The sequence below is a fragment of the Nocardioides sp. ChNu-99 genome (genome assembly GCF_029493445.1).
In the GTDB taxonomy this organism is placed as follows: domain Bacteria; phylum Actinomycetota; class Actinomycetes; order Propionibacteriales; family Nocardioidaceae; genus Nocardioides.
In genome coordinates this window covers 1-106427 of record NZ_JAHWBL010000005.1, presented here as the reverse complement: position 1 = coordinate 106427, position 106427 = coordinate 1, and the positions used below count along the sequence as shown (strand labels likewise).

Here is a 106427-nt window from a genome sequence, read left to right as displayed (position 1 = left end):
GAGCCGGAGCGGCCGGAGCCGCCGGAGCCGCCCTGACCGCCGGCGGGACGCGACGAGCCGGACCCGCCCTGGCCGGAGCCCCCGCCGGAGCCGCTGCGACCACGGCGCCGGCGCGGTCGGCCGCCCCCGCCACCGCGGCGCTCGTCGGAGCCCTCACCCGAGCCGGAGGTCGAGCCCGAGCCGCGGCCCCCCGAGGCGACCTCGGTCGTCAGGTCGAGACCACCGGGGACGAGCGTGCGCTCGCCCGGGGCCAGCTCGGCGAGGACCGCGTCGGTGGGCCCGGCGAGCTTGGTCGTGCGCGGTCGGATGCCGGCGGCCTTCGTCAGGGCGCGCACGTCGCGCGCCTGGTCGTCGGTCATCAGCGTCACGACGGTGCCCGCGGCGCCGGCGCGCGCCGTACGCCCGGAGCGGTGCAGGTAGGCCTTGTGCTCGGCCGGCGGGTCGGCGTGCACCACGAGCTCAACGTCGTCGACGTGGATGCCGCGGGCCGCGATGTCGGTGGCCACGAGGGTGGTCGCCCGGCCGGCGTGGAACGCGTCCATGTTGCGGGTGCGGGCGCCCTGCGACAGGTTGCCGTGGAGGTCGACCGCCGGCACGCCCGCCTTGTTGAGCTGGCGGGCCAGCGCCTTGGCGCCGTGCTTCGTGCGGGTGAAGACCACGGTGCGGTCGGAGCCGCTCGTGAGGTCGACGAGCACCGGCAGGCGGTGGTCGCGGCTCGCGAGGTGCAGCACGTGGTGCTCCATCGCGGAGACCGGCGACTGCGCCGAGTCGGCCTCGTGGGTGACGGGCTGGTGGAGGAACTGCTTCACCAGCGCGTCGATGGCGTTGTCGAGCGTCGCCGAGAACAGCAGCCGCTGGCTGCGCTTCGGGGTCGCGTTGAGCAGGCGTCGTACGGCGGGCAGGAACCCGAGGTCGGCCATGTGGTCGGCCTCGTCCAGCACGGTGATCTCGACGTCGCCGAGGCTGCAGTGGCCCTGGCCGATGAGGTCCTCGAGGCGGCCGGGGCAGGCGACGACGATGTCGACGCCGCGGCGCAGCGCCTGCACCTGCGGGTTCTGGCCGACGCCACCGAAGACGGTGCGCGTCGTGAGGCCGCTCGCGGCCGCCAGCGGGGCCAGCGACTCCTCGATCTGCCCGACGAGCTCGCGCGTCGGGGCCAGGATCAGGGCGCGCGGGGCGCCCGGGCGCGGACGGCGGGCGGCGCCGGCGGTGAGGCGCGCCACCAGCGGCAGGAGGAACGCGTAGGTCTTGCCGGAGCCGGTGCGGCCGCGGCCGAGCACGTCACGGCCGTTCAGCGAGTCGCCGAGCGTGGCGGCCTGGATCGGGGTGGGGACGGTGATGCCCTGCGCGGACAGCACGTCGCAGAGGGCGGTGGGCACGCCGAGATCGGCGAAACCGGGAGAAGTCATGAGGGGGGTCGACCTTCGTCAGCTGACGTCCCACCTGGGGGCCCGGCCGGCGACGGGGCCGGCGGGCACGTGCCGCGTCGGAGCGGCCACGTCCGCCGCCACGAGGGGCGGACGCTCGGTCCGAGGTGAGACGGGACGGGCCGACGCGACCAACCTAGCCGTGCGCCCCGACGTACGACGATTCCCCACCCCCCGCGCGGGGGGTGGGGTGGCCGAGGTCACGCCGCGGCCGGGACCGGCTCAGGACCAGGCGAGCGCGTCGTCGTCGAGGTCGGCCCCGCGGATCGCCCGCAGGTCGGCCACGTAGTTCTGCCGCAGCCGCCACGGGGCCTCGGCGCCCTGCTTGGGCAGCTGGTCGATCGAGCGGAGCACGTAGCCCGCCTCGAAGTCCATGAACGGCTCCTCGGGGACCGCGGGGTCGCGCCGCACCTCGACCTTGCGCAGCCCCGAGCCGTGCAGCCGCCCGAGCACCTTCGAGACGTAGTCGGCCACGAGATCGGCCTTGAGCGTCCACGAGGCGTTGGTGTAGCCGATCGTGTACGCGAAGTTCGGCAGCCCGGTGAGCATCAGGCCGCGGTAGGCCATCGTGGTGGGCAGCGCGACCTCCTCGCCGTCGACCGCGAAGCGGATGCCGCCGAACGCCAGCAGGTTGAGCCCCGTCGCGGTCACCACCACGTCGGCCTCGAGCTCCTCCCCGCCCTCGAGCCGGATCCCCGTGGGCGTGAACGTCTCGATGCGACCCGTCGCGACCGACGCCCGCCCCGAGCGCAGCGCCTTGTAGAGGTCGCTGTCGGGCACGACGCAGAACCGCTGGTCCCACGGGTCGTACGGCGGGTTGAAGTGCGTGTCGACGTCGACCTGCGGCAGCTGGCGGCGCGTGTAGGCCCGCACGGCCTTCTTCACGGGGCCGGGGAACTTCTGGCTCACGTTGTAGAACGCCATCTGCTGCAGCACGTTGCGCCAGCGCACCACCTGGTAGGCGGTCATCTCGGGCAGCACCTTGCGCAGGGCGAGCGACAGCTTGTCCTTGGCCGGGATCGAGATGACGTACGTCGGGGTGCGCTGCAGCATCGTCACGTGCGCGGCGGCGCCCTCGCCCGACGACAGCGACGGCACCAGCGTGATGGCGGTCGCCCCGGACCCGATGACGACGACCCGCTTGCCGCTGACGTCGAGGTCCTCGGGCCAGTCCTGCGGGTGCACGAACGTGCCCCCGAACTGCTCCTCGCCCGGGAAGGTGGGCCGGTAGCCCGAGGCGTAGTCGTAGTAGCCCGAGCAGCAGTAGAGGAAGCCGGCCGTGTACGTCGTGGGCTCGCCGTCGACGAGCGCCTCGACCGTCCAGCGGGCGGCCGCCGAGTCCCAGGACGCGCCGACGACGCGGTGGCCGTAGCGGATGCGCTCGGTCAGGCCGAACTCCTCGGCGGTCTCCCGCACGTACTCCCGGATGGCGGGGCCGTCGGCCAGGGCCTTCTCGCCGAGCCACGGCTTGAAGCGGTAGCCGAGCGTGAACATGTCCGAGTCGGAGCGCACGCCCGGGTAGCGGAAGAGGTCCCACGTGCCGCCGAGACGCTCGCGCGACTCGAGGATGACGAGCGAGAGACCGGGGTGGTCCTGCGCGATGCGGGCCGCCGCGCCGATGCCCGACAGGCCGGCGCCGACGACCAGGACGTCGACGTGCTCGGCGGGGGCGACGTCACGCACGACCTCGTCGTGCGGGGCGGGGCCGGTGCTGCCGGCGGCCCCGGCGTCGTCCGCCGAGGTCGACGGGTCGCCCGGGACTGCGAGGTCGGTGGGCTCGGGGGTGTCGCCGGAGCGAGCCGGTGTCTGCGCCATGGTCGGGATCATGGCGCAGACACCGGCTTGTTGTCACGCGTTCAATAGCGCGACGGGTGGTCGATCAGCGGTTCAGAAGATCTCGCCGCCGGGCACGATGTTGAGGCGGAAGTCGCTCGTCGCGGCCGGGTCACCCGTGTACTCCGTGACCTCGATCTTGTAGGCCTCGCCCTCGACGACCTCGATGGCGCACTCCTCGTCGTCGTACGAGCTGTCGCGGTTGCACAGCTCGGCGCGGGCCCCGTCGAGCACCCGCAGGCGGAAGTCGATCGCCCCGCCCGAGCCGCCGCCGGCCACGTCGATGAGCTCGATCGTGATGACGCCGGACGCCGTCGCGGTGATCGTCGTGCTGGCACCGCCCGGGGGCATCGTCGTGCCGCCCGAGGTGCTGCCGTCGGGCAGGACCGCCGCGCCCGGCGTGCCCGACGTCGTCGGCTCGTCGGTCGGGCTGGGGTCGGCGTCGGTCTCCTCGATCGTGAGGCCGGAGTCGGTGACGACGGCGAGCACCTCGCCGTACAGCGTGCACTCGTCGCCGTCGCTGCAGAAGAAGTCGGTGAACATGCCGCTCGGCACGGCGTACTCCCCGTCGGTGTCCTCGTAGATCGCCGCGCCCACCTCGGCGCCGTCGGCCAGCTCGACCTCGTCGCCCGGCTGGATGCGCTCGGCGTCGATGACGTCGACGTAGACCTCGATCGACGTCAGGTCCTCGTCGCCGTCGTAGGCGATCCGGATCTCCTGCGTGCCGTCCTCGGCCGCGTCCCAGCCGCTGACGCCCGCGCCCTCGAACCAGCCCTCGTCGACGTAGAAGTCGTCGAAGTCGTAGGTCGGGTCGGAGAGGTCCTCCTGCTCGGAGGACAGCACGATGATCTGCCCGGCCTCGGCCTCGACCTCGATGACGGCCTCGTCGCCGTCCATCTCGACCTCGTTCACCGCGCCGAGCTCGATGCCCGAGCCGCTGTCGCCGCCCTCGGTCGACGACGTGTCGTCGCCGCCCGGGTCGTCGTCGCCGCCGTTGTCGTCACCCTTGAAGACCGTCAGCATCAGCACGGCCACGATGGCCGCGACAACCAGCAGCGCGACGATCGACCAGATGATGATCCACTTGCGCTTGCCGTTGCCCCCGGAGCCGCCCGCCCCGCCGGGGGGCGCGCCGTACTCCCCGCCGTCGTAGCCGCCGGGCCCGTAGCCGCCCTGGTTGAACCCACCCTGGTCGTAGCCGCCCTGGCCGTACTGGCCCTGGTCGTAGCCGCCCTGGCCGTACTGGCCCTGGTCGTAGCCGCCCTGGGGCGCGGCGTAGCCACCACCGTACGGCGGAGGCGCACCCTGGTCGCCCTGGCCGGCCTGGCCGCCCTGGCCGCCCTGGCCGTAGGCACCGGAGAAGGTCGTGGGCGCCTCGCCGGAGGGGCCGCCGTACTGCCCCTGGGGCGCGTACGACGGGGAGCCGGTGGCGCCGAAGGGCTGCGTGGGGTGGTTGCCGGAGCCGTGGACGTTCGTGGCGTCGCTCGGGGTGCCGCACTCCTCGCAGAACGCGGAGTCGGGCGGCAGCTCGTGGCCGCAGGCGGTGCAGTTGGTCATGACGGATTCCTTCCAGCGCCCGGGCCTTCGGGCGAGCGACGTGAGGCTACCGGGTGGCGAGCCCGGCCGGGGCGCTCCCTACCCCGCGGCTCACCCCGCCAATCCAACGGATCGGAGGGTGCCACGTCACGCCGACGGGCCGCGGGGATGCTGGTGCATCCCCGCGGCCCGTCGTGGTGCCTCGGCGTCGGCTCAGGCGGCCTTCTCGACCTTCCGCGCCGCGGCGAGGCGGCGGGCCTGCTGGTCGAGGCGCAGCTGCGCGACGCGACGGACCTTGCGGTCCCCCGTCGTCATGGCCCACAGCAGCTTGAGCTGGCCCGGCAGGTTCGAGCGGTTGGTCGTCTCCAGCCAGCCGTTGGGCAGCGAGAGGCGCACGACCTTGTGCCAGGCGGAGTAGACCTGCGCCACCAGCGGGGCCTCGTGGTAGTTCAGCTCGTACTTGTCGAACAGCGCCTTCACCTTCGGTGCGACCTCGGCGTAGCGGTTGCTCGGCAGGTCGGGGAAGAGGTGGTGCTCGATCTGGTGCGACAGGTTGCCCGTCATGAGGTGCATGGCCTTGGAGCCGGAGATGTTGGCGGAGCCCAGCATCTGGCGCAGGTACCACTCGCCGCGGGTCTCCTTCTCCGGGATGGCGGCCTTCTCGTAGGTCTCGACGCCCTCGGGGAAGTGGCCGCACATGATGACGGAGTGGCTCCACAGGTTGCGGACCAGGTTGGCCGTGAAGTTCGCGGCCAGCGTGGGCAGCAGCGACCCGGTGGGCGCCGACAGCAGCGGGTGGACGACGTAGTCCTTCGTCGCCTGCTTGCGGATCTTCGCCAGCGTGGCCCGCGCCGACTTCTTGAACGACTCGGGACGCTTGTCCTTCGGCGTCTTCAGGTTCTTGCCGAGCTCGAGGTCGTAGGCGGCGATGCCGTACTCGAAGAAGCAGGCGTTGATGAAGTTCCACACCGGCTGCGCCAGGTAGAAGGGGTACCAGCGCTGGTCCTCGTCGACGCGCATGATGCCGTAGCCGAGGTCGTTGTCCTTGCCGATGATGTTCGTGTACGTGTGGTGCAGCTCGTTGTGGCTGTGCTTCCAGCCCTCGGCCGTGGACGCGTTGTCCCACTCCCAGGTGGTCGAGTGGATCTTCGGGTCACGCATCCAGTCCCACTGGCCGTGCATGACGTTGTGCCCGATCTCCATGTTCTCGAGGATCTTCGCGATCGACAGCCCGATGGTGCCGGCGACGAAGGCGGGCGGGAACGCGCTGGCGAGCAGCACGGCGCGCGAGCCCAGCTCGAGCTTGCGCTGCACGTCGATCACCTTGCGGATGTACGCCGCGTCGCTGCCGCCGCGGGCGTCGAGCACCTCCTGGCGGATGGCGTCGAGCTCGCGACCCAGCTCCTCGACGTCCTCGGGCGACAGGTGGGCGATGGGGCTCTCGGACTTCTTGCTGACGACGGTCATGGGTGGATCCCCTCAGATCTCGATGTGGCAGGGGCCGGCGGCGGCCGTGATGCAGGTCTGGATGCGGATGCCCTCGGGCCCGACCTCGCCGGGCACCGCGGTGGTCACCTCGCCGTTGCGCAGGTCGCGCACGGAGCCCTCCTTGAGCGGGAGGACGCAGCCGAAGCAGACGCCCATGCGGCAGCCGCTCGGCATGAGGACGCCGGCGGACTCGCCGGCGTCGAGCAGGGTGGTGGCGCCGTCGGCGTCGACGGTCGCGCCCGTGCGGGTGAAGCTGACCTCGCCACCCTCGGCGACGACGAGGTTGGCGGGCCGGAACTGCTCGGTGAAGAGCTCGAGCCCGGCCTCGGCGTGGTGGGCCTCGAGCGCGTCGAGGAGACCGCCGGGGCCGCAGGCGTACGTCGTGCGCTCGCCCAGGTCGGGGACCAGGTCGGCGAGCCGGGAGACGTCGAGCAGGCCGTGCTCGTCGTCGTACCGCGCCACGAGGCGGATCGCGCCGGCGGCGTCGAGGGCCTCGAGGTCGCGACGGAAGATCGAGTCGGGCCGGCTCGGCGCCACGTGGACCACGGTGATGTCGAGGTGGGCGCTGCGCGGGAGCCGCAGGACGCCGTCGTCGGTGGCCGGGAAGAGGTTGCGCAGCATCCCGACGACCGGGGTGACCCCGGAGCCCGCGGTGACGAACAGCAGCTTCGCGCGCGGCCCGTCGGCGGGGGCGTCGGCGGGGCCGTCGGCGGGGCCGTCGGCGACCTCGGGGGCCAGCACGAACTCGCCGGTGGCCTGCTCGAGGTGCACCAGGGTGCCGACCCGCACCTCGTGGACGAGGTGGTTGCTGACGACACCCTCGGGGACGGCCTTCACCGTGACGGAGATGAGGCCGTCGCGGCGCGGGCCGTGGGTCAGGGAGTACGCGCGCCACTGGCGCACGCCGTCGACGTCGACACCGATGTGGACGTACTGGCCCGGCACGTGGCCCGCCCAGTCCGACCCGGGGCGGATGACGATCGTGGCGGCGTCGGCGGTCTCGGGCTCGACGGCCACGACGCGCCCCCGCAGCTCGGCGCCGGCGCGCAGCGGGTTGAAGAGGTCGAGGTAGTCGGCCGGGACGAGCGGCGTGACGGCCGCGTTGGCCAGCCGCTCGAGGCGCGCCCGCAGGGCCGGGCGGGTGCCGGACCCGCCCGAGCGGCTCTGCAGCAGGGGAGCGAAGGAGCTCATGACCCCATCGTGGCGTCCCGACGGCGTGATCCCGTCACGCCCGGTGGTTGAATCGACCCGGGCGAGTTGTTCGCTCGGGACAAGGTCGGCGTGCCCAGGCGCGCCCCGGAGGGCCGGAGGCACCGTGGACTCACCGCTGCAGGACGGGGTCACCCTCCCCGCGTCCACCGTCACGTCGTTGCGGGCCGCGCTGCCCGAGGTCGCCGGGCGCACGGTCGAGGCGATCATCGCCGACGTGCCCAGCTACGCCGGCGCGCTGTCGGGGCCCATGGGGGCGACCATCCGCCAGGCCGTCGAGCTGGCTCTCGGCGGCTTCGTCTCGCTCGTCTCCGGCGGCGCCCGCGATCCCCGCACGCCGACCGCCGCCTCCGTCCGCGGCGCCTACGACCTGGGCCGCGGCGAGGCGCGGAGCGGCCGCTCGATGGAGGCGCTGCTCGCGGCGTACCGCATCGGCGCGCGCGTCTCCTGGCGCGAGCTGTCGCGCACGGCGGTCGAGGCCGACATCGACGCGGCCACGCTCGCGGGCTTCGCCGAGCTGGTCTTCGCCTTCATCGACGAGCTGTCGGCCTCCAGCGCCGCGGGCCACTCCGACGAGCTGGCGGCGAGCGGCCGGGTGCGGCGCCGCCGCCTCGAGCGCGTCGCGCACCTCCTGCTGGAGCGGGCGCCCGCGGACGCCGTGCACGCCGCCGTCGAGGTCGTCGACTGGTCGCCGCCCACGACCCTGACGGCGCTCGTCGTGCCCAGCGAGCAGGCCCGCGCGGCGCTGACGATCGTGGACCCGGCGACGCTGCAGCCGGCCGACGAGCTGCCCGCCCTGGGGGACGGCGAGCGGGTGCTGCTGCTGGTGCCCGACGTACGGCGGCCCGCACTGCTCGCGGCGCTGGCCCGGCGCGACGTGGTCGTCGGCCCGACGGTGCCGTGGCTGGAGGCCCGCACCTCCTACGACCGCGCCGAGCGCGCGCTGGCGCTGCGGGCACCCGAGGGCGAGGCGTTCGCCGTACCGGACGGGGTGCTCGACACCGACGACCTGCTCGCCCGGCTCGTGGTGCACGCCGACCCCGCGGCGCACGCCGCGCTGCGGGCCCGCGCCCTCGCGCCGCTGGCCGGCGTGCGCCCCGACACCGCGGCGCGCCTCGAGGAGACGCTGCGGGCCTGGCTGCTCCACCAGGGCCGGCGCGACGACGTCGCCGCCGCCCTCTTCGTGCACCCGCAGACCGTCCGCTACCGCATGGGCAAGGTGCGCGAGCTGTGGGGCGAGTCGCTCACCGACCCGCAGGTCGTGCTCGACCTCGTGGTGGCGCTGGCGTAGGGCCCGGCGTGGGGCCGCGCGGATACTGGACGCATGCGTCCGCTCCGCCCCCTGCTGGGCCCCCTCGCCACGGGCACCGCCCTCCTGCTCGCCCTCGCCGCCTGCAGCGACGACGGGTCGGGCTCGGACGGGGCCGGCGGGGCCGGCGGGGCCGGCGGGGAGCGCAGCGGGGCGACGTCCGCGGCCGAGGAGACCCCCGAGGGTCCGGCGGTGCGCACCGACGACTCCGACGACCACGCGGACCAGGTCTACGTGGCGATGGGGGACTCCTACACGGCCGCGCCCGGGGTCGACCCGGCGCAGGGCGACTCGGGCGTCTGCGGGCGCTCGCAGGTCAACTACCCGTCGCTGGTGGCCGGCGCGTTCGGCGGCTCGACGCTCGTCGACGTGTCCTGCTCCGGCGCCACCACGGCCGACCTCCTGGGCAGCCAGCAGCTGGCCGGCCAGACGTTCCCGCCCCAGGTCGACGCCGTGACCGCCGACACCGACGTCGTCACCCTCAGCACCGGGGGCAACGACTTCGGGGCCTTCGGCGTGCTCGCCGGCCAGTGCGAACAGCCCGGCGCGACGTGCCCCACCCTCGACCTCGCGACCGCGCAGGCGGGGCTCGCCCGCGTCACCACCGACCTCGTCGCCGTGATCGGCGCCGTCCGCGAGCGTGCTCCGCAGGCCCGGGTGCTGGTGGTCGGCTACCCCCAGGTCGTGCCGCCGGGCGCCGAGGGCTGCGCGGACCTGCCCGTCGACGGCGAGCTGCTCGGCCTCGCTCGCCTGCTCAACGAGGAGCTCGTGAACGCGCAGCAGCGGGCCGCCGAGCAGGCCGGCGCCGACTACGTCGACGTCTTCGCCGCGACCGAGGGCCACGCGCTGTGCAGCGACGACCCGTGGATCAACGGCAGCGACTTCGTCGAGGCCGCGCCGTACCACCCCCTGCCCGCCGGCCAGCGCGCCGCTGCCGCCGAGGTGATCTCCGCGCTGGACGGGTGAGCACGCCTCCGACCTTGGGAACAGATACCCCCCGGGGGTATGTTCTCCTCTCGTGAGCACCACCGGAGGAGGAACCATGGCGGACGGACCCCGCACAGCGACCCGGCTCGGGCTGTACGCCGGCGCACTCGCCCTCGTCTTCGCCGGCGCGTACGGCGCGGGCGCGGCGCTCGTGCCCGACCCCGTCGTCGACCGATGGGTCGAGCGCGCGGGGGCCGGCGACCACGGCGCGGAGGACGGCGTCGAGGACGGCGGCGACGGCGCCCACGAGGGCGGGCACCGATGAGCACGACCAGCCTCGAGCTCGCCATCGGCGGCATGACCTGCGCGTCCTGCGCCAACCGCGTCGAGCGCAAGCTCAACAAGCTCGACGGCGTCGAGGCGTCGGTCAACTACGCGACGGAGAAGGCGCGGGTGGCGGTGCCCGAGGGCTTCGACCCGCTCCTGCTCGTCGCCGCGGTGGAGCAGGCGGGCTACCGCGCCGAGCTGCCCGCCGTACCGGACGAGCGGGGCGCTCCCGGCGGGGACGCGGGGACCGCGACGGACGACCGTGCCGCCACCGAGCTGCGTGCGCTGCGCGACCGGCTCGTGGCCTCGGCCGTGCTGACGGTGCCCGTGGTCGTGCTGGCGATGGTGCCGGCGTGGCAGTTCACCCACTGGCAGTGGCTCTCGCTGGCGCTGGCGTGGCCCGTCGTCGTCTGGGGCGCCTGGCCGTTCCACCGCGCCGCGGCGGTCAACCTGCGCCACGGCGCGGCGACGATGGACACCCTCGTCTCGCTCGGCACGCTGGCCGCGCTGGCGTGGTCGGTCTACGCCCTCTTCTGGGGCACGGCCGGCACGCCCGGCATGACGCACGCCTTCGAGCTCACCGTCGCGCCGTCGGACGGGGCGGCGAACATCTACCTCGAGGTCGCGGCCGGGGTCACGACCTTCGTGCTCGCGGGGCGCTACTTCGAGAAGCGCGCCAAGCGCCGGGCCGGGGACGCGCTGCGGGCGCTGCTCGACCTGGGCGCGAAGGACGTCGCGGTGCTCCGCGGCGGCGTCGAGACCCGCGTCGCGGTGGCGGACCTCGCGGTGGGCGACGAGTTCGTCGTGCGTCCCGGCGAGAAGGTCGCGACCGACGGCGAGGTCGTGAGCGGTACGTCGGCCGTCGACGCCTCGCTGCTCACCGGCGAGTCCGTGCCCGTCGAGGTCGGGCCGGGCGACGCCGTCACCGGCGCCACGATCAACGCCGGCGGCCGTCTCGTCGTGCGGGCCACCCGGGTCGGGGACGACACCCGGCTCGCGCAGATGGCGCGCCTGGTCGAGGACGCGCAGTCGGGCAAGGCGGAGGTGCAGCGGCTGGCCGACCGGGTGTCCGGGGTCTTCGTGCCCGTCGTCATCGCCATCGCCGTGGCGACGCTCGGGGCGTGGCTCGGTGCCGGCTTCCCGGCCTCGGCCGCGCTCACCGCCGCCGTCGCGGTCCTCATCATCGCGTGCCCCTGCGCGCTGGGCCTGGCGACGCCGACGGCGCTGCTCGTCGGCACCGGGCGGGGCGCGCAGCTCGGCGTGCTCATCAAGGGGCCCGAGGTGCTGGAGTCCACCCGCCGCGTCGACACCGTCGTGCTCGACAAGACCGGCACGGTCACCACGGGCGCGATGGCGCTGGGCGACGTCGTACCGGCCGCGGGCGAGGACCGGGCCGTCGTGCTGCGTCTCGCCGGGGCGCTCGAGGCGGCGTCCGAGCACCCGATCGCCCGGGCCGTGGCCCACGCGGCGGCCGAGGCCGACGCGGACGTGCCGGGGGTCGAGGGCTTCACCAACGTCCCGGGACGCGGCGCCCACGGCGTCGTCGAGGGCCACGCCGTGGTCGTCGGGCGGCCCGCGCTGCTCGCCGACTGGGCGCAGCACCTCGACGCCGACCTGGAGGCCGCCCGGGCCCGTGCGGAGGCCGAGGGGCGCACCGTCGTCGCCGTCGGCTGGGACGGTCGCGCGCGGGGCCTGCTCGTCGTCGCCGACGAGGTCAAGCCGACGAGCGCGGCCGCCGTCGCCCGGCTGCGAGAGCTGGGCCTGCGGCCCGTGCTGCTCACCGGCGACAACCGCGCGGTGGCCGAGCAGGTGGCGGCCGAGGTGGGGATCGACGAGGTGGTCGCCGACGTGCTGCCCGAGGACAAGGTCGCCGTCGTCACCCGGCTGCAGGCCGAGGGCCGCGTCGTGGCGATGGTGGGGGACGGCGTGAACGACGCCGCCGCGCTGGCGGCCGCCGACCTCGGCATCGCGATGGGCACGGGCACCGACGCGGCCATCGCGGCCGCCGACATCACGCTCGTGCGGGGCGACCTGCGCGCCGCCGCCGACGCCGTGCGGCTGTCGCGGGCGACGCTGCGGACGATCCGGGGCAACCTCTTCTGGGCGTTCGGCTACAACGTCGCGGCCGTCCCGCTCGCGGCGCTCGGGCTGCTGAACCCGATGCTGGCGGGCGCCGCCATGGCGTTCTCGAGCGTCTTCGTCGTGGGCAACAGCCTGCGCCTGCGGAGGTTCCGCGCCGGGAGCTGATGGTGGTGCCGCTGGCGGCCACCTCGACCACCGGAACGGCCTCAGCCCAGGTCGATGCCCGCACCGTGGACGGCGCGGCCGGCGACGTACGTCGCGGCGACGGGCAGGTGGCGCAGCCAGGCGCCCTGCTCGGCGGTGGTGGGGAACGCGGCGTACGGGTCGGCGTCGAGCAGCACGAGGTCACCCGGGTGGCCCACGGCCACGGTGCCCCAGCCGTCGGTGGACGCCGCGAGCGCCTCGGCGACGGTGAGGGCCTGCTCGCCGTGCCACGGCTCCCGCTCGTCGGCGCTGCGGTGCACCGCCGCGGCGATCGCCAGCCACGGGTCCAGCGGCGACACGGGCGCGTCGGAGCCGAGCACGACGTCGACGCCGTCGTCGAGCATCCAGCGGTAGGCGAAGCACCGCGCCGAGCGCTCCTGCCAGATCTTCTCGGTCAGGTCGCGGTCGTCGAGCAGGTGCGCCGGCTGCACGCTGGCCCGGATGCCGAGCTCGGCCATCCGCCGCGAGTCCGCCCGGTTCAGCATCTGCGCGTGCTCGATGGAGCCGCGGGCGCCGGTGGCGGCGTACGTCGCGAGCGCGGCCGCCGCGGCCGCGTCCCCGATCGCGTGCGTGGCGACCTCCAGCCCCGCGGCGTGCGCCCGGGCGAGCAGGTCGTGCAGCTCGGCGCCCGACAGGTTGGGCTGGCCCGCGGGGTACTCGAGGCGGTGGGCGTCGGCGTACGGCTCGCAGCACCACGCCGTGCGGGTGTTGAGGGAGCCGTCCGAGATGATCTTCAGCGGGCCCATCGTCAGGCGGTCGTCGCCCGGGCCGGTCACGTCGGCCACGCCCGGCAGGACGTCGCCGGTGCGCAGCCCCAGGCGCAGCACGTCGTCGAGGCCCTCGGCGTAGGTCGACATCCGGATCCGCAGCCGGTCGCAGCCGTGCTCCCAGCGGTGCAGCCACTCGGTCGCGCCGCCGGAGAACTCGAAGTCGACGAGCCCCACGACGCCGAGCGCGGCCGCCGCGTCGAGCGTCCGTCCGTACGCCTCCGGCGACGTGCCGTCGTCGCCGACGAGGGTGGACAGGCGGGCGTACGCCGCGAACCACTCCCCCTCGCGCACGACCGAGTCCCGCACCGGCATCGCCAGGTGCAGCAGCGCCGTGGTGTTGAGCCAGGCGTGGTGGGCGTCGCCCGAGATCAGGACCACCGGCACGTCGCCCGACACGGCGTCGAGCTCGCTCACCGTCACGTCGCGGTCCCACCCGCCCGAGCGGTGCCCCCACCCGATGACCGGGTGGCCGGGCAGCTCCGCGAGGCGCTCGGCGACCCGCTGCGTCACGTCCTCCGGGGAGCGCGCGGCCGTGAGGTCGAGCCGCTGCGACGCCAGCGTCCACTGCCCGAGGTGCACGTGGGAGTCCCACAGCCCGGGGATGAGCCACCGGCCCTCTGCGTCGACGACCTCCGCGTTGCTCGCGCCCGGCGGGACGGGCAGGTCGGGGCCGACCGCGGTCACCCGGCCGTCGGTCACCGCGACGTCGACGGGACGACCGGAGGGGCCGGGGACGACCCCCCGACCGACGGGCACCAGACGGGCCTGGCGGATGAGCAGGTCGGACATGATCGGCACCCTAACGACGGCCTCCCCGGGCCCCGGCCCCGTCCACGTCGCGCCGGTGTGAGGCTGCGCACGCCGGGCCGGGACGGCACACTGAGCGCCATGTCGTCGCCGCGCCCGCTGCCGCCCCGCCCGACACCCGGTCGTGCCCCCGACCCGGGCGCGACGGCCCCCGACCAGGCCCCCGACCAGGCCCCCGACCAGGCCCCCGGCCAGGCCCCCGATCAGACCCCCGGCGAGCAGCAGGACGCGCGGGGCGGTGGGGCCCGCCGTACCCGCACGTGGCTCGCCGCCGGCGCGGCGGTCGTGCTCCTCGCCGGCGCGACCGGCGTGGGCGTGGTCACCGGGCTCGACGACGACACCGCCGACCGCGTCACCGGCGGCGCCAGCGAGGCCGGCCCCCGCGAGGGCGGCGGCGACGACGGCGACGACAGCGGCGGGGGCGCCGGCGGGGGGAGCCGCGGCGGCAGCGACACCGACCTCGACCCGGTCGAGCTGCCGGACGACGCCGAGCTCGCGGTGGCGCGGAGCACGCCACGCACCGACTCGGTCTACCCCGACAAGGGCCACCCCGGGGTCGACGCGCTGCACTACGACATCGAGCTCCGCTGGTTCCCCGACGACGCCGACGACGGCGAGGACCCGGAGCTCGAGGGCACCACGACGGTCACCTTCCGGTCGACGAGCGCCGCACCGGGGTTCCGCCTCGACCTCGCCGCGCACCTCGAGGTCACCGACCTCGTCCTCGACGGCACCCCGACCGACGCCTTCCGCCGCGAGGGCGACCACCTGGTCGTCGACGAGCCGGTGCTCATCGAGTCGCAGCACCGGCTGACGGTGACCTACCGCGGGCCCGCCGAGCCCGCCGCCGCCCCGACCGACCGCAGCGACTTCTCCGGCGTCGGCCTGACGCGCTCCACCTCGCAGGACAGCGAGGACTGGCTCTGGACGATGCAGGAGCCGTACGGCGCGTTCACCTGGTACCCCGTCAACGACCAGCCGGCCGACAAGGCCCTGTACGACGTCACGGTCCGCACGCAGCCGGGCTGGACGGGCGTCGCGAACGGCGAGCTCGTCGAGCAGGCGGAGGACGACGAGCAGTCGGTGGCGCGGTTCCACGCGCCGGAGCCGATGTCGTCGTACCTCGCGACCGTGGCCGTCGGCGACTACGAGCTGACCGAGGACGTCAGCGACTCGGGCGTGCCGCTGACCTACTGGACCCCGGACGGCGACGACGAGGCCCTCGAGCGGCTCGGGGCGACCAAGGAGGCGCTCGCCTGGCTGGAGGAGCGGCTCGGCCCCTACCCGTTCAGCAGCCTCGGCTCCGTCGTCGTCGACTCCGAGAGCGCCATGGAGACCCAGACGATGATCACCTACGGCAACACCGGGTACACGCTGTCGCCCGAGGTGATCGTCCACGAGATCGCGCACCACTGGTACGGCAACGTCGTCTCGCCCGACGACTGGAGCGACGTGTGGATGAACGAGGGCATGTCCATGTACCTGCAGATCCTGTGGGAGGCCGAGGACATCGGGGAGGACGTCGACGACTACGTGGGGTACTACGCCCTCGAGGACCAGGCCCTGCGTGACTCCTACGGCCCGCCCGCGGCGTACGACGGCAGCTCCTTCGGCCAGAGCAACATCTACGTCCCGCCCGCGGTGATGTGGCACGAGCTGCGCACCACCGTCGGTGACGAGGCGTTCTGGGAGATGGTGCGGGCGTGGCCGACGGCGGGCGGCGAGGGCGTCTACCGCAGCATCGGCCGCGACCAGTACTGGCCGTGGCTCTCCGAGCAGCTGGGCACCGACCTCACGCCGTTCCTCACCGCGTGGCTCCTCGGCACCCAGGAGCCGCCCACGACCTTCGGCCCCGTGGGCTGAGCCCGGGCCCGCGGGACCGGCCCCGCGGGCGGCGCGGCCCGGGGCGCAGTTGGTGCCGTCGCGCAGGCTGGGGGCATGTCCGAGCAGACCTCGCAGACGCCGCCCCCGCCCCACGTCGTCGTGCTCTTCGGCGCGACGGGCGACCTCGCCGAGCGCAAGCTCTTCCCCGCGCTGCTGCGCCTGGCGGCGTCGGGGTGGCTGCCCGCGTCGTACCGGGTCATCGGCTCGGGCCGGCACTCCCCCGGCAGCGACGAGGAGTTCCGCGACGGCCTGCGCGACGCGCTGGTCGAGCAGGCGGAGCCCGACGAGCGCGACGCCGTCGACGGGCTGCTCGAGCGGCTGAGCTTCCAGACGGCGTCGGCCGACGACGGCTCCGACCTCGCCGCGGCCGTGCGGGCCGCCGAGCAGGAGGTGGCCGACGAGGCCGGCACCGACGTGGAGGAGGTACGCCGGCTCGTCTACCTGTCGCTGCCCCCGTCGGCGATGACCGACATGATCGGGATGCTCGACCGCGAGGACCTCACCGACCGCGCCCGGCTCGTCGTGGAGAAGCCGTTCGGGCTCGACCTGGCCTCGGCGGAGCGGCTGGACGCCGCGCTGCTCGACGTGGTGAAGGAGGAGCAGGTCTTCCGCATCGACCACTTCCTCGGCAAGGAGGCGGTGCAGAACATCCTCGCGCTGCGGTTCGCCAACGGTCTCTTCGAGCCGGCCTGGGACCGCCGCTCCATCGCCTCGGTGCAGATCGACGTGCCCGAGTCGCTGTCGATCGAGGGCCGGGCGAGCTTCTACGAGTCCACGGGCGCCCTGCGCGACATGATCTCCACCCACCTCTTCCAGCTGCTCGGCTTCGTCGCCATGGAGGACCCGGGCGCGTTCGAGGCCGACGCGGTCCGCGACGCCAAGTCGGCGCTGTTCCGCGCCATCCGCCCCCTCGACCCCGCGAAGGTCGTGCTCGGGCAGTACGCCGGCTACCGCGACGAGGAGGACGTCGCCGACGACTCCGACGTGGAGACGTTCGTCGCCGCCGAGGTCTGCGTCGACAACGAGCGCTGGCGCGACGTGCCCTTCCTGCTGCGCACCGGCAAGTCGCTCGCCGAGGGCCGGCGCACCATCACGCTGCGCTTCCGCGACCCCGAGTCGTCGATGTTCGCGGCGCCCGCCTGCGGCAACGAGCTGGTGCTCGAGCTGACGGACGAGCCGCGGATCACCGTCGACGTGCGCGCCAAGCGGCCGGGGCGCGACTTCGACATCACCATCGCCACCATGGAGCTGCAGGTGCACGGCGACGGGGGCGAGTCGTTCGCGCTCGAGGCCTACGAGCGGCTGCTGCTCGACGTGCTGCGCGGCGACCAGACGCTCTTCACACGCTCCGACGAGGTGGAGCGGCTCTGGGAGGTCTGCCAGCCGGTGCTCGACGACCGCCCCGAGGTGCTCCCCTACGAGCCCGGCTCGTGGGGCCCGCAGGCCGCGCTCGACCTCGCGCCCGGCGGGTGGCGCCTCGGTGACTGAGGAGGCCCGCACCGACCGGGCGCCCGACATCGCCGCCCACGGCCTCATCGGCGACCTGCGCTCCTGCGCCCTGGTCTCCACCGACGGCACCATCGACTGGTTCTGCCCGGGCCGCTTCGACGCGCCCAGCATCTTCGCCGCCCTCCTCGACCCCGAGGTCGGCGGGGCGTGGACCCTGCGGCCGACCGGCGAGGTGACGCGCACGCAGCAGTACTACCTGCCCGACACCGCCATCCTCGTCACCCGCTTCCTCACCCCCCAGGGGGTCGTCGAGGTGCAGGACTTCATGCCGGTCCTGCGCCCCCACGACGACGAGCACCGCCAGCGCGTCGTACGACGGGTCTCGGCCGTGCGCGGCGCCGTGCCGTTCGTCACCCGCGTGCAGGTGCGCCACGACTACGGGCGCGAGGACGCGACGCCCACGCAGGTCGAGGGCGGCATCTCCATCCCCGACGGCCACGTCGACCTGGTGCTGTCCTCCACCCACGACCTGGTGATCGACGGCGGGGTCGTCGTCGCCGACGTCGAGCTGGCCGAGGGCGAGACCGCGCTGTTCGTGCTCGAGGTGCTCGCCGAGGGCGCCGAGCCCGTGCCCTGCGCGGTCGACGACACCGCGTCGCTGCTCGACCGGACGACGTCGTACTGGCGCGGCTGGCTGGCCAGCTCGTCGTACGCCGGCCGCTGGCGGGGTGCGGTCGAGCGGTCGGCCATCACCCTCAAGCTGATGTGCCACGAGCCCAGCGGCGGCGTCATCGCGTCGCCGACGACGAGCCTGCCGGAGGAGATCGGCGGCGAGCGCAACTGGGACTACCGGTTCGTCTGGATCCGCGACGCGGCGTTCACCCTCTACGGCCTGCTGCGCCTCGGGTTCACCGACGAGGCCGCCGCGTTCACCGCGTGGCTCTCGCGCCGCATCGGCGAGGCCGACCGCGACGACCCGACGTACGAGCGCCTCGGCCCGCTGCGGGTGCTCTACGACCTCGACGGGAAGGTGCCGGTCGAGGAGCACGAGCTCGACCACCTCGCCGGCCACCGCGGCTCGCGCCCCGTGCGGGTCGGCAACGCGGCGGTCGACCAGCTGCAGCTCGACATCTACGGCGAGCTCGTCGACTCGGTCTACCTCTTCGACAAGTACGGCGCCGGCATCAGCCACGACGGCTGGTCCGACCTGTGCACGGTGCTCGAGTGGGTGATGGACAACTGGGACCGCGACGACCACGGCATGTGGGAGATCCGGCAGGAGCCGCGGCCGCACACCACGTCGCGCCTCATGTGCTGGGTGGCGGTCGAGCGGATGATCCGCGTCGCCCGCCGCCGCGGCCTGCCCGGCGACATCGCGGCGTGGGGCAAGGTGCGCGACGAGATCTACGAGCGCGTCATGGCCGAGTCGTGGGACCCCGACCTGGAGTCGTTCACCCAGGCCGAGGGCTCCCGCGTGCTCGACGCCGGGCTGCTGCTCATGCCGCTCGTGAAGTTCACCGCCCCCGGCGACCCCCGCTTCCTCTCGACGCTGGACGCCATCGAGGAGCACCTCGTCACCGACTCGCTCGTCTTCCGCTACGACCCCGAGGCGCAGGACTCCCACGACGGCCTCGACGGCGCCGAGGGCACCTTCTCGATGTGCTCGTTCTGGTACGTCGAGGCACTCACCCGCGCCGGTCGGGTGGACGACGCGCGGCTGGCGTTCGAGAAGATGCTGACCTACGGCAACCACCTCGGGCTCTTCGCCGAGCAGGTCGGCCTCACCGGCGAGCAGCTGGGCAACTTCCCGCAGGCGTTCACGCACCTCTCGCTCATCAGCGCCGCGACCAACCTGGACCGGGCGCTGGGCTGAGCGGGCTGCGGGCGGCGGGATGCGGGGGCGCGCGCTCACCCCCAGGAAGCGGGGCTACATTCGCCCGGTGACCGCGCTCGACGTCGACCTCACACCCGCCGAGCGGGCCGAGCTGGAGGCCCTCGAGGCCCGGGACCGCGACCGTCGCCTGGGGTGGCTGCTGGTCGTGACCGGCGCCGTCGGGTTCGTCGCCGCGGTGACGCTGCTGCTGGAGCGGATCCAGCTGCTGGTCGACCCGTCGTACGTGCCGTCGTGCAGCCTCAACCCCGTGCTCAGCTGCGGTTCGGTGATGGTGACCGAGCAGGCGCGGGTGTTCGGGTTCCCCAACCCGGTGATCGGCGTCGCCGCGTTCCCGGTCGTCGTCGCCGTGGGGGCGGGGATCCTCGCCGGCGCGTCCTACGCCCGGTGGTTCTGGGCCGGCCTGCAGGCCGGCGTCGTGCTGGGCGCGGCGTTCGTGGCCTGGCTGATCGCCCAGAGTCTCTACTCGATCAACGCGCTGTGCCCCTACTGCATGGTCGTGTGGGCCGTCGTCGTGCCGCTGGCCTGGCACGTGACCGTGCGCAACGCCGAGGCCGGGGTGCTCGGCGCCGGCCTCGCGCGGTCCGGCGCCGTCCGCGCCGCCCGGAGGTGGTCGCTGCTGGGCGTGGTGGCGGTGTACCTCGTCGTCGTCGTGCTGATCCTCGAGCGGTTCTGGGACTACTGGTCCACGCTGCTCTGAGCGAGTCCCGGTGGTCGAGGTGGCCGCGCCAGCGGCGTTCCGGTGGTCGAGGTGGCCGCCAGCGGCGTTCCGGTGGTCGAGGTGGCCGCGCCAGGGTCCGATCCGGTGGTTGAGGTGGCCGCGCTAGCGGCCCTCGAAACCACCACGACACCCGGGCGTGGTTTCGAGGGGTTGCCAGAGCAACCCACCTCAACCACCGCACGCGGCCACGTCAGACCGGTGGTTGAGGTGGCCGCGCCAGCGGCCCTCGAAACCACCACGACACCCGGGCCTGGTTTCGAGAGGTTGCCAGAGCAACCCACCTCAACCACCGGGGCCAGAGCAACCCAGCCTCGACCACCGAGAGCGGGCCTCAGTCCTCGCGGCGGCGCAGCAGGTAGCGCTGCACCTTCCCGCTGGGGGTCTTCGGCAGCTCCGCGACGAAGTGCACGATGCGCGGGTAGGCGTGGGCCGAGTACTCGTTGCGCACCAGCTGCTGCAGGTCGTGGGCCAGGTCGTCGGTGGGCTCGGTGCCGGACGCCAGCACGACGTACGCCGCGACGACCTCGCCGCGCACCTCGTCGGGCTTGCCCACCACGGCCACGTCGACGACGGCGGGGTGGGTGACGAGCACGCTCTCCACGTCGAACGGGCCGATGCGGTAGCCGGCGGCGAGGATGACGTCGTCGTCGCGGGCCGAGAAGTAGAAGTGCCCGTCCTCGTCGACGCGGCCGGTGTCGCCGGTGAGGTACCAGCGACCGTCGCGGGTGAAGCGCTCGGCCGACTTCTCCGGCGCGTCGTGGTAGCCGCGGAAGAACATCAGCGGCGAGCCCTCGACGTCCAGCGCGATCTGGCCCTCGACCATCCCCGCGGCGAACCCGGGCAGCGCCGGACCCATCGACCCGGGCCGCACCGGCTCGCGCACGCCGTCGGCCCAGCAGTTGACGATGCACATGCCGTGCTCTGTCTGGCCGTAGTGGTCGCGCACCTCCACGCCGAGCGCCCGCTCGCCCCACGCGACGACGTCGGGCGTCAGCGGCTCGCCCGCCGACGAGGCGCGCCGCAGCGTGAAGCCGGTGAAGGAGGGGTCCTTCGACATGGCGCGGTACATCGTGGGCGCGCCCGCGAAGCTCGTCACGCCGAGACGCTCGATCACCCGCCGCGTGAGGTCCGGCGAGAAGCCGGCGTCGACGAGCACGTTGGTCCGGCCCTGCGCCAGCGGGCCCAGCACGCCGTAGTAGAGGCCGTAGGCCCACCCCGGGTCGGCGGCGTTCCAGAACACGTCGTCGGGCCGGACGTCGAGCCCGTGCACGAGGTAGGAGCTGAACGCCGCCAGCGCCCGCACCGGGATCGGCACGCCCTTCGGCTTCCCCGTCGTACCGCTTGTGAAGAGCATCGCCAGCAGGCCGTCGCCGCCGACCACCGCCGGCTCGGCCAGCGGCTCGCGGGTCAGCAGCGCGTCGTACTCCGGCCCGGTCACGAGCACCTCGACGCCCTCGACCGCGTCGAGCTTCGCCCGCTGCGACGGCTCGGTGACGACCAGCCGGGCGCCGCTCCCGCTCACCCGCACCTGGATGGCGCCGCTCGCGAACGCCGTGAAGAGCGGCACCAGCACGGCGCCGAGGCGCCACAGGGCGACGACGGTCACGACGTACTCCAGGCGCTTGCCCATCAGCACCCCCACCGCGTCGCCGCGCCCGACGCCGCGCTCGGCGAGCCCCGCGGCCAGCCGGGAGGAGAGGTCGCGCAGCTCGCCGTAGGTCAGCGCCCGCACCCCGAGGTCGGCGTCGACGAGCGTGAACGCGACCGCGTCGGGGTCGTGGCGGTCGCAGAGCAGCGCGGCCGCGCAGGCGTCGGGTGCGGCGTACTCGGCGAGCCAGCCCTCGATCCTGCGGGCGGTGTCGGGGGTGGTGTCGGGGGCGACGTCGGGGGCGGCGGTCACGGGGGCCTCCTATGATCGGCACGGGTGGTCGGCGTCACATCGTGCGCCGCCCACCTCCCGGCGACCACCCTCCGAGGAGGGGGGCCGGGCGTCGGCGACGAGGGCGGGCGGGGAGCACATGGCGGAGCGGGACCGGGGCGTGGGCGCCGGGGACGTGCGGGCGGCGACGCGCCAGGCGCTGGGGCGGGTACGCCGGGACGCGGCCGTCTCGCTCGCCTTCGCCGGCCGCGTCGAGGACGGCCGGGTCACCCTCGACACCTTCGACGGCCGCACCGTCGGCGCCCTCGCGGGCACCCGCCTGCAGCCCGGGCACGGCCTCGGCGGCCGCGTCATCACCCTCGGCCGGGCGCACGCCTTCAGCGACTACCTGTCCTCGCGCTCCATCTCCCACCGCTACGACGCGATCATCGCCGCGGAGGGCCTGCGGGCGATGGCCGCCGTCCCCGTGGTGGTCGGCCGGCGCCCCGTCGCGGTGCTGTACGGCGCGCTCCACGCCCCGGGCGGCCTCGCCGGGCGGGCCCTCGACGTGCTCACCGCCGAGGCCCGGGCCCTCGAGCAGGAGCTGGTCCTCTCGCGGGCCACGCCGCGACCCGTCCCGCCGCCCGAGGCGCCCGGGCCCGACCCGCTGCGCGAGCGGGTGCGCGCGGCGTACGCCGACCTGCGGCTGATCGCCGGGCAGCTCGACGACCCGCGCCTGCGTGACGCGCTGCTGCGCACCGCCGACACGCTCGCCGAGCGGACCCCGCGGGGCACGGGCGAGGGCCCCGGCGCGACGCTGCCCGCCGTCGCGCTCACGCCGCGCGAGGCAGACGTGCTCGGCCTGGTCGCGCTGGGGCACGGCAACGCGCGGATCGGGGCCGAGCTCGGCCTGACGCTGCACACGGTGAAGGGCTACGTGAAGGCCGTGATGGCCAAGCTGGGCGCGTCGACCCGGCTCGAGGCCGCCGTGCTCGCCCGCCGCCACGGCCTCCTGCCGTGAGCGGCCCGGCTCGGCGGCTCAGCGGGCGCCGGGGAGCTGCACGGTGAAGGTGCTGCCGGTGCCCATCTCGCTCGTGACGGCCACGGTGCCGCGGTGCGCCTCGACGATGGCCTTGACGATGGCCAGACCCAGACCGGTGCCGGGGACGGCGTCGGCGATGGCGGTGGGCACGCGGTAGAGGCGCTCGAAGATCCGCTCCCGCTCCTCGACCGGGATCCCCGGCCCGGTGTCGGCGACGGTGAGCACCACGCTGTCGCCGAGCACCTCGACGCCGAGCACGACGCGGCCACCGGCCGGCGTGAACTTGAGCGCGTTGCCGAGCAGGTTGTCGAGCACCTGCCGCAGCCGCTGCGGATCGGCGCGGGCGACCGGCGCGCGCGCGGCGGCTCCCGCCGTACCCCGCTCGGCGTCCGCGTCGGACAGCCGCGCGACGAGGGTGACGGCCCGGCTGGCGGCCTCGGTGCGGCGCTCGGCGACGGTGGTCCGCACCAGGGCGTCCAGGTCGACGTCCTCCAGCTCGAGGGGCACGGCGTGCAGGGTGCCGGTCGCCAGGGTGAGGAGGTCGTTGACGAGGGTGAGCTCGCGGTGGGCGCTGCGCGCCACCTTGCCGAGCATCGTGCGGCGGGCCTCGGGGCGCAGCGTCTCGTCGAGCTCGAGGAGCATGTCGACGTAGCCGATGATCACCGTCAGCGGCGTGCGCAGCTCGTGGGTGACGGTCGCGAGCATCTCGTCGCGCAGGCGCTCGGACTCGGCCTCGAGCCGGATCCGCTCGGAGATGTCGCGGACGGTGGCGGCCGTCCAGGTGGTGCCGTCGCCGAGCTCGATGGGCGCGAGCGAGATCTCGGCGGGGAACTCGGTGCCGTCGCGGCGCACGGCGGCGAGCTGCAGCAGGCCCATGGGACGCCGGGTGTAGCTCGAGCGGCGCCGCGGGTGCCCGGTGCGGAGGCGGGTGGGCACCAGCACCTCGATCAGCTGCTGCTCGAGCTCGGCGGGCCGGTAGCCGAACACGCCCTCGACCTGGGTGTTGGCCGTGACGATCACGCCCTGGCCGTCGACGATGACGACGGCGTCGGGGACCGCGTCGAGGGTCGCGCGGAAGAGGTCGGGGTGCTCGCTCGCGAGCAGCGCCGTCACCGCGACGGGCCCGTCCTGGCCCGGCGCGCTCCCGGGTGGGGGCATGTGGGGGATCCGATCGCCGTGCCGCACCCGCGTGCGGCCGCCGCCAGGTTACCGGTCGGTCCCCTGGTCGGACGGGAGCCTCGCACGGGCCCGGCCGGCGGGCTAGCGTCCACCCCGTGACCGAGCGACTGACCTCCCACGACCTGATCGACCTCGTGCTCGACGCGGGCAGCTGGCGCTCCTGGGACACCCCGCCCGTGCGGGGGGAGATCTCGGAGGAGTACGGCGCGGAGCTCGCCCGCGCCGCCGAGAAGGCCGGCACCGACGAGTCGGTCGTGACGGGCGAGGCGCTCATCCGCGGTCGCCGCGTCGCGGTGCTGCTCGGGGAGTTCCGGTTCCTCGCCGGCTCCATCGGCCGGGCGGCCGCCGACCGCGTCGTGGCCGCCGTCGAGCGCGCGACCGCCGAGGGCCTGCCCCTGCTGGCCGCGCCCGTCTCGGGCGGCACCCGCATGCAGGAGGGCACGCCGGCGTTCGTGCAGATGGTGCGCATCTCGGCCGCGGTCGCCACGCACAAGAAGGCGGGGCTGCCCTACCTCGTCTACCTGCGCCACCCCACCACCGGCGGCGTCATGGCCTCGTGGGGCTCGCTCGGGCACGTGACCGTCGCGGAGCCCGGCGCCCTGGTCGGCTTCCTCGGCCCCCGGGTCTACGAGGCGCTCTACGGCCAGCCGTTCCCCGAGGGCGTGCAGACCTCGGAGAACCTCTACGCCCGCGGCATCATCGACGCCGTCCTGGCCCCGCACGAGCTCGCCGACATCGTCGACCGCACCCTCACGATCCTGCTCGCCCGGCGCCAGGGCGTGGGCACGGTGCCCGCGCCGGTGCTGGACGCCGTACCCGACGTGGAGACGTGGGACGCCGTCACCCGCTCGCGCGACCCGGAGCGCCCGGGCGTGCGCCGCCTCCTGAAGTACGCCGCCAGCGACGTCGTGCTGCTCAACGGCACGGGCGAGGGCGAGGCGGACCCGGGGCTCATCATCGCCCTGGCCCGCTTCGGCGACGCCCCCTGCGTGTTCCTCGGCCAGGACCGGCGCGGGCAGACGCGGGAGCGGCCCATGGGACCGGAGGCGCTGCGCGAGGCCCGGCGCGGGATGCGGCTGGCCTCCGACCTCAAGCTGCCGCTCGTCAGCGTCATCGACACCCAGGGCGCCGCGCTCTCGGCCGACGCGGAGAACGGCGGGCTGGCCGGCGAGATCGCCCGCTGCCTGGCCGACCTCGTGACCCTCGACGCCCCGACGCTGTGCCTCATGCTCGGCGAGGGCAACGGCGGCGGGGCGCTCGCGCTCCTGCCGGCCGACCGGGTCGTCGCGGCGCAGCACGCGTGGCTCTCTCCCCTGCCGCCCGAGGGCGCGAGCGCGATCGTGCACCGCGACCTCGACCACGCCGCCGAGATGGCCCGGGCCCAGCAGGTGCGGGCGCTCGACCTGGCGGCGCGCGGGGTGGTCGACGTCGTCGTGCCCGAGCAGCCCGACGCCGCCGAGGAGCCCGAGGCGTTCTGCGCCCGCGTCGGCTCCGTGCTCGAGCACGAGCTGTCGCGCCTGCTCGTCGCCGGCGCCGGCTCCGTCGCGCAGCGCTCGCGGCGCTACCTGTTCTGAGGGCCCCTGGGGTCTCCCCGCCCGGGCGGGGAGACCTGTGGTCCGCGGTCGACGCCTGGGCCGCAGACCCCAGGCTTTCCTCGCAGGGTCCGCCGTGGCACGGTGCTGCGATGAGCCTGCACATCGTGAACATCTGCGTCGACTGCGCCGACCCCCGCGCCCTGGCCGCCTGGTGGGGCCGCGTGCTCGAGCTGCCGGTCTTCGACGACGACGCGGACGGCGACGACGAGGAGACCGGCATGACGCTGCCGGACGGCCGCGACCTGCTGTTCCTGCGCGTCCCCGAGCCCAAGACGGTCAAGAACCGCCTGCACCTCTGCCTCGCCCCGAGCGGTGAGGACGACCGGCGCGACGCCGAGGTCGAGCGGCTCCTCGGCATGGGCGCCACCCTCGTCGACGACCTGCGCGCCGAGGACGGCACCGGCTGGGCCGTGCTGGCCGACCCCGAGGGCAACGAGTTCTGCGTGCTGCGCGGCGAGGCGGAGCGCGCCGGTTCCTGACGCGCCCCGGGGGCCACGCCGTACCGGCCGGCCGTCTGCTGCGGTGCTGAGGTCACCTGCGGTGCTGCAGCGTCTGGGACAGGCGCCGGACGCGTGTGCAGCAGCCCGGACACCGCGTTGCACGGGGCGCCGAGCCGCCTGACGCCCGGGGTACGGCGAGGAGGGCCGCCGCCGGTCTCCCGGCGACGGCCCTCCCGTCGGTGCTGCGGTACTACAGGTGCTGCGGTTCGGTCAGCGGCGCACGGGCACCGAGAATGACGCGCCGGCGGCCGCGATGGTCGGGTGGTTCGCGTCCGTCCAGACCCGCAGGCGGTACCAGCCGGTCGGCATCGCGGGCAGCGTCACCCGGGCGAGGCCGTTGCGGACGTTCGCCACGAGGCGCACGTCGCCGTAGACCACCTGGGCGGTGCCGTTGTACGGCGCACCGCTCGAGTTGCCCACCTGGATGCCGAGCGTGCCGGTGCGGCCCGCCGGGATCGGCTGCGGCCACGCCGAGACCAGCAGCGTGGAGCGGGCCTTGCCGACGGTGACCACGACGCCGCCGGTGGCGGGGGTCGTCGTGTCGTCACCGAGGTAGCGCAGGCCGACCCGGTAGGTGCCCGGGCGCCACGACGCCGGCAGGCGCAGCGTGGCCCGGCCGTCGACGACCGCGGCGGTCGCGACCGCGCCGGTGCCCCACAGGGCCTCGACGGTGCCGGTCGCCCCCGGCGCACCCTCGGGCGTGCCGACCTCGACGACGACCGTCGCCGCCGTGCCGAACGAGCCCGTCGCCGTCGCCGGCGCGGTGAGGCTGGTGGTGTCCCGCACGAGGGTCGAGCCCTCGACGACCCGGCCCGTGCCGGCGCCGGTGGCGGTGAGCGCCAGGGCACCGCGCGCGGTGTCGGCCGGTACGGCGAGGCTCGCCGTCGCGACGCCGTCGCCGTCCGCGACGACCCGTACCGGCTCGACGCCGGGCGCGGTCACCGTGACGGACTCGCCGGCGCGGAAGCCGCCCGCGGTGACGGCGAGCGCCGTACCGGGGGTGACCGACGCCGCCACGTCGAGCTCGCCGCCGGTGAGGGTGGCCAGCTCGGCGCACGGGTCGCCGCTGGTGCCGACGGGCGGCAGCTCCGGCACCGCGGTGCCGGTCGGGGTGGCGGCGACGGTGCCGTCGTCCTCGCGGATCGTGGCGAAGACGATGGAGTCGGTGCCCATGACGGCGCCGCGGGTGTTGACCACCGACGCCTTGAGCGCGGTCGACGCGGTCGTGCTGGCCGTCGTGTCGCCGTTGAGCGTGGCGGTGACGACCCGGCAGGTCTCGCCCGGGGCGAAGTCGACGCGCTCCATGGCGGCGCCGGCGCGGGCGGTGCCCGAGCCGAGCAGGGAGACGTAGCCGGTGACGGTCGACGTGGCCGGGCGGTCGAGGTGGACGGCGACGTCGGTCGTGCCGGGCGCGTCGCCCTCCTCGGTGGCCGGGGCGAAGACCTCGACGACGGGCAGGTCGCCGACCCCGAGGTCGCCCACGGCGGACGACTCGAACGCGAGGTCGGACAGGTAGGCACCGCCGGTCGTGGCACCGCCCTCGACCGGGGCGCCCGTGAGGCTCACCTCGCGGAGGTCGCCCAGGTCGAGCCCGGCGGCCGACAGCGTGCCGAGCGGCACCGCCAGCTGCTGGAGGACGATCTTGCCCAGCGTGCTGGCGCTCGTCGCCGTGTCCGAGGACGGGAGGCGGCGCAGGGCCTGCGGGTTGAGCTCGGAGACCAGCGCGGACCAGCGGGCACCCGTGCCGTCGACGACGGTGAGGGTGGCGTCGGTGCCGCCGACGACGGTCTCGTCGGCCGCCACCTTGAGCGACAGGCGCTCGTACGGGCTGGCGTCACGGCGCGCGGCCGGTACGGCCACGCGCAGCCCGGCGCCCGCGGCGGTCCAGCTCAGCCGGGTCATCGGCGTGGCGGGCACGTTGGTCGCGTTGGACGCGGGCGTCCAGTGCGGCACCTGGGCCGACTGCGCGGTGGTGGCGCAGGCCGGCAGGGTCTGGCCGACGGTGCGGCCGCCGAGCGAGGCGCAGACGGTCGCCGTGGCGCCCGTCGTGGTGCGGATGAGCGAGCTGGTCTGCTCGAACGTCGCGACCGTCGAGCGGGCCGACGCGGGCGCGGTGGCCTGCGTGCGGACGTCCTCGGCACCGAGGGCGGCCGGGACCGCGCCCGTGCCGTCGAACATCGGCAGGAACTGCTCCTCGCCGCCGAGCGTGAGGCGGAACCAGGCGGCCATGTACGACGTGCCCTGGTCGTACTGCTCCTGCGCCGTCATGCGGATCGACGTCGCAGCGGTGCTCGGGGCGGTGCCGCAGACCGGCTCGGTGGCGCGGGCGCTGGCGGGGTTCGTGCCGCTCCAGTCGTCGCTGACGCTGTAGCGGTAGACGCCCGGGGTCCAGACCGTGTTGTAGAAGTTGTGGTTCGCGCCCATCACCCACGTGCCCGAGCGCAGCGCGTCGTCGCCGAACGCGTAGCGGCTGTCGTCGAGCATGTGCTGGCCCTGCTGGTTGCTGACGTCGCCGTCGCAGTAGGGCAGCACGACGTTCATCGCGAGGCCGGGCACCGTCATGCGGCCGAAGTCGACCGGGGCCAGCGGCAGCACCGAGGTGAAGCCGAAGGGCTCGTCGCGGGCGCCGTTGAGCGTCGCCGCCGACGTGATGCCCTCGCCGCCGCGGGAGTGGCCCATGAGGCCGACGTTGGTGAGGTCGAAGCGACCGACGAGGTCGCTCGCGGCGAGGTCGTCGGGCGCGTCGTACCCGCCGACGAAGCCCTCGGAGCGCTCCGCCACGGCCGCCGTGCCGGCGTCGAGCGCCGCGTCGAGCGTGACGTCCGCGTCCGTCGCGGCGTCGTGGAGGACGACGGGCTCGCCGGCCGAGGCGTCGGCGAGCAGGTCGAGGGTGTCGAGCACGAGCTGGCCGCGCGCGACGGCGCCCTGGTCGGCCGCGAGCTGGTTGTCGTTGGCGTTGATCGCGTTCGCCGAGATCGACACCACGGCGTACCCGTGGCTGGCCAGGGTGCGGGCGGTGCCGTCGTACCCGAGGTAGCTGGGGATCGACAGCTGCGTGGCCGAGCAGGGCCAGCGGTCCGGGTTGGCGTCCCCGGTGCCGTAGCAGTAGCTGTGGCGGCCGTGCAGCAGCACGACCGTGGGCCGGGCCTCGTCACCCTCGGGGAGGTAGAGCTTGCCCTCCATCTCGCCGCGGATGCCGCCGATTGCGGCGAGGTCGACGGACTGGTCGCCGAAGGAGTAGACCGCCTCGTCCCAGGCGAGGTCACCGAGCGCGGCCGGGTCGTCGGCCAGCGCCGCGAGCGCGGACGCCTCGGGGGTCGCGGCGGGCGCCTCGGCGGCGAGGCCGGCGGCGCCGGTCGGCGCCGTGCTGGCCCAGCCGGGCTCGACGGTGCGGGCGCGCAGCACCGAGGCGTCCGTGGTGACGGCCGCGAGGCTGAGGCCGTCGGCGGACTCCGTGGCGACGCCGAGCGACTGGCCGTCGACCACGATGGTGGGCGCGTCGGAGACGATCGGCAGCGGCGCGTCGAGGTCGACGGTCACCTCGTAACCGCCGGGGACGACCTCCACCTCCCAGTCGTCGCCGGAGGGTGCGGTGGTCGGGGCGGCGGACGCGACGCCCGCGGACAGGGTCGCCGCGACGAGCGCGGCGCCGCTGAGCGCTCGGACGGCGTTCCGGGTGGCGCTCCGGGCGCGGGGCGCTCCGGAGCGGGTGAAGGCAGGCAGCAAGGACAAGACAGACCTCTCGTGGCCGCGGGGGACGGGTGCCGGCGTCACGCCCCGGGGGGAGGGTCGTGCTGGCAGCCGGACGCTACGGAGGGCCTGTTTCTAAAACGTTTCAATCGTGGGGCGGTCGGGCACGCACCCGCGGGGACGCCCCCCGCGGGTGCGCCGACCTCAGAGCAGCAGCGCGTTCGCCGGGTCCTCCAGCACGCTCGCGACGTCGGTGAGGAACGCCGCCCCCGTCGCCCCGTCGACGTGGCGGTGGTCGAAGCTCAGCGTCAGCGTGACCACGTCGCGCGGCGCCAGCGTCTCCGTGCCGTCCGCGTCCGTCACCACCCACGGGCGGCGCTGGACGGCGCCGAGGCAGAGGATCCCCGACTCGCCCGGGTTGATGATGGGCGTCCCGCCCTCGATGCCGAGCACCCCGACGTTGGTGATGGTGAACGTGCCCCCGGCCTGGTCGGCCGGCGCCGTGCGTCCCTCGCGCGCCGTCGCGACCAGCTCGCCGATCGCCCGGGCGAGCCCCGGCAGCGACAGCGTGTCCGCCGCCTTCACGTTCGGCACCACCAGCCCGCGCGGCGTCGCGGCCGCGATGCCGAGGTTCACCCGCTCGCGCAGCACGACCTCCCCGGCGCCGTCCGCCGCGTCGGCGTCGAACCAGGAGTTGAGCAGCGGCGTGCGGCGCACCGCGAGCGTGACGGCCCGCGCCACGAGCAGCAGCGGGGAGACGGGCAGGTCGGCGAAGTCGCGCCGCGCCCGCAACCGGGCGAGGTACGCCGTGGACGCGCTCACGTCCACCGTCGTCCAGATCGTCACGTGCGGCGCCGAGAACGCCGAGGCCACCATCGCCTCGGCCATCGCCCTCCGGACGCCCTTGACCGGCTCGCGCGTCTCCCCGACCCCGTCCGGTACGGCGGCCCGCACCGCCGCGGGGGCCTGCTGCCCGGCGGGGGTCGGGGCGGGGGCGGCGGGGGCGGCGGCCCGCTGCACGTCCTCCCGCGTGACGTCACCGTGCGGGCCCGTCGGCGTCAGCGCCGCCAGGTCGACGCCGAGGTCGGCCGCCAGCCGGCGCACGGGGGGCTTCGCCAGCACCCCGGCGGGCGGGGCGACGGCCACCGCCGCGGGCGCGCGGCGGGGGCGGCGCGCCGTACCGGTCTCGCGGGGGCCGTAGCCGACGAGGGTCGCGTTGCCCTCCGGCGGGACGTTGGTGTCGATGGGCTCGTGGGGGGTTCGAGACGCCGGCTCGCTCCGCTCGCGGGGCTCCTCACCCACCGCAGACGCCGGCTCGCTCCGCTCGCGGGGCTCCTCACCCACCGCAGACGCCGGCTCGCCGACGGCGATGATCGGCGTCCCGACGGCGACGGTCTCGCCGACCTCGACGAGCAGGGCGGTGACCTCCCCGGCGTACGGGCTGGGCAGCTCGACCACCGACTTGGCGGTCTCGATGTCGACGATCGGGTCGTTGACCTCGACCACGTCGCCGACCTTCACGTGCCAGGCGACGATCTCGGCCTCGGTGAGGCCCTCGCCGACGTCGGGCAGGTTGAACTCGGGCACGGGCGGGCTCCTCAGAAGGCCAGGGACGCATCGACGGCGTCGAGCACGCGGTCGAGGTCGGGCAGGAAGTGGTGCTCGTTGCGGGCGGCGGGGTAGGGCACGTCGAAGCCGCCGACCCGCAGCACGGGCGCCTCGAGGGAGTAGAAGCACTGCTCGCTCACGCGGGCGGCGACCTCCGCCCCCATGCCGAGGTTGGTGTGGGCCTCGTGGGCGACGACGACGTGGCCCGTGCGACGCGCGGACTCCACGACGGGGCCGAGGTCGAGCGGGGAGAGCGTGCGCAGGTCGATCACCTCGAGCGACCGGCCCTCGGGCACGGCGGCCTCGGCGGCGGCGAGGCACGTGCGCACCATGGGGCCGTAGGTGACGAGCGTGGCGTCGGTGCCCGGGCGCACGACGCGAGAGGCGAGGAACGGCGGCGGCTCGGCGGTGGTGTCGAGCTCGGCCTTGTCGCCGTGGTACTGCCGCTTCGGCTCCAGGAAGATCACCGGGTCGTCGCAGGCGATCGCCTGCTGGATCATCCAGTAGGCGTCGACGGGGTTCGAGCAGGCCACCACCTTCAGGCCGGGCGTGTGCGCGAACTGCGCCTCCGGGCTCTCGCTGTGGTGCTCGACCGCCCCGATGCCGCCGCCGAACGGGATGCGGATGACGACGGGCAGCCGCACCCGTCCCTGGGAGCGGTAGGACATCTTCGCGAGCTGGCAGACGATCTGGTCGTACGCCGGGTAGACGAACCCGTCGAACTGGATCTCCACGACGGGCCGGTAGCCGCGCATCGCCATGCCGATCGCCGTGCCGACGATGCCGGACTCGGCGAGCGGCGAGTCGTGCACGCGGCGCTCCCCGAAGTCCTTCTGCAGACCGTCGGTGACGCGGAAGACGCCGCCGAGCCGGCCCACGTCCTCGCCCATCAGCACGACCTTGTCGTCGGCCTCCATGGCCGCCCGCAGGCCGGCGTTCAGCGCCTTGGCCAGGGTCACGCGGCTCATCGGGAGACCCCCGGCGTCGTCGCGGCCGGCGCGTCGAACTGCGCGAGGTACGCCGCGTAGGCGTCGCGCTGCTCCGCCAGCTCGGGAGGCGTGTCGGCGTACACGTGGTCGAAGAGCGCGAGGGGCGCCGGGTCCGGCAGCTCGCGGCAGCGCCGGCGCAGGTCGGCCCCGAGGTCGGCCGCCTCCTGGTCCAAGGCGGCGAGGTAGGCGTCGTCGATCGCGTCGGCGCGGCGCAGGTAGGTCTCGACGCGCGCGATCGGGTCCTTGCGGCGCCAGGCGTCGACGTCGGCGCCGGAGCGGTAGCGGGTCGGGTCGTCCGTCGTGGTGTGGGCGCCCATCCGGTAGGTGTAGGCCTCGACGAGCACGGGGCCCTCGCCCGAGCGCGCCCGGTCGGTCGCCGACCGCATGACGGCGTACGTCGCGAGCGCGTCGTTGCCGTCGACCCGCACCCCGGGGAAGCCGAACGCCGGGGCCCGCCAGTGCAGCGGCGTGCGCGACTGGCGCTCGATCGGGGCCGAGATGGCCCACTGGTTGTTCTGGCAGAAGAAGACGACGGGCGCGTCGTAGGTCGCGGCGAAGACGAACGACTCCAGCACGTCGCCCTGGCTGGAGGCGCCGTCGCCGAAGTGCGCGATCGCGCAGGCGTCGCGGGCCGGGTCACCGGTGCCGACGCAGCCGTCGGCGGTGAGGCCCATGGCGTAGCCGACCGCGTGGAGCGTCTGCGCGCCGATGACGATCGTGTAGAGACCGACGTTGTGCTCCGCCGGGTCCCAGCCGCCGTGGTCGACGCCGCGGAACAGGCCCAGCAGGTGGGCGGGGTCGACGCCCCGCACCCACGCGACGCCGTGCTCGCGGTAGGTCGGGAAGAAGAAGTCCTGGGGCCGGGTGGCGTGGGCGGCGCCGACCTGGGCCGCCTCCTGGCCGAGCAGCTGGGCCCAGATGCCGAGCTCGCCGTGGCGCTGCAGCGCGGTGGCCTCGGTGTCGACGCGCCGCACGAGCACCATGTCGCGGTGCATCGTGCGGACGAGGTCGTCGTCGCCGTCGAAGTGGTGGTCCGGGTGCTCGCGCCGCTCGCCCTCGGGCGTCAGCAGCTGCACGTAGTCCGGTTCGCAGTCGGCCGACTCGTGTGCGGTCGGCGCGCCGGTCAGGATCGTCATGGCCCGCTCCTCGCCCGGCCGCGGGGTCACCGCCGTCGGGCTCGTCGTGACGGCCCCGGTACGGCGCGGGGGTGGGGCGCCGGTCGGGTCGTCGGGTGTGTAGTGTTGTGACCCAGGTCACTGGGCGCCACCACGGTAGCGGACCGGGCGCCGGCGGGCGAGACCGGCGCGCACCTGAGGACCCCCGACGTACGTTGACGAGATGAGCATCCGCAAGGGGACGACGGTCACGTGGAAGTGGGGCAGCTCGGAGGCGAGCGGCACGGTCACCGAGGTGCACCACGACAAGGTCACGCGCACGACGAAGGGCAACGAGGTCACCCGCAACGGCAGCGACGACGACCCGGCCTACGTCATCGAGCAGGAGGACGGCACCGTGGTGCTGAAGCTGCGCAGCGAGGTCGAGCGGGACTGAGCCGGAGCGAGCCCGGCGACCGCCAGGTGTCGACGAGGCGGCCGTTCGGGGGCGCTGGTCCGGCAGCCTTGGGCGGGCCCGGCGCCGTGGCTACGTTCGATCCATGAGCGCACACGACGACCGCCCCGAGATCGACCTCTCCGCCGTCGCCGGCGAGGACACCCCGCCGCAGACCGCTCGGACGGACGAGGAGCAGGTGCCGGCCGAGCGGGACGTCGAGCGGCACCAGCAGGACGACGACCAGGGCGGCGGCGCCAGCCTCGGCGGCACCATCGCCGGCCAGGAGGGCGGCTACCCGGTGGACGGCCCGCCCCTCAGCTGAGCGCCGGCACGAACCCGTACGGCGGGCGCCCGCCCGCCGTGGGTCCCGCGGCCTCAGTGGGCCTCGCCGAGGTCCTCGTGGGCGCGGTGGGTCGCGGGCTCGATCTGGAACGTCGCGTGGCGCACCTCGAAGTGCTCCGCCACGCAGTGGCTGATCCGGTCGAGCATCCCGCCCACCCCGTGCTGCGCCAGCGCCTCCTCGGTCACGGTGACGTGCGCCGACAGCGACGGCAGCCCCGACGTGATGGTCCAGGCGTGGAGGTCGTGCACGTCGAGCACGCCGTCCATCGACCGGATGTGGGCGGTGACGGCGGCGAGGTCGAGGTCGTCGGGCGCCACCTCCAGCAGCACCCGCAGGGCGTCCCGGGCGAGGCTCACGGCGCGGGGCAGGATCATCACGGCGATGAGCAGGGAGGCGACAGGGTCGGCGCGCTGCCACCCGGTCACCAGGATCACGACGCCGGCGGCGATCGCGAAGACCGAGCCGAGCAGGTCGGCCACGACCTCCATGAGCGCCCCGCGCAGGTTGAGCGAGCCGGTGTCGGAGCGGCTCAGCACCGCCATGGACACGCCGTTGGCGACGAGGCCGCTGAGCGCGAACAGGATCATCGGGCCCGCGTCGACCTCGCCCGGGTCGACGAGTCGGCTCGCCCCGAACCACAGCAGCACGGCGCAGAGCCCCAGCAGCACCACCGCGTTCGCCAGCGCCGCGACCACCTCGGCCCGGTGGTAGCCGAACGTGGAGCGCTCCCCCGCCGGCCGCGCCGCGACGTACGACGCACCCAGCGCCAGCAGCACGCCACCGGCGTCCATCGCCATGTGTGCGGAGTCGGCGACCAGCGCCAGCGACCCGGTCAGCAGGCCCCCCACGGCCTGGAGCACCATGATCGAGCCGGTGACCGCGAGCACGATGCGGAGCCGGCGACGGTCCGCCGCCCGGCCGGCCCCGTGGGCGCCGTGACCGCCCGGGCCGCCGTGGCCGTGCCCGTGACCGTGCCCCATCGCTCCTCCTGACCGTCCGCCCGATGCCGCCGCGACCATACCCCCAGGGGGTACCTTGCGGCTGATTCTCGTTCGCCCGGACGGGCCCGGCTCAGCGGGCGAAGGCGGGCGTGGGCCCGAGCGCCTCGCGCCCGTGCGGCGTCGTCCAGCCCGACAGGTCCGGGCCCTTCGGCACGACCTGCGTCGGGTTGATGTCGCTGTGCACCACGTAGTAGTGCGCCTTGATCTGGTCGAAGTCCGTGCTCTCGCCGAAGCCGGGCAGCTGGTAGAGGTCCCGCGCGTACGCCCAGAGGACGGGGAGCTCGGTCAGCTTCTGCCGGTTGCACTTGAAGTGGCCGTGGTAGACCGCGTCGAAGCGCACCAGCGTCGTGAACAGCCGCACGTCGGACTCCGTCAGCCGGTCGCCCAGGAGGAACCGCCGGTCGGCCAGCCGCTCCTCCAGCCAGTCGAGGGCGGTGAACAGCCGGTCGTACGCCGCGTCGTACGCCTCCTGGGAGCCCGCGAAGCCGCAGCGGTAGACGCCGTTGTTGACCTCCGTGAAGACCCGCTTGTCGACGACGTCCATCTCCTCGCGGAGGTCGTCGGGCCACAGGTCGGGGGCGTCCGCGCGGTGGTGGTCGCGCCACTCGTGGAAGAGGTCGTGGGTGATCCACGGGAAGTCGTTGGTGACGACCTCGCCGCTGGCGACGTCGACGATCGCCGGCACGGTGATGCCGCGGGGGTAGTCGGGGTAGCGCCGGAAGTACGACTCCTGCAGCCGCTCGACGCCGAGCACCGGGTCCCGGCCGTCGGGGTCGAGGTCGAAGGTCCAGGAGCGCTGGTCGTGCGTGGGGCCCGGCGTGCCGAGGGAGAGGACGTCCTCCAGCCCGAGCAGGCGCCGCACGATGATCGCGCGGGTGGCCCAGGGGCAGGCCTTCGCCGCGACGAGGCGGTAGCGACCCGGCTCGACCGGCCACAGCGGCACGTCGGCGGGGCCGTGCGCGGGACGCCGCGGCTCACCCGTCGCCGGGTCGACCGCCGTGATCCGGTCCGGGATGTAGTTCATGTCCCGGTCGAACCCACCGCCCTTGATGACGTAGCCCGGCCCGCTGTCCTCGCTCATGGCCCCCAGCGTAGGCAGGCCGCACCCGTCGCCGGGGTCACAGCCCGGTCGGTGCCCGTCACCGGCGCCCCGGCGGCTACCGTGCCCACCTGACCGCGCCGCGGCGCGGACGACCGAGAGCGGGAGGCCCACGGGTGAGCGCGGAGACCCTGATCGCGGAGTACCGGGTGCTCGACCAGCCCCCGGCCGCGCTCCAGGGCGTCGTCGAGACGGCCGCGCTGGTCGCCGGGGTGCCGCTCGCCTCGGTCAACATCTTCACCGCCGGAGCGCAGCACCAGGTCGCCGTCGTGGGCATGGCCCCCACCGTGGTGCGGCGCGAGCACACCATGTGCGCCGTCGCGGTCGACGGCGACGAGCCGGTCGTCACCGGGGACGCCCGCCTCGACCCCCGCTTCGCCGACCACCCCTTCGTGACGGGCGAGCGCGGCTCGATCCGCTTCTACGCCAGCCACCCGCTCCGCACGCCCGACGGCACCGTCATCGGCACCCTCTGCGTCTTCGACGACCAGCCGCGCGAGCCCGACGCCGCCCACGTGCGCTCGCTGGCCCACCTGGCCGACCGGGTCGTCGACGTGCTCGAGCTGGACCGGCGCACCCGTGCCCTGCAGTCCGCCCTGCGCTCCGCCGAGGACCTGCGGGCCGAGCTCGAGCGCTCCAACGAGCACCTCGCCGCCTTCGCCGGGCAGGTCAGCCACGACCTCGCGAACCCGCTGGCCACCGTGGCGATGGCCCTGCAGCTGCTGGAGCTGCAGCTGGGCGCCGTGCCGGCCGACGCCGTCGAGTCCCTGCGCACCGCCCAGCGCGGCGCGGACCGCATGCGGACCCTCGTCGCGGAGGTGCTGGCCTACGCCCGGGTCGGCGGGAGCCTCCAGCGCCGGCCCGTCGACCTCGCCACGACCACGGCGTCCGTCGTCGCCGACCTCGGGGACGCGCTCGCCGGGACCCGGCTCGAGGTCGGGCCGCTGCCCACCGTGCCGGGCGACCCCGTGCAGCTCTCCGCGGTGCTCGCCAACCTGCTCGGCAACGCGGCCAAGCACGCCGGGCCCACCCCCACCGTCGAGGTGGGGGCGCGGCGCGTCGAGGCGGGCTGGCGGGTCGAGGTCACCGACGACGGCCCCGGCATCGACCCCGCGGACGCGGAGCGGGCGTTCGAGCCGCTGGTGCGCCTCGACGCCGCCGGTGGCGACGGATCGGGTCTCGGGCTGGCCACGTGCCGGCGCGTCGTCGAGGCCCACGGCGGCACCATCGGGCTGCTGGCGCGCCCGGACGGCGGCACGGTGGCCTGGTTCGAGCTGCCGGCGGTCTGAGCCGCCGGGGGGCCGACCGGGGGGCCGACCGGGTCGCCCCGACCGGCCGGGGGCCTCAGCCCCAGACGCCCGTGGACAGGCGGCGGTGCGTGGTGGCGCGCACCTCGGCGGCGTCGCCGAGGCCGCTCACGTGCTCGCTTGGCTCGCCGGTCTTCTCGTCGACCACCCAGGCCACGAGGTTGCGCGACCAGGAGACGGAGCCGTACGCCGCCACGTGCTGCAGGACCGGTCCGACGCTGCGCTGCATGACCTGCGGCTCGCCCTCGCGCACCAGCGCGCGGGCCAGCTCGCCGGACGTGACGGGCTCGGTCGTCTCGCGGGCCCGGGACACCAGGTAGGACTCCGCGCGCTCGGCGAGCACGGGCACGGTTCTCTTCGTCATCTGGGCAACTTAACCGCTGCAGGCCCCGCAGCGGCCATCGGCGGACGTCCCCCGTCGCGCGGCAGCCGCGCGGCGCAGGCGCGACGACCGTGCGGCAGGCCTCAGTACGCCGCGCGCGGCGGCGCTGCGGGACGGCGCCGGCGTACCACCGCGAGCGCGACGACGAGCAGCACGGCGACGACGACGGCGACGACGAGCGCGGTCAGCGCCCGGGTCCGCAGGCCGGCGAGCAGCACCTCGAGCACCGCCGAGGCCAGGTCGCGGTCGGCCGGGTCGACCTGCAGCTCGGCCACGTCGGCCCCGACGCCGAGAACGGCGAGCAGGGCCCCCGAGGTGATGGCCGCGCCGATCGCCGCGACGAGCCCGACACCCAGGCGCGAGCGTCCGGCGGGCAGCGCGAGGGCCACGACGAGCAGCACCACGGCGAGGACGGGCAGGAGCGTGCCCGCGCCCACGACGCTGGTGTAGCCGTCGCGCACGTCGGCCAGGCGTTCACCCGAGGCCACCCGGAACGTCATGGCCCCCTCGGGCACGGCGCCGGTGGGCACGCCCCGCGCCCCGAGCTCCTCCAGCGCCGCGTCCAGCAGCGGCCGCAGGGAGACCTCGAAGCTCTCCCCGTCGCCGCGGCCGTCCATGATCGCGAGGAACTGCTCGTGGGCCGAGCGGTTCGCCTCCTCCCACGCGGCCACCAGCTCGTCGCTGTCGAGCACGTCCTCCACGGTCGCGTCGACGACCTCCTGGACGGCCGCGGGCAGCTCGACGCCGCCCAGGCGGCCCTCGACGGCGGCGGTGACCGCCGTACCCAGCCGGTCCACGACCTCGGCGCGCACGACCTCGTCGCGGGCCACGTCGCTCACGTTCTCGACGTAGGCGTCGGTGTCGTCCACCTCGGTGTCCGCCCACGACGCCACGAGGGCGAGGGGCAGCACCAGGGCGAACACCAGCGCCACCATGGTGCCGAGCGTCGTCCGCAGTCCGCGCACGTGTTCCTCCTCAGACGTCGGCGTCGCTGCCGGCGCCGGACTCGGCGAGGGCGGCGACGAAGTCCAGCTTGTCGAGCACGGGGTCGGGGATGACGAACGGGTAGAGGTCGTCCTTCCCCATGGACTTGTTGATCTCGTTGAGCGCGATGCTCAGCGGCACCCAGACCCCGACCACCAGGTCGCGGAAGGAGCCGAACACCGACGGGTTGACCGTCAGCAGGCCCTGCTCGACGGCCGTGTCGACGGTGTCGGAGATGTGCAGGTAGTGCGCGAAGGTCTCGGCGAAGTCCTCGAACGGGTGCATCGTCGCGTACGTCGTGATGTAGCGCCGCTGCCAGTCGTCGGGCGGGCCCTCGGAGTAGTGCCGGTCGATCTCCGCCTGGTAGTCGCGGGTGTCGTCCCCGAACAGCTCGCGGCACCGGGTCAGGAGCGCGTCGCCCGTCACGAGCTTGAACTCCACGTAGTGGCCCACCTCGTGGCGCAGGTGGCCCAGCATCGTGCGGTAGGGCTCTCCCAGCTCGACCCGCACGCGCTCTCGGCGGGCGTCGTCGGTCTCGGCGAGGTCGATGGTGATGACGCCGCTGGCGTGCCCGATGACGACGTTCTCCTCGACGCTGCTCAGCATGTCGAAGCACAGGCCCGTGTCCGGGTCCTCGTCACGACCCACGACGGGGAAGCCCAGCACGTCGAGCTCGTGCACCAGCCGGCGCTTGGCCGCCTCGGCGGTCGGCAGCTGGGCGAGGCCCTCCGCGTCGTCGTCGGCCGGGCGGGTGCGGGTCAGCGCGCAGGCCCCGCAGGGCGTGCCCGGCTCCGCGCTGAGCCAGTTGCAGCGGACCGCGCGCCGCAGCGAGCACGTGTGCCACGCCGTGCCGCCGGCGTCGACGTACCGCCCCTCGTCGTCGACGGGAACCATCGCCCGCTCGGCGCGGGAGAAGCCCAGGGCCGTGCCGCACGAGACGCACCGGGAGTTGTCGAAGTAGAGCGCGTTGTCGCACACGCGGCAGCGGAAGGCCTTCACGAGCGGCAATGGTGGCACGGCGGGGAAGCGCACCGGGGCCCCGCCGACGGAGCGGCGGGGCCCCGGTGCTCGAGCGGGTGGTCGCGGGCCTCAGAGCCCGTCGACGACCTTCCACTCGCCGTCCTCGCGGACCATCTCGAGCTCGTCGGAGCCCTCCTCGGCCTCGTCGCCGACGGCGTCGCGGATGTCCTCGTCGTCGCCCGTGTACTCGGTCGTGTAGTCGAACTCGACCGTCGCCTCGTCACCGTTCTCGGTCACCTTCGTGATCTCGGTCGAGATCTCGAAGTCCTCGGTCGAGAAACCGCCCTCGTCGCCGGCGGACTCGATCTCGTCGGCCAGCCCGGCGCAGTCGTCGACGCCGTCGAAGGTCTCGAACTGCTCCTGCTGGGAGTCCTCGCTGGAGAGCTCGCAGGCCTTCTCGTAGTCGTTGTCGGCGACGGCGTCGAAGTACTCCTCCGCCGCGTCCTCGGCGCTGTCCCCGCCGCTGAACACCGTGAGGAACAGCACGAGGAGGATCACCAGGGCGATGACCACGCCGGCGATGATGCCGATCAGCTTGCCCTTGCCCTTGAGGGCGCCGCCGCGGCCGCCGTGGCCCGCCGCCGCGCTGGCGCCGCCGGGGCCCCAGCCCTGCTGCCCGTACGCCGGTGCGCCGTGCTGGCCCCCCTGGCCGTAGCCCGGCGCGCCGTACTGGCCCGGCTGCCCCGGCTGACCCGGCTGGCCCGGCTGACCCTGGCCGCCCTGGCCGTAGCCGGGCTGCTGGCCGTAACCGGGCTGCTGGCCGTAACCGGGCTGCTGGCCGAACGACTCCTGCTGGCCGAACCCGCCCTGCGGGCCGAAACCGGGCTGCTGGCCGAAGCCCTGCTCGCCCTGGCCGGGTGCGCCGTACCCGCCCTGCTGGCCCGGCTGGCCCTGCTGGCCCTGCTGACCCGGCTGGCCGGTCTGGCCCGAGGCGGCCGCCTGCTCGAGGCGGCGGGGGTCGTGCGCGACCTGGGTGCGGTCGGCACCGGCACCGCCGTCGGCGCCCGGCGTGCCGGCGGGGTCGCCGGCGGCGCTGCCGCTCGCGGCGTCCCCGAGGTCGCCGGGGCCGGGCTGGGTGTGCTGGGTCCAGGCCTGGCCGTCCCACCAGCGCTGGGTGCCGGAGCCGTCGTCGTACCAGCCGGCGGGAGTCGTGCGGTCGTCCGTCATGGGCGCCATCATGGCCCGCGGGTGGTCACCGTGTCTCCCGACCCGCCCGACGGGCCGCCGGGCTCAGGCCTCGGACAGCGGCGCGACGTCGACCGCGACGGCCAGCGAGGAGCTCGTCGCCTCGGTGTAGATGACGCCCTTGAGCGGCGGCACGTCGCCGTAGTCCCGGCCCCAGGCGACCGTCACGTAGCGCTCGTCGACCCACGTGTCGTTCGTCGGGTCGACCATCAGCCAGGTGCCGGGCTCGCGCCCCTCGCCGGCGGCGCGCCCCGGGGCCCACACCGCGATCCAGGCGTGGGTGGCGTCGGCCCCGACGAGGCGCTCGCGTCCCGGCGGCGGGGTGGTGGCCAGGTAGCCGGAGACGTAGCGGGCGGCCAGGCCGTGGGCGCGCAGGCCGGCGAGCAGGAGGTGCGCGAAGTCCTGGCACACCCCGGCGTGCGCGGTCATCACCTCGGCGACCGAGGTGGTCACGGTCGTGGCGCCGGGCCGGTAGGCGAAGTCGGCGTGCACCCGGCGGACCAGGTCGGTGAGCACCTCGCCGAGGGGGCGGCCCGGGGTCAGCGACGCCCCGACGTACTCCCGCACCTCGGGGCCGGGTGCGGCCAGCCGCGTCGGCAGCGCCCCGTCCCAGGCCTCCCAGGCGTCCGGGCTGTCGGGGCGGGCGGCCGGGCGGGCCTCCTCCCACGGGGTGGCGAGCAGCTCCGCGTCGTACGACGGCGCGGTCACCTCGACGACGCTCTCGGCGCGCACGACGAGCTCGCGGTGGGGCCGGACCACCTGGAAGAAGGTCGCCACGTTGCCGTGGACGTCGACGTCGTCGCGGACCTCGTCGGTGGCCGGGGAGACCGTCAGCTCGCGGCTGACCACGCGCTGCAGGTCGCCCGTGCGGGGCGTCAGGTAGGCGATGCCGAGGCTGTCGGTGACGTCGGCGTCGTAGGTGTAGGTGGTGCGGTGCCACACGCGGTACCTCACGCCTGGCCCTCCTCGGTGCCGGTGGCCGCGCCGAGCCGGGCGGGCAGCAGCTGGGTGAACGAGCGCGGGCCGGGGCCGCTGGGGAAGTGCAGCAGGGCGATCGCGTCGGAGAGCCGGGCGACGTCGGCGACGACCTCGTCGAGGAAGCGCGCGAGGTGGGGGCGGCGCTCGCCCCCGAGGGCCACGAGCGCGCGGGGGTCCACCGTGGTGACCCGCTCGACCAGCTCGTCGAGCAGCCGCTCGGGGCGGGTGGAGCCCGTCGAGCCCGGCACGGCGGCCAGGTGGGTGCGGAGCTCGCCGAGCGCGTGCGCCACGGAGCGGGGGTTGGCCCTGTCGAGCAGCAGCAGGTCGAGGGTGCTGCCGACCTTCACGTAGCCGCGGTGGCGGCGCCGGTGCGTCACCACGGACTCGGTCGAGCCCAGGACGGCGTTGAGCACCCGCCGGTCGGTGTCGAGGCCGCGGCGCTCGACGAGCGTCGCCCGCAGCAGGCGGGCGACCTGGTGGACCCGCTCGACGGCGCGGCCGGCGCCGATCATGTGCCAGCCCGGGTCGCGCACCATGTTGGCGCTCACGCCCGTCAGCGCGAGCACGCCGTCGAGCATCCGGCCGCACACCTCCTCCACGCGGTGGCTGTGGGGGGAGGCCCGCAGGTCGGCGGCCGCGCGGTCCAGCGCGGCGAAGGTGCGCCACGTGTCGGCGGACAGGTGGTCGCGCACGGCCAGGGAGCAGGCGCGCAGCGCCGCGAGGGACTGGGCCACGCTGCCCGCGCGGGTCGCGTCGAGCACGACGGCGCGGAACTCCTCGTCGTACCCGCCGTCGTGCCCGCCGTCGCCACCCGGCCCCGGGCCCGCGCCCGGGCCGGACCGCGGCGGGCAGAGGGCCTGGACGGCGCCCCAGGTGACCGCGAGGCTCGCGCCGCCGGCCGACAGCGGGCGGGTGCGGTAGTCGTCGGCCAGCGCGTGGGCGGTGAGCAGGAGCCGCAGCAGGTCCTCGGCGCGCTCGAGGTAGCGCCCCGACCAGTAGAGGTCGTCGAGCACGCGCGGCACCATCGCGGTGCCCGGGTCGGTGTAGGACAGCTGCAGCTGGTGGGCGAGGTGCTGGTCCGGCTCGGCCGGGTCCCGCTTGAGCACCCACACGTCCTTGGCGGTCGCCGGGACGGTACGGCGGCCCTCCCGCCGCTCGCGCACGGTCGCCAGACCGCCGACGAGCGGGCGGTAGGAGGAGCCGTGCCAGAGCGTGAAGGTGCGCAGCGAGAGCGGGCCGGGCGCCACCGCGGCGCCGCTCGCGGACGTGCGGGCGGACGAGACCGTGGGGGCCTGCGACAGCGCGACCGGCAGCTGGCCGACGTGGGTGTGCGGCGACTCCTCGACGCGGCGGCGCAGCTCGTCGCGGGTGCCGTCGACGCGGGTGCCGTCGGTGCGCCGCACCTCCAGCTCGTCGAGACGGTCGAGGACGGTGCGGCGGGCCCGCTCGTCCCCGCACCACCACGTGGGCACCGCGTCGAGGCGCAGCTCCTCGCCCAGGAGGCGCTCGGCGACGGCCGGCAGGTAGGGCAGGAGGCCGGGGTTCTCGACGACGCCCGCACCGAGCCCGTTGACGACGCGCACCGTGCCGCGCCGCACCGCCTCGGTGAGCCCGGCGACGCCGAGACGGGAGCCGGCCCGCAGCTCCAGGGGGTCGCTCCAGGCGGCGTCGACGCGGCGCAGCACGACGTGCACCCGCTCGAGGTGCTCGAACACGCGCATCCACACCGCCCCGTCGCGCACCACGAGGTCATCGCCCTGCACGAGCGGGAAGCCGAGGGTGCTGGCCAGGAACGCCTGGTCGTAGGCCGTCTCCGAGCGCGGCCCCGGCGACAGCACCACGACGCGCGGCGTGGGCGGGTCGCCCGGGGCGGCGTTGAGCAGCATCGTGCGCAGCGCGTGGAAGAAGGGCGCCATCCGGTGCAGGTCGGCCTGCCGGTAGAGCTCGGGCAGCACGCGGGAGACGACGCGGCGGTTCTCCATGGCGTAGCCCATGCCCGACGGCGCCTGCGCGCGGTCGGCGAGCACCCGCCACGACCCGTCGGCGGCCCGTCCCAGGTCGCACGCGGTCAGCAGGAGCGGTCGCGGGTCGGCCGTCGAGGGGCGGGCCAGCACCCGCTCGTAGCCCGGGTGGCCCAGCACGAGCGGCGCGGGCAGCACGCCCTCGGCGAGGAGGCGGCGCGGCCCGTGCAGGTCGGCCGCGAGCGCGTTGAGCACCTCGGCGCGCTGGGTCAGGCCCACCTCGAGGGTCGCCCAGTCCTCGGGGTCGAGCACGAGGGGCACCGGGTCGAGGCGCCAGGGCGCGAGGTCCTCGCCGGGGGCCGCGTAGGTGACGCCGTCGTCGGCGAGGGCCCGGCGGATCTCGCCGTGCACGCGCGCCAGGTCCTCGGAGGTGAGCCGCACCGCGACCTCCGCGAGGCCGCGCCACGCGGGCCGCAGCGAGCCGTCGGGGGCGACCAGCTCGTCGTACCGCTCGGGGCCGGCGTCGAGCCGCGGCTGGGCGAGGGCCGCCGTGTAGTCGTCGAGGGCGGTCACGGCTCCACCCCGGTCGGCATGCACGGCACGGGGACACCCTGACACGGGCACGCGCCGTCGCCCGCCCCGTCCCGTCCTGGCCCGTCCTGGCTCTTCCTGCGCGAGGAAGCACGAGAAGGGGCCGCAGCACGTACCGTGACCCCGGTGAGCACCGACACCCCCCTCGCACGCGCCGCCGAGGAAGCCCTGCGGCAGGTCAACGCCCCCCGGGACGTGCCGACCACGCTGCAGACGATCGTCGAGGTGGCCCGGCGCACCATCCCGGGCATCGACCACGTCAGCGTCTCCCTGGCCCGCCGCGACGGCACGCTCGAGACGGTCGCGGGCACCGACGACGTGGCGAAGGGGTTGGACCGCGTGCAGTACGAGCTCGGCGAGGGCCCCTGCCTGTACGCCGTCCTCGAGGAGCGCACCGTCCGCGTGGAGCACCTGCGCCACGAGCAGCGCTGGCCCGGGTACGTCGCGCGGGCCGTCCGCGAGGGCCTGCAGGCCCAGATGGGGCTGCGGCTGTTCGTCGACGAGGACACCCTCGGCGGGCTCAACCTCTACTCCTCCACCCAGGAGACCTTCGACGAGGGCACGCTCGAGCTCGCGGAGCTGTTCGCCGCCAGCGCGGCCGTCGCGCTCGGCGGGGTGCGGGAGCGCTCGCAGCTGGCCGAGGCGCTGGAGTCGCGGGAGCTCATCGGCGTCGCCGTCGGGGTCGTCATGCAGCGGTTCGGCCTGGACCGCAGCCGCGCCTTCGAGTTCCTGGCCCGCACCTCGCAGAACAGCAACACCAAGCTGCGCGACGTCGCCGAGCGCCTCGTCGCGCAGACCGAGCACGAGGGCCCGGCCGACGGGGCCGACGGGGCCGACGGGGCCGACGGCAGCTAGGGCCTAGGGGGCGCGGGACTCCACGACGACGCGGGCCAGCACCGCGGGGGCGACGTCGGCGAGGCGGGCGGCCTCGACCAGCTGCTCCTCGGCCCGCAGCACGCTGATGCCGTGGGCGGCGGCCAGGATCCCGGCCGCCACCGCCACCGTCGTCTGGTCGCGCAGCTCGCCGGGGGTACGACGGGCCGCCTCCAGCGTGGAGAACGTCAGGTCGGCGTTGAGCACCGCGCCGTGCGCCCAGGCGCCGAGCACGCTCGCCAGCTCCTCGACGTGGTCGGCGAACGACCCGGGCCGCGAGCCGTAGAGGTTCACCCCGCCGATCACGCGTCCCCGACGCAGCAACGGCAGCGAGAGGGACGACAGGACGCCCGTGGCCGCCGACGCGGCCGAGTAGAGATGCCACCGGCCCTCGTCCAACGGGGAGTCGTCGACCGGCTCGGTCGCCGCGTCCCCGATCGCGAGCCGGTCGTGGTCGACGTCGAGGTGCAGCACCTCGCCGCTGCGCATCGACTCCACGCAGGGCCCGCCGTCGAGGTACTGCACCGCGTCGAGCGCCGCCGTCGTGGTCGAGGTCGACGCCAGCGTGAAGGTGGCGCCGTGGTCGTGGAGCGAGATGCTGAGCCCCACGCACTCGGGGGCGATCTCCTGCACCTCGCCGGCGATCTCGCGCAGCTCCTCGAGCACGTCGCGGTCCGGGACCAGCTGGCGGAGCTCGCCTGCCGCCTCCACGGTCTCCGGCAACGGCTCCATCCCCACGCACGTACCTCCTGCTCGGGTGCCGCCCCTCCCGGTCGGGGCGACTCGTGGACCGCCGGTACCCAACCCGCGCGCTCCGGTGCGCCGTCAGCCGGTCGGGGCGCTGGACGCCTGCGGGACCGCGGGCGCGACGAGGAGCCCGACACGCGAGGGGTACGTCGCGTCCTGCGTCGCCACGTCCGTCACCGCGAACCCCACGACGACGCCGTCGGCCTCGCGGACGAACGTGCGCAACGCGGACAGGGTGTCGGACTCGAACGCCTCGCCCTCGACGAAGCCGGCCGCGGCGAGACGTTCGTCGGTCGTGACCTCGGCCAGCTCGGGCACGTCGGTGGAGCGCAGGAGGAGGAACCAGCCCGTCTCGGCGCAGCCGTAGGACGCCACGTCGGCCGGGTCGACGCCGGCGGGCAGCACGTCGGCGGGCAGCTCCGCGGGCACCACCCCGGCCCCCTCGGTGCTCGTCGTGCCGTCGACCGCCGGCAGGCCGTCGAGCGCCGCCTGCAGCCGGTCCGCGGGGGAGACGGACGGGTCGACGGCAGCCGACCCGTCCCCGGCACCGGTCGCGGTGCAGCTGTCCGCCGCCTCGCCGACCGTCGGCTCCGGCGTCACCGTCGCCTCGTCCGACCCGCCGCAGGCGGTGAGCGCGGCCAGCGCGAGGGAGGCGACCGCGGCGGCCAGGGGCCGGGCGGCGCGGGCGGGGCGGGGCGGGCGCGTCATGGCGCCGATCCTCCCAGCCGAGGCTGAGCGCGACCTGTGGACGTGGCCGTCAGCGGCGGTACGCCGACGCAACCGCGAGCAGCCGGTCGCACGCCTCCTCCTCGCCGATGGTGACGCGCACGCCGTCGCCCGCGAAGGGGCGCACGACGATGCCCGCCTCCTCGGCGGCCGCCGCGAACGTGCCGGCGTGGTCGGGGGCCCCCGCCGTCGTACCGGTCAGGGGGAGCCACACGAAGTTGCCCTGCGCGTCGGGGACGTCCCAGCCGGCCTCGCGGAGCCCGGCCAGCACGCGGGCGCGCCGCTGCACGACCGCCTCCACCCGCTCGGCCAGCGCCCCGCCCTCGGCCAGGGAGGCGACGGCGGCGGCCTGCGCGACCGCGGACACACCGAAGGGCAGCGACACCGCGCGGAGGGCGGCGGCGACGTCGGGGTGGGCGACGGCGTACCCGACCCGGAAGCCGGCGAGCCCGTAGGCCTTCGAGAACGTGCGGGTGACCACCACGTTGGCGTGACGGGTGACCGTGGCGACCCCGTCGACGGGGTCGTCGCTGCGCACGAACTCGACGTACGCCTCGTCGAGCACCACGACGACGTGGCCGGGGACGCGGGCGAGGAACGCGTCCACCTCGGCCTGCGTCAGCGCGGGCCCGGTCGGGTTGTTGGGCGTGCAGAGGATGACGACGCGGGTGCGGTCGGTGACGGCCGCGGCCATGGCGTCGAGGTCGTGGCGGTGACCGGGGCCGAGCGGCACCGCCACGCCGCGCGCACCGCCCGCCGTCACGGCGATCGGGTAGGCCTCGAACGAGCGCCAGGCGTGCACCACCTCGTCGCCGGGCTCGCAGTAGGCGGCGACGAGCTGGTAGAGCAGCGCGACCGACCCCGTGGCGACGCTCAGCCGGTCGCTCGGCACGCCGAGGTGGTCGGCGAGCGCGGCGTACAGCGTGGCGCTGCCCATGTCCGGGTAGCGGTTCATCTGCGCCGCCGCCTCGTGCGCGGCCGCCAGCACGCCGGGCAGCGGCGGGAAGGGCAGCTCGTTGCTCGACAGCTTGTACGACGTGAGGCCCGGGCGGGTGGTGGGCGGCCGGCCCGGCACGTAGGCCGGGATCGCCAGCACGCTGCTCCGGGGCGTGGGCGCGGCGGCGCCCGGGACGGGATCGGTCATGGAAGCCAGGCTAGGGGGTGCGCCGGGCGCGCCACGGGCGGAGCACCACGGCGAGCAGCACCCCGCCCGCGGCGCCCAGCGCGGCGCCGGTCGCGTTGTCGATCACGTCGGTGACGTCGCAGGCGCGGTCGATGCGTGCCAGCTCGAGCTGGGTCCACTCGATGCCGACGGAGTAGAGCGCGAGGCCCGCCGCCACCAGCGGCACCAGGCCCCAGCCCGCCCGCCAGCGGCAGGCGGCGAGCGCGCCCAGCGCGCCGGCGGGCACGAAGAGGGCGGTGTTGAGCAGCCGTTGGCCGCCGTCGAAGATCCAGAACCCGTCGGGGGCGGGCCCGCCGACGTCGAAGGAGCACGTCGCGGCCCGCGTCTCGGCCGCGACCCAGCCCGTGGTGCCGCCCGCCGGCACCAGGGTGACGAGCGCGATCACCACCACCCACCAGGCGAACCCGGCCGCGGCGACCGCGAACACGGGGCCCGTGCGGCGTGCCGCCACGACCGCGGCCCCGGCGAGCACGACGCCCGCGAGCACCGCGCCGAGCAGCATCACCGCCGGTCCGCCGTAGGTCACCACGACGCGAGAACCTACCGGGGCCGGCTGTGCGTCGGCTGAGCGCGAGCGGCGGTCCCGCTCGCCGGGCGGGCGGGTCGCGGTGCCTGCGATAGTCCTCCCCTGCCGCTCCTACCGCTCCCACACCGCGACCCGCGCACCTGGAGGACCTCCGTGAGCACCCCGCCCGACGCCGGTACGCCGGCCCGCACCGGCCGCGTCGTGGTGGTCGGATCGGTCAACGTGGACCGGGTCCACCGGCTCGCGGCGCTGCCCGCGCCCGGCGAGACGGTGCTGGCGCGCTCGATGACGCTCGGACCGGGCGGCAAGGGCGCCAACCAGGCGGCGGCCGCGCGCCGGGCCGGCGCGCACGTCGCGCTGGTCGGACGGGTGGGCGCCGACGGCGAGGGGGCGGCGTACCGCGCCCGGCTCGACGACCTCGGCGTCGACACCACGCACCTGGCCACCGACGCGGCCGCGCCGACCGGCAGCGCGACGATCCTCGTGGACGACGCGGGCGAGAACTCGATCGTGGTCGTCGCGGGGGCGAACGGGGCGGTGGGCGCCGCCGACGTGGCCGGGGCGGGCGCCGTGCTGGCCGCCGCCGACGTGGTGCTCACCCAGCTGGAGGTGCCGCTCGCCGCGGTCGAGGCGCTCCTCGACGCCGTCGCGGCGACGTCCGCCCGGCTCGTCGTCAACGCCTCCCCGGTGCCCGACGACGCCGCGGGACGCGACCGGCTCGCCGCGCTGCTGGCCCGGCTCGGTCCCGACGACGTGGTGGTCGTCAACGAGGTCGAGGCGGCGCGGCTCGGGCTCGCCGCCGACGACCCGCGCGCCTGCACGACGCTGGGCGCGGCGGGCGCACGGTGGGCGGGTGCCGTCGTACCCAGCCCGCAGGTCGAGCCCGTCGACACCACCGGGGCCGGCGACACCTTCGCAGGCACGCTGGCCGCGGCACTGGCCCGGGGCGCCGACCGCGCCGCCGCCCTCACCGCGGCCGTCGTCGCCGCCGCCCGCAGCACCGAGTGGGCGGGCGCGCAGCCGGGCTGACGGGGCTCAGCCCCCGACGACCTCGCCGCCGGGCACGTGCACGAGGTCGCGGCCGACGACGACGTCGAGGGGGTTGGTGAGGCAGCGGATCGAGCCGCCGCCCTTGTGCAGCTCGGAGACGTCGACGAGCACCACGTCGAAGCCCCACGCCTCGAGCTGCTCGCGCACCCGCGGCGGGCAGGCCGGCATGAGGACGGTGCGGCCGACGACCACCGAGTTGGCGCAGAACGTCAGCGCCTCGACCTCGTCGAGCACCAGCGGCTCCGGTACGGCGGCCAGCAGCGCCGCCGCGGACTCCTCGTCGAACGCCGCCGGGCAGACCATCGCGCGGCGCTCGTCGAGCGGGCAGAAGGCGAGGTCGAGGTGGTACATGCCGGGGTGCGTGATCCGCAGCCCGCGCACGCGCACCTCGAGCGCGGCGGCGATACCGACCAGCGCCGCCTCCTCGGTGCGCGGGCCGAACCCTGCGAGCAGCTCGCCGCCGAAGGGGAACAGGTCGCCGGCCTCGACGTGCGCGCCGACGCCGTCGCGGCCGACGTACGCGACCTCCCGGCCGCGCGCCTCGGCCCAGGCCACGGCGCTCGCGGTCTCGGCGCGGCGCTGCGGGTAGCGCATGTGGGAGGCCAGGAACGCGGGCGCGCCGTCGGCCCGCGTGAAGGGCAGGCCGAGGTTCATCGCGTACACCATGTCGGGGCTGTCGCCGCGCTGGCGCAGCACGTCGACGCGGGCGCCGGCGTCGCGCAGGGCGGCGAGCATGCCGTGCCACTGCTCCCGGGTGCGCTCGGGCTCGGGCTGCGTCGCCGGGTCCATGTAGGGGTTGATGACGTAGTCGACCCGGAAGTGGTCGGGGCTCACCGTCAGGTAGGAGCGGCCCCACGGCAGGTCGGCGACCCGCTCCGTCTCCCGCTCCACCACCGAGCTCGGCTGGTCCACCAGGTCCGTGCGCATCCGTCCACCTCCGTTGATTGTCCGACAATCCGACCGCCGGTGAGTGTGGCACGGCCGCGCCCCACCCGCCAAGACGACGGGCCCCGGTGTCGCCGGGCTCACGGACGCGCGATGATGCGGGGCGTGTCCGATCCCTACGCCGGCCTGCGCGTCGAGGTGACCTCGACGGTCGCGCGCGTGGCCGACGAGCTGCGGCGCGCGGTCTTCGACGGCGAGCTCGAGTCGGGTACGCCGCTGCGCGAGGTCGCGCTCGCCGCCTCCCTCGGCGTCGCCCGCTCCACGGTCCGCGAGGCGCTGACCGTGCTGGTCGCCGAGTCGATCGCCACCCGCGAGCCCAACCGCGGCGTGACGGTGGCCGTGCCGGACGTCGCGTCCGTGCGCGACGTCTGCCGGGCCCGCGCCGTGCTCGAGGTGGCCGGCGTGCGCCACTGGGCGGGTGCCGACGAGGCGGCCCGCACCGCCGTGCGCGCGGCGGTCGCGGCGTACACCGACGCGGTGGGGCGGGAGGCGTCGTACGCGGAGCTGAACGAGAAGCACCTCGCCGTGCACGTCTCGTTCGTCGGTCTCGTGGGGTCCCCCCGGCTCGTCGCGACCGCCCGCTCGCTCGTCGCCGAGCTCAAGCTCGTGCTCGCCCAGATCGACCGCGCGGAGCGCAACGCCCACGACCAGGCGCACACCCACGACGCGCTCGTGGCGATGCTCGACCGGGGCGACGTGGAGGGCGCGGCGGCCGAGGTCGAGCACCACCTGGCCCTCGCCGAGCAGGACATCCTGCGCGCCCTCGGGGTCCGCTGAGCCGCGCGCGACCCGCCGTACCCCTGGCCCGGCCTGCCTAGGATCGGGTGCGTGAAGTTCGTCGCCTGGGTCCTCGTCAACGCGCTCGGCATCGCCGTGGCCGCGTGGCTGTTCGACGGCATCGCGTTCGACGGCGCCACCAGCGGCCAGGCGGAGATCGAGGACAAGATCCTCCCGCTGCTGGGCGTCGCCCTCATCTTCTCGGTCGTGACGGCGTTCGTGACGCCCCTGGTCAAGCTGCTGTCGCTGCCCCTGATCCTGCTGACGCTCGGGCTGTTCCTCTTCGTCGTGAACGCCGCGATGTTCCTGTTCACCGGGTGGGTCGCGGACCGCTTCGACATCCCGTTCACCGTCGACGGGTTCTGGACCGCGCTCGGCGCCTCGATCGTCATCACCGTCGTCACGTGGGTCGTCGAGGCCGTCACGGACACCGAGGTGCGCGGGTGACGGGGGTCCTCCCCCCGCCCCGACCCACCCGCGCGGACGGCTCCGCGCCGTACCGGCTCGCCGTCGTGTGCCTCGGCAACATCTGCCGCTCCCCCGTCGCCGACGTGGTGATCGAGGCGCGCCTGGCCGAGGCCGGCCTGGGCGACGCGGTCGAGGTGCGCTCGTTCGGCACGGGCGGCTGGCACGTGGGCGGCCCCATGGACGAGCGGTCCGCGGCGGTGCTGACCCGCGGGGGGTACGACGCCACCCGCCACCGCGCACGCCGCCTCGACGCCGCCGAGGCCGCCGGGTTCGACGCGCTGCTCGGCATGGACGCCACGAACGTCGCCGACGTGCGGGCCCTCGCGGGCGGCGCCGCCGACCGCGTCCTGCTCTTCCGCGACCTCGACCCCGAGGGCACGGGCGACGTGCCCGACCCGTACGCGGGCGGCCCCGAGGGGTTCGACGCCACGCTCGCCGTCGTCGAGCGGGTCGCCGACGCGCTCGTCGCCGAGCTGGGCGCCCTGCTCCGCGCGCCCTCCTCCGCCCCGACCGGAGGTGCGGCATGACGCGCCAGCCCCTCGTCGCGCGCCGGGCCGAGCAGCTGCTCGGCACCGCGGTCGCCGCCACCTCGCCCGTCGCGGGCGGCGACACCTCCACCGCCACCCGCCTGCGCCTCGCCGACGGCCGCAACGCGCTCATGAAGACCTGCCCCGGGGCGCCGGCCGGCTTCTTCGAGGCCGAGGCGCGCGGGCTGGCGCGGCTCGCCGGCGTACCCGGGGGTGTCGAGGTCCCCGAGGTGCTGGCCGCCGCGTCCGACTGCGTGATCCTGCGGTGGGTCGACCCGGGCCGCCCGTCGGCCGACGCCGCCGCCGCGCTGGGCGCCGCGCTGGCCCGCACCCACCTCGCCCCCGCGATCCTGGGCGCGGAGCAGGACGGCTTCATCGGCCGCCTGCCGCTGCCCTGCTCCGCCCCGCCGGGCGCGACGTGGGCGGAGTTCTACGCCGTGCGCCGCGTGCTGCCCTACCTCAAGCTGGCCCGCGACCGCGGCGCCGTGCTGCCCGAGGACGCCCGCAAGGTCGAGGCCGTCCTACCCCGCCTCGCCGGGCTGCTGCCCGAGGAGCCCCCGGCCCTGCTGCACGGCGACCTGTGGAACGGCAACGTCCTGTGGGGCGTGGGCGGCACCGTGCACGTCGTCGACCCCGCGTCGTACGGCGGGCACCGCGAGGTCGACCTCGCCATGCTCGCGCTCTTCGGCCTGCCCCACCTCGCCGAGCTCTGCGACGCCTACGAGGACACCGCGGCCGCTGCCGGCCGACCGCTCGTCGGCGGCTGGCGCGACCGCGTGCCGCTGCACCAGCTCTTCCCGCTGCTGGTCCACGCCGCGCTCTTCGGCGGCGGGTACGGCGCCCGCGCCGCCGCCGTCGCGTCGGCGTACTCCTGAGCGCGCCCGACCGATCCCGCCCGTCTCTCAGCGCGGCCTCAGAGACGTTCGGCATACTCGACGGGTGCCGGACACCAAGGGATCGCGCGTGCTCGTCGTCGACGACGACCGCGCCGTGCGGGAGTCGCTGCGCCGCTCGCTGGAGTTCAACGGGTACGTCGTGGCCACCGCCGGCGACGGCGCGGAGGCCCTGGCGGGCATCGCCGCCGCCGCGCCCGACGTCGTCGTGATGGACGTGATGATGCCGCGCCTCGACGGGCTCGAGACGACGCGGGCGCTGCGGGCGGCGGGCAACGACGTACCGATCCTCGTGCTCACCGCGCGCGACGCCGTGGGCGAGCGGGTCGAGGGCCTCGACGCGGGGGCCGACGACTACCTGACCAAGCCGTTCGCGCTCGAGGAGCTGCTGGCCCGCGTGCGGGCCCTGCTGCGCCGGGTCGTGCCGACCGAGCAGGCCGACGAGTCGCTGTCGTTCGCCGACCTCACGATGGACGTCGCCACCCGCGAGGTGCGCCGCGGCTCGCGCGCCATCGAGCTCACGCGCACCGAGTTCACGCTGCTGGAGATGTTCCTGCGCCGCCCGCGCCGCGTGCTGGAGCGCTCGTTCATCCTCGAGGAGGTCTGGGGCTACGACTTCCCGACGACCGCGAACTCCCTCGAGGTGTACGTCGGGTACCTGCGTCGCAAGACCGAGGCCGAGGGCGAGCCGCGCCTCATCCACACGGTCCGCGGCGTCGGCTACGTGCTGAAGGAAGCGTGAGCACCCGCACCGGGAGCCCCGCCGCGTCCCTCCCCGACAAGCCCCCGCCGTACGACGGCGACCTCGGCGCCCCTGCTGACGCCGAGCTGCCCGACCTGCCCGACGGCCGCCGCTGGCACTACCGCCGCTCGCTGGCGAGCCGGGTCACGCTGCTCACCACCATCGCGGTGGGCGCGACCGTCGCGCTGCTGTCGCTGAGCGTCTACCTCGTGGTGCGCGTGCAGATGCAGCAGACGATGGACGAGCAGCTCGTGGAGCGGGCGCAGACCACGGCGAGCGTCTACAAGGGCGACGCCGTCACGACCTACGACACCCAGCCGTGGCTCGACGAGGCCAGCGACGTGCGCGTCGTGCTGCTGACCGTGAGCGGCACCCAGCTGCTGCAGGGCCACCAGGACGGGGCGCTGCCGTTCGGCCAGGACGAGCTGCAGGTCGCGGCCGGCGCAGCGAACCACGCCGTGCTGCGGACCGTGACGATCGAGGGGGAGCGCTACCGCATCGCCACCGTGCCCCTGCCGAACCCGGTGGGGATCGAGGGCACGTCGGAGTACGCCGGCGCGCTCATGCTCGCCCAGAAGACCGCGTCGCAGCAGGCGTTCCTCGGCAAGCTCGGCCTCGTGATGGTCGTGCTCGGCGCCAGCGGCGTGCTCCTCGCGGGTCTGGCCGGCACGGCGGTCGCGCGCAACGGCCTGCGTCCCGTGCGCCGGCTCACCGACGCGGTCGAGGAGATCGCCCGCACCGAGGACCTGCGCCCGCTGCAGGTCGAGGGCGACGACGAGATCGCCCGCCTCGCGACGGCGTTCAACCAGATGCTCACCGCCCTCGAGGCCTCGCGCGTGCGGCAGCGGCAGCTGGTGGCCGACGCCAGCCACGAGCTGAAGACGCCGCTGACCTCGCTGCGCACCAACCTCGACCTGCTCGCCCAGGCGGAGAGCGCGTCCGCCGCGGCCGTGCTGCCCCCCGAGACGCGCCGCGAGCTCATCGACGACGTCCGCGCCCAGATCATGGAGCTGAGCACCCTCATCGGCGACCTCGTCGAGCTGGCCCGCGACGAGCAGGTGCGCCACGTGGTGGAGCCGGTCTCGCTCGTCGAGGTGCTCGACCGGTCGGTCTCGCGGGTGCGGCTGCGCGCCCCGAGCGTCACCTTCGAGGTGCGCGCCGCGCCGTGGTGGCTCGTGGGCGAGTCGCACTCGCTGGAGCGTGCGATCACCAACCTGCTCGACAACGCCGCCAAGTGGAGCCCGGCGGGCGGCCGCGTCGTGGCGACGCTGGCCAACGGCATCCTCACCGTGGACGACGAGGGCCCGGGCATCCCCGAGCCGGACCGCCCCCACGTCTTCGAGCGGTTCTTCCGCTCCACCGAGTCCCGCGGCATGCCCGGCTCGGGCCTCGGGCTGTCGATCGTGCGGCAGGTCGCCGAGCGGCACGCGGGCACCGTCGCGGCCAGCGAGTCCCCGTCGGGCGGGGCCCGGATGACCCTGCAGCTGCCCGGTTCGCCGCTCCACCCCGACGCCGCCGGCACCTGAACCCCGCCCGGCGCGGCGCGGCAGGTGCAAGCCGGGGCCGAGCGGGGTAAGGATCACCGCCATGACCGACCAGCAGCCGCCGCGCCCGGACCGCCGCGGACCCGTGGGCCCTCCCCCCGGCACCTCCCCCCGCCTGCCCGCGCCCCCGTCGTACGGCGCGCCCTCCCACCCGCAGCACGGCGCGGGCCCCGGCTACCCCGGTCAGCAGGGGTACCCCGGCCAGCCCGGCCAGCAGCCCTACGCGGGCCAGGGTCAGCCGTTCGGCCAGCAGGGCCAGCAGGGGCCCGGCCAGCAGGGCCCGCCCCCCGCGACGCCGCGGCGCGCGCGGCGCGAGCGCAGCGGTGGCGGTCGCGGTGTCGGCCTGCTCGCGGGCGCCCTCGCGCTCGGCCTGGCGGGCGGCGTGGGTGGCGCGGCGGGCTACTCCGCGCTGGTCGACGAGGGGATCTTCTCGTCGCCCGACGAGGGCGCCGGCACGGGCGGCGACACCCGCATCGACGCCGAGGAGATCGACACCGAGAGCCTCGACCCGCTCGACCTGGTCTCCGTCAACGACATCTCCAACGTGGTGCTGCCGGCGGTCGTGCAGATCAACGTGCCGGTGGAGGGCGGCTACTCCCAGGGCTCGGGCTTCGTGGTCTCCGAGGACGGCGAGATCATCACGAACCACCACGTCGTCGACTCGGCGTCGCCGGGCGACGAGATCGTGCTGACCTTCTACGACGGCTCGTTCGGCACCGCCGAGGTCGTCGGCAGCGACCCCCTGCTCGACGTCGCGCTGCTGGAGATCACCGACGGCCCCGAGGACCTGACGGTCGCCTCGCTGGGCTCCTCGGACGAGACCGAGGTCGGCCAGGCCGTCGTGGCCATCGGTGCGCCGTACGGCCTGCAGTCGACCGTGACCGCGGGCATCGTGAGCGCGATGAACCGGCCGTTCGTGCTGTCGCTGCCGGACGAGCTGGTGGCCTACCCGGCGATCCAGACCGACGCCGCGGTGAACTCGGGCAACTCGGGCGGGCCGCTGGTGAACCTGCGCGGCGAGGTGGTCGGCATCAACGGGGCGATCGAGCTGGCGCAGGGCGAGACGGGCTACGAGGCCGGGTTCATCGGCATCAGCTACGCCATCCCGATCGACGTCGCGAACGTGGTCGTCGACCAGCTGCGGGAGGGCGAGGAGCCGGAGCACGCCTCCCTCGGCGTGGCCGCCGAGACCGCCGTCATCGACGACATCGTCGACGGAGCGGCGGTGGTGACGGACGTCGACAGCGGCGGGGCGGCCGACGAGGCCGGCCTGGAGCCGGGTGACATCATCGTGCAGGTCGGCGACATCCACGTGAACGGCACGGAGGCGTTGCTGACGGCCGTCCTCGACCACGAGGTGGGCGAGGAGGTCGAGGTGACGTTCCTCGACGACGGCGAGCAGGAGACCACCACCACCGTGACGATGGGCAGCGACCTGGATGGATGACCCACGACGACACGGCGGCCCGACCCGGGCCGCCGTGCGGGCCGTCGGGCTGGCGCTGCTGGGCGCCGTGGCCCTCGCAGGCTGCGGCGACGACGGCGACGACCTGCCGGCCGGCGCGTCGACGCAGACCAGCTTCCCCACCGCCGACCCGTCGGTGAGCGGTACGGCGGGCGCGGCCCGGGAGGTGCCCGACCCCTGCGCAGCCGCCACGCCGGAGGAGGTGGCCGCGCTGCTGGGCGTCGACCCGGTGCGGGAGGAGCCGGCGGGTGCGGCGACGTACCGGGGCTGCACCTACACCGACGTCGCCACCGACGTCGTCGTGCTGACCATCACGACCGTCGCCGCGGCGGCCGACTTCGAGACCATCTGGGAGGCGACGCTCGGCGAGATCGCGGCGCCGACCGAGGACCTCACCGTCGCGGGCGCCGACGGGGCCCGGCTCGTCACCGACGCCGGGGACGACGCGGTCGCCATGACCGGTCTGGCCTCGCACCACGCGCTCGTGGACATCGTGAACCTCAGCGTGCCCGCGCCGTACGACGTCGCGACGCAGCGCACGGCCGTCACCACCGTGCTCGAGCAGCTGGTGGCGCTGGGCGGCTGAGGCTCTCGCCGTCCATGGCCCCGTTCGTGGGAGCAGCGCCAGACGTTCCGCGGCGCTCCCACCACGAATCGGGCCTCAGCGCAGGGCGCCCAGCACCCGCTCGAGCTTCCAGCCGGCCTCGGCCCACTCGTCGGCGACGCGCGAGCGCACCGTGATGCCCCCGCCGGTGCCGGCGCGCCACGAGCGAGCGTCCGCGCCGTACAGGCTGCGGATCACCACGCCCAGGTCGGCGCCCTCGCCCGAGACCCAGCCCAGTGCGCCGGCGTACGGGCCGCGCGACGACCCCTCCACCGCCGCCACGACCTCCATCGTGCGCAGCTTGGGGGCGCCCGTCATCGAGCCGGCGGGGAAGAGCGCACGGACGGCGTCGACCACGCCGACCTCGGCGCGCAGCTCGCCGACGACCGTCGAGACGAGCTGGTGGACGCCGGGGTAGGTCTCGGTCGCCATGAGGTCGGGCACCCGCACCGTGCCGGGGCGGCTCACGGACGCGACGTCGTTGCGCAGCAGGTCGACGATCATCAGGTTCTCGGCGCGCGTCTTGGGGTCGGCGGCCAGCGCGTCGCGCAGCGCGGCGTCCTCGACGGGGTCGGCGCTGCGCGGGGCGGTGCCCTTCATCGGCTTGGTCTCCACGACCCGGGCGCCGCCCGTCGTGCCGATGCGCGCGAACCGCTCCGGCGACGAGCCGAGCAGCCAGGCACGGGCGCGGTGGTCGGCCGCGTCCCCCTCGCCCGCGACGTCGTGCTGGAGGAACCCGGCGTACGGCGCGGGGTTGGCCTCGCGCAGCCGGGCGTACGCCGCCCACGGCGCGAGCGCGGAGCGGGCGGTGACGCGGTGGGTGAGGTTGACCTCGTAGGAGTCGCCGGCGTGCAGCGCCTCCTGCACGCGGTCGAACGCAGCGGCGTAGTCGGCGGGGACGGCGGGGACGGCGGCGGCAGCGGGCGGCGTGCGGGGGCGGGCGGCGGGCGGCACGGCGGGGGAGGCGGGGCGGGCCGCGTGCTGCACCTCCCGCACCCGGCTCGGCCGCAGCCACACCGCCTCGGGCGGGTCGGCCGGGTCGAGGAGGGCGGGCAGGTCGCGACGTGCGGCGTACCCCAGGTAGCCGAACCACCGCGCCCCCGGCTCCTGCTCGACCTCGGCGGCGAGCACGGTGAAGGGGTCGTCGCCGACGACGGTGCTGCGCCAGCGACCGGGCCGACCCGTCCAGCGGCGCACCTCGCCGGCCACCGCGTCGTACGTCAGGGACACGTCGTCGGGCTCCAGGCCCGCGACGAAGGACCGGCGCCCCGACCAGTCACGCCCGGCGCCGCCGTCGAGCCAGACGCAGCGGGGGTACGCCGTCGCGAGCGCCTCGAGGTCGGCGTCGGGGCGGGCGTCGGGGTCCGGCGGGGGCACGGGCAGGACCGTAGCCGAGCCGCGCGCACCCGGGTTCGTGGTAGGAGCGCCGCGGGATGTCTGGCGCTGCCACCACGAACGGGGGGCGGGCGGGGGCGGTGGGACGGGCTCAGCGCCCCAGGAACGCCGCGACCATCTCCGCGCCGTGCTCGCTCAGCACCGACTCGGGGTGGAACTGCACCGCCTCGAGCGGCAGGTCGCGGTGGCGCACACCCATGACGACATCCGGCTCGCCCGGCTCGCCGGCGCACGTCGCCGACACCTCGAGGCAGTCGGGCACCGCGACGGCGCCCAGCGAGTGGTAGCGCACGGCCGCGAGGTCCTGCGGCAGGCCCGCGAACACCCCGCGCCCGTCGTGGCGCACCCGGGCGACCTCGCCGTGGGCGGGCGTGAGGCGGGTGACGCGTCCGCCGTACGCCGTCACGAGGCCCTGCAGCCCGAGGCAGACGCCGAGCACGGGCCGGGTCCCGGCGCGCAGCACCGCGCGCCCGACCGAGAAGTCGCGCTCGACCTCGGGGTGGCCCGGCCCGGCCGACAGCACGACGTGGGAGTGGCGCAGCACGTCGGCGGCGTCGACCTCGTCGTGCTGCACCACCCGCGGCAGCTCGCCCGTCACCGCGGCGACGAGGTGGGCGAGGCTCTGCGTGTACGAGTCGTGGTGGTCGACGACCACGACGTCCGGCGCGTCCGGGCGGCTCACCGGGGCCGGCTCAGACGAGCAGCTCCCGCACCAGGCGGTGCAGGATGTCGAAGCCGTTCTGGGTGAGGATCGACTCGGCGTGGAACTGGATGCCGCGGTAGTGCGGCCCCGCCAGGGCGTGCACGTCGCCGGTCGCGGGGTCGGCCTCGACGCGTACGCCGCCGCTCACCGCCGCGCGGCCGTCCGCGCCGACCTCGTCGGTCGGGACGCGACCGACGAAGGTGTTGTAGAAGCCGACGCGCTCGGTGCGCCCGTCCATCCGCACGGGCGACTGCGTGCCCTGGAACACGATGTCCTTGAACGCCAGCGGCAGCCCGAGGTGGTGGCACAGCGCCTGGTGGCCCAGGCACACGGCGAGGAAGGGCCGCTCGGTCGCCATCAGCTCGGCCACGGCGGCGCGCAGGTGCGCCATCTTCGGGTCGTCGCCGTCGCGGGGGTCCCCCGGCCCGGGGCCGACCACGACGAGGTCGAACCCGTCGAGCGCGCCCGGCGCGTAGGCCTCGTGCCGCACGACCTCGCTCGTCATGCCGAGCACGGCGAAGACGTGGCGGAGCATGTTCACGAAGTCGTCCTCGCCGTCGAGGATGACGACGCTGCGCCCGGCCAGGTCCGCGTCGGCGTCCTCGCCGGCCTGGTCGGTCAACCAGAACGAGGAGAGCCGGCGGTTGCGGGCGTTGAGCGCGAGCAGCACGTCCTCGTCGGCGACGAGCTCGTGCACTTCGACGCCGCTGGCCGGGGCGGCGGGCACCAGGCCGAAGGCGCTGAGGATGCCGCCCGCCTTGGCGTGCGTCTCCGCGACCTCGTACGCCGCGTCCGAGTCCCGCACGAGGGTCGCGCCCGCGGTGACGGTGAGGTTGCCGGCGACGTCGACGTCCGCCGTACGGATGACGATGGGGCTGTCGAGCACGGGCTCGCCCTGCTCGTCGCGGCCGAGGACCGCGAGCGCGGCGCCGTAGTAGCCGCGGCCGCCGGGCTCGTGGGCCTTGATGAGGCGGCAGGCGTTCTCGACGGGGCTGCCGGTGACGGTGGCGGCGTACATCGTGTCGCGCAGCACCTCGCGGACGTCGCGGTCGGTGCGGCCGGCGAGGAGGTACTCGGTGTGCACGAGGTGCGACATCGGCTTGAGGAACGGGCCGAGCACCTGGCCGCCCTCGTGGCAGATGTCGCACATCATCTTCAGCTCCTCGTCCACGACCATGAAGAGCTCGTAGACCTCCTTCTCGTCGGCGAGGAAGTCGAGCAGCCGGGGCTTGAGCTCGGCGGCCGCCGCCTCGCCGCGCGGGAGGCGGAAGGTGCCGGAGATGGGGTTCATGCGGACGTCGCCGCCGTGCACGCTGACGTGGCGCTCGGGGCTGGCGCCGACGAGGTAGCGGTCGCCGGTGAAGAAGCAGAAGGTCCAGTAGGCGCCGCGCTCGCGCTCGAGGAGGCGGCGGTAGACCGTCAGCGCCTTCTCGGCGCTCCAGTCGGCGATCACCGCGCGGTACTGCCGGCCGATCACGAGGTTCGCGCCCTCGCCCTGCCCGATCTCCTCGGTGATGACCTGGTCGACGACCTTCGCGTAGGCGTCGTCGTCGATCTCGAAGCCGCCGCGGTCGGTGAACTCGACCTCGCCGACCGGCAGCGCGGCGACGACCTCGGCCACGGAGAACTCGAACTCGTCCTCGACGTCGACGACCACGAGCGGCGTGCCGTCGTCGTGCGCCTCGAAGCCGCGCTCGGCGACCTGGCGGAACGGGACGGCCACGAGGCGGTCGCACGTGCGGCCCGGCGCGGGCACGCCCGTCTCGAGGGGGATGTCGAGGATCGACTCGGCGACCCAGCGCCGCCCGCCCACGAACCCGACCGTGTCGCGGTCACCCGCCCGCGTCGAGCGCCGGATGATCGCCCACGCCTCGTGCCCCTGGAGCGCGGCGAGGGCGTCCTCGACGGTCAGGGCGGCGGGGGGCGTGGTCATGACAGGTGAGCCTACTTTCCCCGTACGGCGCGCCTCGCCGCCGTCCCAGGCCCGGGGATCGCCGGTGGTCGAGGTGGGTTGCCCTGGTTCCGGTGGTTGAGGTGGGTTGCTCTGGCAACCCCTCGAAACCACGCCCGGGATCGCCGGTGGTTTCGAGGGCCGCTAGCGCGGCCACCTCAACCACCGAGTGGCCGGCTGGTCAGCGGCCGGCGCGCGCCCAGCGGGCGAGGTGCTCGACGAGCACGGTGCGGTCGCGGTCCCAGTTGTGGTGGGCGGCGACGTGCGCGTGGCCGCGCTCGGCCATCGCCCGGGCGCGCTCGCGGTCGTCGGCCAGCGCCAGCACGGCGTCGGTCGGGGCCTCGCCGAACGGCACGACGACGCCGCCACCGGAGGCCGCGAGGAACGCCTCCACCTCGGGCAGCGGGGTGGCGACGACGGGTACGCCGTGCGCCAGGTACTCCATGTTCTTCGTCGGCAGCGACACCCGGTGGTTCGCCTCGTCGTGCAGCAGCGCCAGGCCGGCGACCGCGCCCTGCACGAGCGGCAGCGCCCGGTCGTTGGGCACGAACCCGTGCCACACCAGCGTGCCCGCGTCGTGCGCGGCCTGCAGCGCGGCGCCGACGGTGCCGTGCGCCGTACCCACCACCTCGACGCGCACGTCGTCGCGCCCCCGCTCGGCCAGCTCGCTCGCCAACGCGACGATCTCGTCGGCGCCGCGGTCGCGGGTCAGCGAGCCGAGGTAGACCACCCGCGCGGGGCCCTCGCCGTCGGGGCCGGGCACGGTGGCGGGCACGGACGTCGAGTTCGGTACGACGGGGTGGTCGCCGCGGAACAGCCGGCGGTAGCCGTGCTCGGCGAGCAGCAGGTGGTGGCGGCGCTCGGCGCGCCCCAGCAGGAACCGCAGGAAGCCGGCGAGCGGCACGCGCAGCCACGTGGGGATCCAGGTGCGGATCTCGACGGTCGCGGGCACGTCCTCGTGCACGTCCCACACCACGGGCGTGCGCCCGGCGGCGCCCGCGACGAGCAGCAGCTCGGGGTCGTGGAGCAGCACGAGGTCGTGGTCGGGCGCCAGCGCCCGGATCTTGCGCCGGGCGTCCAGCAGCGCGCCGAGGCGGCGGCGGCCGTAGGAGCGGCGCACGTCGACCACCGTCACCCCCGGGCGCGCCGGCACGTCGAAGCCGAAGAACGGCGCCAGGTAGGTGACCTCGAACCCCGCGTCGAGCAGCGCGCCCATCTCGCGGTGCGCGATCCGCGCGTCGCCGGGGTGGTGCACGACCGTCACCACCAGCACGCGCAGCCCCGCGCCGGGTCGCTCCCCGCCGGTCACCGCACCGCTCACCGGGCTCACCCGACCGTCGACAGCAGCTGGGTGGCGCGGGTGAGCACGACGTACAGCGTCGCGCGCCCCGTCTGCGACTCGTCCTCGATCTCCTGCGGGCGCACCACGACGATGCCGTCGAACTCGAGCCCCTTCGTGTCGAGGCCGGTGAGCACGACGACGCGGTCGGTGCCGCTCGGCGCGCTCGCCGAGTCGACCGACGCCGCCGCCGACGGGGCGTCCTGCGCCAGCTCGGGCCACGCGGCGAGCCACGCGTTGACCTCGGAGCGGCGCGCCACGGGCACGACGACGCCGACGGTGCCGGCCACCTCGCCCGCGATCCGCGCGACCTCGGCCCGCACGGCGGCCTCGAGGTCGGCGTCGGCGACCGGGCCGGTCTCGACCGGCGCCGTGCCGGTACGGCGGACCGCGTCCGGCAGGTCGGCGTCGAGGCCGACGCGCGCGGCGTAGGCGGCGGCGTACGCGTAGATCTCGGCCGAGTTGCGGTAGTTCGTCGACAGGTGGAACGCGTGCTCGACCTTGCCCTCGAGGGCATCGGCGCGGGCGGCGGCGGCCTCGGCGGGCACGGGCCACGACGACTGCGCCGGGTCGCCGACGATCGTCCACGACGCGGTGCGGCCGCGGCGGCCGACCATCCGCCACTGCATCGGCGTGAGGTCCTGCGCCTCGTCCACGAGCACGTGGGCGTAGGGGTCGTCCTCGATGCGGTGCGTCGGCGGGGTCCAGGCGCGGCCCGACGGGGCGTACTCCCGGTCCGACGCCGTCGTCAGCTCCTGCAGGTCGACGCCGCCCTCCGCCGCGCCGAGCACGTCGTCGAGCGAGGTGTCCGACTCGGTGGCGGCCGGCACGTCGCCCAGCGCGTAGCGCAGCTCGTCGACCAGCGGCACGTCCTCGATGCTGAGCCCGGCGCCCGTGCGCGGGTCGACGGGGCCGGTGCCCCACGACTTCACGAGGAGGCGCTGCTCCTCGGGCTCGAGGATCCCGTCGGCAACCCGGGCGAGCAGCTCGGGGTCGCGCAGCCACGTGAAGACCTCGACGGCCGACAGCGGCGGCCACCACGCGGTCGCGAACTCGACGAACGCGGCGTTGTCCAGCACGTCCTCGTCGAAGAACTCGCGGCCCAGGTCGCGCCCCCGCTCCGAGCGCACCTGGCGCCACATCGCGTCGAGCAGCGCCCGCGGCACGCGCGGCAGCTGGCGGTTGCGCAGGCCCTGGCTCATCAGCTGGCGGCGGATCCGGCCCAGCACCCCGCGGTCGAGCACGATGCGGTTGTCGCGCCAGAAGACGGAGAACTCGGTCGGCGAGCCGGGCGCCTGCTGGCGGGCGACGCGGCGCACCACCTCGGCCATGCGGGCGGAGCCCTTGACGTCGGCGACCCGCGGCTCGTCGTGGCGGCTCGCGCGCACGCCGTCGACCACCTCGCCCAGCGAGCGCAGCGCCACCGCGGTCTCGCCGAGGCTGGGCAGCACGCGCTCGATGTAGCGCATGAACACGCCGCTGGGCCCGATGACGAGCACGCCGCCGGTCTCGAAGCGCCGGCGGTCGTTGTAGAGCAGGTACGCCGCGCGGTGCAGCGCCACGACCGTCTTGCCGGTGCCGGGGCCACCGGAGATCGAGACCACGCCCTTCGAGGGCGCGCGGATCGCCTCGTCCTGCTCGGCCTGGATGGTCGCGACGATGGAGTGCATGGACCGGTCGCGGGCGCGGGACAGCTGCGCCATGAGCGCGCCCTCGCCGATGATCGGCAGGCTGCGCCCGGCGGCCTCCGCCTCGGCCTGGCCCTCGGCGTCGAGCAGCTCGTCCTCGACCCCCAGCACGGTGCTGCCGGTGCTGCGCAGCACGCGGCGCCGCACGACGCCCTGGGGCGTGGCGGCCGTGGCCTGGTAGAACACCGCCGCCGCGGGCGCGCGCCAGTCGATGAGCAGCATGTCGTGCTGCTCGTCGCGCAGCCCGATCCGGCCGACGTAGCGGGGCTCGGGGTCGCGGTCCTGGGTGAGGTCGAGGCGGCCGAACACGAGGCCCTCGTGGGCGGCGTCGAGCTGGGCCATGCGCTTCGCGGCCTGGAAGACCATGGCGTCGCGCTCGACGAGCCCGCCCTCGTGGCCGAGCTTGCCGCGGGCGTGGCCCTCCGCCGCGAGGCGCTGGGCGCGCTGGGTGGAGTGCACCAGCTGGGCCTGCACGTGGTCGACGAACGCCTGCTCCGTCGCCACCTCGCGGGCGGCGAGGTCCTCGCTCTGCTGCGCGCCGTCCTCCGGCGCCTGGTCCTGCGTCACTTCTGCACCTTCCGCACCCTCCGACGGGCCCCGGCGCGGGACCCTGCGTCCGTCGTACCCACACCGACGGGACAAGCAGGAAACCTTACCTGCGGGACGTGACCGCCGTGATATCCCGCGACGACCCGTGGACCCGCACAATGGGCCCGTGAAGCGCGACATGGGCTGCCGCCTCGAGATCGACGTGCTCGACCCCACCGACCTGGAGCTGCAGGTCGCCGTCAGCAGCCGGTACGACGAGGGCCAGGTGACGGAGGACCTCAGCTGCACCCTCGACGGGCGCCCCGTGGAGGTCCGCGAGATCCGCGACCCCTCCGGCGCCCGCATCCACCAGCTCGACCCCGGGCGGGGCCGGCTCGTCGTGACCTACGAGGCGACCGTGCGGGGACGCGCGCAGCAGGTCGCGGGCACGGCGTACGAGCGCTCCCTCTACCTGCGGCCCAGCCGCTACGCGGAGGCCGACAAGTTCTTCGGCTTCGCGGCGACCGAGTTCGCCGAGGTGCTCGAGGAGCACGGCGACGCCCCGCAGGTGCTGCTGCCGCGCGTGGCCGCGTGGGTCGGGGCGCGCCTCGACTACGTGCCCGGCGCGAGCAAGCCGACCGACGGCGCGACCGACACGCTGCTCGAGGGCGCGGGCGTGTGCCGCGACTACAGCCACCTCACCGTCGCGCTGCTGCGCGCCCTCGGCGTGCCGGCCCGGCTGACGGCGGTCTACGCGCCGGGCTGCGACCCGATGGACTTCCACGCCGTGGCCGAGGCGCTCGTCGGGGACACGTGGTTCGTCGCCGACGCCACCTGCCTGGCGCCGCGCTCCTCGCTGGTGCGCATCGCGACGGGCCGCGACGCCTCCGACACGGCGTTCTGCGACAACCACGGCGGCCAGATCGAGCTGCTGTCCTCGCAGGTCTTCGCGATCGTCGACGGCACGCTGCCCGGCGACGACCTCGACGAGCTGGTCGCGATCACCTGAGCGGCCCCCGCCGCGGGTACGGCGTACCGCTCACCGCCCCCGCGACAGGAACGCCGTCATCGCCTCGCGGGCGGCGTCGGAGCGGAACAGCCGCGCGCTGAGCTCCACGAGGCGCTCGCCGTCGGCGTCGATGCGGGCCAGCAGGTCGCGGTTGAGCAGCGCCTTCGTCTCGGCCAGGCCCTGCGGCGCCCCGCTCGCGAGCGCGGCCACCACCCGGTCGACCTCGGCGTCGAGATCGTCGGGCTCGACGGCGGTGGTCACGAGCCCGTACGCCGCGGCGCGGGCGCCGTCGAACACCTCGCCGCCCAGCGCCACGAGGCTCGCGGCCCGGGACGTCAGCCGGGGCAGCACGGTCAGCGAGATCACGGCCGGGGTCACGCCGAGCTTGACCTCGGTGAGCGCGAACGTCGCCGCCGTGCTGGCCACCACCACGTCGGCGGCCGCCACGATGCCGATGCCGCCCGCGCGCACGGGCCCGGGCAGCGCCACGACGACCGGCTTCGGGTGCGCCACGATCCGGCGCTGCAGCTCGACGACCGCGCGGGCGCCCTCCTCCATCGGCGCCGTCGCCGCCTCCGACAGGTCGGCGCCGGAGCAGAAGACCCGGTGCGCGGTGCGGAGCACGACGACCTTGACCTCCGGGTCGTCGGCCGTCGCCGCGAGGTGACCCAGCAGCTCGGTGACCAGCTGGCGCGACAGCGCGTTGCGGTTGTGGGGCGAGTCGAGGGTGATCGTGGCGACCCGGCCGTCGGCGGTGTCGGCGTGGGCGAGGTGGACGAGCTCGTCGGTCATGGCGGGCATCCTGCCTCAGACGACGAGCGCCGCGGCGAGCGTCACGACGGGCACGGACAGCACCGTCGTGAGGAAGACCGCGTCGCGGGCGAGCACGACGCCGCGGTCGTAGCGCGTCGCGTGCACGAACACGTTCTGCGCGGTGGGGAGCGCCGAGATGACCGTGACGGCGAGCAGCGCCGTGTCGTCGAGCCCCAGCACGAACCGCCCGACCGCCCACGCGACGACCGGCTGCACCCCGAGCTTGAGCGCCGTGATGAGGAGCAGCTCCGGGGCGTCGTTGAGCCCGGGACGCGGGCCGAGCCGCAGGTACACGCCGTACGCCAGCAGCATGCTCGGCACCGCCATCGCGGCGAGCAGCTCCAAGGGGTCGTGCACGGCCCGCGGCAGCTCGACGTCGGTGCCGGCCAGCACGAGGCCGATCACGGAGCCGACGGTCAGCGGGGTGCGCAGCGGCCGGCTGAGGATGCGCCACACCGAGAGCCGCTGCTCGGCGACGGCCACGTCCATCACGGTGAGCGCCAGCGGCTGCAGCACGAGCAGCTGCAGCAGCAGGACGGGCGCGACGAGCGCGGCGTCGCCGAGCACGTAGGCGGCGATGGGGATGCCCAGGTTGCCCGCGTTGACGTAGGCCGAGCACAGCGACCCGACCACCGTGTGGGCCAGGTCGCGATGCAGCACGAGCCGGGCGACGAGGACGTAGACGGTCGCCGTGACCACCACCGCGGCGGCCGAGGCGACGAGGGTGGAGGAGAGCACGGCGCCGATGTCGGCGTCCTCCAGCACGGTGATCAGCAGCGCCGGGCTGGCGACGTAGAACGCCAGCAGGGACAGCGCCCGCTGGCCCGGGAGGTCGATGACGCCCAGGTGGGCGAGCAGCACGCCGACGAGGATGAGCACGCCGATCGTCGCGAACCCCTCGAGCACCGCCGTCACGCCGCGACCCTACGGGCGGGGCGACCCATCCGCCGCACCGGCGGCGACGAACACCTCCCATGGCCACCTCAGCGAGCGGTACGACCCACCGCAGCCCCGCCGCCGGCGGGCGCGCCCGCACGGCGATCGCCGCTCTCGGCGGCGTCCTCGCCACCCTCGTCGGGATGGCCGTCGGCCACCTCGTCGCCGCCCTGCTCGACCCGTCCGCCTCGCCGGTGCTCGCGGTCGGCTCGACCGTCATCGACCTGACGCCGACGCCGGTGAAGGAGTGGGCGGTCGCGAACTTCGGCAACGCCGACAAGCCGATCCTCATCGGCTCCGTGCTGCTGGTGACGCTGCTGCTCGCCGCGGTGGCGGGCATCATCGCCGCCCGCCGCTTCGTCGTCGGGCTCGCGCTGCTGCTGGTGCTCGTCGGCGTCGCGGGCGTGCTGGCGCTCGTGCGCCCGACCGCGACCGTCGTCGACGTCGTGCCGGCCCTCGCGACGGCGCTGACCGGCGCCGCCGCCCTGTGGTGGTTCCACCGCACCGCGCTGGGGGTGGGACCGGGTACGACGACCGCGGCCGACGCCCCCCGCGAGGCCACGACCCAGGACACCGAGGGGGCCGGCGCGACCGACCACCCCACGGGCCCGCGTCCCACGCGTCGCGGCGTGCTCGTCGCCGGCGGCGTCCTCGCCGTGACCGCCGCCGCGGCCGGCGCGGTCGGCCAGTGGATCGGCTCGGTCAAGACCCGCATCGGCAACATCGTGCTGCCGACCGCCGTCGACTCCGACCCCGACCTGCCCGACGGCCTCGACATCGACGGCCTCTCGAAGTTCCGCACGCCGAACGACGAGTTCTACCGCGTCGACGTCAACCTCACCGTCCCCGTCGTCGACCAGGACGACTGGACGCTCACCATCGACGGCGACGTCGAGAACGAGCTGACGATCACGTGGGACGAGCTGCTCGACATGGACATGGTCGAGCGCGACATCACGATGACCTGCGTCTCCAACGACGTGGGCGGGCAGTACGTCGGAGCCGCGCGCTGGCTCGGCGTGCCCCTCACCGACCTCCTCGACCGCGCCGGCGTGGGCGACCGCGCCGACCAGCTGCTCTCCACGGCGGTCGACGGCTTCACCATCTCGACCCCCCTCGACGTCGCCACCGACGGCCGCGACGCGCTCGTCGTCGTCGGCATGAACGGCGAGCCGCTGCCCCGCGAGCACGGCTTCCCCGTGCGCCTCGTCATCCCGGGCATCTACGGCTACGTCGGCTCGACGAAGTGGCTCACCAAGCTGACGCTCACGACGTACGACGAGGAGGTCGCCTACTGGACCGAGCGCGGCTGGGCCACCGAGGCGCCGGTGAAGATCTCCTCGCGCGTCGACGTGCCGAAGGCCGCCGAGGAGATGGAGCCGGGCAAGGTCGTCATCGCCGGTGTCGCCTGGGCCCAGACCCGCGGCATCGCGAAGGTCGAGGTGCAGATCGACGGCGGTGGCTGGACCGAGGCGACGCTGGGCGCCGACGCCGGCGTCGACTACTGGCGCCAGTGGTACTACGAGTGGGACGCCACCGAGTCCGGCCGCCACACCGTCACCGTCCGCGCCACCGACGTCGACGGCGAGGTGCAGACCGATGCCCGCATGGCCCCGTTCCCCGAGGGCTCCAGCGGCCTGCACACCCGCGCCATCCAGGTCGCCTGACGCTCCCACCGCAGCTCGACGAGCTGTCGCCCCTCCCCGGTACGACGGGAGGTGGCGGCAGCTCGTTCGTGCGTGAGGGCGAGCTCCCCCCGGTGGTCGAGGTGGGCGCGCCAGCGCCCGTCCAAACCACGGGGATGCGGGCGCGCTCTCCGGTGGTTGAGGTGGGCGCGCTAGCGCCCCTCGAAACCACGGGGGATGCGGGCGCGCTCTCCGGTGGTTGAGGTGGGCGCGCCAGCGCCCCTCGAAACCACGGGGATGCGGGCGCGCTCTCCGGTGGTTCAGGTGGCGCGCTAGCGCCCCTCGAAACCACCGCGACGCGCCCCCAGCGCCGCCGTACAGCGAGGCGTGGTTTCGAGGGCCGCTAGCGCGGCCACCTCAACCACCGCACGCCGGCGCGGCCACCTCGACCACCGGACCGCCCGCGGCCACCTCGACCACCGGACCGCCCCGCGGCCACCTCAACCACCGCACGCCGGCGCGGCCACCTCAACCACCGGACCGTCCCGCGGCCACCTCGACCACCACACGCCAGCGCGGCCACCTCAACCACCACACGCCAGCGCGGCCACCTCGACCACCGCACGCCAGCGCGGCCGCCCCGACGCCCACGCGCCTTCTCCGGCGTCCCGACGAGAAGTCCGAAAAAAGTTCGCCCCGTTCCAATCCGTCCCCGGAGCACCACCGAACTACCTGTGCAAGCCCGCGGAGGGACCGGCCAGACAGCCGGGCCGGACAGTGCGGGACGACGAACCGGAAGGGCCATCACCATGAAGACCATCTCCCACCGCTCCACGATCCGTCGCGCGAGCGGGATCGCCGCCCTCGCCCTGACCATGTCGGTCGGCCTGGCTGCGTGCTCCGACGACTCCTCCTCCGAGGACGGCGCCAGCGACTCGTCCGGCGACACCTCGGAGTCGTCGTCGCCCAGCGAGTCGGCCTCGTCCGACGCCAGCTCGGACGGCGCCGCCACCGAGTCCGCCGTGTTCGGCGACGCGTGTGGCCAGATCCCGACCGACGGTGCCGGCTCCCTCGAGGGCATGACCGTCGACCCGGTCGCCACCGCGGCCAGCAACAACCCGCTGCTCTCGCAGCTCGTGGGCGCCGTCGGCCTGGTGCCGGGTCTCGCCGACCAGCTCAACTCGGCCGAGGGCCTCACCGTCTTCGCGCCGTTCAACGGTGCCTTCGAGGCCGTCCCGGCCGACGTCATGTCGGGTCTGACGGCCGACCCCGAGGGTGCTCTCGCCCCGGTCCTCAGCTACCACGTGGTGCCCGAGCGCCTCGAGCCCGACGAGGTCGCCGGCGAGCACGAGACCCTCAACGGCGCGATGCTGACGGTCGAGGGTGACGCGGAGCAGGGCGTGACGTCCGGTGCCACCGGCACCGAGGCCACCGTCCTCTGCGGCGGCATCCAGACCGCCAACGCCACCGTCTACGTGATCGACAGCGTCATGCTGCCGCCCGCGTGACGGACTGACTGCGCGAACACCGAACACCAGGGAATGATCAGCGCATGACCACCCTCCGCTCCGTGCCCTCCGGCGATCCGCCGGAGGGCACGGGCGGGCAGACACCGCCCGCCCCCGCCGCTGGAGCCGCCGTCCCCGCCGACGGCGACGTGAACACCCAGCTCGGCTCGCTCCTCCGGCTCTCCTGCCGGGGCGACGAGCAGGCCTTCGCCGCGTTGTACGACGCGACCTCGGCCCGCGTGCACGGTCTGGTGCTGCGCGTGGTGCGCAACCCGTCGCAGGCCGAGGAGGTCACCCAGGAGGTCTTCCTGGAGATCTGGCGGACGGCCTCGCGGTTCGACCCCGAGCGCGGCTCGGCGCTCTCGTGGCTCATGACCATCGCGCACCGCAAGGCGGTCGACCGGGTCCGCTCGGCGGAGGCGTCGACGCGGCGGGACACGTCGTACCACCAGCAGAGCCAGGGCGTCGACCACGACGCCACGGCGGAGGCGGCGCACTCCTCGATCGAGGCGCAGCGCGTCCGTTCCGCCCTCGGGGCGCTGACGGCAGTGCAGCACGAAGCCGTGCAGCTGGCCTACTTCGGCGGCTACACGCACACAGAGGTGGCAGCGATGCTCGACCTACCGGTCGGCACGGCCAAGACACGTATCCGGGATGGGCTCATCCGGTTGCGCGACGCGATGGGAGTGGGCCAGTGAACGACATCCACGCTCTCACCGGCGCCTACGCGGTGGACGCGCTGTCCGACGCGGAGCGCGCCGAGTTCGAGGAGCACCTGGCGCTGTGCGCGGACTGCCGCGCCGAGGTCGCCTCCCTCCAGGAGGCCGCCGCCCTGCTCCCCCTCGTGTCGGAGACGCCCGTCCCCGCGTCGCTGCGGGCCTCGGTGCTCGACAGCATCGCCCAGGTGCGCCCACTGCCCCCCGTGGGCCCGGAGCCGCTCCACCCCGCCGCCCCGTCTGCCGCCCACTCTGTCGCTGCCCCGCCGGCCGCGCCGTCGAACGTCGTGCCGATGCGGCGTCGCCGTCTGCGTACGGCGCTGGTCGCCGCCGCGGCCGCGGTCGTCGTGGCCACGGGTGTCGGCGTCACCGCGCAGCAGCTCGGTGACGACGGCCGTGACGGGCCCTCGATCGCCGACCCCACCCAGGGCCCGACCGACAGCGACGTCGCCGCCGTGCTCGCGGCCAGCGACGTCAAGGTCGCCCACCCCGCCGCCGGCGCCCAGCTCCCCCCGGGCGCCGAGGCCACCGTGCACTGGTCCGACGACGTCGGCCGCGCGGTCATCGTCACCTCGGGCATGCCGGCCCTGGACCCGTCGCAGGTCTACCAGCTGTGGTTCCAGTCGGCCGACGACGAGATGCTGCCGGCCGGCACCATGACCGGCGACAGCGACCGCCCGCTCCCCCTCGAGGGCGACGCCGACGCCGCCAAGGCCGTCGGCATCACCATCGAGGCCGCGCCGGGGGTGCCCGCGCCGACGCAGAACCCGATCGCTTACTTCTCCTTCGAGTCGGCATGACCCCCGCCCCGCGCCGGGTCGCCGTGATCGGGTCCGGGGTCGCCGGGCTCACCGCCGCGTACGTCGCCTCCCGCAGCGCGCACGTCACGCTGTTCGAGGCCGACGCGCGCCTGGGCGGCCACGCCGACACCCACCTCGTGCCCGTCCCCGACGGTCGGGGCGGCGAGGTCGTCGTGCCCATCGACACCGGCTTCATCGTCCACAACGAGCGCACCTACCCGGTGCTGCTGCGCATGTTCGCCGAGCTGGGCGTCGCGACGCAGGACTCCGAGATGTCGATGTCCATCCGCGACGACGCCGCCCCCGGTGGCGGCCTCGAGTGGGCCGGCGCGCTCGGCCTGCCCGGGCTGTTCCCGACGTGGCGCCACGCGCTGCGGCCGGGCTACCTGCGGATGCTCACGGAGATCCCCCGCTTCCACCGCATGGCCCGCCGCCTGCTCGACACCGAGGGCTCCGACCTCGGCGCCCGGGAGACGTTCGGCGACCTGCTGGACCGCGGCGGCTTCTCCGCCGACTTCCGCGCCCACTTCGCAGAGCCCCTCGTCGGCGCCGTGTGGTCCACCGACCCGGCGCAGGCGCTGGAGTACCCCGCCCGCTACCTGTTCCGCTTCCTCGACCACCACGGGATGCTCGGCGTCTTCGGCTCGCCGCAGTGGCGCACCGTCACCGGTGGCTCGCGGGAGTACGTCGAGCGCGTCGCCGCCCTGCTCCCCGACGTGCGCGTCGGCACCAAGGTGACCTCGGTCGTCGAGACGCCGGACGAGGTGCGGGTGACCGACGGCAACGGCGAGCAGTCGTCGTACGACGCCGTGGTCATCGCCACCCACCCCCACCAGGCGCTGGCGATGCTCGCGCAGCCGACGCCCGCGCAGCAGCAGGTGCTGTCGGCGCTCACCTACACGCCGAACACCGCCCAGCTGCACACCGACACCTCGGTGCTGCCTCGCAACGAGCGGGCGCGCGCGTCGTGGAACTACCTGCGCCGCGACGCCGCCCGGCTCGACGACCTGCCGACGCTCGAGGAGCGCGGCGGGCCGGTCACGATCACCTACGACCTGACGCGCCTCATGCGGGTGCCGGAGCTGCCGGGCGCCCCCGGCACGCGCTTCCTCGTCACCCTCGGCGGCCTCGACCTCGTCGACCCGTCGACGGTGATCGACACGATGGAGTACGAGCACCCGCTCTACACCCGCGAGTCCGTCGCCGCGCAGGCCCGCCTGGGCGAGTGCGACACCGCGCGCATCGCGCTGGCCGGCGCCTACCACGGCTGGGGCTTCCACGAGGACGGCGCACGCTCCGGCGTCGAGGCCGCCGGCCGGCTCGGGATGACCTGGGAGGGCACCGCGCCGACCGCGACCCCCGGTACGGACCCGGCGGGCACCGTCTTCCGCACGACGATCCGCCACACGCGCCGCGCGCCGTGGCGCCGTACCTTCGAGCACTCCTCCCGCACCTGGGTGGTCGACCTCGACGACCTGCCCGACCACGGCGCGCTCGCGGGGGTGAAGGGCAGCTTCGAGGCCCGCGACCACCTCGGCGACCCGGAGCGGTCGATCCGCTGCAACGTCGAGGCGTTCCTCGACCTGCACGGCATCGAGCTCGACCGGGCGGGCCGGCGCGGCCGCGTGCTCATGGCCGCCCAGCCGCGGGCGTTCGGCTACTGCTTCAACCCGATCAGCGTGTTCTGGTGCTTCGCCGGCGACCAGGCCCTCACCGACGTGCCTGCCGCGGTCGTCGTGGAGGTGCACAACACGTACGGCGACCGCCACGCCTACCTCGTCCACCCCGACGAGCAGGGGCGCGCGGAGACGCCGAAGGCCATGTACGTCTCGCCGTTCCACGGCACCGACGGCACCTACACGCTCGCCGTGCCGACCCCCAGCGCCGGCGCCGACGGCCGGCTCCACGTGGCCGTCGCGCTGCGCACCGACGACGGCGCGACCTTCAGCGCCTCCCTCTCGGGGCGGCCCGACCACGGCCGCAGCAGCACGTGGCGCGCGGCCGGTGCCGCGCTCCGGGGATCCGTCCTCATCCGCCTGCACGGCGTCTGGCTCTGGGCCCGCCGGCTGCGGATCCACCCCCGTCCCGACCACCACCAGGAAGGCGTGCGATGACCACCGACGCCCACCGTGAGGTCACGCCGTCGACGCCCCCCGCCGTCGTCCCCCCGGCGCCCGCACGTCCCGACGTCCACCGCTGGCCCGACCTCGGGCGCGTGCCCGCCGGGCCCCGCGCCACGGCGTACGCGCGGATCGCCCGCGTCCTCTTCCACGGCGTCGTCAGCCGCCTCGACGTCACCGTGCGGATCGGCTCGGGCCCCGACGCCCCGGCCTGGGGTCGCGGCGGCCCCGTCATGGTCGTGCACCGCCCCGACGAGTTCTTCGCCCGCCTGGGCCGCCACGGCCTCATCGGGTTCGGCGAGGCCTACCAGACGGGGGCCTGGGACGTGCCGGGCGTCGACGAGGGCGCGAGCCCCGGCGCCCTCGGCGACTTCCTCACCGTCCTGGCCGCCCAGATGGGCTCGCTCGTGCCCGAGCGGTTGCAGCGGCTGCGCGCGGCGTACGTCACCCGCCCCCCGCGCCACCAGGTCAGCTCGACGGAGAACAGCCGGGCCAACATCGCCCACCACTACGACCTGAGCAACGAGCTGTTCACGCGGTTCCTCGACCCGACGACGAGCTACTCCTCCGCACTGTTCGAGCACCAGCTCATCCCCCGCACCGACGCGGTGGGCCCCCACCACGTCGCGACGTCACCCGACCCCCGCTCGAACGAGGCCCTCGCCGACGCCCAGGGCACGAAGATCGACCGCCTGCTCGACGCGGCCGGGGTGGGCGCGGGCACGCACGTGCTGGAGATCGGCACCGGCTGGGGCGAGCTGGCCCTGCGCGCCGCCCGCCGCGGCGCCCGGGTGCACTCCGTGACCCTGTCGACCGAGCAGCAGGCCCTGGCCCGGCGGCGCATCGCCGACGCGGACCTCACGGACCGGGTGGACGTCGAGCTGTGCGACTACCGCGACGTCGTCGCGCCGCCCGCCGGTTTCGACGCCGTCGTGTCGGTGGAGATGGTCGAGGCGGTGGGGCACGAGTTCTGGTCGACCTACTTCTCGAAGATCGACTCCGTGCTGGCCCCCGGGGGCCGTGCAGGCATCCAGGCCATCACGATGCCGCACGACCGGATGCTTGCGACCCGGGAGACCTACACCTGGATCCACAAGTACATCTTCCCGGGCGGGATGCTGCCGTCCGTGCAGGTCGTCGACGAGATCACCCGCAGCGAGACCGACCTGCGCCTCCTGGGCGGCGAGCACCGGCTGTCGTTCGGCGGCCACTACGCCGAGACGCTGCGCCGGTGGGACGAGGCGTTCCTCGCCGCGTGGCCCGAGATCACGGCGCTGGGCTTCGACGACACCTTCGCCCGGATGTGGCACTTCTACCTGGAGTACTCCCGCGCCGGCTTCTCCTCCGGCTACATCGACGTGCAGCAGCTGGTGCTGCAGAAGGACCCGACATGAGCGCCTCCACCACCTCCGGCACCCCCGTCGCGATCCGCCTGGAGGACGCGCTGCGCCCGTTCGTCGGCGGCGACCTCCCCGTGCGCCTGCGGGCGTGGGACGGGTCCGAGGCCGGTCCCGTCGACGCCCCGCTGGTCGAGCTGCGCTCGCCCGCCGCCGTACGACGTCTCGTGCGGCACCCGGGCGAGCTCGGCGCCGCGCAGGCCTACGTCACCGGCGAGCTCGAGGTGCACCACGACCTCGACGACGCCCTGACCCACGCGTGGGGCGTCGTCGCCGAGCGCGACCTCGGGGGCGTGCGCCCCGGTCCGCAGGCGTACGCCGCCGCGCTGCGCGCCGCGCTCGACACGGGCGCCGTCGGCGTGCCGCCGCGCGCCCCGCGCAGCCAGGCGCAGGTCGGCGGTCCGCTCAACGCCCTGCTGGGCCGGCGCCTGCACTCGAAGCTGCGGGACCGCCTCGCGATCAGCCACCACTACGACCTCTCCAACGAGTTCTACGCGGCGATCCTCGACGACCACATGGCGTACTCGTCGGCCTACTACACCCAGGACCCGGCGACCCCCGGCTACACGCTGGAGGACGCGCAGGCCGACAAGCTCGACCTCGTCTGCCGCAAGCTCGGCCTGCAGGCGGGTGACCGTTTCCTCGACGTCGGCTGCGGCTGGGGCTCGCTGTCGCTCTTCGCGGCCGAGCGGTACGGCGCGCAGGTCACCGGTGTGACCATCGCGGCGGAGCAGAAGAAGTTCATCGACGCCCGCATCGCCGAGCGCGGCCTGCAGGACAAGGTCGAGATCCGCCTCCAGGACTACCGCGAGGTCCCCGAGGCCCAGGGCGGCGCGGGCCACTTCGACGCCGTCGCCTCGATCGAGATGGGCGAGCACGTCGGCCAGCGCAACTACCCGACGTACGCCGGCGTGCTCCGCGACGCCGTGAAGCCGGGCGGGCGGGTGCTGATCCAGCAGATGTCGCGCTCCGGCGGGCGCGGCGGCCACCCCGGCGGCGGCCCGTTCATCGAGTCGTTCATCGCTCCGGACATGTACATGCGGCCCGTCGGCGAGACCATCGCGTTCCTGGAGCGCGGCGGGCTGGAGGTCCGGGACGTGCACGGCCTGCGCGAGCACTACGTGTGGACGGTCGACGCCTGGATGCAGCGGTTCGAGAAGAACGAGGCGCGCCTGACCGAGCTGGTGGGCGAGGAGGTCGTGCGCGTGTGGCGGCTCTACCTCGTCGGCGGGCGGATGGCGTTCCGCGACGGCCGGATGGGCGTGGACCAGATCCTGATGGTGCGGCCCGGCGGCGAGCACACGCTCCCGCGTCGTCGCGACTTCTGAGGCCGTCGTGACGCTCGTTGCCGCGCTCGTCGCGGCCGCCGTCGTGGTCGCCGTGCTCATGACCGGTACGGCGCTGCTCGCCCGCCGCGTCGGCCGGCTGGCGGTGGTCGACGTCGTGTGGGGTGCGGGGTTCGTGCTCGTCGCGGTCGTGGCCGCCCTCGTGGTGTCGGTGGACGACGCCGGGGGGCCGGGCACCGCCGCGCGGCGCTGGCTGCTGGTGCTGCTGGTGGCCGTCTGGGGTGGCCGCCTCGCGTGGCACATCCGGCAGCGGGCGCACGGGCTGCTGGGCCCGGGCGAGACGCCGCCGGAGGACCCGCGCTACGCCGAGCTCATGGAGGGCAAGCCGTTCTCCCACGCCGTGACCCGGGTCTTCGTGACGCAGGGCGTGGCGATGTGGGTGGTGGCCACGCCGGTCGTCGTCGGCATCGCGTTGGCGGTGCCGGAGGACCCGTGGGCCCGGTGGCCGATCGCGCTCGGCGTGGTCGTGTGGGCCGTGGGGCTGACGTTCGAGGCCGTCGGCGACGCCCAGCTGGCGGCGTACAAGGCCGTGCCGAAGGAGGAGCGTCCGCCGGTCATGGACACCGGGCTGTGGGCGTGGTCGCGGCACCCGAACTACTTCGGCGACGCGTGCGTGTGGTGGGGGCTGTGGCTCGTGGGCGGCCTCGGCTCCGGCTGGGTCGCGGGCCTCGCGACGGTGGTGGCGCCGGCGGCGATGACGTACTTCCTCGCGTTCGCCACCGGCGCGCGGCTGCTGGAGCGGGAGATGATGCGGCGCCCCGGCTACCCGGAGTACGCCGCGGGCACCTCGATGTTCGTGCCGCTGCCGCCGAAGCGCGCCTGACCCGTCGGCCCCGCGGTGGTTGAGGTGGCTTGTTCTGGCAAGCCCTCGAAACCACGCCCCGTGCGGCAGGATCGCCCCATGAGCGACGCGCCCGCTGCCGACGTACCCGACGCCTCCGGACTCGAGACCGTGACCGCCCGGATCGGCGGCGTCGAGGTTCGGGCCACCGCGCGGGCCCGGATGGCGCCACTGGCCCAGGGCGTGCTCAACCAGGTCGCGGCGCTCGGCACGGCGCCGGTCGACGGGCTCGCGGCGGCGCCGGGCTGGGGGCCGTTCACGCTCCGCGCCCGCGAGGGCGGGTTCGTGGTGGTGGCCCCGGCGTACGAGACCGACGCCGCGCAGGAGACCGAGGACCTCAGCCACGCGCTGACCATCGACCTCGAGCAGGTGCGCGTCGCGGGGGCGTCGAGCGCCCGCGCCACGTTCGCCCGCTTCGACCAGCGCGTCATCGGGGTGCGCGGCTGCCTCGACGCGCCCGCGCTGCTCCTGAAGCGCGACCACGTGACGAACCCGACGGACTCGGGGTGGTTCGTCGAGCCCTTCCCGCCGACGGCCGACCGCAGCTGGACCCCCGAGCGCCTCGCGGCCTGGCCCGCGTGGGAGGTCGCCCGGCGCCGCTGGGACGTGGGCCGGGCGCTCGCGCTTCCCCACGGGTACGTCGCCGTCGTCGAGGCGGGCCGCGTCGTCCAGGTGCGCGACGCCTCCGACGCGGTGGTCGGGGAGGACCTGTGAGCGAGCCCCGTGTCGCGCTCTACCTCGACTTCGAGAACCTGGTCGCGTCGCAGTACAACGCCGTGCACGGCAAGAGCGCGTGGATCAAGGACCGCGTCGTCCACGCCGCCGCCGACGACCCGACGGTCGCCCCGCGGCTGGAGGCCTCGCGGATCGACGTCGACGCGATCGTCGACTACGCGGCGTCGCTGGGCGTGGTGGCGATCAGCCGGGCCTACGCGAACTGGGCGTGCCCGGCGTTCGCGTCGTACGCCCGCGACGTCACCGCCCGCGCCCTCGACCTGACGCAGCTGTTTCCCCTGGCCGGCACGAAGAACGGGGCCGACATCCGGCTCGCCACCGACGTCTTCGACGACATGATGCGCCACCCCGACATCACCCACGTCCTGGTCGCGGCCGGGGACTCCGACTACGTGGCCGTCGCGCAGAAGGCCAAGCGCCTCGGCCGCTCCGTCGTCGGCGTCGGTGTCGCGGGATCGGTCGGGCGCTACTGGGAGGCGGCGTGCGACGAGTTCACCAAGTACGACGCGCTGCCCGGCGTCGAGCGGGTGGTCCGCCCCGAGACGCCGCCCGCTCCGGCCGCCTCCGCGGCGGACCAGGGGGCGGACGCCGCGGCGTCCGGTGCGCGCGCCGCCGCGGCCGCTCGGACCGAGACGGCGCCGGAGGAGCGGGCCAAGCCCATCCCGTACTCCAAGCTCTTCCGCAACGCCATGAACCTGCTGGCCCGCAAGAGCGACGACGGCAAGGTGCGGATGTCCGAGCTGAAGCAGGTGCTCGTGCGGATGAGCCCCGGCTTCGACGAGGCGACGCTGGGCCACAAGACGTTCTCGAGCTGGGTCCGCGCCCAGCCCGGTGTCGCGACGGACGCGAAGAACCAGCAGGTGTGGTTCAAGGACTGACGGTGGCTCGCTCGCGGACGTCATCCCGATCGTGGCGCAGGGCGCTCGCCCCGCATGACGTCCGGTGTGGGTCCACGCCGCCCTCCCGCCTCCCCGCGGGACGTCATCCCGACCGTGGGCCCCAGCGCTCGCCCCGCATGACGTCCGCCGTGGGCGGGCGCCGCGGCTACCCGTTCGGCGGGGCTCGCCGTCACCCGCCGTCGGGCAGGTCGATCGTCGTCACGACGCTCGTGATGCTCGGGCGCGGCGGCGTCGAGCTGAACCCGAAGCGGGCCGGTGGGTCGACGGGGCGCAGCGCGCCGAGGTCGACGCCGTCGAACGAGCCCCGCACGGCCGTGACGGCGCGGACGCCGTGCGCGCCGTACCACTCCCGCCGCCCGCCGCCGGCGGACCCGCGGGTGCGCACGCCCCGCAGCAGGACGCGCGCCACGGGGTCGGTGACGGCGCACCACAGCGGCGAGGTGGCGATGCGCCGAGGCACCAGCGCGACGAGCCGCCCGAGCAGCGTCGGCCGCCCGACCTCGATCTCCAGGCGCAGCGACGGGCTCGTGAACCGGCGCGTCCCGTCGGTCGCCACGAGCTCGACGGGCTCGACGCGCACCTCGTCGAACGTGTAGGTCGCGGCGATGAAGTCGGCGAGGTCCTGGCTGGGGGCGACCAGCACCCGGTGGCCGTCGGCGGTCTCGACCATGGCGTCGGCGACCTCGCCGTACGGCGAGCGGACCCACCGCCCCACGACCACCCGCACGCCGCTCGTCGACCCGACTCCGGCGATCTCGCCGTGGAAGCGCACCCGCATGCCGCCAGCCTGTCACCCGGCCCGTCACTCGGCCGGCACCCGCTCTTGAACCGCGTTCAACAACGCCCCTAGAGTCCCCCCATGACCGACCTCGCAGCGCCCCTGACCCTCCCCTGCGGCCAGGTGCTGCCGAACCGCCTCATGAAGTCGGCCCTCAGCGAGTCGCTCGGCACGTCCGCCGGGGCGCCGACCGCCCGCCTGGGGCGCTTGTACGACGCATGGGCCGGCGGCGGGTGGGGCCTGGTCGTGACGGGCAACGTCATGGTCGACCTGCGCCAGCGCGGCGAGCCCGGCAACGTCGTGGTCGAGGACGAGCGCCACCTCGAGGCGCTCACCCGCTGGGCCGACGGCTTCGCCGGCTCGGGCACCCCGCTGTGGATGCAGGTCAACCACCCCGGCCGCCAGGCCAACGCGCTCGTGGGCCGCTCCCGCCCCGTCGCGCCGAGCGCGGTGGCCGCCGCCGTACCCGTCGCCACCCGTCCTCGCGAGCTGTCCGAGTCGGAGATCCTCGACGTCGTCGAGCGCTACGCCCGCACCGCGGCGGTCGCCGAGGCCGCCGGGTTCGACGGGGTGCAGGTGCACGCGGCGCACGGCTACCTCGTCACCCAGTTCCTGTCCCCCCTCGCCAACCGGCGCACCGACGGCTGGGGCGGCGACCCCGAGCGGCGCCGCCGGTTCCTGCTCGAGGTGGTGCGCTCGATCCGCGAGCGCGTCTCCCCCGGCTTCGCGGTCGGCGTGAAGCTCAACTCCGCCGACTTCCAGCGCGGCGGGTTCGACGAGACCGAGTCGCGCGAGGTCGTCGCCGCCCTCGCCGCCGAGGGCATCGACCTCGTCGAGGTCAGCGGCGGCACCTACGAGTCGCCCGTCATGTTCGGCCCCGACACGCGGCGGGAGTCGACGAAGGCGCGCGAGGCCTACTTCCTCGAGTACGCCGCGGGCGTGCGCGCCGCGGCCGGTGCCGTGCCGCTGGCGGTGACGGGCGGCTTCCGCTCGCGGACCGCCATGGAGGAGGCCGTCGACAGCGGCGACTGCGACGTCGTCGGGCTCGGGCGCCCGGCGTCGGTGTTCCCGCACGTCGCCCGGTCGCTGCTGGAGGAGGGGCTCGAGCGCGTCGAGCTGCCGACCGTGCGCGTCGAGCGCGGCCGGCGCGCCGTCGGGCGCGTGACGGCGCTGCACACCGTCGACAGCGCGCTCGACCTGTCGTGGCACACCGACCAGCTGCACCGCCTCGGCGCGGGCCGCGCCCCCGACCTCGCCCGGCCGTGGTGGCGCGCCGCCGCGTCGGCCACGCTGCGCAACGGCCCCGGCGCGTTCGTGCCCAAGCGGGGGTGAGTGCCGCCGTACTCGCACCGGGGGTGCCCGCGAGACCCGCCTCAGCGCCCGAGCCACTCCGCGGCGAGGTCGGCGAGCTCGCGGCGCCGGGCACCCTTCATCTTGTCGAGGGTGCGCACGGTCATCGACGTGCGCGGGTTGGCGGCGAAGCCGTCGCGGTGGTCGTCGACGAACTGCCAGTAGAGCGCGTCCCACGCGTCGGCCCAGGAGCGGCCCTCGGCGTCGCGCTCGCCGTCGCGCTTGGAGAAGTTGCTCATCCGCAGCACGTAGTTCGACCCCGAGACGTAGGGCTTCGTCGTCACCGCCTCGGCGGCGGCGAACTGGCTCATCGCGTAGACGTTGGGCACCATCACCCAGTCGTAGGCGTCGACGAACATCGCCATGAACCACTCGTAGACCTCGTCGGGATCCGTGCGCAGCAGCAGCATCGCGTTGCCGAGGATCATCAGCCGCTCGATGTGGTGGGCGTAGCCGTGCTCGAGCACGCGTCGTACGACGACGTCGACCGGGTGCAGGCCGGTCGTGCCGTCCCACCAGCCCGGCTCGAGGTCACGGGCCAGGCGCAACCGGTTGCCGGTGCGCAGCCGGCGGCCGCGGGTCACGTAGACGCCGCGGATGTACTCCCGCCACCCGATCACCTGCCGCACGAACCCCTCGAGGCTGGCCAGCGGCACGTCCTCGGCGGCCAGCGCGGCGTCGAGCACCTCGCGCGGCGAGAGCAGCCCGAGGTTGATCAGCGGGCTGAGCGTCGAGTGGAAGAGGAACGGCTCGTCGGCCGCGATCGCGTCCTCGTGCGGGCCGAACCCGGCGAGACGGTCCGCCACGAACCGCTCCAGCCACCGCTTCGCCTGCGCCCGGCTCGTCGGCCACGCGAACGCCGCCGGGTCGCCGGGGTTGTCGGGGAACTCCGCCGCCACCCACGCGATCGCGTCGCGCACGTGGGCGTCGCGGCGCACCGTCGGCAGCGGGGGTACGTCGAGCCCTCCGCGCGGGTAGGGCTCCCGGTTCTCCTCGTCGAACGACCAGCGCCCGCCGACCGGCTCCCCGGCCTCGACGAGCACGTCGAGGCGCCGGCGCTGCCAGGCGTAGAACGTGGCCATCCGCGGCCGGCTCCCCCGCTTCGGCGCGAGCTGGGCGCGCACCTCGGCGTCGCTGGTGAGGAACGCCGGCGTCTCCTCGACCTCCGGGTCGATGCCCAGCCCCGCGGCGACGGCGCGCAGGTCGCGGTCGAGCCAGTCGTCGACCACGTCGAACCAGCTGAGCCGGGTCGCCCCCCGCTCGCGCAGCAGGTCGGCCAGCTGGGCGTCCGTGTCGCGGTCGGCCAGCGTCTCGACGTACGCCGTCGCGCGGCCCGCCTTCGCCACCTCGGCCGCGAAGCGGCGCATCGACGCCCGGTGCAGCACCAGCTTGTGGCTGTGGAACGCGAACTGCCGGAAGAACAGGTCGGGCTCGACGAGGACGAGGAGGTCGGCGCCGACCGTGCGCTGCTCGTCGAACAGCTGGTGCGGCAGGACCAGGCGCGCGTGCATGGTCCCCAGCCTCCCCCCGGGGCGAAGCGGCGGCGCCCCGCCGGCCGGCGCGCGCCGTACTGCGGGTCACAGAGGGGCTGACGGAGTGGTTACCGGGTGGTAGGAAAGCTAGATGACCTCCCGCACCGTCGTCATCACCGGCGCCGCCGCCGGCATCGGCCGCGCCGCCGCCCTCACCTTCGCCCGCGACGGCTGGACCGTCGGCGCCTACGACGTCGACGAGGACGGCCTCGCGACCCTGGCCGACGAGGTCGCCGCGCTCGGCCAGCGCGCCGTCACGGGCCGGCTCGACGTCTCCGACGCGGACGGCTTCCGCGCCGCCCTCGACGCGTTCGTCGCGGAGACCGGGCGCCTCGACGTGCTCGTCAACAACGCCGGCATCCTCACGGCCGGCAAGTTCGAGGAGATCCCGGTCGAGCGCCACCACCGCGAGATCGACGTGAACGTGCGCGGCGTCGTCAACGGCCTGCACGCGGCCGAGCCGCACCTGCGGCCCGGCGCGGTGGTGGTCAACCTCGCGTCGGCCTCCGCGATCTACGGGCAGGCGGAGCTCGCGGTCTACAGCGCGACGAAGTTCTTCGTGCGCGGCCTCACCGAGGCGCTCGACATCGAGTGGGGCGAGCGCGGCGTGCGCGTCGTCGCGCTGTGGCCGCTGTTCGTCGAGACGGCGATGACGCAGGGCGTCTCGACCGGCACCACGCAGTCGCTCGGCATCAACCTCGGCCCGCAGGACGTGGCCGACGAGATCCTCGCCGCCGTGGAGCCGTCGCGTCTGGCGCGCACGCTGCACCAGGTGCACTTCCCCGTCGGGCGCCAGAGCGAGGTGCTCTCGCTCGCCTCGCGCTTCTCCCCCGCCTGGCTGACGCGCCTGGTGAACAAGAAGCTCGCCGCGCACTGAGCGGGGCCCTGGGGTTTCCCCGCCTGAGCGGGGAGACCTGTGGTCTACGGCCAATGCCTAGGCCGTAGAGCACATGATTCCCCGCCTAGGCGGGGAATCCGCGCAGCCCCGCCAGCTTCGCCGGGTTGCGCACCAGGTCGACGCGGACGACGCGCCCGCCCGCCGTGGTCAGGGCCACGACGCCGGTAGCGCGGGCGGCGCCGTCGGGGCTCTCGGGCCGGACGATCGCGAACCCGGTCGCACCGTTGACCCGCACGAGCTCGACGCGCTCACCCGCCGCCGCGTCGACCTTCGCCAGCACGCCGAGCAGGAAGCGCGCGACGCGGTCGGCGCCCACCACCGGGCGGCGTGCGGAGCTGACGACGCCGCCACCGTCCCCGGTGAGCACGACGTCGGGGTCGAGCACCGCGACGAGACCGGCGAGGTCGCCCTGCAGCGATGCCCCGGCGAACGCGGCGACGACCGCGTCGTGCTCGGCCGGGTCCACGGGCGTGCGGGTGCGCTCCGCGGCCAGGTGGCGCCGGGCCCGGCTGGCCAGCTGGCGCACCGCGGCCGGCGTGCGCCCCACGACCCGGGCCACCTCGTCGAACGACAGCCCGAACACGTCGTGCAGCACCCACGCCGTGCGCTCCGCCGGGGAGAGCCGCTCGAGCAGCACCAGCAGCGCGTAGTGCACCTCCTCGGCCAGCGTCACCCGGTCTGCGGGGTCGCCGCTGCCACCCGCCCCGCCGTCGCCGCCGAGACCGCCGGGGCCCACGAGCCCGCCGAGCACCGGCTCGGGGAGCCAGGGGCCGACGTAGGCCTCCCGCCGTACCCGCGCCGAGCGGAGCACGTCGAGCGCCCGCCGCGACACCGCCACCACCGACCACGCCTCGAGGTCGTCGACCGGGTCGGTGACCGCGACGAGCCGCAGCCACGTGTCGGCGACGACGTCCTCCGCCTCCGCCCGCGAGCCGAGGAGGGCGTAGGCCACGCCGACCAGCCGGGGCCGCAGCGCGTCGTACCGCGCCGCCAGCAGCGCCGCGTCGCCCCGCGCCTCAGCGGCCACCGAGCCACTCCGCGAACGTCTGCGTGCCGACGAGGTCGGGTGAGGCGGGCACGAGCGCCCCGGCGCGCACGCCCTTCCCGAAGGCGCCGGGGACGGGCACGGGCACGACGCACCGCGGTCCGCCTGCGCGGCGCGCCGGGGTGCGGGCGGTGCGGCGGGCCATGACGGCGAGGTCCTCGCGGGCGGGGCCGGCGAGCTCGAGGACGGTACGGCGGGGCTCGCCCACCGCGAGGCGCGCGAGGTGCTCGGCGACCTCGGCGGCGGCGACGGGCCGCACCGGCATCCGGGGCGCGAGGCCGACGGGGCCGAGCGACATCCGCCGGGTCATCTGCCCCGCGAACTCGTGGAACTGGGTCGCGCGCAGGACGGTCCAGGGCACGGGGCCGGCGGTCACGAGCGCCTCCTGGCGCACCTTGCCCGCGTAGTAGTCGTAGGGAACCCGGTCGATGCCGACGATGGAGAGCACGACGTGGTGCCCGACGCCGGCGGCCTGCTCAGCGGCGAGGAGGGCCTCGGTGGTGCGGCCGAAGAACGCCTCCGACTCCGCGCCCTTCATCGTGACCACGTTGAGCGCGTCGACCACGGCGTCGACGCCGGCGAGGCGCTCGGTCAGCGTCGCCGCGAGTGCGGCCCCCGGCCGCGTGAGGTCGACGCCCGTCGAGCGGGCCAGCACGAGGGTCTCGTGCCCCGCGGCGCGCAGCGCCTCCGCCGTGAGCGCTCCGACCAGCCCGGTCCCGCCCGCCACTGCCACCCGCATGTCCGTCCCTCTCCGTCGCGGCCCCCGGCGGGCCGTCCACACCGAGGACGAGACGGCCGGCCAGAGTGTGACATCCCGTCCGCCGAGCCCGGCGCGTCCTTGCCGCGCCGACGTAGCGTCGCCCGCATGAGCGAGACCAACGACGCCGTCGCCGAGGTCTGGGACGACTGGCAGGACGCCGTGAACATGACCCCGTCCGAGCTCGAGAAGTGGCTCGAGACCGACGAGTCGCAGTCGGTCGGGCAGGGCGAGGGCGAGTCGACCGGGCACAAGTCGGGTCGCCGCATCGTCGAGATCAAGCACAAGAACAAGACCGAGCTCACCGACGACGACGCCGCGCACATGCGCAAGGTCGTCGGGTACGTCGCGCGGCACTCCGCGCAGCGGCCGAAGGGCGACGTCACCGACACGAAGTGGCGATGGTCGCTGATGAACTGGGGCCACGACCCGCTGAAGTAGCCGGCCGCCCGGATCGGGTACCGGGCCCCCATGAGCCGACGACTGGTACGACGCGTGGTGGGGCAGGGCCTGGCGGCCGGGGCGATCGGGGTCGCGGTGATGACCGTGGGCGAGAAGGTCGAGCAGCGGTTCACGCGGCGACCCGACTCCTACGTGCCCGCCCGCGTGCTCGAGCGTCTCGTCGGTGCCGACGAGCAGACCGGGGCGCGCTCGACCGCGACCAACTGGGCCATGCACCACGGCCAGGCCGCCCTGCTCGGCGTGGTGCGGTCGACGATGGCGCACGCCGGGCTGCGCGGGCCCCTGGCCTCGGCGAAGTTCACCGTCCTGCGCCTCACCACCGACCAGGTGCTCGAGAACGCCACCGGCGTCGGGGCGCCCCCGCAGACCTGGCCGCGCAGCGAGCTGGTGCTCGACGTCGTCCACAAGGCGGTCTACGCCTTCACCACCGGGCTCGTCGCCGACGCGCTCGCCGCGAAGGACGGCCCCGGCCCCGGCCAGCGCCACGCCGCTGCCGTGCCCGGGCGCCACGCCGACGTCGGTCCGGTGCCGCGCGGCTCGGCGTCCGGGCGCTGAGCGCCGGGGTCCGGGCCACCGGCCTCCCGCAGCGGTACGCCGGCCCGCACGCGCCGCCGTACCGGCCCGGGATTTGCCTCCGAGCGACACCCGCCGCCGCAACCCGCCACTTCCGGCGGAGAGTTTTCACCCTGAAGTGGCGGGTTCCCCGGTGCACCGGGGAACCCGCCAAGCCGAGCCGAGTCGCCCCGCCGGCCTCAGTACGACTTCGGCAGGCCCAGGGTGTGCATGGCGACGAAGTTGAGGATCATCTCGCGGCTCACGGGCGCGATGCGGCCCAATCGCGCGGCGACGAGCATGTTGCCCAGCCCGTACTCGACGGTCAGGCCGTTGCCGCCGTGGGTGTGGACGGCGACGTCGGTGGCGTTGCAGGCGACCTCGCCGCCGGCGTACTTGGCCATGTTGGCGTACTCACCCGCGCCGAAGTCGTCGCCCGCGTCGTACAGCGCCGCGGCCTTCTGCCACAGCAGCCGCGCCTGCTCGAGCTCGATCTTGATCTTCGCCAGCGGGTGCGCGATGCCCTGGTGGGCGCCGATGGGCTGGTCGCGCCACACGGAGCGCTCCTTCGCGTAGGCCACGCCCTTGTCGAGCGCGTAGCGCGCCATGCCGCACGAGAACGCCGCGCCCATGATCCGCTCGGGGTTGAGACCCGCGAAGAGCTGCCACATCCCGCCGTCCTCGTCGCCGACGAGCGCGTCGGCCGGCACGCGCACGTCGTCGAGGAACAGCGTGAACTGCTTTTCCGGCGCCTGCCACGACATGGGGATGACCTGCTTGTCGAAGCCCGGGGCGTCGGTCGGCACCACGAAGAGCGCGGGCTTGAGCTTGCCCGTCGTCGCGTCCGCCGTGCGCGCCACGATGAGCACGGAGGCGGCCTCGTCGACGCCGGAGATGTAGGTCTTCTGCCCCTTGATCACCCAGTGGTCGCCGTCGCGCGTGGCCGTCGTGGTGATCTGGTGGGAGTTGGACCCGGCGTCGGCCTCGGTGATGCCGAACGCCATGAGGTGCGTGCCGTCGGCGATGCCCGGCAGCCAGCGCTGCTTCTGCTCGGGCGTGCCGCAGCGGTTGATGATCGAGCCGCAGATCGCGGGGCTGACGACCATCATCAGCAGCGGCGCGCCGGCCGCCGCCGACTCCTCGAGCACCGCCGCGAGGTCGGCCATGCCGCCGCCCCCGCCGCCGTGCTCCTCGGGGATGTTGACGCCGAGGAAGCCGTTGCGGCCCATCTCGAGCCACATCTCGGTCATCTTGCCGCCCTCGCGGGCCTGCTTCGCGACGTACTCGTGGCCGTACTTGGCCGCCAGCTTCGCGACCGCCTCCCGCAGCGCGGTGCGCTCGTCGGGCTCGGTGAACGTGCTCATGCCTCTTCCCCTCCGTCGGCGACGACCGCGAGCACCTCGCCCGCGGCCACCTGCTGCCCGGCAGCGACCGGGACGTCGGTGACGGTGCCGTCGTGCGGCGCCGCCACGGTGTGCTGCATCTTCATCGCCTCGAGCACGAGCACCGGGTCGCCCGCGGCGACCTGCTGCCCGGCCTCGGCCACCACCCGCACGACCGTGCCGGGCATGGGCGCGAGCAGCGAGCCGCTCGCGACCGCGTCGGCCGGGTCGGTGAACCGCGGTGAGACCCGGAGCGCCACGTGGCCCCCGGGGCCGTCGACGTCGACCACGCCCACCCCGCCCGCGGGCACCGCGACGGCGTACGTCGAGCGCACCCCGTCCACCTCCAGCACCACGCGCGTGGGGCTCGCGGCCACGACCGTGGCGTCGTCCACGACGTACCCGTCGACGCCCCCGCGGGCGCCGGTCCACGCCACCTCGACCTCGGTGTCGCCGTGCGCGAACCGGGTCACCTGCGGCTGCGAGGGCACGTTGCGCCACGCGACCGGGATGCCGCGCTGCACGGTCCGCTCCCCCCGCGCGGTCTCGGCGAGCGCGACGGCGGCGGCCACCGCCGCGGGGCGTACGGCGGGCCGCTCCCCGCCGAGCGGGCGCTCGCCGAGGAAGGCCGTCGAGACGTCCCCGGCCAGGAAGGCCTCGTCGCCGAGCACCGCGACGAGCTGGTCGCGGTTGGTGACGACCCCGTGGAGGCGGGCGCGGCGCAGCGCGCCGGCCAGGGCGCGCGCGGCCTCGCGCCGCGTCGGGGCCCAGGCGATCACCTTGGCGAGCATCGCGTCGTAGTGGGTGCCGACCTCGTCGCCGTCGGCGAACCCGGAGTCCAGGCGCAGGCCGGCCGGCGCGGTGCCGAGCTCGAACGCGACGTCGACACCCGGCAGCTCGAACGCCGTCAGCAGGCCCGACTGGGGCTGGTAGTCGGCCGCCGGGTCCTCGGCGTACAGCCGCACCTCGATCGCGTGGCCCACCGGCTCGGGGCGGGCGGCGGGCAGCGGCGTGCCCTCCGCGACCGCGAGCTGCATGGCGACGAGGTCGATCCCGAAGACCTGCTCGGTGACCGGGTGCTCGACCTGCAGGCGCGTGTTCATCTCGAGGAAGAAGAACCGCTGGGTGGTCGCGTCCATGAGGAACTCGACCGTGCCGGCACCGCGGTAGTCGATCGCCTCCGCGGCCCGGCGGGCCGCCTCGTGCAGGGCGCGCCACGTCTCCTCGGCGAGCCCGGGCGCGGGCGCCTCCTCGACGACCTTCTGGTGGCGGCGCTGCAGCGAGCAGTCCCGCTCGCCGAGCACGATCGCGCCCTGCTCGGTGCCGACGACCTGCACCTCGACGTGGCGGCCGCGCTCGACGTACGGCTCCACGAAGACGGTGCCGTCGCCGAAGGCGCTCGCGGCCTCGGCCTCGGCGGCCGCGACGGCGTCGGGCAGCTCGGCGAGGGTGCGCACGATGCGCATGCCGCGCCCGCCGCCGCCCGCCGAGGCCTTCACCAGCAGGGGCAGGTCGTCCTCGGTGGCGGCCGTCGGCTCGACCGAGTCCAGGATGGGTACGCCGGCGCCCGCCATCAGCTCCTTGGCGGCGACCTTCGAGCCCATGACGTCGATCGACTCGGGGCTGGGGCCGATCCAGGTCAGGCCCGCGTCGACGACGGCCCGGGCGAACGCGGCGTTCTCGGACAGGAAGCCGTAGCCGGGGTGCACCGCGTCGGCGCCCGCGGCCCGGGCGGCCGCGAGCACGAGGTCGGCGCGCAGGTAGGTCTCGGCCGGCGTGCTGCCGGGCAGCCGCACCGCGGTGTCGGCCTCGGCCACGAACGGCAGGTGGGCGTCGGCGTCGGAGTGCACGGCCACGGTGGCGACGCCGAGGCGGCGGCACGTGGCGAAGACGCGGCGGGCGATCTCGCCGCGGTTGGCGACGAGGACTCGGGTGATCACGGGTGCACTCACATCCTGAAGACGCCGAAGCGGTCGGTCCCGCGGATCGGCTGGTTGTCGATGACGGACAGGCAGATGCCGAGCACGGTGCGGGTGTCGCGCGGGTCGATGACCCCGTCGTCGTACACGAGCCCGGAGAGGAAGAACGGCAGGCTCTGCTCCTCGACCTGCTGCTCGACGTACGCGCGGATGCCCGCGGCGCCCTCCTCGTCGTACGGCTGGCCCTTGGCCTCGGCGCCGGCCCGCATGACGAGGTCCATGACGCCGGCGAGCTGCGCCGGGCCCATGACGGCCGACTTCGCGGAGGGCCAGGTGAAGAGGAAGCGGGGGTCGTAGGCGCGGCCGTTCATGCCGTAGTTCCCGGCGCCGTAGGAGGCGCCCATGATCACCGTGAGGTGCGGCACCGCGGAGTTGGAGACCGCGTTGATCATCTGCGCGCCGTGCTTGATGATCCCGCCCTGCTCGTACTCGGCGCCGACCATGTAGCCGGTCGTGTTGTGCAGGAACAGCAGCGGCGTGTCGACCTGGTTGGCGAGCTGGATGAACTGCGTCGCCTTCTGCGCCTCCTCGCTGAACAGCACGCCCTGGGCGTTGGCGAGGATGCCGACGGGCCGACCGTGGATGCGCGCCCAGCCCGTCACCAGCGAGGAGCCGTAGAGCGGCTTGAACTCGTCGAACGGCACGTTGGCCGCCGGCCCGACACCGGGCGTGGTGCCGTCGACGATCCGCAGGATCGCCTCGCGGGGGTCGAACGGCTCCTTCAGGTCGGTCGGCACGAGGTCGAGCAGGCCGTCGGGGTCGAGGTCCGGCTCGGCGTACGCCGGCAGCGCGGCGTCGGCGCGCGCCTTGCGGACCCCGAGGCGGGCCACGATGCGCCGCCCGATGCGGATCGCGTCGTGCTCGTCGGCGGCCAGGTAGTCGGCGAGGCCCGAGGTGCGGGCGTGCATCTCCGCACCGCCCAGGGACTCGTCGTCGGACTCCTCGCCGGTCGCCATCTTCACCAGCGGCGGTCCGCCGAGGAACACCTTGGCGCCCTCCTTGACCATGACGGTGTAGTCACTCATGCCGGGGATGTAGGCGCCGCCGGCGGTCGAGTTGCCGAACACCAGCGCGATGGTGGGACGCCGGTCGGCGGAGGCCCGGGTGATGTCGCGGAACATCCGCCCGCCGGGGATGAAGATCTCCTTCTGCGTCGGCAGGTCGGCGCCGCCGGACTCGACGAGCGCGATGGTGGGCAGCCCGTTCTCGGCCGCCACCTGCGCCGCCCGGAAGGCCTTCTTCAGCGTCCAGGGGTTCGACGCGCCGCCCTTCACCGTCGGGTCGTTGGCGGTGATCATGCACTCCACGCCCTCGACGACGCCGATGCCGGTGACGAGCGAGGCGCCGACGGTGAAGTCGGAGCCCCAGCCGGCCAGCGGGCTCAGCTCGAGGAACGCCGAGCCCTCGTCGACGAGCAGCTCGATGCGCTCGCGGGCCAGCAGCTTCCCCCGCTCCTTGTGGCGCGCGACGTACTTCTCGCCGCCCCCGGCGACGGCCTTCGCGTTCTCGGCGTCGAGCGCCTCGACCTTCTCCAGCAGTGCCTCGCGGTTCGTGCTCATCGGCCCTCCTCCAGGACGCGCGCCATGCGGTCCAGCGTCGTGCGCATGCCGCGCTCGTTGGTCCGGCCCCGCAGCTGCCCCAGCAGCAGCCAGTACAGGCGCACGGGCAGCGCCGGGTCGAGGCGGTAGTACTCCGTCACCCGCGTGCCGTCGCCCGCGGGCTCGAGGCGGTAGCCCCAGTTGTTGATCGTCTGCTTCGGCGTCCCCACCGACCACTCGAGGACGCGGCCGGGCTCGCAGCGCGTGATGCGACAGGGGGTCCAGTACGTCGGGCCCACGCCGTTGCGCTTCACGTGCCCCTTGAAGGTCGCGCCGACCGCGGGGCCGGTGGAGCCGCGGGTCCAGCGCGCCTCGAACGTCTCGGGCGAGAACTCCCCGATCCGCGTCACGTCGCTGACGAGGTCCCACACCGCGTCGACCGGCGCCGCGACGTGGCGCGACACCTCCCCGCCGAGCGGGCGCAGGAGCCTCATCCGGCGTACCCCAGCAGCCGCGAGGAGAGGTCGGCGAGCACCTCGTTGGCGCCGCCGCCGATGCCGAGCAGCCGCACGTCGCGGTAGTGCCGCTCGACCTCCGAGCCCCGCATGTAGCCGGTGCCGCCGAAGAGCTGCACCGCCTCGTGGCACACCTGCTCGGCGGTGCGCACCGCGGTCTCCTTCGCCAGGCACGCCTCGGCGATCACCTGCTCGCCCGCGTCGTGCCGCGCGGCGACCGCGTGCGTGTAGGTGCGCGCCACCTCGACCTGGCGGCGCATCTCGACGAGCTTGTGGCGCACCACCTGGCGCGAGCTGAGCGGCTTGCCGAAGGTCTGCCGGTCGTGGGCGTACGCCGCGGCGAGCGCCAGCGCGCGGGCCGCGGCCGCGTAGCCCTGGACCGCCAGGCCGATCCGCTCGACGACGAACTGCTGCGCGATCTGGACGAACCCGGTGCCCTCCTCGCCGACGAGGTTGGCCGCGGGCACGCGGCAGTCGACGAACGACAGCTGCGCGGTGTCGGAGCAGTGCCACCCCATCTTCTCGAGCTTGCGGTCCACCGTGAACCCGGGCGTGCCGGCCTCGACGACGAGCAGCGAGACCCCGCCGTGGCCCTTGCCCGGCTCGAACGCGCCGCCCGTGCGCACCGCGGTGGTGACGAAGTCGGCCCGCGTGCCCGAGGTGATGAAGGTCTTGGCGCCGTTGACGACGTAGTGGTCCCCGTCGCGCACCGCCGTGGTGCGGATCGACGCCACGTCGGAGCCGCCCTCGGGCTCGGTGATGCCGAGCGAGCCGATCGTCTCGCCGGCCAGGGTGGGCCGCACGAAGCGGTCGACGAGGTCGGCGTCGCCGCTCGCCACGATGTGCGGCAGCGCGATGCCGTGGGTGAACAGGCTGGCGATGAGACCGCCCGAGCCGCCGCCGTCGAAGATCCCCTCGGTCACCGTCACGGAGTCGAGCAGGTCGCCGCCGTCGCCGCCGACGGCCTCGGGGAAGCCGATGCCGAGCAGGCCCGCCTTCGCCGTCGCCGCGTGCAGCTCGCGCGGCAGGGCGCCGGCGTCCTCCCACTCCTGCAGGTGCGGCGCGACCTCCCGCCGCGTGAACGCCGCGGCGGCCTCGCGCAGGGCGGTGCGCTCCGGCGTACCCGTGAAGGCGACGTCGGCGGCCAGCGAGGTCTCCATCCTCCCGCTCACAGCAGCGAGTCCTCGACGCTGACCATGCGGCTGCGCACCCACTCGCCGAGGCCCTTGGCCTGGGGGTCGAAGCGGGTGGAGGCCGCGACCCCCTCGCCGAGCAGACCCTTGACCACCACGTTGACTCCTCCGAGGTTGGGCAGCGGGTAGACCTCGACCTCGAGGTCGGCCGCCTCCGGCACCAGCTCGCGGATGCGGCTGGGGGTGACGAGCTTGGTCAGCCAGGTGACGCGCGCCGCGTGCTTCGCCGGGTCGTGCCGGGCGCCGGTCGTCGCGACCCAGAGCCCGATGTTGGCGTCGCCGCCCTTGTCGCCCGAGCGGGCGTGGACGAAGGAGCCGAGCGGCATCCGGCGCGTCAGCGTGTCGATCGGGGCGGGGTACGGCGAGGGGCGCTGCGCCTGCGCCTCCACGCCCGCCACCTCGTCCGCCCCGGTGGTCACCGGGGGGTCGGCCACGACGACGCGCTGCTCCTCGCCGTCGGCACCCCGCACGACGACGAGGTGCTCGACGGCGCCGCGGTCGACGTACGCCGGGTGGTAGACGCCGTACGGCGAGGGCTTGGCCGGCGGCGCGGTGATCGCGAAGCCGGGGTAGGAGCCGAGGGCGAGCTCGACGGCGGCGGAGGTGAAGGGACGGCCGACCTTCTCGGCGTCCGGGTCGAGCACGGTGGCGCGCAGCAGGACGGACGCCGACTCCTCGGTGGGGGCGTCCGGCGTGGCGGGCCCGGTGTCCGACCAGTCGAGGGTCGCGGGCCGGCCCAGCGGCGAGGCGTCGAGGGTCGACTCGACCTGGGCGCGCACCCACGCGGCCTTGTGGTCGATGTCGAGGCCGGTGAGCACGAACTCGACGCTGTTGCGCCAGCCGCCCAGCACGTTGACGGCGACCTTGAGCCGCTCCGGCGGCGGGCTGCCGACGACGCCGCCGACCCGCACGCGGTCGGGGCCGACCTGCTCGAGGCGCACCGTCTCGAGGTGGGTGGTGACGTCGGGGCCGTGGTAGCGGTTCGACTGGATCTCGTAGACCAGCTGAGCGGTGACGGTGTCGGTCGTGACCGCGCCGCCGGTGCCGTCGTGCTTGGTGACGACGAACGAGCCGTCCGCGGCGATCTCCGCGACGGGGAAGCCCAGGGGCGTGGTGAGCGCGTCGGGCGGCAGGTCGCCGAACCCGGAGAAGTTGCCGCCGGTGGCCTGCGTGCCGCACTCCAGCACGTGGCCGGCGACGACGGCGCCCGCGAGCTCGTCGTACGCCGTCGGGCCCCAGCCGAAGTGCGCCGCCGCGGGGCCGACGACGAGGGAGGCGTCCGTGGTGCGGCCGGTGACGACGACGTCGGCACCGGCGCCCAGGGCCTCGGCGATGCCGAACGCGCCCAGGTAGGCGTTGGCCGTGAGGGCCTGCGACCAGTCGCGGTCGGCCGGGTGCAGCGCCACCGCGCCCTCGCGCAGCGCGGCGGAGAGGTCGTCGCCGCTCACGTGGGCGATGCGCGGCGACAGGCCCAGGCCCTGCGCGACCTCGGCGAGGCGGTCGGCGAGCCCGGCGGGGTTGAGCCCGCCGGCGTTGGCGACGATGCGCACGCCCTTCTCGAGCGCGAGACCGAGGCAGTCCTCCGCCTGGCGCAGGAAGGTGCGGGCGTAGCCGGACGCCGGGTCGCGCATGCGGTCCTTGCCGAGGATGAGCATCGTCAGCTCGGCGAGGTAGTCGCCGGTGAGCACGTCGAGGCCGCGCGGCCCCTCGGGGCCGGTCGTGACGCCCTCGAGCATCTCGCGCATGGCGGAGAGCCGGTCGCCGTAGAACCCCGAGCAGTTGCCGATGCGGAGCACGTCGCTCACGCCGTTCCTCCCTGGCTGTCGGTGCGGGTGGCGGTGCCGGTGTCGGTGCCGGCCGGCGCGCGGCCCGGGCCGGGCGGACCGGCGAAGGCCTGGGCGACGTCGAGCCAGTGGTCGGCCTGGGCGCCGACGGCGCGCAGGGCGAGGTCGGCGCGGTGCCGGCGCTGCGTGACGAGCTGGGCGAAGTCGACCGCGGGCCCCTCGACGCGCTGCGCGGCGTCCTCCGGACCCCACGTCCACGTGGCACCCGAGGGGCCGACGAGCTCGACGCGCACCTCGGCGGTCGGGGCCTCCTCACCGCGGTTGAGGTGGGAGAAGGCGCGGGTACGCACGCCGATGTGGCAGACGTGGCGCACGCCGTCGTCGTGCTCGACCGGCGCTCCGAGGGCGTCGGCGACGTCGAGGCCGTGGGCCCAGGTCTCCATGTACCGCGCCGTCGCCATCGACGTCGGGCTCATCGGCGGGCCGAACCAGGGCATCTTCGCCCCCGGGTGCCGCTCGGCCAGCTCGCGCAGCGCCGCCTGCAGGGTGGCGCGGCGGTCGCGCCAGTCGGCCAGCAGCGTGGCGGGCGGTACGGCGCCCCCCTCCGTCGCCGACGTGTCCACGAAGTGCTCGGGGTCGCTCATCGCCTGCAGCACCAGGGCGTCCCAGGGCTCCTTCGCCCCGGCCGCGGCGCCGGCGGCCGCGGTGGCGGCGACGTCGGTCCAGGCGAGGTGCGCGACCTGGGCCGCGACGTCCCAGCCCGCCGCCGGCGTCGGGCGGCGCCAGTCGGCCTCGGGCAGCGGGGCGACCAGGGCGTCCAGGCGGGCCGACAGCGCGTCGAGGTCGGCCAGGACGCCCGCGAGGGCGCCTCCGGCGGCGGGGTCGGGGGGCGGGGCCATCAGGACTCCTGGAGGTCGGGGGTCGCGGGAGCGGCGGGCGTGGCGGGGGCGGCGTCGAGCGCGGCGTCGAGCGTGAGCGCCCACTGGTCGAGGATCCGGGCGCGGCGCGCGGTGTCGTCGCCGAGCGTCGCGGCGAGGCCGAGGCCGCGCACGAGGTCGAGCGTGGCCTGCACGAGCTCGCGGACGCCGGGTCGGGACTCGTCGGCGCCGAGCAGCTCGACGGCCAGCTTGTGGGTCTCGCGGCCGAGGTGGCGCTCGAAGGGCGCGACGACCTCGCGCAGCGCGTCGTCGGCGCGGGCCGCGACCCACAGCTCGAGAGCCGCGGTGAAGACGGGGCCGGTGAACAGGTCGGCCAGCATGCGCAGCACCGCGCCCGTGCTGCGCCCCTCGCCCAGCGCGGCGACGGCAGCGCTCAGCTCGGCGCGCCGCGCCTGCGTCAGGTGCTCGACCGCGGCCACGACGAGGTCGCTCTTGGACGGGAAGTGGTGCAGCTGCGCGCCGCGGCTCACGCCGGCGCGCTGCGAGACCACGGTCGTCGACGTGCCCGCCCAGCCCCGCTCGGCCAGCACCTCGACGCAGGCCTCGAGCAGGCGTGCGCGCATGGCCCGCGTGCGCTCCTCCTGGGGCACGCGGTTCGTGCGCTCCGTCACGGTCACCCGGCCCACCCTGGGGCACGTGCCCACAAACAGTCAAGCCTGTCTTTTTCTCCCACGGCCAGGACGCAACCGATCCGAGGGCCGGCGCGTCGGACCCCGGGCGGGTACGGCGGGCGCGGGGGTGCCGCCGTACCCGGCCGACGGCCCGGCGGCGTCTCGGTCACACTGGGCGCATGAGCGACGCACGCACGATCGTCATCACCGGCGCGAGCTCCGGGCTGGGGGCGGAGATGGCCCGCCAGTTCGCGGACCTCGGCTACGACCTCGGCCTGTGCGCCCGCCGTACCGACCGCCTCGACGAGCTGCGCTCCGAGATCCTGGCGCGGCACCCGGAGCGGCGCGTGGAGGTGCGGGCGCTCGACGTCACCGACGACGACGCCGTCTTCACCGTCGTGCACGACCTCGCGCGGGCGCTGGGGCGCATCGACCGCTTCATCGTCAACGCGGGTCTCGGCAAGGGCGCGCAGCTCGGCACCGGCAAGCACCGCGCGAACCGGCAGACCGCCGTCACCAACTTCCTCGGCGCGCTGGCGCAGACCGAGGCCGCGCTCGAGGTGTTCCGCACGCAGGGCGACGGGCACCTCGTCATGGTGTCGTCGATGTCCGCGATGCGCGGGCTGCCGGGGTCGACGACGACGTACGCCGCGACCAAGGCCGGCGTCGCCCACCTGGCCGAGGGCGTGCGGGCCGACGTCTACGGCTCCGACATCAAGGTGACCGTGCTCTACCCCGGGTTCATCACCTCGGAGATGAACGACGGCACCGGCGGCAACCCGCCGATGATCGTCTCGACCGAGAAGGGCGTGCGCGCCATGGTCGCGGCGATCGAGAAGGAGAAGGCGTCGGCCTGCGTCCCGCCCCTGCCCTGGGCGCCCATGAGCGTCGTGCTCAAGCACGCCCCGCTCGGCGTGCTCCGCAAGCTCGTCTGAGCCCGCGGGGAGACCCCCACGACCCTCACCCCGCTACGGGGGCGGTGGCCTCGAGGTGGACGTGCTCGTTGAACGACACGAGGCGGACGCCGGCGGGGCCGACGGCGACCTTCGTGACCGCGGTGTTCACCACGACGGGGTGCAGGCGCGTCCAGGCGCCGGCGAGCTCGGCGGCCGGCACCTCCGGCTCCCAGCCGCCGACGAGGGCCACGACGACCCAGGCGATCGCGCTGCCCGACGTCACGACCACGACGGGGCCGCCGCTGCGGGCGCGCTCGGCGGCGTCGCCCAGCGCGGCCCACGTGCGGCGGGCGAAGGACGCGAAGGCCTCGCTGTAGTCGTCGTGCTCCCCGCTGGTCCAGCGCAGCATCGCGACCTGGAGCCACTGCTGCACCTGCACCGGGTCGGGGTCGGCGCCGCCGACCATCGTCGGCATGTGGTCGCGCAGCACCTCGCGGTGGTCGTAGCAGTTCCACCGCGCGTCGAGCACCGGCGCGGTCGACCAGCCGGCCGCCTCCGCCATGCTCTCGACGGTCTCCGCGTGGCAGGGCGGCTCGCCGTGCAGCACCGTCGCGGGCGCGACCCCGCGGGCCGCGAGCGTGCCCCCCAGCAGCCGGGCCTGCTCCCACCCCAGCGGCGAGATGGCGTACGGGCCGTCGGGGTCCCACGCGGCGTGGCCGTCGCGCACCAGCAGCACGGTGCCCGTCACGCGTCCCACCCCACGGGGCCGTGCTCGACCACCTGGCGGCAGCGCTGCTCGAGCAGCCCCACCATCGGTCCGAGAGCCGCGAAGGCCGGGTTGGTGGTCGCGCCGGTGACGAAGCGCGCCCAGATCTGCTGCGCGATGACGGCGAGGCGGAAGAGGCCGAACACCTCGTAGAAGCGCCAGGAGCCGGCGTCGACCGCGAGGCCGCGGCGCGCGGCGTACCCCTCGACCACCTGCCGGCGCGTCCACATGCCCGGAAGGTGGGTCGGCTGGCGGCGGGAGGCACGGAAGGCGGGCTCGTCGTCGGCCTGCACCCAGTAGGCCAGCGCGCTGCCGAGCTCGCACAGGGGGTCGCCGACGGTCGCGAGCTCCCAGTCGAGCACGCCCGCGACCTCGAACGGCCGGCCCGCGCGGGGGTCGCCGTGCAGCACGAGGTTGTCGAACCGGAAGTCGTTGTGCACCAGGCAGGAGCCCACGTCGGCAGGCCGCTCGGCCTCGAGCCACGCGGTCACCTCCTCGAAGTCGGGTACGTCGGGGGTGCGGGCCGCGGCGTACCGGCGCGTCCAGCCGGCGACCTGCCGGGCCACCGAGTCGCCGCCCCGGCCGAAGCGGTCGAGACCGGCGGCGGCCACGTCGACGTCGTGCAGCGCACCGAGCACGTCCACCGCCCGTCCGCACAGGTCGTCGACCGCCTCCGGCGCCAGGGCGGCCGCCAGCTCCGGGGGCACGTCGGAGCGCAGGATCGTGCCGGAGAGCCGCTCCATCACGTAGAACTCCGCGCCCAGGAGCGCGGTGTCGGTGCCGTGCACCACCATGGCGGGCACGAGCGGGAAGACGGGGCGCAGGGCGGCCTGCAGGGCGAACTCGCGACCCATGTCGTGGGCGCTGCCGCCGCGCGCGCCGTGCGGCGGGCGGCGCAGCACGAGCTCGCGCACGCCGTCGGAGCCCGAGCCCGGCGCGGCGCCCGAGCCGGCGCCGAGCGGGCCGTAGCGGAGGAGGTAGGTCAGGTTGGAGGCACCACCGGGGAACTGGCGCACCACGGGCAGGCCCGGCGGGAGCGCGGCGCGCTCGCTGCCGAGCACGCCCGGGGCCACCTCGGCCCCGTCCGCGGTGCCCGCGAGCGCCGTGCGCAGCCAGCCGTCGACGGCCGCGACGTCGAAGGCGTCCTCGTCGCGCACCGGCCGCGTCGCGTCGCCGACCACACCGTCCTCGCTCACGACCACGCTCTCCTCACGCTGCCCGGACCGGCCGGTACGACGTCGGCGGGTGCCCGCGTCCGCCCTTCCGGTCCCGTCCGGCATTGTGTCCGACATCATCGGGCGGCGAGGCCGATTCGGCAGGTTGCGGGGGGAGCGGGCATGAGGCGGAGGTTCGGTCGCAGGGGCGCGGCGACGGTGGTGGCGCTGGTCGTCGCGGCGTCGCTCGTGGGGTGCAGCGGCGACGACGAGGAGCGCGAGGCCGCGACCGACGTGGTGACGTCGCTGGCGCAGGCCCTCTCGGCCGGCGAGCTCGACGACGTCCCGCTGTCGGGCGCCCGCCCCGCCGAGGCCCAGGAGCAGCTCGACACCATCGTCGCCGGCATGGGCGACGTCGAGCCGGTCGTCAGCGGCTCCGCGGTCGAGGTCTACCCCGACAACGGCCGCGCCACCGCCGAGCTCGCCTGGTCGTGGGAGCTCGGCTCCGCGACGTGGGACCACACGACCACGGTCGAGCTGACCGGAGCCGGCGAGGACTGGTCGGTGCGCTGGTCCCCCGCCCTGGTCGAGTCCTCGCTGCTGGAGGGGGAGGTGCTGCGCGCCCGCACCGTCGCGGCGCCCCGCGGGGCGGTGCTGGCCGGGGACGGGACGGCCATCGTGCTCCCGCGCCCGGTCGTGCGCTACGGCATCGACAAGTCGCTCACCGACGCCGCGACGGCCGCGACGTCGGCGCAGGCTCTCGCCGAGGCGCTCGGCATCGACGCGGCCGCCTTCGTCCAGCGCGTCGCGGCCGCCGGTCCGCGCGCCTTCGTCGAGGCCCTCGTCGTGCGCGCCGAGCAGGCCGACCCGAACCTGCTGTCCGGCACGCCGGGCGTCGCGGCGCTGGAGGGCGCGCGCGACCTGGCCCCCACGCGCACCTTCGCCGCGCCGGTGCTGGGCACGGTGGGCGAGGCCACCGCCGAGATCGTCGAGGAGTCCGAGGGCGCCGTCGCGGCCGGCGACGTCGTGGGCCTCAGCGGCCTGCAGCGCCGGTACGACGACACGCTGCGCGGCACCGACGGGCTCAGCGTCGTGGTGGTCGACGCCGAGGGCGGGGAGCGGGAGGTCCACGCCGAGGAGCCGGTGCCCGGCACGAACCTGGCGACGACCCTCGACGTACCCCTGCAGACGCTGGCCGAGTCGGCGCTGGCGGAGGTGGGTCCCGCGAGCGCGCTCGTCGCGGTGCGCCCCTCGGACGGCGCCCTCCTGGCCGTCGCCAACGGGCCCGGCGCCGGGGGGAACAACGTGGCGACCTCGGGCCGGTTCGCGCCGGGGTCCACCTTCAAGGTCGTCAGCGCCCTCGCGCTCCTGCGCGCCGGGGTCGCGCCCGACGACGCGGTCGAGTGCCCCGCCACGACCACGGTCGACGGGCGCACCTTCGAGAACTACGACGACTACCCGGCCACCGCGCTCGGCCGCATCACCCTGACCGCGGCGGTGGCGAACTCCTGCAACACCGCCTTCCTCGGCAACGCCGACCTCGTCGGCGAGGGCGCGCTCGCCGAGGCGGCCGCCGCCCTCGGCCTGGGGGTCGACCACGACCTCGGGTTCCCGGCGTACCTCGGCTCGGTGCCGGCGCCGGAGGGCGCGACCGAGGCCGCCGCCTCCCTCATCGGCCAGGGCCGGGTGCAGGCCTCGCCGATGGCGATGGCGACCGTGGCGGCCTCCGTCGCCGCCGGCCGAACCGTGCTGCCCCGCCTCCTGCCGGAGGTGGCGACGGAGCAGGTGCCGCCGGCGACGCCACTCACCGCGGAGGAGGCCTCGGCGCTGCAAGGGTTCCTGCGCGCCGTGGTCACCGAGGGCAGCGGCCGCGCGCTGGCGGACCTGCCGGGCGCCCCCGTCGGGGCCAAGACCGGTACGGCGGAGTTCGGCACCGCGACCCCGCCCGCGACCCACGCCTGGATGATCGCGACGCAGGGCGACCTGGCCGTGGCCGTCTTCGTCGAGACCGGCGAGTCCGGCTCCCGCACGGCCGGCCCCGTGCTGCGCAGGTTCCTGGCCGGCGCCGCCGGGTAGCGGCGACACCGGCCGGTCACCAGGTCGACACCTCGCGGGGGCTGACGCGGGGGCCCGCCGGGAGTAACTTCGGGCCCACACCATCCAGCTCCGTCGCGGACTCGGGCCCGCTGCCGGCCCTGACCGGGCGCGGCGCGGCGTCGTGGCCGTGACCCACTCGGGGGAGTCACGCACGTGGTCAGGTCCGCACGCCTGCACCCGGTCACCCGGACCGGGTCCGCCCTCCTTCTCGTCCTGCTCGGCATGGTCGCGCTCGGCGCCCCCGCCCAGGCCACCACCGGGCTCGAGGTGGGCATCCGCGCGACGACCGCACCGCAGGCCCCCTCCGGCACCCCGTTCGGCTACGAGGTGCGCGTGGCGTGCTCGCGGGCGGACGCCCCGTGCGAGGGCGTCGTCGCGCGGCTCCCGCTGGGCGACGCGGCGTCGTACGACGTGGTGCCCGGCGAGCCCGGTGCCCCGGCGGGCGTGCAGGTCACGACCGCCGTCGAGGCCGGTGCGCTCGTCGCGCGGGTCGCCGGCCCGCTGCCCGCCGGCACCTCGGTCACCGTCCCCCTCACCGTCACCCCGCCGAACGACGTGCTCGCCGACGGCAGCGGCTGGTCGCTGACCCCGACCGCGACGAGCACCAACGCGTCGGTGCGGGGTGCCCCCGGCGGCTACACGCCGACGACGCGCAGCAGCGTCGAGGCGCGCACGTCGGTGGTCGCGCGGGCGGTCACCGCGGGCAACGTGTGGCGCAAGCCGGGCGACGAGGTGCGCTTCGAGGTGGAGGTCGCCTGCCTGCAGCCCGAGGTCGGCAACGTCTTCCCCGGGCGCCTCGAGATCGCCGCCGAGCTCGCGCCGGGCCTCGAGCTGGTCCGCACCGAGCCGGGCGCCACCCGCCGCGACGACCGCACCGTGACGTGGGTGGCCGACGCGGCCCACCTGCCCGCCAGCTGCACCGAGCGCGGCGCCACGACCCCGGTGCGCGGAGCCGTCGTCGCCCGCATCGGCGCCGACCAGGTCGACGGCACGCAGCTCCCGCTCGTGCTCCGCGCCCGCCCCAGCACGGGCGGGTCCACCCCGGTCGTGACCGGCGAGACCGTCCGCACCACCACCCAGGTCACCGTGCGCACGCGTCCCGAGGCCAGCCCGGGCGGCCTGTTCGCCGGCGCGTTCGGCCAGGTCCGCACCAGCACGTCCGACACCGGCTCCACGGAGGACCGCTCGCAGGCGACGTACGCCGGCGACTGGCTCGGCACGCTGGCCGCGCAGCCGGGCAGCACGCTGGCGCAGTACCAGCCGAACGAGGCGACCGGGCTGACCCAGGCGGGCTTCAAGGCGTCGTACAACAACGTCGAGGGCGGCTCGGGCTACCAGGTCGCGCTCAGCCAGCAGCTGCCGTGCCTGACCGGCGGCACCCGCCACGAGCCCCGCGAGGGCGCCTGCGCCCCGGCGTTCCACGCGACCACCGCGGCCGTGTGGGTCGACAACGACGCGGAGGGCGACCACGGCCCGGCACTGCCCGCGACGTACCGCGCCCAGGCCCTGCTGACCGACGGCTCGCGCGTCCCGCTGCACCGCACCGGCGCCTCCGCCGGCCTCACCGACGGCGGCCAGTGGGTCGCGTTCGCGGTCCCGCAGGGCGCCGTCGGCCGGGTGCGGGCGCTCGAGTTCCCCCGCACCCCGGGCGCGGAGTCGTTCCGGATGCACTGGGCGGTCTACGGGTACGCCGACGCCGCCGTCGCCGCGGGTGACGTCCTCGTCGCCCGCACCAGCGCGCGCGCCCACCACGGCGACTGGTCGACGGCGCTGGCCCCGCGCGACGCGCAGCTCGCCGTGGCCGGCCGCCCCCAGCTCGGTGTCGCGACGTCGTTCGCCGACGACGTCGTGGAGGAGGTCGGGGGCACCACGACGCTGGACCTCACCGGCCGGGCCCTGCTGCCCGCGGCTCCCGGGGGCGACCTGGTGCTCGCCGACCGCCTGCCCGTCGGCACCCGCTGGGACGGCGCCGTGCCCGCGACGCTGCCCGTCACCGTCGACGTCACCCACCGCGGGGACGACGGGCGCCAGGCGGAGCGCACGGCGACGCTCGAGGCGCCCCTGCGCGTCGCGGCCAACGTGGGCGGCAGCGGCCGCACCCTCGTGACCGTCACGGTGCCGGCCGCCGAGCTGGCCCCGTGGACGAGCGCCGGCGGCGCGCGCCTCGAGCTGGCGGCCCGCCTGCCGGTGGCCACCACCCGCCCGGGCCTGCACGTCAACGAGGCCCGCCTCCTGCTGCCGCGCGGCGCGGTCGCCGACACCTGCGCACAGACCCCCGGCGCCCGCGCCGGCACGGTCGCCCCCCACGTCAGCGGACTCGCCGTCCCCGCCGCGGGCTGCGGCGCGACCGCCCCGCTGCGCGTCGAGGTCGGCGACGGCGCCGCCTCGTTCTCCGTCGACACCGTCGTGCGCGGCGACCGCGACGCGGGCGCGAAGGCGGCGCCCGCCCTCGGGCTCGTCAGCGCCGAGCGCGGGGAGGCGACGTACACGGTCCGGTGGCGCAACACCGCCGACGTGCCGCTGAAGGACGTGGTGCTGTACGACGTGCTGCCCACCCCCGGCGACGAGCTGCTGGCCGGCGCTGCGGTCGGCACGCCGCGGGGCAGCGGGTTCACCACCCGGTTCGTGCGCATCGAGGACGCACCCGCGGGCCTGCAGGTGCAGTACGCGACCGGCACCGACGTCTGCCACTCCGACCTCGGCAGCCCGCTGGCCGACGGCTGCGCCACCTGGCGCGAGAGCGCCCCGGCGGGCGAGGTGCGCGGCCTGCGCGTCACCTCCCGCGACACCTACGCCATCGGCGAGGGCTTCGACCTCACCTTCACCGTCGCGGTGCCCGCGGGCGTCGCCCCCGGCACCGTCGCGTGGAACACCGCCGCCGGGACGGCCCGCAACGCCTGGACCGGGTCCGGCCTGCCCGCCCGCGAGAGCCAGAAGGTGGGCACGACCCGGTACGCCGAGCACCTGCCGCCCGTCGTCGAGCTCTCCGCCGACCGGGCGTACGCCGGCGCCGGCGAGGCCGTGACCTACCGGCTGTCCGTCAGCAACCCGGGACCGTCGGCCCTGACGACGAACGCCCCCGTCGGTCGCCTGCCCGTCGGCCTGCAGTTCCTCAGCGCCACCCTCGGCGGGGTCGTGCAGCTGCTCCTCGACGCCGTCGGCCAGCTCGCCGACGGCCTGCAGACCGGGCTGCTGGGCGCCGCGGAGCGACCGCTGCTGCCGACGCTCGACCCCGAGGCGCCCGTCGAGCCCGAGCAGCCCGTCGAGCCGGAGGTGCCGGTCGACCCCGAGCAGCCGGTCGAGCCGGACTTGCCCGTGGAGCCCGCGCCCGCGACGGGCGGCGAGGTGACGTGGCCGGCGCTCGAGCTCGCGCCGTACGAGACGAAGGTCGTCGAGCTCGTCGCGGCGCCCGACGCCTACGCGGCCGGCAGCCTGCTGAGCCGCTTCGAGCTCGAGGGCGCGATCCTGCCCGACCCGTGCCCCGAGGGCGCGGGCGTGTGCGCGGAGGTGAACGTGCCGTCGGGCGCGCTCGAGATCACGCACGAGGCGGACGGCGACGGTGTCGCCCTCTTCGGCTCCGGGCCCACGGCCATCCAGGTCGACTGCGTCCGTGGCGGCGTCGCCGTGCACGGCTTCCCCCGCACGGTGCAGCTCGCCGACGGCGAGGCCGTCCGCGACCTCCCGGTGCCCTTCGGCTCGGTCTGCTCGGCCGGCGTCACCCAGGACCAGGGCGCCACGGCCGTCGCCGTGCAGCCCGCGGCCGGCACCCGGGTGACGCCCGCGTCCCCCGGCGGCCGCCTCCAGGTGGCCACGCGCTTCGACCTCGCCCGCCTGCTGGTCGTCAAGCGCGTCGCCGGCGTGGGCGCGCCGATGGCCCCGGCGGGCAGCCGGGTCGAGGTGACCTGCACGTGGCGGGGCACGACGCTGCCCGGCCTGCCGGTCGAGATGGACCTGCGCCACGGCCGGGCCGCCGAGGTCGCCGCGCCGCTGCCGGTGGGCGCCCTGTGCAGCGCCGCCGACACCGCCGACGCCGCCGGCTCCGCCGACTCCGGCG

87 protein-coding genes and 1 pseudogene are annotated in these 106427 nt (G+C 75.3%); 42 read left to right on the top strand and 46 right to left on the bottom strand.

Annotated elements, in window-relative coordinates; translation table 11 throughout:
• The 5 genes from KK617_RS03485 to KK617_RS03465 all read right to left on the bottom strand — a co-directional run.
• On the bottom strand, positions 1-1409 hold a 1409-nt coding region (locus KK617_RS03485), incomplete at its 3' end, for a DEAD/DEAH box helicase (protein WP_277498123.1).
• Positions 1410-1649: 240 nt separating this feature from the next.
• Positions 1650-3242 (bottom strand): NAD(P)/FAD-dependent oxidoreductase, encoded by a 1593-nt coding sequence (locus tag KK617_RS03480; protein ID WP_277498122.1) that lies wholly within the window; start codon positions 3240-3242, stop codon positions 1650-1652.
• Positions 3243-3314: 72 nt separating this feature from the next.
• On the bottom strand, positions 3315-4817 hold the full coding sequence (locus KK617_RS03475) for a zinc ribbon domain-containing protein (RefSeq protein ID WP_277498121.1): 1503 nt from the start codon (positions 4815-4817) through the stop codon (positions 3315-3317).
• A gap of 192 nt (positions 4818-5009) precedes the next feature.
• Entirely contained in the window at positions 5010-6263 is a 1254-nt protein-coding gene (locus tag KK617_RS03470; protein WP_277498120.1) for an acyl-CoA desaturase, read from the bottom strand.
• Between the two features lie 12 nt (positions 6264-6275).
• Entirely contained in the window at positions 6276-7475 is a 1200-nt protein-coding gene (locus KK617_RS03465; protein WP_277498119.1) for a ferredoxin reductase, read from the bottom strand.
• 124 nt (positions 7476-7599) lie between these two features.
• Between KK617_RS03465 and KK617_RS03460 the strand changes: the two genes are divergently transcribed.
• The 4 genes from KK617_RS03460 (at position 7600) to KK617_RS03445 (ending at position 12303) form a co-directional block, all read left to right on the top strand.
• A complete protein-coding gene (locus tag KK617_RS03460; RefSeq protein WP_277498118.1) occupies positions 7600-8784 on the top strand; it encodes a helix-turn-helix domain-containing protein in 1185 nt (394 codons plus the stop codon).
• Between the two features lie 33 nt (positions 8785-8817).
• Positions 8818-9768 carry an SGNH/GDSL hydrolase family protein gene (locus tag KK617_RS03455; RefSeq protein WP_277498117.1) on the top strand — a complete coding sequence of 317 codons (951 nt, stop codon included), beginning with the start codon at positions 8818-8820 and terminating at the stop codon, positions 9766-9768.
• A gap of 76 nt (positions 9769-9844) precedes the next feature.
• Positions 9845-10054, top strand: a complete 210-nt coding sequence (locus tag KK617_RS03450; RefSeq protein ID WP_277498116.1) for a hypothetical protein — start codon at positions 9845-9847, stop codon at positions 10052-10054.
• The gene (locus KK617_RS03445) at positions 10051-12303 is read left to right on the top strand and encodes a heavy metal translocating P-type ATPase (RefSeq protein ID WP_277498115.1); all 2253 of its coding nucleotides are present in this window, start codon (positions 10051-10053) and stop codon (positions 12301-12303) included. Before KK617_RS03450 ends, KK617_RS03445 begins: the two co-directional genes overlap by 4 nt.
• Before the next feature lie 41 nt (positions 12304-12344).
• On the opposite strand, the gene KK617_RS03440 is transcribed toward KK617_RS03445, so the two are convergent.
• Positions 12345-13901, bottom strand: a complete 1557-nt coding sequence (locus tag KK617_RS03440; protein ID WP_277498114.1) for an amidohydrolase family protein — start codon at positions 13899-13901, stop codon at positions 12345-12347.
• Between the two features lie 99 nt (positions 13902-14000).
• Here KK617_RS03440 and KK617_RS03435 point away from each other — a divergent pair, with 99 nt between their 5' ends.
• From KK617_RS03435 to KK617_RS03420, 4 genes are all read left to right on the top strand, one after another.
• Positions 14001-15782, top strand: coding sequence for a M1 family metallopeptidase (locus tag KK617_RS03435; RefSeq protein ID WP_277498113.1), 1782 nt, complete (start codon positions 14001-14003; stop codon positions 15780-15782).
• 75 nt (positions 15783-15857) lie between these two features.
• The gene (gene zwf, locus KK617_RS03430; protein WP_277498112.1) at positions 15858-17291 is read left to right on the top strand and encodes a glucose-6-phosphate dehydrogenase; all 1434 of its coding nucleotides are present in this window, start codon (positions 15858-15860) and stop codon (positions 17289-17291) included.
• Positions 17284-19125 (top strand): glycoside hydrolase family 15 protein, encoded by a 1842-nt coding sequence (locus tag KK617_RS03425; RefSeq protein WP_277498111.1) that lies wholly within the window; start codon positions 17284-17286, stop codon positions 19123-19125. The genes zwf and KK617_RS03425 overlap by 8 nt, the downstream gene beginning before the upstream one ends.
• Before the next feature lie 67 nt (positions 19126-19192).
• A complete protein-coding gene (locus KK617_RS03420) occupies positions 19193-19843 on the top strand; it encodes a vitamin K epoxide reductase family protein (RefSeq protein ID WP_277498110.1) in 651 nt (216 codons plus the stop codon).
• A 352-nt stretch (positions 19844-20195) separates the two neighbouring features.
• Here the strand turns inward: KK617_RS03420 and KK617_RS03415 are convergent, their stop codons facing one another.
• Positions 20196-21764 (bottom strand): AMP-binding protein, encoded by a 1569-nt coding sequence (locus KK617_RS03415; RefSeq protein ID WP_277498109.1) that lies wholly within the window; start codon positions 21762-21764, stop codon positions 20196-20198.
• A gap of 118 nt (positions 21765-21882) precedes the next feature.
• On the opposite strand from KK617_RS03415, the gene KK617_RS03410 reads away from it, so the two are divergent.
• Positions 21883-22743 carry a LuxR C-terminal-related transcriptional regulator gene (locus KK617_RS03410; RefSeq protein ID WP_277498108.1) on the top strand — a complete coding sequence of 287 codons (861 nt, stop codon included), beginning with the start codon at positions 21883-21885 and terminating at the stop codon, positions 22741-22743.
• An 18-nt stretch (positions 22744-22761) separates the two neighbouring features.
• Here the strand turns inward: KK617_RS03410 and KK617_RS03405 are convergent, their stop codons facing one another.
• Complete coding sequence (locus tag KK617_RS03405; protein WP_277498107.1) at positions 22762-23922, bottom strand: ATP-binding protein; 1161 nt, start codon at positions 23920-23922, stop codon at positions 22762-22764.
• Between the two features lie 116 nt (positions 23923-24038).
• Between KK617_RS03405 and KK617_RS03400 the strand changes: the two genes are divergently transcribed.
• On the top strand, positions 24039-25517 hold the full coding sequence (locus tag KK617_RS03400) for a carboxyl transferase domain-containing protein (protein WP_277498106.1): 1479 nt from the start codon (positions 24039-24041) through the stop codon (positions 25515-25517).
• A 110-nt stretch (positions 25518-25627) separates the two neighbouring features.
• Entirely contained in the window at positions 25628-26017 is a 390-nt protein-coding gene (locus KK617_RS03395; RefSeq protein WP_277498105.1) for a VOC family protein, read from the top strand.
• 231 nt (positions 26018-26248) lie between these two features.
• On the opposite strand, the gene KK617_RS03390 is transcribed toward KK617_RS03395, so the two are convergent.
• The 4 genes from KK617_RS03390 to pdhA form a co-directional block, all read right to left on the bottom strand.
• Positions 26249-29770, bottom strand: a complete 3522-nt coding sequence (locus KK617_RS03390) for a hypothetical protein (RefSeq protein WP_277498104.1) — start codon at positions 29768-29770, stop codon at positions 26249-26251.
• Positions 29771-29932: 162 nt separating this feature from the next.
• The gene (locus tag KK617_RS03385) at positions 29933-31315 is read right to left on the bottom strand and encodes a dihydrolipoamide acetyltransferase family protein (RefSeq protein ID WP_277498103.1); all 1383 of its coding nucleotides are present in this window, start codon (positions 31313-31315) and stop codon (positions 29933-29935) included.
• Positions 31316-31326: 11 nt separating this feature from the next.
• Positions 31327-32304 carry an alpha-ketoacid dehydrogenase subunit beta gene (locus tag KK617_RS03380; protein ID WP_277498102.1) on the bottom strand — a complete coding sequence of 326 codons (978 nt, stop codon included), beginning with the start codon at positions 32302-32304 and terminating at the stop codon, positions 31327-31329.
• Positions 32301-33461 (bottom strand): pyruvate dehydrogenase (acetyl-transferring) E1 component subunit alpha, encoded by a 1161-nt coding sequence (gene pdhA, locus KK617_RS03375; RefSeq protein ID WP_277498101.1) that lies wholly within the window; start codon positions 33459-33461, stop codon positions 32301-32303. Before pdhA ends, KK617_RS03380 begins: the two co-directional genes overlap by 4 nt.
• 202 nt (positions 33462-33663) lie before the next feature.
• Here pdhA and KK617_RS03370 point away from each other — a divergent pair, with 202 nt between their 5' ends.
• Entirely contained in the window at positions 33664-33876 is a 213-nt protein-coding gene (locus KK617_RS03370) for a DUF2945 domain-containing protein (protein WP_277498100.1), read from the top strand.
• Positions 33877-33979: 103 nt separating this feature from the next.
• Positions 33980-34198 (top strand): hypothetical protein, encoded by a 219-nt coding sequence (locus tag KK617_RS03365; protein WP_277498099.1) that lies wholly within the window; start codon positions 33980-33982, stop codon positions 34196-34198.
• 53 nt (positions 34199-34251) lie between these two features.
• Here KK617_RS03365 and KK617_RS03360 read toward each other — a convergent pair whose 3' ends face one another.
• Positions 34252-35199: a cation diffusion facilitator family transporter gene (locus tag KK617_RS03360; protein WP_277498098.1), complete on the bottom strand. Its 948-nt coding sequence runs from the start codon at positions 35197-35199 to the stop codon at positions 34252-34254.
• Positions 35200-35290: 91 nt separating this feature from the next.
• Entirely contained in the window at positions 35291-36301 is a 1011-nt protein-coding gene (locus tag KK617_RS03355; RefSeq protein WP_277498097.1) for a glutathione S-transferase C-terminal domain-containing protein, read from the bottom strand.
• A gap of 134 nt (positions 36302-36435) precedes the next feature.
• On the opposite strand from KK617_RS03355, the gene KK617_RS03350 reads away from it, so the two are divergent.
• Positions 36436-37608 carry a GAF domain-containing sensor histidine kinase gene (locus KK617_RS03350; protein ID WP_277498096.1) on the top strand — a complete coding sequence of 391 codons (1173 nt, stop codon included), beginning with the start codon at positions 36436-36438 and terminating at the stop codon, positions 37606-37608.
• A gap of 55 nt (positions 37609-37663) precedes the next feature.
• On the opposite strand, the gene KK617_RS03345 is transcribed toward KK617_RS03350, so the two are convergent.
• From KK617_RS03345 to KK617_RS03320, 6 genes are all read right to left on the bottom strand, one after another.
• The gene (locus KK617_RS03345; protein ID WP_277498095.1) at positions 37664-37990 is read right to left on the bottom strand and encodes a hypothetical protein; all 327 of its coding nucleotides are present in this window, start codon (positions 37988-37990) and stop codon (positions 37664-37666) included.
• A gap of 101 nt (positions 37991-38091) precedes the next feature.
• Positions 38092-38973, bottom strand: coding sequence for a hypothetical protein (locus tag KK617_RS03340; protein ID WP_277498094.1), 882 nt, complete (start codon positions 38971-38973; stop codon positions 38092-38094).
• A 10-nt stretch (positions 38974-38983) separates the two neighbouring features.
• Positions 38984-39991 (bottom strand): putative zinc-binding metallopeptidase, encoded by a 1008-nt coding sequence (locus KK617_RS03335; protein WP_277498093.1) that lies wholly within the window; start codon positions 39989-39991, stop codon positions 38984-38986.
• 90 nt (positions 39992-40081) lie between these two features.
• Entirely contained in the window at positions 40082-41179 is a 1098-nt protein-coding gene (locus KK617_RS03330; RefSeq protein WP_277498092.1) for a DUF2510 domain-containing protein, read from the bottom strand.
• A gap of 63 nt (positions 41180-41242) precedes the next feature.
• Complete coding sequence (locus KK617_RS03325; protein WP_277498091.1) at positions 41243-42151, bottom strand: transglutaminase family protein; 909 nt, start codon at positions 42149-42151, stop codon at positions 41243-41245.
• Positions 42148-44709 carry a circularly permuted type 2 ATP-grasp protein gene (locus tag KK617_RS03320; RefSeq protein ID WP_277498090.1) on the bottom strand — a complete coding sequence of 854 codons (2562 nt, stop codon included), beginning with the start codon at positions 44707-44709 and terminating at the stop codon, positions 42148-42150. Before KK617_RS03320 ends, KK617_RS03325 begins: the two co-directional genes overlap by 4 nt.
• A gap of 144 nt (positions 44710-44853) precedes the next feature.
• On the opposite strand from KK617_RS03320, the gene KK617_RS03315 reads away from it, so the two are divergent.
• Complete coding sequence (locus KK617_RS03315) at positions 44854-45582, top strand: GAF and ANTAR domain-containing protein (protein ID WP_277498089.1); 729 nt, start codon at positions 44854-44856, stop codon at positions 45580-45582.
• A 3-nt stretch (positions 45583-45585) separates the two neighbouring features.
• Here KK617_RS03315 and KK617_RS03310 read toward each other — a convergent pair whose 3' ends face one another.
• The 4 genes from KK617_RS03310 to KK617_RS03295 all read right to left on the bottom strand — a co-directional run bounded on the left by KK617_RS03310 (position 45586) and on the right by KK617_RS03295 (position 48785).
• Positions 45586-46332, bottom strand: a complete 747-nt coding sequence (locus KK617_RS03310; RefSeq protein WP_277498088.1) for a GAF domain-containing protein — start codon at positions 46330-46332, stop codon at positions 45586-45588.
• Between the two features lie 93 nt (positions 46333-46425).
• Positions 46426-47055: a hypothetical protein gene (locus KK617_RS03305; RefSeq protein WP_277498087.1), complete on the bottom strand. Its 630-nt coding sequence runs from the start codon at positions 47053-47055 to the stop codon at positions 46426-46428.
• A gap of 49 nt (positions 47056-47104) precedes the next feature.
• Positions 47105-48217 carry a histidinol-phosphate transaminase gene (hisC, locus tag KK617_RS03300; RefSeq protein WP_277498086.1) on the bottom strand — a complete coding sequence of 371 codons (1113 nt, stop codon included), beginning with the start codon at positions 48215-48217 and terminating at the stop codon, positions 47105-47107.
• A gap of 10 nt (positions 48218-48227) precedes the next feature.
• Positions 48228-48785: a VanZ family protein gene (locus KK617_RS03295; RefSeq protein ID WP_277498085.1), complete on the bottom strand. Its 558-nt coding sequence runs from the start codon at positions 48783-48785 to the stop codon at positions 48228-48230.
• A gap of 150 nt (positions 48786-48935) precedes the next feature.
• On the opposite strand from KK617_RS03295, the gene KK617_RS03290 reads away from it, so the two are divergent.
• A complete protein-coding gene (locus KK617_RS03290) occupies positions 48936-49811 on the top strand; it encodes a PfkB family carbohydrate kinase (protein WP_277498084.1) in 876 nt (291 codons plus the stop codon).
• Positions 49812-49817: 6 nt separating this feature from the next.
• Here KK617_RS03290 and KK617_RS03285 read toward each other — a convergent pair whose 3' ends face one another.
• A complete protein-coding gene (locus tag KK617_RS03285) occupies positions 49818-50759 on the bottom strand; it encodes an arginine deiminase-related protein (protein ID WP_277498083.1) in 942 nt (313 codons plus the stop codon).
• A 123-nt stretch (positions 50760-50882) separates the two neighbouring features.
• On the opposite strand from KK617_RS03285, the gene KK617_RS03280 reads away from it, so the two are divergent.
• The 8 genes from KK617_RS03280 (at position 50883) to KK617_RS03245 (ending at position 57779) form a co-directional block, all read left to right on the top strand.
• On the top strand, positions 50883-51554 hold the full coding sequence (locus KK617_RS03280; protein WP_277498081.1) for a GntR family transcriptional regulator: 672 nt from the start codon (positions 50883-50885) through the stop codon (positions 51552-51554).
• A gap of 51 nt (positions 51555-51605) precedes the next feature.
• The gene (locus KK617_RS03275) at positions 51606-52001 is read left to right on the top strand and encodes a phage holin family protein (protein ID WP_277498080.1); all 396 of its coding nucleotides are present in this window, start codon (positions 51606-51608) and stop codon (positions 51999-52001) included.
• Positions 51998-52549: a low molecular weight protein-tyrosine-phosphatase gene (locus KK617_RS03270; RefSeq protein ID WP_277498079.1), complete on the top strand. Its 552-nt coding sequence runs from the start codon at positions 51998-52000 to the stop codon at positions 52547-52549. The genes KK617_RS03275 and KK617_RS03270 overlap by 4 nt, the downstream gene beginning before the upstream one ends.
• On the top strand, positions 52546-53424 hold the full coding sequence (locus tag KK617_RS03265; protein WP_277498078.1) for a fructosamine kinase family protein: 879 nt from the start codon (positions 52546-52548) through the stop codon (positions 53422-53424). Before KK617_RS03270 ends, KK617_RS03265 begins: the two co-directional genes overlap by 4 nt.
• Positions 53425-53488: 64 nt before the next feature.
• Entirely contained in the window at positions 53489-54184 is a 696-nt protein-coding gene (locus tag KK617_RS03260) for a response regulator transcription factor (RefSeq protein WP_277498077.1), read from the top strand.
• Positions 54181-55710 carry a HAMP domain-containing sensor histidine kinase gene (locus tag KK617_RS03255; RefSeq protein WP_277498076.1) on the top strand — a complete coding sequence of 510 codons (1530 nt, stop codon included), beginning with the start codon at positions 54181-54183 and terminating at the stop codon, positions 55708-55710. The genes KK617_RS03260 and KK617_RS03255 overlap by 4 nt, the downstream gene beginning before the upstream one ends.
• A 61-nt stretch (positions 55711-55771) precedes the next feature.
• A complete protein-coding gene (locus KK617_RS03250; RefSeq protein WP_277498075.1) occupies positions 55772-57175 on the top strand; it encodes a trypsin-like peptidase domain-containing protein in 1404 nt (467 codons plus the stop codon).
• Positions 57168-57779, top strand: a complete 612-nt coding sequence (locus KK617_RS03245; RefSeq protein WP_277498074.1) for a DUF3558 family protein — start codon at positions 57168-57170, stop codon at positions 57777-57779. Before KK617_RS03250 ends, KK617_RS03245 begins: the two co-directional genes overlap by 8 nt.
• A 75-nt stretch (positions 57780-57854) precedes the next feature.
• On the opposite strand, the gene KK617_RS03240 is transcribed toward KK617_RS03245, so the two are convergent.
• The 5 genes from KK617_RS03240 to KK617_RS03220 form a co-directional block, all read right to left on the bottom strand.
• Positions 57855-59174, bottom strand: a complete 1320-nt coding sequence (locus tag KK617_RS03240) for an anthranilate synthase component I family protein (RefSeq protein WP_277498073.1) — start codon at positions 59172-59174, stop codon at positions 57855-57857.
• Between the two features lie 109 nt (positions 59175-59283).
• Positions 59284-59874: an aminodeoxychorismate/anthranilate synthase component II gene (locus KK617_RS03235; protein WP_277498072.1), complete on the bottom strand. Its 591-nt coding sequence runs from the start codon at positions 59872-59874 to the stop codon at positions 59284-59286.
• A gap of 10 nt (positions 59875-59884) precedes the next feature.
• Positions 59885-61828, bottom strand: a complete 1944-nt coding sequence (locus KK617_RS03230; RefSeq protein WP_277498071.1) for an anthranilate synthase family protein — start codon at positions 61826-61828, stop codon at positions 59885-59887.
• 199 nt (positions 61829-62027) lie between these two features.
• Complete coding sequence (locus tag KK617_RS03225; protein WP_277498070.1) at positions 62028-63167, bottom strand: glycosyltransferase; 1140 nt, start codon at positions 63165-63167, stop codon at positions 62028-62030.
• 5 nt (positions 63168-63172) lie between these two features.
• On the bottom strand, positions 63173-65440 hold the full coding sequence (locus tag KK617_RS03220; RefSeq protein ID WP_277498069.1) for a UvrD-helicase domain-containing protein: 2268 nt from the start codon (positions 65438-65440) through the stop codon (positions 63173-63175).
• A 148-nt stretch (positions 65441-65588) separates the two neighbouring features.
• Between KK617_RS03220 and KK617_RS03215 the strand changes: the two genes are divergently transcribed.
• Positions 65589-66410, top strand: coding sequence for a transglutaminase family protein (locus tag KK617_RS03215; protein WP_277498068.1), 822 nt, complete (start codon positions 65589-65591; stop codon positions 66408-66410).
• Positions 66411-66440: 30 nt separating this feature from the next.
• Here the strand turns inward: KK617_RS03215 and KK617_RS03210 are convergent, their stop codons facing one another.
• Complete coding sequence (locus KK617_RS03210; RefSeq protein ID WP_346812706.1) at positions 66441-67202, bottom strand: enoyl-CoA hydratase-related protein; 762 nt, start codon at positions 67200-67202, stop codon at positions 66441-66443.
• Between the two features lie 15 nt (positions 67203-67217).
• Positions 67218-68138, bottom strand: coding sequence for an AEC family transporter (locus KK617_RS03205; RefSeq protein ID WP_277498065.1), 921 nt, complete (start codon positions 68136-68138; stop codon positions 67218-67220).
• 59 nt (positions 68139-68197) lie between these two features.
• Here KK617_RS03205 and KK617_RS03200 point away from each other — a divergent pair, with 59 nt between their 5' ends.
• The 10 genes from KK617_RS03200 to KK617_RS03155 all read left to right on the top strand — a co-directional run bounded on the left by KK617_RS03200 (position 68198) and on the right by KK617_RS03155 (position 80125).
• Positions 68198-69826 (top strand): molybdopterin-dependent oxidoreductase, encoded by a 1629-nt coding sequence (locus KK617_RS03200; RefSeq protein ID WP_277498064.1) that lies wholly within the window; start codon positions 68198-68200, stop codon positions 69824-69826.
• A gap of 767 nt (positions 69827-70593) precedes the next feature.
• The gene (locus tag KK617_RS03195) at positions 70594-71292 is read left to right on the top strand and encodes a fasciclin domain-containing protein (RefSeq protein ID WP_277498063.1); all 699 of its coding nucleotides are present in this window, start codon (positions 70594-70596) and stop codon (positions 71290-71292) included.
• 44 nt (positions 71293-71336) lie between these two features.
• On the top strand, positions 71337-71990 hold the full coding sequence (gene sigK, locus KK617_RS03190) for an ECF RNA polymerase sigma factor SigK (RefSeq protein WP_277498061.1): 654 nt from the start codon (positions 71337-71339) through the stop codon (positions 71988-71990).
• On the top strand, positions 71987-72808 hold the full coding sequence (locus KK617_RS03185) for an anti-sigma factor (RefSeq protein ID WP_277498059.1): 822 nt from the start codon (positions 71987-71989) through the stop codon (positions 72806-72808). Before sigK ends, KK617_RS03185 begins: the two co-directional genes overlap by 4 nt.
• Positions 72805-74922 carry an FAD-dependent oxidoreductase gene (locus KK617_RS03180; protein WP_277498058.1) on the top strand — a complete coding sequence of 706 codons (2118 nt, stop codon included), beginning with the start codon at positions 72805-72807 and terminating at the stop codon, positions 74920-74922. The genes KK617_RS03185 and KK617_RS03180 overlap by 4 nt, the downstream gene beginning before the upstream one ends.
• A complete protein-coding gene (locus KK617_RS03175; protein WP_277498057.1) occupies positions 74919-76322 on the top strand; it encodes a class I SAM-dependent methyltransferase in 1404 nt (467 codons plus the stop codon). The genes KK617_RS03180 and KK617_RS03175 overlap by 4 nt, the downstream gene beginning before the upstream one ends.
• Positions 76319-77653, top strand: coding sequence for a cyclopropane-fatty-acyl-phospholipid synthase family protein (locus KK617_RS03170; RefSeq protein ID WP_277498056.1), 1335 nt, complete (start codon positions 76319-76321; stop codon positions 77651-77653). Before KK617_RS03175 ends, KK617_RS03170 begins: the two co-directional genes overlap by 4 nt.
• 7 nt (positions 77654-77660) lie before the next feature.
• Positions 77661-78494, top strand: a complete 834-nt coding sequence (locus tag KK617_RS03165; protein WP_277498055.1) for a DUF1295 domain-containing protein — start codon at positions 77661-77663, stop codon at positions 78492-78494.
• A 78-nt stretch (positions 78495-78572) separates the two neighbouring features.
• Positions 78573-79226 carry a hypothetical protein gene (locus KK617_RS03160; protein WP_277498054.1) on the top strand — a complete coding sequence of 218 codons (654 nt, stop codon included), beginning with the start codon at positions 78573-78575 and terminating at the stop codon, positions 79224-79226.
• A complete protein-coding gene (locus KK617_RS03155) occupies positions 79223-80125 on the top strand; it encodes an NYN domain-containing protein (RefSeq protein ID WP_277498052.1) in 903 nt (300 codons plus the stop codon). Before KK617_RS03160 ends, KK617_RS03155 begins: the two co-directional genes overlap by 4 nt.
• A 190-nt stretch (positions 80126-80315) precedes the next feature.
• Here the strand turns inward: KK617_RS03155 and KK617_RS03150 are convergent, their stop codons facing one another.
• Positions 80316-80924 (bottom strand): hypothetical protein, encoded by a 609-nt coding sequence (locus tag KK617_RS03150; protein ID WP_277498051.1) that lies wholly within the window; start codon positions 80922-80924, stop codon positions 80316-80318.
• A gap of 81 nt (positions 80925-81005) precedes the next feature.
• Between KK617_RS03150 and KK617_RS03145 the strand changes: the two genes are divergently transcribed.
• Positions 81006-82256 (top strand): NADH:flavin oxidoreductase/NADH oxidase family protein, encoded by a 1251-nt coding sequence (locus KK617_RS03145; protein WP_277498049.1) that lies wholly within the window; start codon positions 81006-81008, stop codon positions 82254-82256.
• A 41-nt stretch (positions 82257-82297) separates the two neighbouring features.
• Here the strand turns inward: KK617_RS03145 and KK617_RS03140 are convergent, their stop codons facing one another.
• On the bottom strand, positions 82298-83785 hold the full coding sequence (locus KK617_RS03140; RefSeq protein WP_277498048.1) for a cryptochrome/photolyase family protein: 1488 nt from the start codon (positions 83783-83785) through the stop codon (positions 82298-82300).
• A gap of 112 nt (positions 83786-83897) precedes the next feature.
• On the opposite strand from KK617_RS03140, the gene KK617_RS03135 reads away from it, so the two are divergent.
• Positions 83898-84683 carry an SDR family oxidoreductase gene (locus tag KK617_RS03135; protein WP_277498047.1) on the top strand — a complete coding sequence of 262 codons (786 nt, stop codon included), beginning with the start codon at positions 83898-83900 and terminating at the stop codon, positions 84681-84683.
• Positions 84684-84768: 85 nt separating this feature from the next.
• On the opposite strand, the gene sigJ is transcribed toward KK617_RS03135, so the two are convergent.
• Positions 84769-85731, bottom strand: a complete 963-nt coding sequence (gene sigJ / locus KK617_RS03130; protein WP_277498046.1) for an RNA polymerase sigma factor SigJ — start codon at positions 85729-85731, stop codon at positions 84769-84771.
• Positions 85721-86488 (bottom strand): SDR family oxidoreductase, encoded by a 768-nt coding sequence (locus KK617_RS03125; RefSeq protein WP_277498045.1) that lies wholly within the window; start codon positions 86486-86488, stop codon positions 85721-85723. Before KK617_RS03125 ends, sigJ begins: the two co-directional genes overlap by 11 nt.
• A gap of 126 nt (positions 86489-86614) precedes the next feature.
• On the opposite strand from KK617_RS03125, the gene KK617_RS03120 reads away from it, so the two are divergent.
• Positions 86615-86947: a DUF3140 domain-containing protein gene (locus tag KK617_RS03120; RefSeq protein WP_277498044.1), complete on the top strand. Its 333-nt coding sequence runs from the start codon at positions 86615-86617 to the stop codon at positions 86945-86947.
• 30 nt (positions 86948-86977) lie between these two features.
• Entirely contained in the window at positions 86978-87523 is a 546-nt protein-coding gene (locus KK617_RS03115) for a hypothetical protein (RefSeq protein ID WP_277498043.1), read from the top strand.
• Between the two features lie 197 nt (positions 87524-87720).
• Here KK617_RS03115 and KK617_RS03110 read toward each other — a convergent pair whose 3' ends face one another.
• From KK617_RS03110 to KK617_RS03075, 8 genes are read right to left on the bottom strand one after another with little or no spacing between them, the layout of a single operon-like run.
• Positions 87721-88884, bottom strand: a complete 1164-nt coding sequence (locus tag KK617_RS03110) for an acyl-CoA dehydrogenase family protein (RefSeq protein ID WP_277498042.1) — start codon at positions 88882-88884, stop codon at positions 87721-87723.
• Positions 88881-90842: a biotin carboxylase N-terminal domain-containing protein gene (locus tag KK617_RS03105; RefSeq protein WP_277498040.1), complete on the bottom strand. Its 1962-nt coding sequence runs from the start codon at positions 90840-90842 to the stop codon at positions 88881-88883. Before KK617_RS03105 ends, KK617_RS03110 begins: the two co-directional genes overlap by 4 nt.
• 8 nt (positions 90843-90850) lie before the next feature.
• Positions 90851-92440, bottom strand: a complete 1590-nt coding sequence (locus KK617_RS03100) for a carboxyl transferase domain-containing protein (RefSeq protein WP_277498038.1) — start codon at positions 92438-92440, stop codon at positions 90851-90853.
• Entirely contained in the window at positions 92437-92913 is a 477-nt protein-coding gene (locus KK617_RS03095; protein WP_277498036.1) for an SRPBCC family protein, read from the bottom strand. The genes KK617_RS03100 and KK617_RS03095 overlap by 4 nt, the downstream gene beginning before the upstream one ends.
• Complete coding sequence (locus KK617_RS03090; protein WP_277498035.1) at positions 92910-94106, bottom strand: acyl-CoA dehydrogenase family protein; 1197 nt, start codon at positions 94104-94106, stop codon at positions 92910-92912. The genes KK617_RS03095 and KK617_RS03090 overlap by 4 nt, the downstream gene beginning before the upstream one ends.
• A complete protein-coding gene (locus KK617_RS03085) occupies positions 94103-95932 on the bottom strand; it encodes an acyclic terpene utilization AtuA family protein (protein WP_277498034.1) in 1830 nt (609 codons plus the stop codon). Before KK617_RS03085 ends, KK617_RS03090 begins: the two co-directional genes overlap by 4 nt.
• Positions 95929-96810 (bottom strand): TIGR03084 family metal-binding protein, encoded by an 882-nt coding sequence (locus KK617_RS03080; RefSeq protein ID WP_277498033.1) that lies wholly within the window; start codon positions 96808-96810, stop codon positions 95929-95931. The genes KK617_RS03085 and KK617_RS03080 overlap by 4 nt, the downstream gene beginning before the upstream one ends.
• Positions 96810-97466, bottom strand: a complete 657-nt coding sequence (locus KK617_RS03075) for a TetR/AcrR family transcriptional regulator (protein WP_346812695.1) — start codon at positions 97464-97466, stop codon at positions 96810-96812. The genes KK617_RS03080 and KK617_RS03075 overlap by 1 nt, the downstream gene beginning before the upstream one ends.
• A 173-nt stretch (positions 97467-97639) precedes the next feature.
• Here KK617_RS03075 and KK617_RS03070 point away from each other — a divergent pair, with 173 nt between their 5' ends.
• Complete coding sequence (locus tag KK617_RS03070) at positions 97640-98395, top strand: SDR family oxidoreductase (RefSeq protein WP_277498031.1); 756 nt, start codon at positions 97640-97642, stop codon at positions 98393-98395.
• Positions 98396-98420: 25 nt separating this feature from the next.
• Here the strand turns inward: KK617_RS03070 and KK617_RS03065 are convergent, their stop codons facing one another.
• Entirely contained in the window at positions 98421-99104 is a 684-nt protein-coding gene (locus tag KK617_RS03065; protein ID WP_277498030.1) for a histidine phosphatase family protein, read from the bottom strand.
• Entirely contained in the window at positions 99101-100318 is a 1218-nt protein-coding gene (locus tag KK617_RS03060) for a phosphotransferase family protein (protein WP_277498028.1), read from the bottom strand. Before KK617_RS03060 ends, KK617_RS03065 begins: the two co-directional genes overlap by 4 nt.
• Before the next feature lie 141 nt (positions 100319-100459).
• Here KK617_RS03060 and KK617_RS03055 point away from each other — a divergent pair, with 141 nt between their 5' ends.
• Complete coding sequence (locus KK617_RS03055) at positions 100460-102352, top strand: penicillin-binding transpeptidase domain-containing protein (protein WP_277498027.1); 1893 nt, start codon at positions 100460-100462, stop codon at positions 102350-102352.
• A gap of 174 nt (positions 102353-102526) precedes the next feature.
• Positions 102527-106427 (top strand): annotated as a pseudogene (locus tag KK617_RS03050) (DUF5979 domain-containing protein); the annotation flags it as partial.

Coding starts and splice junctions, on each gene's coding strand:
- KK617_RS03480 (WP_277498122.1), bottom strand. CDS start 3,242: ATGGCGCAGACACCGGCTCGCTCCGGCGACACCCCCGAGCCCACCGAC.
- KK617_RS03475 (WP_277498121.1), bottom strand. CDS start 4,817: ATGACCAACTGCACCGCCTGCGGCCACGAGCTGCCGCCCGACTCCGCG.
- KK617_RS03470 (WP_277498120.1), bottom strand. CDS start 6,263: ATGACCGTCGTCAGCAAGAAGTCCGAGAGCCCCATCGCCCACCTGTCG.
- KK617_RS03465 (WP_277498119.1), bottom strand. CDS start 7,475: ATGAGCTCCTTCGCTCCCCTGCTGCAGAGCCGCTCGGGCGGGTCCGGC.
- KK617_RS03455 (WP_277498117.1), top strand. CDS start 8,818: ATGCGTCCGCTCCGCCCCCTGCTGGGCCCCCTCGCCACGGGCACCGCC.
- KK617_RS03450 (WP_277498116.1), top strand. CDS start 9,845: ATGGCGGACGGACCCCGCACAGCGACCCGGCTCGGGCTGTACGCCGGC.
- KK617_RS03445 (WP_277498115.1), top strand. CDS start 10,051: ATGAGCACGACCAGCCTCGAGCTCGCCATCGGCGGCATGACCTGCGCG.
- KK617_RS03440 (WP_277498114.1), bottom strand. CDS start 13,901: ATGTCCGACCTGCTCATCCGCCAGGCCCGTCTGGTGCCCGTCGGTCGG.
- KK617_RS03435 (WP_277498113.1), top strand. CDS start 14,001: ATGTCGTCGCCGCGCCCGCTGCCGCCCCGCCCGACACCCGGTCGTGCC.
- zwf (WP_277498112.1), top strand. CDS start 15,858: ATGTCCGAGCAGACCTCGCAGACGCCGCCCCCGCCCCACGTCGTCGTG.
- KK617_RS03410 (WP_277498108.1), top strand. CDS start 21,883: ATGGCGGAGCGGGACCGGGGCGTGGGCGCCGGGGACGTGCGGGCGGCG.
- KK617_RS03405 (WP_277498107.1), bottom strand. CDS start 23,922: ATGCCCCCACCCGGGAGCGCGCCGGGCCAGGACGGGCCCGTCGCGGTG.
- KK617_RS03395 (WP_277498105.1), top strand. CDS start 25,628: ATGAGCCTGCACATCGTGAACATCTGCGTCGACTGCGCCGACCCCCGC.
- KK617_RS03380 (WP_277498102.1), bottom strand. CDS start 32,304: ATGAGCCGCGTGACCCTGGCCAAGGCGCTGAACGCCGGCCTGCGGGCG.
- pdhA (WP_277498101.1), bottom strand. CDS start 33,461: ATGACGATCCTGACCGGCGCGCCGACCGCACACGAGTCGGCCGACTGC.
- KK617_RS03370 (WP_277498100.1), top strand. CDS start 33,664: ATGAGCATCCGCAAGGGGACGACGGTCACGTGGAAGTGGGGCAGCTCG.
- KK617_RS03365 (WP_277498099.1), top strand. CDS start 33,980: ATGAGCGCACACGACGACCGCCCCGAGATCGACCTCTCCGCCGTCGCC.
- KK617_RS03360 (WP_277498098.1), bottom strand. CDS start 35,199: ATGGGGCACGGTCACGGGCACGGCCACGGCGGCCCGGGCGGTCACGGC.
- KK617_RS03355 (WP_277498097.1), bottom strand. CDS start 36,301: ATGAGCGAGGACAGCGGGCCGGGCTACGTCATCAAGGGCGGTGGGTTC.
- KK617_RS03345 (WP_277498095.1), bottom strand. CDS start 37,990: ATGACGAAGAGAACCGTGCCCGTGCTCGCCGAGCGCGCGGAGTCCTAC.
- KK617_RS03330 (WP_277498092.1), bottom strand. CDS start 41,179: ATGACGGACGACCGCACGACTCCCGCCGGCTGGTACGACGACGGCTCC.
- KK617_RS03310 (WP_277498088.1), bottom strand. CDS start 46,332: ATGGAGCCGTTGCCGGAGACCGTGGAGGCGGCAGGCGAGCTCCGCCAG.
- KK617_RS03305 (WP_277498087.1), bottom strand. CDS start 47,055: ATGACGCGCCCGCCCCGCCCCGCCCGCGCCGCCCGGCCCCTGGCCGCC.
- hisC (WP_277498086.1), bottom strand. CDS start 48,217: ATGACCGATCCCGTCCCGGGCGCCGCCGCGCCCACGCCCCGGAGCAGC.
- KK617_RS03285 (WP_277498083.1), bottom strand. CDS start 50,759: ATGCGCACGGACCTGGTGGACCAGCCGAGCTCGGTGGTGGAGCGGGAG.
- KK617_RS03265 (WP_277498078.1), top strand. CDS start 52,546: ATGACGCGCCAGCCCCTCGTCGCGCGCCGGGCCGAGCAGCTGCTCGGC.
- KK617_RS03250 (WP_277498075.1), top strand. CDS start 55,772: ATGACCGACCAGCAGCCGCCGCGCCCGGACCGCCGCGGACCCGTGGGC.
- KK617_RS03245 (WP_277498074.1), top strand. CDS start 57,168: ATGGATGACCCACGACGACACGGCGGCCCGACCCGGGCCGCCGTGCGG.
- KK617_RS03230 (WP_277498071.1), bottom strand. CDS start 61,828: ATGACCACGCCCCCCGCCGCCCTGACCGTCGAGGACGCCCTCGCCGCG.
- KK617_RS03210 (WP_346812706.1), bottom strand. CDS start 67,202: ATGACCGACGAGCTCGTCCACCTCGCCCACGCCGACACCGCCGACGGC.
- KK617_RS03200 (WP_277498064.1), top strand. CDS start 68,198: ATGGCCACCTCAGCGAGCGGTACGACCCACCGCAGCCCCGCCGCCGGC.
- KK617_RS03195 (WP_277498063.1), top strand. CDS start 70,594: ATGAAGACCATCTCCCACCGCTCCACGATCCGTCGCGCGAGCGGGATC.
- sigK (WP_277498061.1), top strand. CDS start 71,337: ATGACCACCCTCCGCTCCGTGCCCTCCGGCGATCCGCCGGAGGGCACG.
- KK617_RS03180 (WP_277498058.1), top strand. CDS start 72,805: ATGACCCCCGCCCCGCGCCGGGTCGCCGTGATCGGGTCCGGGGTCGCC.
- KK617_RS03175 (WP_277498057.1), top strand. CDS start 74,919: ATGACCACCGACGCCCACCGTGAGGTCACGCCGTCGACGCCCCCCGCC.
- KK617_RS03170 (WP_277498056.1), top strand. CDS start 76,319: ATGAGCGCCTCCACCACCTCCGGCACCCCCGTCGCGATCCGCCTGGAG.
- KK617_RS03160 (WP_277498054.1), top strand. CDS start 78,573: ATGAGCGACGCGCCCGCTGCCGACGTACCCGACGCCTCCGGACTCGAG.
- KK617_RS03150 (WP_277498051.1), bottom strand. CDS start 80,924: ATGCGGGTGCGCTTCCACGGCGAGATCGCCGGAGTCGGGTCGACGAGC.
- KK617_RS03145 (WP_277498049.1), top strand. CDS start 81,006: ATGACCGACCTCGCAGCGCCCCTGACCCTCCCCTGCGGCCAGGTGCTG.
- KK617_RS03140 (WP_277498048.1), bottom strand. CDS start 83,785: ATGCACGCGCGCCTGGTCCTGCCGCACCAGCTGTTCGACGAGCAGCGC.
- KK617_RS03135 (WP_277498047.1), top strand. CDS start 83,898: ATGACCTCCCGCACCGTCGTCATCACCGGCGCCGCCGCCGGCATCGGC.
- KK617_RS03125 (WP_277498045.1), bottom strand. CDS start 86,488: ATGCGGGTGGCAGTGGCGGGCGGGACCGGGCTGGTCGGAGCGCTCACG.
- KK617_RS03120 (WP_277498044.1), top strand. CDS start 86,615: ATGAGCGAGACCAACGACGCCGTCGCCGAGGTCTGGGACGACTGGCAG.
- KK617_RS03115 (WP_277498043.1), top strand. CDS start 86,978: ATGAGCCGACGACTGGTACGACGCGTGGTGGGGCAGGGCCTGGCGGCC.
- KK617_RS03110 (WP_277498042.1), bottom strand. CDS start 88,884: ATGAGCACGTTCACCGAGCCCGACGAGCGCACCGCGCTGCGGGAGGCG.
- KK617_RS03100 (WP_277498038.1), bottom strand. CDS start 92,440: ATGAGCACGAACCGCGAGGCACTGCTGGAGAAGGTCGAGGCGCTCGAC.
- KK617_RS03095 (WP_277498036.1), bottom strand. CDS start 92,913: ATGAGGCTCCTGCGCCCGCTCGGCGGGGAGGTGTCGCGCCACGTCGCG.
- KK617_RS03080 (WP_277498033.1), bottom strand. CDS start 96,810: ATGGCCCCGCCCCCCGACCCCGCCGCCGGAGGCGCCCTCGCGGGCGTC.
- KK617_RS03070 (WP_277498031.1), top strand. CDS start 97,640: ATGAGCGACGCACGCACGATCGTCATCACCGGCGCGAGCTCCGGGCTG.
- KK617_RS03055 (WP_277498027.1), top strand. CDS start 100,460: ATGAGGCGGAGGTTCGGTCGCAGGGGCGCGGCGACGGTGGTGGCGCTG.